The 115,343-nt window shown below is 62.0% G+C and carries 94 protein-coding genes and 1 tRNA gene (1 of these 95 running past the window's edge); 47 read left to right on the top strand and 48 right to left on the bottom strand.

Translation table 11 applies throughout. The features are described 5' to 3' along the window. The 14 genes from AC0L28_RS22660 to cpdR form a co-directional block, all read right to left on the bottom strand. Window positions 1–107, bottom strand: partial view of a hypothetical protein gene (locus AC0L28_RS22660; protein WP_473480274.1) — the start only. 1,024 nt of this gene lie to the left of the window's left edge; 107 of the gene's 1,131 nt are visible here — the first part of the coding sequence; the start codon lies at window positions 105–107; its stop codon lies beyond the left edge, outside the window. Further along, window positions 104–3,568 (bottom strand): AAA domain-containing protein, encoded by a 3,465-nt coding sequence (locus tag AC0L28_RS22655; RefSeq protein WP_473480272.1) that lies wholly within the window; start codon window positions 3,566–3,568, stop codon window positions 104–106. The genes AC0L28_RS22660 and AC0L28_RS22655 overlap by 4 nt, the downstream gene beginning before the upstream one ends. 534 nt (window positions 3,569–4,102) lie before the next feature. Then, the gene (locus tag AC0L28_RS22650; protein ID WP_473480270.1) at window positions 4,103–4,660 is read right to left on the bottom strand and encodes a recombinase family protein; all 558 of its coding nucleotides are present in this window, start codon (window positions 4,658–4,660) and stop codon (window positions 4,103–4,105) included. A 172-nt stretch (window positions 4,661–4,832) separates the two neighbouring features. Further along, window positions 4,833–5,300, bottom strand: a complete 468-nt coding sequence (locus tag AC0L28_RS22645) for a hypothetical protein (protein ID WP_473480268.1) — start codon at window positions 5,298–5,300, stop codon at window positions 4,833–4,835. Between the two features lie 158 nt (window positions 5,301–5,458). Further along, the gene (locus tag AC0L28_RS22640) at window positions 5,459–6,277 is read right to left on the bottom strand and encodes a reverse transcriptase domain-containing protein (protein WP_473480266.1); all 819 of its coding nucleotides are present in this window, start codon (window positions 6,275–6,277) and stop codon (window positions 5,459–5,461) included. A gap of 417 nt (window positions 6,278–6,694) precedes the next feature. Then, a complete protein-coding gene (locus AC0L28_RS22635; RefSeq protein WP_473480264.1) occupies window positions 6,695–6,799 on the bottom strand; it encodes a DUF4238 domain-containing protein in 105 nt (34 codons plus the stop codon). A 209-nt stretch (window positions 6,800–7,008) separates the two neighbouring features. Then, a complete protein-coding gene (locus AC0L28_RS22630; RefSeq protein ID WP_473480262.1) occupies window positions 7,009–8,196 on the bottom strand; it encodes a restriction endonuclease subunit S in 1,188 nt (395 codons plus the stop codon). Then, window positions 8,193–9,749 carry a type I restriction-modification system subunit M gene (locus AC0L28_RS22625; protein WP_473480260.1) on the bottom strand — a complete coding sequence of 519 codons (1,557 nt, stop codon included), beginning with the start codon at window positions 9,747–9,749 and terminating at the stop codon, window positions 8,193–8,195. Before AC0L28_RS22625 ends, AC0L28_RS22630 begins: the two co-directional genes overlap by 4 nt. Continuing rightward, on the bottom strand, window positions 9,736–12,108 hold the full coding sequence (hsdR, locus tag AC0L28_RS22620) for an EcoAI/FtnUII family type I restriction enzme subunit R (protein WP_473480258.1): 2,373 nt from the start codon (window positions 12,106–12,108) through the stop codon (window positions 9,736–9,738). The genes AC0L28_RS22625 and hsdR overlap by 14 nt, the downstream gene beginning before the upstream one ends. A 623-nt stretch (window positions 12,109–12,731) precedes the next feature. Next, the gene (locus tag AC0L28_RS22615; RefSeq protein WP_473480256.1) at window positions 12,732–14,369 is read right to left on the bottom strand and encodes a DUF927 domain-containing protein; all 1,638 of its coding nucleotides are present in this window, start codon (window positions 14,367–14,369) and stop codon (window positions 12,732–12,734) included. Between the two features lie 110 nt (window positions 14,370–14,479). Further along, entirely contained in the window at window positions 14,480–15,388 is a 909-nt protein-coding gene (locus AC0L28_RS22610) for a hypothetical protein (protein WP_473480254.1), read from the bottom strand. Beyond that, window positions 15,385–15,720, bottom strand: a complete 336-nt coding sequence (locus AC0L28_RS22605) for a helix-turn-helix transcriptional regulator (protein ID WP_473480252.1) — start codon at window positions 15,718–15,720, stop codon at window positions 15,385–15,387. The genes AC0L28_RS22610 and AC0L28_RS22605 overlap by 4 nt, the downstream gene beginning before the upstream one ends. Window positions 15,721–16,073: 353 nt before the next feature. Next, window positions 16,074–16,148, bottom strand: a tRNA-Val gene (locus AC0L28_RS22600). Window positions 16,149–16,266: 118 nt separating this feature from the next. Beyond that, a complete protein-coding gene (gene cpdR, locus AC0L28_RS22595) occupies window positions 16,267–16,629 on the bottom strand; it encodes a cell cycle two-component system response regulator CpdR (RefSeq protein ID WP_006199474.1) in 363 nt (120 codons plus the stop codon). A 146-nt stretch (window positions 16,630–16,775) separates the two neighbouring features. Between cpdR and AC0L28_RS22590 the strand changes: the two genes are divergently transcribed. The 3 genes from AC0L28_RS22590 (at window position 16,776) to AC0L28_RS22580 (ending at window position 19,868) form a co-directional block, all read left to right on the top strand. Further along, a complete protein-coding gene (locus AC0L28_RS22590) occupies window positions 16,776–17,732 on the top strand; it encodes an N-formylglutamate amidohydrolase (protein WP_287175681.1) in 957 nt (318 codons plus the stop codon). Window positions 17,733–18,200: 468 nt separating this feature from the next. Further along, window positions 18,201–18,974, top strand: coding sequence for a histidinol-phosphatase (gene hisN, locus AC0L28_RS22585; RefSeq protein WP_091600418.1), 774 nt, complete (start codon window positions 18,201–18,203; stop codon window positions 18,972–18,974). Between the two features lie 120 nt (window positions 18,975–19,094). Continuing rightward, window positions 19,095–19,868: a hypothetical protein gene (locus AC0L28_RS22580; RefSeq protein WP_473480249.1), complete on the top strand. Its 774-nt coding sequence runs from the start codon at window positions 19,095–19,097 to the stop codon at window positions 19,866–19,868. Here AC0L28_RS22580 and AC0L28_RS22575 read toward each other — a convergent pair. Continuing rightward, a complete protein-coding gene (locus AC0L28_RS22575; protein ID WP_287343821.1) occupies window positions 19,752–20,726 on the bottom strand; it encodes an alpha/beta fold hydrolase in 975 nt (324 codons plus the stop codon). The genes AC0L28_RS22580 and AC0L28_RS22575 overlap by 117 nt on opposite strands. A 564-nt stretch (window positions 20,727–21,290) precedes the next feature. Here AC0L28_RS22575 and AC0L28_RS22570 point away from each other — a divergent pair. Then, window positions 21,291–21,755 (top strand): Hsp20 family protein, encoded by a 465-nt coding sequence (locus AC0L28_RS22570; protein WP_077380347.1) that lies wholly within the window; start codon window positions 21,291–21,293, stop codon window positions 21,753–21,755. Window positions 21,756–21,826: 71 nt separating this feature from the next. On the opposite strand, the gene AC0L28_RS22565 is transcribed toward AC0L28_RS22570, so the two are convergent. Continuing rightward, window positions 21,827–22,879, bottom strand: coding sequence for a threonine aldolase family protein (locus AC0L28_RS22565; protein ID WP_473480247.1), 1,053 nt, complete (start codon window positions 22,877–22,879; stop codon window positions 21,827–21,829). Window positions 22,880–23,453: 574 nt separating this feature from the next. On the opposite strand from AC0L28_RS22565, the gene gltB reads away from it, so the two are divergent. Together gltB and AC0L28_RS22555 are read left to right on the top strand one after the other, a co-directional pair. Then, the gene (gene gltB / locus AC0L28_RS22560) at window positions 23,454–28,202 is read left to right on the top strand and encodes a glutamate synthase large subunit (protein WP_473480245.1); all 4,749 of its coding nucleotides are present in this window, start codon (window positions 23,454–23,456) and stop codon (window positions 28,200–28,202) included. A gap of 144 nt (window positions 28,203–28,346) precedes the next feature. Further along, window positions 28,347–29,801 carry a glutamate synthase subunit beta gene (locus AC0L28_RS22555; RefSeq protein WP_023798073.1) on the top strand — a complete coding sequence of 485 codons (1,455 nt, stop codon included), beginning with the start codon at window positions 28,347–28,349 and terminating at the stop codon, window positions 29,799–29,801. A 110-nt stretch (window positions 29,802–29,911) separates the two neighbouring features. On the opposite strand, the gene AC0L28_RS22550 is transcribed toward AC0L28_RS22555, so the two are convergent. Further along, window positions 29,912–31,147, bottom strand: a complete 1,236-nt coding sequence (locus tag AC0L28_RS22550; RefSeq protein ID WP_473480242.1) for an SGNH/GDSL hydrolase family protein — start codon at window positions 31,145–31,147, stop codon at window positions 29,912–29,914. Between the two features lie 127 nt (window positions 31,148–31,274). After that, window positions 31,275–32,498 carry a lytic murein transglycosylase gene (locus tag AC0L28_RS22545; protein ID WP_091594951.1) on the bottom strand — a complete coding sequence of 408 codons (1,224 nt, stop codon included), beginning with the start codon at window positions 32,496–32,498 and terminating at the stop codon, window positions 31,275–31,277. Between the two features lie 212 nt (window positions 32,499–32,710). Between AC0L28_RS22545 and galU the strand changes: the two genes are divergently transcribed. Then, window positions 32,711–33,616 (top strand): UTP--glucose-1-phosphate uridylyltransferase GalU, encoded by a 906-nt coding sequence (gene galU, locus AC0L28_RS22540; protein ID WP_023798070.1) that lies wholly within the window; start codon window positions 32,711–32,713, stop codon window positions 33,614–33,616. A 69-nt stretch (window positions 33,617–33,685) separates the two neighbouring features. Here the strand turns inward: galU and AC0L28_RS22535 are convergent, their stop codons facing one another. Then, window positions 33,686–35,416, bottom strand: coding sequence for an outer membrane beta-barrel protein (locus AC0L28_RS22535; protein WP_473480240.1), 1,731 nt, complete (start codon window positions 35,414–35,416; stop codon window positions 33,686–33,688). A gap of 162 nt (window positions 35,417–35,578) precedes the next feature. Here AC0L28_RS22535 and AC0L28_RS22530 point away from each other — a divergent pair, with 162 nt between their 5' ends. Further along, entirely contained in the window at window positions 35,579–36,580 is a 1,002-nt protein-coding gene (locus AC0L28_RS22530; RefSeq protein WP_473480238.1) for a KpsF/GutQ family sugar-phosphate isomerase, read from the top strand. Window positions 36,581–36,658: 78 nt separating this feature from the next. Here AC0L28_RS22530 and AC0L28_RS22525 read toward each other — a convergent pair whose 3' ends face one another. From AC0L28_RS22525 to AC0L28_RS22485, 9 genes are all read right to left on the bottom strand, one after another. Continuing rightward, window positions 36,659–37,129 (bottom strand): NfeD family protein, encoded by a 471-nt coding sequence (locus AC0L28_RS22525; RefSeq protein ID WP_473480236.1) that lies wholly within the window; start codon window positions 37,127–37,129, stop codon window positions 36,659–36,661. Between the two features lie 4 nt (window positions 37,130–37,133). After that, window positions 37,134–38,084: an SPFH domain-containing protein gene (locus AC0L28_RS22520; RefSeq protein WP_473480234.1), complete on the bottom strand. Its 951-nt coding sequence runs from the start codon at window positions 38,082–38,084 to the stop codon at window positions 37,134–37,136. Window positions 38,085–38,233: 149 nt separating this feature from the next. Next, window positions 38,234–39,298, bottom strand: a complete 1,065-nt coding sequence (gene hemH, locus AC0L28_RS22515) for a ferrochelatase (protein ID WP_473480232.1) — start codon at window positions 39,296–39,298, stop codon at window positions 38,234–38,236. Window positions 39,299–39,445: 147 nt separating this feature from the next. After that, complete coding sequence (locus AC0L28_RS22510) at window positions 39,446–41,464, bottom strand: 5'-nucleotidase C-terminal domain-containing protein (protein WP_473480230.1); 2,019 nt, start codon at window positions 41,462–41,464, stop codon at window positions 39,446–39,448. Window positions 41,465–41,642: 178 nt separating this feature from the next. Next, on the bottom strand, window positions 41,643–42,014 hold the full coding sequence (gene omp10 / locus AC0L28_RS22505; RefSeq protein ID WP_023798063.1) for an outer membrane lipoprotein Omp10: 372 nt from the start codon (window positions 42,012–42,014) through the stop codon (window positions 41,643–41,645). A gap of 198 nt (window positions 42,015–42,212) precedes the next feature. After that, window positions 42,213–43,658, bottom strand: a complete 1,446-nt coding sequence (locus tag AC0L28_RS22500) for a homospermidine synthase (RefSeq protein ID WP_473480228.1) — start codon at window positions 43,656–43,658, stop codon at window positions 42,213–42,215. 355 nt (window positions 43,659–44,013) lie between these two features. Then, window positions 44,014–44,274 carry a hypothetical protein gene (locus AC0L28_RS22495; RefSeq protein WP_023798060.1) on the bottom strand — a complete coding sequence of 87 codons (261 nt, stop codon included), beginning with the start codon at window positions 44,272–44,274 and terminating at the stop codon, window positions 44,014–44,016. A gap of 78 nt (window positions 44,275–44,352) precedes the next feature. Further along, entirely contained in the window at window positions 44,353–45,357 is a 1,005-nt protein-coding gene (locus tag AC0L28_RS22490) for a CobW family GTP-binding protein (RefSeq protein ID WP_023798059.1), read from the bottom strand. 57 nt (window positions 45,358–45,414) lie between these two features. Beyond that, window positions 45,415–45,795 (bottom strand): Fur family transcriptional regulator, encoded by a 381-nt coding sequence (locus tag AC0L28_RS22485; protein ID WP_023798058.1) that lies wholly within the window; start codon window positions 45,793–45,795, stop codon window positions 45,415–45,417. Between the two features lie 358 nt (window positions 45,796–46,153). Between AC0L28_RS22485 and aztC the strand changes: the two genes are divergently transcribed. Then, entirely contained in the window at window positions 46,154–47,137 is a 984-nt protein-coding gene (aztC, locus tag AC0L28_RS22480) for a zinc ABC transporter substrate-binding protein AztC (RefSeq protein WP_473480226.1), read from the top strand. Window positions 47,138–47,327: 190 nt separating this feature from the next. Here aztC and AC0L28_RS22475 read toward each other — a convergent pair whose 3' ends face one another. Continuing rightward, window positions 47,328–47,708 carry a hypothetical protein gene (locus AC0L28_RS22475; protein WP_473480224.1) on the bottom strand — a complete coding sequence of 127 codons (381 nt, stop codon included), beginning with the start codon at window positions 47,706–47,708 and terminating at the stop codon, window positions 47,328–47,330. On the opposite strand from AC0L28_RS22475, the gene AC0L28_RS22470 reads away from it, so the two are divergent. Further along, window positions 47,685–48,431: a hypothetical protein gene (locus tag AC0L28_RS22470; protein WP_473480222.1), complete on the top strand. Its 747-nt coding sequence runs from the start codon at window positions 47,685–47,687 to the stop codon at window positions 48,429–48,431. The genes AC0L28_RS22475 and AC0L28_RS22470 overlap by 24 nt on opposite strands. Window positions 48,432–48,542: 111 nt before the next feature. Here AC0L28_RS22470 and AC0L28_RS22465 read toward each other — a convergent pair whose 3' ends face one another. From AC0L28_RS22465 to AC0L28_RS22450, 4 genes are all read right to left on the bottom strand, one after another. Continuing rightward, complete coding sequence (locus AC0L28_RS22465; RefSeq protein ID WP_031254538.1) at window positions 48,543–49,205, bottom strand: aminotransferase class IV family protein; 663 nt, start codon at window positions 49,203–49,205, stop codon at window positions 48,543–48,545. Further along, window positions 49,154–50,299: an aminodeoxychorismate synthase component I gene (locus AC0L28_RS22460; RefSeq protein WP_473480220.1), complete on the bottom strand. Its 1,146-nt coding sequence runs from the start codon at window positions 50,297–50,299 to the stop codon at window positions 49,154–49,156. Before AC0L28_RS22460 ends, AC0L28_RS22465 begins: the two co-directional genes overlap by 52 nt. A 171-nt stretch (window positions 50,300–50,470) precedes the next feature. Continuing rightward, on the bottom strand, window positions 50,471–51,262 hold the full coding sequence (locus AC0L28_RS22455; protein ID WP_473480218.1) for a proton-conducting membrane transporter: 792 nt from the start codon (window positions 51,260–51,262) through the stop codon (window positions 50,471–50,473). A gap of 354 nt (window positions 51,263–51,616) precedes the next feature. Beyond that, window positions 51,617–53,455, bottom strand: a complete 1,839-nt coding sequence (locus tag AC0L28_RS22450) for a M3 family oligoendopeptidase (protein WP_473480216.1) — start codon at window positions 53,453–53,455, stop codon at window positions 51,617–51,619. Between the two features lie 191 nt (window positions 53,456–53,646). On the opposite strand from AC0L28_RS22450, the gene AC0L28_RS22445 reads away from it, so the two are divergent. Both AC0L28_RS22445 and mepK read left to right on the top strand, forming a co-directional pair. After that, on the top strand, window positions 53,647–55,170 hold the full coding sequence (locus AC0L28_RS22445) for a sigma-54-dependent transcriptional regulator (protein WP_473480214.1): 1,524 nt from the start codon (window positions 53,647–53,649) through the stop codon (window positions 55,168–55,170). Window positions 55,171–55,545: 375 nt separating this feature from the next. Beyond that, window positions 55,546–57,432, top strand: a complete 1,887-nt coding sequence (gene mepK / locus AC0L28_RS22440) for a peptidoglycan L,D-endopeptidase MepK (RefSeq protein WP_473480212.1) — start codon at window positions 55,546–55,548, stop codon at window positions 57,430–57,432. Between the two features lie 151 nt (window positions 57,433–57,583). Here the strand turns inward: mepK and AC0L28_RS22435 are convergent, their stop codons facing one another. Continuing rightward, window positions 57,584–58,222 (bottom strand): 2-dehydro-3-deoxy-phosphogluconate aldolase, encoded by a 639-nt coding sequence (locus AC0L28_RS22435; protein ID WP_023798049.1) that lies wholly within the window; start codon window positions 58,220–58,222, stop codon window positions 57,584–57,586. 193 nt (window positions 58,223–58,415) lie between these two features. Here AC0L28_RS22435 and trhO point away from each other — a divergent pair, with 193 nt between their 5' ends. The 3 genes from trhO to AC0L28_RS22420 all read left to right on the top strand — a co-directional run bounded on the left by trhO (window position 58,416) and on the right by AC0L28_RS22420 (window position 61,370). Continuing rightward, window positions 58,416–59,339 carry an oxygen-dependent tRNA uridine(34) hydroxylase TrhO gene (gene trhO / locus AC0L28_RS22430; RefSeq protein ID WP_473480210.1) on the top strand — a complete coding sequence of 308 codons (924 nt, stop codon included), beginning with the start codon at window positions 58,416–58,418 and terminating at the stop codon, window positions 59,337–59,339. Between the two features lie 244 nt (window positions 59,340–59,583). Beyond that, window positions 59,584–60,336: a tellurite resistance TerB family protein gene (locus AC0L28_RS22425; RefSeq protein WP_023798047.1), complete on the top strand. Its 753-nt coding sequence runs from the start codon at window positions 59,584–59,586 to the stop codon at window positions 60,334–60,336. Between the two features lie 278 nt (window positions 60,337–60,614). Then, on the top strand, window positions 60,615–61,370 hold the full coding sequence (locus AC0L28_RS22420; protein WP_023798045.1) for an SDR family oxidoreductase: 756 nt from the start codon (window positions 60,615–60,617) through the stop codon (window positions 61,368–61,370). A 191-nt stretch (window positions 61,371–61,561) separates the two neighbouring features. Here the strand turns inward: AC0L28_RS22420 and AC0L28_RS22415 are convergent, their stop codons facing one another. Further along, entirely contained in the window at window positions 61,562–61,942 is a 381-nt protein-coding gene (locus tag AC0L28_RS22415; protein ID WP_023798044.1) for a YciI family protein, read from the bottom strand. A 34-nt stretch (window positions 61,943–61,976) separates the two neighbouring features. Next, window positions 61,977–63,161, bottom strand: a complete 1,185-nt coding sequence (locus tag AC0L28_RS22410) for a pyridoxal phosphate-dependent aminotransferase (RefSeq protein WP_473480207.1) — start codon at window positions 63,159–63,161, stop codon at window positions 61,977–61,979. 83 nt (window positions 63,162–63,244) lie between these two features. Between AC0L28_RS22410 and AC0L28_RS22405 the strand changes: the two genes are divergently transcribed. The 4 genes from AC0L28_RS22405 to denD all read left to right on the top strand — a co-directional run bounded on the left by AC0L28_RS22405 (window position 63,245) and on the right by denD (window position 66,340). Then, window positions 63,245–63,928 carry a GNAT family N-acetyltransferase gene (locus AC0L28_RS22405; RefSeq protein WP_473480205.1) on the top strand — a complete coding sequence of 228 codons (684 nt, stop codon included), beginning with the start codon at window positions 63,245–63,247 and terminating at the stop codon, window positions 63,926–63,928. 186 nt (window positions 63,929–64,114) lie between these two features. Next, window positions 64,115–65,092, top strand: coding sequence for a cation diffusion facilitator family transporter (locus AC0L28_RS22400; RefSeq protein ID WP_128173748.1), 978 nt, complete (start codon window positions 64,115–64,117; stop codon window positions 65,090–65,092). Between the two features lie 62 nt (window positions 65,093–65,154). After that, complete coding sequence (locus AC0L28_RS22395; RefSeq protein ID WP_027153224.1) at window positions 65,155–65,361, top strand: hypothetical protein; 207 nt, start codon at window positions 65,155–65,157, stop codon at window positions 65,359–65,361. Window position 65,362: 1 nt separating this feature from the next. Next, the gene (denD, locus tag AC0L28_RS22390) at window positions 65,363–66,340 is read left to right on the top strand and encodes a D-erythronate dehydrogenase (RefSeq protein WP_473480203.1); all 978 of its coding nucleotides are present in this window, start codon (window positions 65,363–65,365) and stop codon (window positions 66,338–66,340) included. 274 nt (window positions 66,341–66,614) lie between these two features. Here the strand turns inward: denD and AC0L28_RS22385 are convergent, their stop codons facing one another. The 4 genes from AC0L28_RS22385 to AC0L28_RS22370 all read right to left on the bottom strand — a co-directional run bounded on the left by AC0L28_RS22385 (window position 66,615) and on the right by AC0L28_RS22370 (window position 70,618). Continuing rightward, window positions 66,615–67,706, bottom strand: coding sequence for a nickel/cobalt transporter (locus AC0L28_RS22385; RefSeq protein WP_128173815.1), 1,092 nt, complete (start codon window positions 67,704–67,706; stop codon window positions 66,615–66,617). A 58-nt stretch (window positions 67,707–67,764) separates the two neighbouring features. Beyond that, on the bottom strand, window positions 67,765–68,433 hold the full coding sequence (locus tag AC0L28_RS22380; RefSeq protein WP_473480202.1) for a DUF1007 family protein: 669 nt from the start codon (window positions 68,431–68,433) through the stop codon (window positions 67,765–67,767). Between the two features lie 84 nt (window positions 68,434–68,517). Then, on the bottom strand, window positions 68,518–69,417 hold the full coding sequence (locus tag AC0L28_RS22375) for a LysR family transcriptional regulator (protein WP_473480200.1): 900 nt from the start codon (window positions 69,415–69,417) through the stop codon (window positions 68,518–68,520). Window position 69,418: 1 nt separating this feature from the next. Beyond that, window positions 69,419–70,618 (bottom strand): amidase, encoded by a 1,200-nt coding sequence (locus tag AC0L28_RS22370; protein ID WP_473480351.1) that lies wholly within the window; start codon window positions 70,616–70,618, stop codon window positions 69,419–69,421. Window positions 70,619–71,162: 544 nt separating this feature from the next. On the opposite strand from AC0L28_RS22370, the gene odc2 reads away from it, so the two are divergent. Together odc2 and AC0L28_RS22360 are read left to right on the top strand one after the other, a co-directional pair. After that, a complete protein-coding gene (odc2, locus tag AC0L28_RS22365) occupies window positions 71,163–72,296 on the top strand; it encodes an ornithine/lysine decarboxylase (protein WP_128168894.1) in 1,134 nt (377 codons plus the stop codon). 162 nt (window positions 72,297–72,458) lie between these two features. Next, complete coding sequence (locus AC0L28_RS22360) at window positions 72,459–73,130, top strand: GNAT family N-acetyltransferase (protein WP_473480349.1); 672 nt, start codon at window positions 72,459–72,461, stop codon at window positions 73,128–73,130. A gap of 62 nt (window positions 73,131–73,192) precedes the next feature. On the opposite strand, the gene AC0L28_RS22355 is transcribed toward AC0L28_RS22360, so the two are convergent. Beyond that, window positions 73,193–73,477 (bottom strand): SCP2 sterol-binding domain-containing protein, encoded by a 285-nt coding sequence (locus AC0L28_RS22355; RefSeq protein WP_023798033.1) that lies wholly within the window; start codon window positions 73,475–73,477, stop codon window positions 73,193–73,195. 373 nt (window positions 73,478–73,850) lie between these two features. Here AC0L28_RS22355 and AC0L28_RS22350 point away from each other — a divergent pair, with 373 nt between their 5' ends. Next, window positions 73,851–75,272 (top strand): coiled-coil domain-containing protein, encoded by a 1,422-nt coding sequence (locus AC0L28_RS22350; RefSeq protein ID WP_473480347.1) that lies wholly within the window; start codon window positions 73,851–73,853, stop codon window positions 75,270–75,272. Between the two features lie 193 nt (window positions 75,273–75,465). Here the strand turns inward: AC0L28_RS22350 and AC0L28_RS22345 are convergent, their stop codons facing one another. Together AC0L28_RS22345 and AC0L28_RS22340 are read right to left on the bottom strand one after the other, a co-directional pair. After that, complete coding sequence (locus AC0L28_RS22345) at window positions 75,466–76,332, bottom strand: alpha/beta fold hydrolase (protein ID WP_023798031.1); 867 nt, start codon at window positions 76,330–76,332, stop codon at window positions 75,466–75,468. Further along, entirely contained in the window at window positions 76,329–76,931 is a 603-nt protein-coding gene (locus tag AC0L28_RS22340) for a TetR/AcrR family transcriptional regulator (RefSeq protein WP_023798030.1), read from the bottom strand. The genes AC0L28_RS22345 and AC0L28_RS22340 overlap by 4 nt, the downstream gene beginning before the upstream one ends. A gap of 126 nt (window positions 76,932–77,057) precedes the next feature. Between AC0L28_RS22340 and AC0L28_RS22335 the strand changes: the two genes are divergently transcribed. Further along, window positions 77,058–78,059, top strand: a complete 1,002-nt coding sequence (locus tag AC0L28_RS22335) for an NADP-dependent oxidoreductase (RefSeq protein ID WP_473480197.1) — start codon at window positions 77,058–77,060, stop codon at window positions 78,057–78,059. A gap of 68 nt (window positions 78,060–78,127) precedes the next feature. Here the strand turns inward: AC0L28_RS22335 and AC0L28_RS22330 are convergent, their stop codons facing one another. Next, window positions 78,128–79,771 carry an MFS transporter gene (locus AC0L28_RS22330; protein ID WP_287064630.1) on the bottom strand — a complete coding sequence of 548 codons (1,644 nt, stop codon included), beginning with the start codon at window positions 79,769–79,771 and terminating at the stop codon, window positions 78,128–78,130. A 461-nt stretch (window positions 79,772–80,232) separates the two neighbouring features. Here AC0L28_RS22330 and AC0L28_RS22325 point away from each other — a divergent pair, with 461 nt between their 5' ends. From AC0L28_RS22325 to AC0L28_RS22315, 3 genes are all read left to right on the top strand, one after another. Further along, window positions 80,233–80,577 (top strand): ArsR/SmtB family transcription factor, encoded by a 345-nt coding sequence (locus tag AC0L28_RS22325; protein ID WP_023798026.1) that lies wholly within the window; start codon window positions 80,233–80,235, stop codon window positions 80,575–80,577. Further along, complete coding sequence (locus tag AC0L28_RS22320; RefSeq protein WP_023798025.1) at window positions 80,574–81,500, top strand: SRPBCC family protein; 927 nt, start codon at window positions 80,574–80,576, stop codon at window positions 81,498–81,500. Before AC0L28_RS22325 ends, AC0L28_RS22320 begins: the two co-directional genes overlap by 4 nt. Window positions 81,501–81,728: 228 nt before the next feature. Further along, window positions 81,729–82,277 (top strand): dihydrofolate reductase family protein, encoded by a 549-nt coding sequence (locus AC0L28_RS22315; protein WP_473480194.1) that lies wholly within the window; start codon window positions 81,729–81,731, stop codon window positions 82,275–82,277. A gap of 117 nt (window positions 82,278–82,394) precedes the next feature. On the opposite strand, the gene AC0L28_RS22310 is transcribed toward AC0L28_RS22315, so the two are convergent. Further along, window positions 82,395–83,426, bottom strand: coding sequence for a histone deacetylase family protein (locus AC0L28_RS22310; RefSeq protein ID WP_473480192.1), 1,032 nt, complete (start codon window positions 83,424–83,426; stop codon window positions 82,395–82,397). Window positions 83,427–83,595: 169 nt separating this feature from the next. Here AC0L28_RS22310 and AC0L28_RS22305 point away from each other — a divergent pair, with 169 nt between their 5' ends. The 8 genes from AC0L28_RS22305 (at window position 83,596) to AC0L28_RS22270 (ending at window position 94,459) form a co-directional block, all read left to right on the top strand. After that, window positions 83,596–85,263, top strand: a complete 1,668-nt coding sequence (locus tag AC0L28_RS22305) for an amidohydrolase (RefSeq protein ID WP_473480190.1) — start codon at window positions 83,596–83,598, stop codon at window positions 85,261–85,263. Window positions 85,264–85,388: 125 nt separating this feature from the next. Continuing rightward, window positions 85,389–86,483 carry an ABC transporter ATP-binding protein gene (locus AC0L28_RS22300; protein WP_128173738.1) on the top strand — a complete coding sequence of 365 codons (1,095 nt, stop codon included), beginning with the start codon at window positions 85,389–85,391 and terminating at the stop codon, window positions 86,481–86,483. Continuing rightward, window positions 86,483–87,403 carry an ABC transporter permease gene (locus tag AC0L28_RS22295; protein ID WP_128173737.1) on the top strand — a complete coding sequence of 307 codons (921 nt, stop codon included), beginning with the start codon at window positions 86,483–86,485 and terminating at the stop codon, window positions 87,401–87,403. Before AC0L28_RS22300 ends, AC0L28_RS22295 begins: the two co-directional genes overlap by 1 nt. Continuing rightward, window positions 87,396–88,202, top strand: a complete 807-nt coding sequence (locus AC0L28_RS22290) for an ABC transporter permease (RefSeq protein WP_128173736.1) — start codon at window positions 87,396–87,398, stop codon at window positions 88,200–88,202. Before AC0L28_RS22295 ends, AC0L28_RS22290 begins: the two co-directional genes overlap by 8 nt. 13 nt (window positions 88,203–88,215) lie before the next feature. Then, complete coding sequence (locus AC0L28_RS22285) at window positions 88,216–89,250, top strand: ABC transporter substrate-binding protein (protein ID WP_128173735.1); 1,035 nt, start codon at window positions 88,216–88,218, stop codon at window positions 89,248–89,250. Between the two features lie 67 nt (window positions 89,251–89,317). Further along, window positions 89,318–90,514: a serine hydrolase domain-containing protein gene (locus AC0L28_RS22280; protein ID WP_128173734.1), complete on the top strand. Its 1,197-nt coding sequence runs from the start codon at window positions 89,318–89,320 to the stop codon at window positions 90,512–90,514. An 81-nt stretch (window positions 90,515–90,595) separates the two neighbouring features. Then, window positions 90,596–91,777 carry a serine hydrolase domain-containing protein gene (locus AC0L28_RS22275; RefSeq protein ID WP_128173733.1) on the top strand — a complete coding sequence of 394 codons (1,182 nt, stop codon included), beginning with the start codon at window positions 90,596–90,598 and terminating at the stop codon, window positions 91,775–91,777. A gap of 375 nt (window positions 91,778–92,152) precedes the next feature. After that, entirely contained in the window at window positions 92,153–94,459 is a 2,307-nt protein-coding gene (locus tag AC0L28_RS22270; RefSeq protein WP_473480186.1) for a Tex family protein, read from the top strand. Here the strand turns inward: AC0L28_RS22270 and AC0L28_RS22265 are convergent, their stop codons facing one another. Continuing rightward, entirely contained in the window at window positions 94,460–95,356 is an 897-nt protein-coding gene (locus AC0L28_RS22265) for a LysR family transcriptional regulator (protein ID WP_128168909.1), read from the bottom strand. A 186-nt stretch (window positions 95,357–95,542) separates the two neighbouring features. Here AC0L28_RS22265 and AC0L28_RS22260 point away from each other — a divergent pair, with 186 nt between their 5' ends. The 13 genes from AC0L28_RS22260 (at window position 95,543) to AC0L28_RS22200 (ending at window position 113,482) form a co-directional block, all read left to right on the top strand. Then, window positions 95,543–96,733: an acyl-CoA dehydrogenase gene (locus AC0L28_RS22260; RefSeq protein ID WP_128168910.1), complete on the top strand. Its 1,191-nt coding sequence runs from the start codon at window positions 95,543–95,545 to the stop codon at window positions 96,731–96,733. Window positions 96,734–96,856: 123 nt separating this feature from the next. Next, window positions 96,857–100,234: a transglutaminase family protein gene (locus AC0L28_RS22255; RefSeq protein ID WP_287259372.1), complete on the top strand. Its 3,378-nt coding sequence runs from the start codon at window positions 96,857–96,859 to the stop codon at window positions 100,232–100,234. Window positions 100,235–100,240: 6 nt separating this feature from the next. Continuing rightward, window positions 100,241–102,646, top strand: a complete 2,406-nt coding sequence (locus AC0L28_RS22250) for a circularly permuted type 2 ATP-grasp protein (protein ID WP_473480183.1) — start codon at window positions 100,241–100,243, stop codon at window positions 102,644–102,646. A 37-nt stretch (window positions 102,647–102,683) separates the two neighbouring features. Further along, window positions 102,684–103,568 (top strand): transglutaminase family protein, encoded by an 885-nt coding sequence (locus AC0L28_RS22245; protein WP_128168913.1) that lies wholly within the window; start codon window positions 102,684–102,686, stop codon window positions 103,566–103,568. Window positions 103,569–103,727: 159 nt separating this feature from the next. Then, a complete protein-coding gene (locus tag AC0L28_RS22240) occupies window positions 103,728–104,834 on the top strand; it encodes a DNA topoisomerase IB (RefSeq protein WP_128168914.1) in 1,107 nt (368 codons plus the stop codon). 115 nt (window positions 104,835–104,949) lie between these two features. After that, complete coding sequence (locus tag AC0L28_RS22235; RefSeq protein ID WP_027153193.1) at window positions 104,950–105,324, top strand: YciI family protein; 375 nt, start codon at window positions 104,950–104,952, stop codon at window positions 105,322–105,324. Then, entirely contained in the window at window positions 105,321–106,592 is a 1,272-nt protein-coding gene (locus AC0L28_RS22230; protein WP_473480180.1) for an RNA polymerase sigma factor, read from the top strand. The genes AC0L28_RS22235 and AC0L28_RS22230 overlap by 4 nt, the downstream gene beginning before the upstream one ends. A 232-nt stretch (window positions 106,593–106,824) precedes the next feature. Then, complete coding sequence (gene amaB, locus AC0L28_RS22225) at window positions 106,825–108,336, top strand: L-piperidine-6-carboxylate dehydrogenase (RefSeq protein WP_128247113.1); 1,512 nt, start codon at window positions 106,825–106,827, stop codon at window positions 108,334–108,336. 503 nt (window positions 108,337–108,839) lie between these two features. Then, window positions 108,840–109,919: an AI-2E family transporter gene (locus AC0L28_RS22220; protein ID WP_245277612.1), complete on the top strand. Its 1,080-nt coding sequence runs from the start codon at window positions 108,840–108,842 to the stop codon at window positions 109,917–109,919. A gap of 183 nt (window positions 109,920–110,102) precedes the next feature. Beyond that, window positions 110,103–110,879, top strand: coding sequence for a sulfite exporter TauE/SafE family protein (locus tag AC0L28_RS22215; RefSeq protein WP_023798004.1), 777 nt, complete (start codon window positions 110,103–110,105; stop codon window positions 110,877–110,879). A 101-nt stretch (window positions 110,880–110,980) separates the two neighbouring features. Then, window positions 110,981–111,490, top strand: a complete 510-nt coding sequence (locus AC0L28_RS22210; protein ID WP_473480177.1) for a superoxide dismutase family protein — start codon at window positions 110,981–110,983, stop codon at window positions 111,488–111,490. 181 nt (window positions 111,491–111,671) lie between these two features. Next, window positions 111,672–112,679 (top strand): ATP-binding cassette domain-containing protein, encoded by a 1,008-nt coding sequence (locus AC0L28_RS22205; RefSeq protein ID WP_473480175.1) that lies wholly within the window; start codon window positions 111,672–111,674, stop codon window positions 112,677–112,679. Then, the gene (locus AC0L28_RS22200; protein WP_128168918.1) at window positions 112,676–113,482 is read left to right on the top strand and encodes an ABC transporter permease; all 807 of its coding nucleotides are present in this window, start codon (window positions 112,676–112,678) and stop codon (window positions 113,480–113,482) included. The genes AC0L28_RS22205 and AC0L28_RS22200 overlap by 4 nt, the downstream gene beginning before the upstream one ends. A 22-nt stretch (window positions 113,483–113,504) precedes the next feature. Here AC0L28_RS22200 and AC0L28_RS22195 read toward each other — a convergent pair whose 3' ends face one another. Then, window positions 113,505–114,464, bottom strand: coding sequence for a DMT family transporter (locus AC0L28_RS22195; protein ID WP_128173722.1), 960 nt, complete (start codon window positions 114,462–114,464; stop codon window positions 113,505–113,507). A 338-nt stretch (window positions 114,465–114,802) separates the two neighbouring features. Then, the gene (locus AC0L28_RS22190; protein WP_128168920.1) at window positions 114,803–115,150 is read right to left on the bottom strand and encodes a hypothetical protein; all 348 of its coding nucleotides are present in this window, start codon (window positions 115,148–115,150) and stop codon (window positions 114,803–114,805) included. Window positions 115,151–115,343: the final 193 nt, after the last annotated feature.

Here is a 115,343-nt window from a genome sequence, read left to right as displayed (position 1 = left end):
GCTAACAGAGACAAGCGATAAACAGGAAGGCCAACCTCTGCAAAATCAACTAGCTTGTAGCCGGGTCTTTCGAACGCGAATCTTTTGGCTATGGCCTCCAGCGTCATGGTGTTGCCTCAACAACGATACAGTCTGCCGGGTTCAATTCGATATGCTCGACTACCCGTTTGAACGGGTTGGGTTCCTTGGCGTGTTTCAAGAAATCTTTGTCGCCAACCACAATCAAAGCCACGCGGCCCCGAGAGAGGGCAACGTTCAAGCGCTCCGATTCTTTTAGAAATCCCAGAAAATTTGTGGGATTTGACCGGACGACGGAAACGATCGCAACATCGGCCTCTTTTCCTTGGTACGCATCTACGGTGTTGATCTCTATCTTCAGGTTAGAGAGTCGCGATTGCTCAGGAACTATTCTCCTAGTTAGATGGCCAATCTGACTCGAAAACGGGGTCAGGACACAAACTGTATAGTTCTTGTCAAACCTTTCCGCGTGAGCATTCAGTTTCTTCAACACCTCGCGTACTTGGTCTGCCTCCGCGGCGTTTCGGCTGCTAGGTCCAACACGTTCCTCATGATGGTGCTTAAGCTTACTCGTTGAAATCCACACAACCGGGCGCCCATACAGCTGCGAAATCGACTCATCTGTGTAACTTGAGCGAGACTCAATCTTTCCGGCATAAAAGCATTTACTAATTAAATCGCCAATTTGCCTTATCATTCGGCGTTGACTGGTCAATTCAACTTTTACGCCAGCAGCGGCCGAACCGATAAGATGCGAGAAGAGAGTTATTTTTACATCTTCTGGCGTAAGTTCAAACCGATTCAGAAGAGTGTCGTCTCTGAGGGCTTCGTCCTGAAAGGGAGGGAGCTGCTTCAGGTCGCCAACGAGAATCCATCTTCTAGCCCGAGAGAGCGGGACGAGCGCCTCGGTAGCGCTCGCCTTTGACGCCTCGTCGAGTATGCATAAATCATAGGTTACGTCCCGAGCTCCGGGAAATCCAACAACCCCGATGCAAGTGCCCGCGACCAAATTAGTGGAGGACATAAGGGCCGCATGAAAATCTGCTCCTATTCCAAACCGGAGCTTCCATTCGGCACTCAGTTTCAGAAGTTCCCGAAATTGCGCTGTGTCGTCGGCCTCGCTCTTGTACAGTGATAGGAAGCCCATCAAGCTCTCGGCGCCCTCGTCCGCCAACGCGCTTTCAAACTCGCCGAACGATGCTAACTCGCTTCTAACGCCGTCTAAGAGCCTGCGTGAGGACTGACGTTCGTCGCGTACAATGGTAAGGTCTTGTCGAACTCGCTTAGCGTCGTCCCCGCTATCCAAGTCTACTGGAATGTCGGAGCCCGCTTCCGGCACGAGCGCCAGCTTGTCACCGGTGGAGGCTATTTGCGCTTTGAGGTAGGTTTCCTCTTCCTCAAGGTCTTCAAGCGTTCGCCGCAATTGAAGCGCTTGCTCAATTAACATGCCTATCTCAATATTTCTCTTATCAATGCCACGCTTCGCACCCCAATCTTCGAGAAACTTATCGCTGTTGGACCGAACCTCTTCCTTCCATCGCTCCATCCTTATCGGGAGGAGATGCCGCTGACCTTCATCGCTAATACGTCTATCGTTTTCGCGACCAAGTCGCGTGATCGAGAGCTTTAAGCCTGCTGTGGCTTGGACCTCCTGAATTCGCTCGATCGCGTTATCTAGGGCGACATGGGTCTGAGAGGTTAGCAGAATCCGTATTTCGGGGTTTTTTCGAAGTTCCTGAAGTACGATTTCAGAAATAACCCGCGTTTTACCTGTGCCGGGAGGGCCATCGATCAGCAAGAAGTCACTCGTACCTAGTGCTCTCGATGTCGCGATCTTTTTGTCGTCGTCCAATTCCTGAAAAAAGAACGGGATGCTCTCCTCCAATGGGGAGGCTATTTGGGCGGGATGCGTTACTAGGTTGCCTAGGTCGGATCGAAGGCTATCCTTTGAGCCGGACCTGACCGCCTCCAATGCATTGCGTTGACGATCGAGTGAGTATTTATTGGTGTTCGCGTCAACAACAAGGTTCCCATTCCTTGGAATTTTTCCTTCGGCGGGCTCGCCGTTAACACATATTAGTGTCAGCTCCCCGTTGGCTACATCAACATCAGCCACCTCACCGGTAAGGAGCCCGCCATCAGACGTTCGGACAACTCGTTGCTGGCCTTGCAGGTCCTTCGATAGTGACGCGTCGCACTTGAAATAGATCCGGCTTCCATCGATATCTAACCCTTTGTATGGAATGGGATCCTGTTGCTGGAGGTCATATTCATACTTTATCTCCAGCATATGCTTCCAATTGTCGAACAGACGCTCCGCGCCTTGAAGTTCATCTGCAGCTTCTCGTTCAGCCGCAAACGCAGATACTGCCAAGTCAAGGTCAGAAAGAGCATTGCGGGCTAGGCCGCGATTAAGGGGTAAGCCAAATCTGAAGCGAACCGGTGATGGGCATTCCCTATCGCGTAGCCGTTCTAATAGGTAAGGCGATTGCTGCTTAATGTTCAAAATCACGAGGCGATCGTGCGTCGAGGAATCCACCTTAACATGGTAGCTGAATTCGGCTCCAAATAGCTGGTACTGGTCTTCGATTTCGTTGCCCGCTTTTGTCGCCGTCTCGTACGTACGGATCCCACAGGCAGAATTGAGATCCTCGGCAATCATTTGCTCGGCAGCTTGCTGCATCGAGACCGAGAGGATTGTCATTGCCTGACTAATGGTACGACCAGTCAATTGTAAGTAGCAGTCGGCGCGCTGCGGGGTTAGAGACAGGCGCGACCTCTCCACCGCTTCAAGATCAGCCATCAATTCGTCTGCGTTGTGATACCGTTCGTCCGGATCCTCGGCCAAGCCTCGCGCTAGGATTTCTCTCACAGCCTCCTTCAAGACTGCGCCCTTTAACGCTCGGAGTACGTCACTTCGATCCGAAAGCGCGGTGTCTATAACCGATGCAACGGCGGTGACGCAGTATGAATAAGTATCTCGCGCATAGGAGTTTGTGCTGTCGTCGGCTTCCGGCGGAGAGTACGGTTGAGAGGAGAAATCTCGTAAAGTTATTCCATATGCTATGTATCTTTTCAATTTCGAAGTACCAAAATCTACCAGTTTTGGCACGTCAGTTTCAGTTAACATTATATTATCTGGCTTTATGTCCCTGTGAACATAGGATCTGTTGTGAGCAAAGGAAAGGGCGTCAAGTATCGGTCTGCCAACGAGTTTGTAGAAGGATGGCCAGTTGAGCGGACCAACTTTCTTGAGGTAATCAGAGTACGGTGTGTCCAACCACTCTAAAACAGAAAAGAATGACTTTCGCTCACGTATAAATCCTTCATCAAATATATTAACGATGTGAGAATGTTTTAATTCACGAAGTGCGACGCGCTCTCTCCTAAATGACTCATTCAGAATTTCGTCCTCAATTGGAAGACTGGCATAAATCTTGACCGCCACATGCTTACCGTTCTCCTTCGTGTCGAGCGCGCGATACAGCTTCGACATTCCTCCAAGTCTCGGCTCACCAACCAGAACATATCGATCTGCAATTATCTCCAACGAAGATTCCCCCATCCGTCGGCTTAAGAAAAATCATGCACCATTCGCCCAGATTATTGGAGAAATGCAATGGCTGACAGGCACCCTGCGGCGCATCTGCGCTGATCCTCGATGACATCGTGCACTACGATCCGGCACTCAGAATGGCCCGGACCGCTTTCGCTCGTTCTTGCATTTTAATGGTCCCTAACGTAACGTTTTCGGATCTCTGGACGCGGTTTCGTAGAGTGGACTCGCCGACAGGGTGAGGGCGTGGTGATATCGTGACGATCATCCCTGAGGGCACTAAAGATATCCTTTGGCCATCCTCTCCGTTCGACCATCAGGGACTGTCTCGTCCTGCTGCTGGGCAGATCTGATGTCCCGACATTTCGCGAACGAGGCCGATTTCCATCAGCGCATTATCGATAATCCCGACGCATCCCCTGCTCTGTTTCGGGGTGCACCGGCGGCCCGTACTTTGTTTTGGGCTCATGAGCTTACCCTTCATGATGCCGGTCGCGGCGGCGGCAGTTCGATCAGAGCTGCGGTAAGCTAGGCAATCTTGGCGGATCGTCTGAGGATCCGGTAAACCTGCATTCGCGAGCACCCTATGAAGCTCGCAATTTCGGAGACGCCCACTTTGGCGCGGTCGAGTTCTAGAACGCGCTGGTGATCAATACGAGCTTTCCCACCCCTATAGACGCCATTGCCCTTCGCCTTTTCGATCCCTTCACGCTGCCGCTCTTTGATAAACCGCCGTTCCATCTGTGCAACCATGCCCAAGACCGTCAGAACGATGTGGCCCATGTCGCCACGGGTCGAGACATGCGGGTCCAACACCGTCACGAATGCTCCTCGTTGCTCGCACTCGTGAATTAGGTTGAGAACGTCCCGCGTGTCGCGCCCAAGACGGTCGAGGCGGGTGACCACTAGCTCATCGCCGGGTCGGAGAAAGTCGATGATTGTGGCAAGTTGGGCCCGACCGTCGCGGCTTGCCCCAGAGACCTTCTCGGAGCGAATGATGCCGCAGCCTTCGGCCTTCAGCTTGGCGATTTGCGTTTCGAGGTCTTGATCAATAGTGCTGACGCGGGCGTAGCCTATCCGGCTCATGTATTGTCACCTCAAGGTTTAGGCCCGAGGCTAGCTTGTCACAAATAGTCGATGTCAACTCCGATGTTACATGGTGCAGGATAGGGCGTGTTACGTCACCTCAGGGCATACCCTGAGGTGCCTCGAGCGCGATCATACCGAGGCTCCACCACTCCGCTAAGCACAGATCGACCTATTCGATATTGTTGGCCAGAAGCGCTCCGAGGACCCGATTGCCAACGGAAAGCGTAACCTTGTCTTCCGAAAGAATGCTCGTCAGATACTGCCGCTGGCGCTCTTTATCATCTCCGAAGATATTCTCGAAATACCTCGTGTATTCTGTCGGGTCGCCTTCAGGCGGGAAGCTTTTCGATTCCAAATAACTCTGGATGCGTGTTCTTATCGCTCCTAGCTGAACATCCTGTCGGGATATCTCCTGATTCTCTTCGCGGCAATATTGCCGTCGCTTCAAGTCCCAGATGATGTCCCAAGCTGTGGGCAGGCCCGCCACTGCGGATGTTCCTGCTCCGATGAACCAGGCAAATTGCTGGGGCTTTGCGCAGAAAATTCTCGTGAGCTCATATTGGTCGGTCATATCTGCTCTTTCTGGCGGAGCGATTCGCCAGCCGCGCGCCCAAATAATAAACAGAACAGAAAACATAGGCGCTGTCGCGCAGGCCAGGTGGAGCGCACAGGCAATCCACAACCAAGAACTCCGCCTCCTTCTGAAGGAACGCCAGAATATCCGGCCGTACTTTCAGTTACTGGGCTTCGCGGGCCGGAGCCCATACTTGGGGGCAGGAATTGGACCCCCGCAGGCTAGGCGGTCGCTACCGGTGGCTTCGCCTTCTTCTTGCTCGCCTCGTAGGCTTTTCTGCGGCGCCGCTTGGACTCGCCAATGCGCCAGGTCTTGGATTTTACGATATCGCAGTAGGTCTCGAACGACTGTATCGCAGCAGGCTCCAAATGCTCGCTGGCATAAAACTCCTTTATGCGCTCGGGCAGGACCGCCGTGCTACCGTTCTCAAGCGAACAGTTGAAGATGTCGATCTGCTCGGCGGGTTCGCGCGTCTTGTCCGTGTTCAGAACGAACCCGGTTTCCGCGACAGCGGCGACGAGGTCGCCGAACGCGGATTTCAGCTCAGCCTGGTCCGGGCCAGATAGGCACAGGTCATCCATATAGACGGACGGCGTGATGCTACCGGGCAAAGCGCGCAGGAAAACGCCTATGGGAGATTCCGCAAGGACGAGCGTAGCCAAGATAGGGGACTGCACGAAACCATAGGGCAGGACGTAGCCGCCGCCCTCAAACGGGTTCTTCACGGTGGACCACTTCGCATAATATTCCGGCTTGGAGACGCCTATGCCTTTTAGGATGCGTTTCACCCGGTTGCGTTTGACGCTGTAGAAGAAGCGACTGATGTCGACCCGGCAGAAGAATTTATTCTTCCTGTGCCGATGGAGGGCGGCGACATGAGAGCCCTCCTTAAAATGGTAGATGAATCTGTCGAAGCTATAATTTGCGTTGATTTTACGCTTTAGCTTCTTGCCGAGTTCCGAGCTGAAGGCGTTCGGAACGAAGATGGGCTTTCCCTTCTTCCAGTAGGAATGACGGAAGTTTTCGAATGTCTCGGGCATAGTTGACCACCTTGCTGATCAGTTCAATGATGGCTCCGGCATTCTGCAGCAGCAGAAGCGTGACCGTCAGGACTGATTCAGCAAGGTGAAGGCGCTTCAGATGTTTCTTCATCGGCGTTCTCCATTGCTAGACCTCGGCCGACCTGCAACCTCATCATCACGATGGAGTTGTCAACTGAGAGAGGGTATCTCGAAGTCCAGTCCCCCGGTGCTTCCCGAAGGTCCCACCAAGCTACATGGACCAGCGCGAGGGTGCAGCCTAACGCCGAAGTCGCCAGAGACATATTGATGCCGTTGCGACAATTCAATGGCGCTGATCCGGGGTATGTCTAACTTTTTTGGCAAGTAGGCATGTTCGGAGGCGAAGCCAGGGGACGGGGCGCGGGCACATGGCCCGTGACCTTTGTGCCGTACCGACTAGACTGAATCCGGTCGCTTGTGACCGCGACGGAATTCTTGCAACTTATGGTCGGCGCCGAGCCAAGGGCGCAGGTAGAATTGTGGAATGTAATGGTGATCCATGCGGTGCCGCCCTCGCACGGCAACGTAGCCTCTTTCCAGTTGGGAAAGTTAGCCGGTCGCGACTGTCTTCCACCGGTTGTCACCTACCATCAGCGATAGCTGGCAAACTCGTTCGGCCACCGCGAATACCTGGCGGCTTGCATTGGCCATCGTCCCAGAGTCGCGCCACTTCAGGGTATACGTTGATGTGCGGTCGTGGCGCTCACGGCTCACAACTCCCCCTTGAACGCCTTGTCGAGAATCGCGGGAAGCATGGCGTCCAGTTCGGCGGCGGTTTCGGTTTGGAGCGCCTTCACCGATTCGATTTTGGATTGAAATGCGTCGAGTTCGGCGACGATCTGCCGTTGTTTATCGAGCGAAGGCAGGGGTACAGGGAACGCTCGAATTTCGCGCAAGACTATATGTGGGATCATATCACCGCGCGACTTGTCGATCATCCGATCCTTAATCCAAGAGGAATTGAGAAGATGGGTGAGGTATCGACCATCAAGACGATCACGCAAGGGCTTGATGAGCGCGACGCTAACAAAAAAGCTAAATTCCGCGTCTGTATCAATGAAGCAAGGCCGTCCCTTTGTTGCTCCGTCCTTGGAATACAGAACGTCGCCCCGTTCTGCACGACAACGCCGTGTAAACTCGCGATGATCCCCCAGAGATACGTAGTTCAAGTTGTCAAACGAAAGCTTTCCGGTCACCATATTCTTAACGGTGACGAAGGGAACGCCTTTTGTATCAGACAGATATGTGGGAGTTTGATGAGGCCCGTCGACAACGTGCGATGAAACCTCACCGAGTGGCTGCACCGGACATTGGCTGGCAAGTTTTTGAAACGTCGCGCCAAGATCGGATGATAGGAGAGCGCCAGCTTCCTCAGTTGCCAACAATCGCAACTTGCGGGCTTCCTTTACTTTCGCGGCCAACTCCTCGATGCGAGCCACGATGAAGCGTTGCTCGTCGAGGGACGGGAGCGGGACTGGTATGGGCAGAAGACGCTTGCTTTTGAGTTCCGTTTTTATGCCACCAGGCACATGAGTTGAAAGTAGATCTCGAAAAAAATTGCTGCGAAGCAACCACCAAAGATACTTCGCACTAACTCTCGATGAATCAGCCTGATACGCGCCATAATGTATCGTAGCAGCGAGTGGGGCTGGCCCCTCTTCGTGAAGCGCAATCGCGCCCTTAGCGGCGTTAATGCCGGAAACCAAGATGTCTCCCGGCCTAACAAGGATCATCCCTGTCTTGGTGTCCTGAGACTGGCGAAGATGGATTCGCCCATCGTTGAAACTTACCTTGTCAACGATACGAATGTCCCCTGTAAAAAGCTCGATGTCTGGTGGCGTTTCACGTCTTTCCGTGAGTATATCCCCGAGTTGAACTGTTGCCCACGCCCTGTTCATGCCGCAGTCCCGAGAGCCACCTTGATTTCTCGCATCAGGTCAGCGATCCGCAGTTCTTTCTTGAGGATGTCGTCGGCGAGTTGATCGGGCGGAAGATGCTCAAAATCCACCTTGGCGCGAGGGTTCTTGCGATCAAGGTTACAGCCCCCGTCCAACAATTCCTTGGCGGGCACTTTCCACGCCTGATCGTTTTCCTCGCGTTTTGCCCACCACGCCATGCAGCCCCTGAACTCCTCAAACTGCATCGGCAGGGTCTTGGTGTAATTTTTGCGGCCTTCGGGCAATGGCTGCTCGTAATACCAGATTTCCTTCGTCGGCCCAGAGCGGTCGAAGAACAGGATATTGGTCGGGATGCCGGTATAGGGAGCGAACACGCCATTGGGCAGCCGCACGATGGTATGAAGGTTGAACTCCTTGAGAAGCTCTTCCTTGATGCGAGCGCAAACGCCGTCGCCGAACAGCGTTCCATTCGGCACGACCACAGCAGCCCGCGCCGGGCGCCCCATGGGAGTCGGCTGGCGCTTTAGCTTGCGCATGATGAGTTGCAGGAACAGCAGCGCCGTTTCCGCCGTCTGGCGGTCTTCGGGGAAGTTGCCCTGGATACCCTTTTCCTCCTCACCCCCGAAGGGCGGGTTGGTGAGAATCACATCGACGCGCTCTTTCTCGCCGATTTCGGAGAGCTTGAAGCGCAGGGCGTTGTCGGGCTCGATCTGCGGCGCGTCCAGCCCGTGCAGCAGCAGGTTCATCTGGCATAGCAGATAAGGGAGGGACTTGGGTTCGCAGCCGGTGATGGTATCGTCTTGAAGGCGCCTGCGGTCGGCGACTGTCTTCACCTGTTTTTCAAGGTGGTTGTACGCCTCCACCAAAAAGCCGCCCGTGCCACTGGCTGGGTCGAGAACGGTTTCGCCAAGGCGCGGGTCGGTGACTCCCACCATGAAGCGGACGACGGCGCGCGGCGTATAGAACTCGCCGGAGTCGCCCGCCGCGTCCCGCATTTCGCGGAGCATGGATTCGTAAAGTGCGCCGAGAGTGTGAAGCTCGTCCGACGACGTGAAATGAATCCCGCCAACCTTGTTGATGATGTCGCGGAGCAGATAGCCGCTCTTCATGCGGTTATCGACGCCCTTGAACACGGTGGCGATTACGTCGCGGCGGTTATCGCCGTTCGAGCTTGAGAGCGAACGCAGATAGGCGAACAGGCCGGGGCCTTTCTCACCGTCGGCGCGCACGGCTTCCTCGGAATTGATGAAGGAAAGCAGTTCATCGCCCGTAATGCCCTGCGGATCGGCGGCCCAATCGCGCCAGCGATAGGGAGCCTCGATGGCCGCCTTGAACTTCTTGCCCGACAGCGCGGTTTCCTCCTCACGCTGCTGCTCAAGGTCGTCGAGGAATTTGAGGAACATGATCCAGGTGAGAAGCGGCAGACGGTCGAGGTCGCCGTTCAGCCCCTTGTCCTTGCGCATGATGTCGCGCGCGGACTTGAGAAGACTCCCCAGCATCTGAGAGGTCGTCATTGGTGCGGCGTCCGCACCGTTCTTCTTAGTTCGTGCCATAGAGTAGTCCTTGCAAGTCGTTCACGGCCCGGCGAAGCTCGTCGGGGCCGCCGAACAGTTTGATGATTTCGGCGGGCTGGCCGTGGGTTGAGATGGGCGGAACCTTGAGCACGTCCGGTAAGACAAACTGCGCGTCGCCGTGTTCCGCATATTTTTCCAGAAGCTCGTCGAGCACCTGACGCGCTTCGGGAGAAAACTTCTCGAAATAATCCTTGCGCTCGGCCTTGAGGAGCTGCGCCCGCTCGCGCCGGGTGCGAAGCGGCGCATTGAAGGCCAGATAGCAAAGCAGGTCGAAAGGGTCGGCGTCGGTCTGGCCCGTCTGTTGGGCCAGCACATCGAAGTCGATGCCACGTTCGGCCAGCGCGGCGATAATCTCGCTGCGCTGGCCTGCATCCGCCCAACGCTTGCGAAGCTCGGAGGAGGTCGGGGCGAGTAAACGGACGCTTTCGGCTGCATAGTCAGTGTATCTGACGACGCGAAGCTGCTTGCCGTTCGGATCAAGCTCGTGGACCAGATGCGCCACAACTTCGACCTGGCCTCCGTCGAAATAGAATTTGCGCGGCTCACCATTCGGCGGTTCGATCACGCCGGGTTCGCCTTCCTCGGGCAGGACAGGCTCCGGTTCTTGCCCCTCAGGGACGATCTCCGTCGTCGCGGTGGTTTCCCCGGCATCGTTCACTTCTTCTTCTGTGATCCGGGCCGGATCGCCGTCGAAGTCCGGGTCGGCGAACATCAAGGTCGCCGAGCCGGTGTAGTCGAGGATGTTGAACCACAGCTTCCCGTAATCGTCGCGCAGGCGTGTCCCCCGTCCAATGATCTGCTTGAACTCGCTCATGGACCCGACGACCCGCGCCAGAACGACGTTCTTGCAGGTCGGTGCGTCAACGCCGGTCGTCAGCAGTTGCGACGAAGTGAGGATAACCGGCGTTCTGGTTTCGAGGTCCTGGAACTTGGACAGGTGGCCGCGCCCGATTGCGCCCTCGTCGGCGGTGACGCGCGCCACATAGTCGGGATACTGCGCTATAAGGTCGGCATTGAGGTTGACCAGAGCCTGCCGCATTTCCGAGGCGTGTTCCTGATCGACGCAGAACACGATGGTCTTGGCGAAGCGGTCGGACTTTTTGAGGAAGTCAGTCAGGTGGCGGGCGATGGCTTCCGTGCGGGCGCGCAAAGCGATGGCCCGCTCAAAATCCTTGGTCTGGTATTCATCGTCGGGAATCGTGCGGCCAAAGCGATCCACCTCGTCCTTGCTGGGCCGCCATCCGGCGGCGTCCCATTGGGTGACGACGCGATGCACCCGGTAAGGCGCGAGAAAGCCGTCGTCGATGCCCTGGCGCAGGCTGTATTCGTAAATCGGGTTGCCGAAATAAAGGTAGGTGTCGCGGTTTTCCTCGCGCAGCGGCGTGGCAGTCATGCCAAGCTGATAGGCTGGCTTGAAATGCTCCAGGATGACACGCCATGAACTGTCGTCCCGCGCGCTTCCCCGGTGGCATTCATCGACGACGATGAGGTCGAAGAAGTCCGGTGGATAGTCGCGGAAAAGCCCGGCGCGGCGTTCGTCCTCGGCAAGCGCCTGATAGATGGCGAAATACATTTCCCGGCTTTTGACGATCTCGCCGGATTCGATCTTGTGGCGCGCGTCCCCGAAGGGCGTGAAGGTCTTGTCCTTCGGGTCGTCGATGAGGATGTTGCGATCCGCAAGGAACAAGATGCGCGGCTTGCGATGCTCTCCGGTCGTGTTCCAGCGGCTCGACCAGAGCTTCCAGCAAATCTGGAAGGCGACGATGGTCTTGCCCGTTCCCGTCGCCATGGTGAGAAGCAGGCGCTTCTCTCTGGCAAGGATGGCTTCGACCGTACGGTTGATGGCGATTTGCTGATAGTAGCGAGGCGGCTTGCCACCCACCGTATTGTAGGGAGCGATCAGATGTTCCAGGCGCTCGTGCGTATCGATTCCGCTGCCCACCTGATAGCGCCGCCAAAGGTCATCAGGTGTGGGGAAATCGGCAACGCGCGTTTCCGTCCCCTTGAAATAGTCGATCTCGATAATCTCGTTGCCGTTGGTGGCGTAGGCGTATTTGAGCCCGAGGATTTCTGCATAGTCGCGGGCCTGCTGAACAGCATCGGTGGCGAATTTGTAGCTGGCCTTTGCCTCTACTACGGCCAACGGAAAGTCCCGCGTGTAGCGCAGCAGATAATCCACTCGCTTAGGTGGTTTCCGGACAAAGCCCTTACCGACCGGAATGACACGGCCATCCGTGATGGTGCGCTGTTCGGCGATGGAATGGCGACCGTTGTCCCAACCAGCAGATTGCAGCTTGGGCACGACGAATTTTCGGCAAGTGTCGGCTTCGTTCGTCATGCTTCCCCCGCTTCCCCCTTTGCTGCTCCTCTACCTTGCGCTTTATCCAGCTTGCGATTTCATGCCGCTCAAAGCGCCACGATCCGCCGAATTTGAAGCCCGGAATTTTGCCCGCCAGGCGATCATGTAGGCGGTCTTCTCATTGACCTCGAGAAGCTCACCCAACCTCCCGGATCGTCAAGATTTCGTCGGCCATGCGCCCCCCGTGAGTCGCGTCTGACTGACTACATAGAAGATAGGAGAAAAGAAGATAGTGATGGTTGTCCACCTGGACTGCAAGGAGTGCCCAGCAATAAAAAAATTTGGTAGGGCGGTTGGCGATGACGGCTCGAACCGCCGACATCTTCGGTGTACACGAGCAGCTTTCGGATAATGGAAATTATGCCGCTCATCAGATTTGAATAGGCGTCGACGAACACAGTAGCGGTCGCTAGATCGGCAAAAAGGAGCTACGCCGTACGGGAGGTCTCTTCGAGAGCTTCGAGCGAATAGGTGCTCAATTTCGCAATTTCCCCTGCCATGGTCTTCAGCGTGACTTCGCCGTAAGTGTCGGCAACCGTCCTGGCTGCCTGACCCCGGATCGCATCAAAAATGCGGCGTGGAACTCCAGCTTCCCTGCCAACCTACCGCATCTTTATGCAGTAAACTCTCTGGCCATTGATCGGGACGAAGCTTGGCGCTTTGATTGATAGCTTCGTCTTCTTCCCCCCTTCAAACTGCAGCCGATCGTTCGCCTTCAATAGCTGCAGGACTGCGCTGCAGTCTTGACCCAACTCATATTGAAGGGCTGCAGTTGGCACATAGTAGATTTCCCCTTCGTCGTCCTTTTTCAGATATGCGAAGGGCGGACCCCAGATCAGGTTCGGGCGAACGCCAAGGCTCAGATCTTTGATCCGGTCGGCATACTTCGCCAGGACCGGCCGAATTTGTTCAATCGCCCAATCGATATCCCTAGACCGGGAATTTGCACTTATCGGGCTGGCCAAACCGAAGATGGTTTGCACGGCTTCCGAAACGGTGTGAACAAAAGCAGGCAGCGCCCCCCATTCCTGCGCTAATCGACCGGCGGCGTAGGTCAGAGCAAACGTATTGAGGACTCGAGCAGGTCCGCCGTTGTTCCTATTTCGGGAGCGGAATTCGTCCATGAGCAGCTCGATCCTTTCACGAAGAACTTTTGCCCCGCCAGCCTTCGTGTGTTTTGCTACGGCCCGAATGAACTTGCGTCCCGCCCTGCCGTACTGCTGATCGCACAACTTCCTAAGCTCATGCATCGCCTCCTGCGGTTCAGAGAATCCCTCCGGGCATAGGGTCATTATCGGCCCTTTAAACGCGACAGTGCATGTACGGCTTCCTGCGGCGGCAACTACGTCGGCTGCACCTTGCATCGCGTCCTTCGATGCCTCGTTAGCTGTAGAGATGAGAGCTACGTTGACGCCCTTTTCCGGTTTCTGTCCGAACCTGCGTCGGCCCGAGGACGACGACTGTTTGAATGCCATTTTGCCGGACGACTTAAGCGATGTGTCCATTTCATTCTGCTCATCAAGGAGAAGCATGGAGTCGCGGGAGAGCCCGCGTAGGTCGTCAAACGACATCTCGGTGAAGTTGTATGTGTCGCCACCTCCTACATGACTGCTAGGGTCTCCTGCGTAGACGCTTGCGGCCAGGATCGCGAATGTGGTTTTGCCGCATTCCGGCGGCCCCACGAGCTCCACGAAGGGGTTGGGCACATAGGATGGCGCAAAGCGCAAAACAGGGCCGACAAAAGCGTAAGACAGCAAAAAGGTCGCCAGCGGCTCGCCGCGAACGATCTTTTCGACACCTGCCTTCCACTCCTTGATTTCGCCAACCGGCGTAAACCGGACGTCAGGCTTGAAGGTAATTAGGATTTCACTATCGAGGCCATCCTCCCGAACCACGTTGCCGTCACCAAATACATAGATTTCGTCAGTCAGCCATCCCGGCCTGCTGGCCACGAGGGCATCGCGAACACTCGAATGCTGGTCCAACTGCGCCAAAAAGGCCCTTCGCGCACCCAGAGAGTGGAAAGCAAACCCGGAATCTACCAGATCGGCGAAAACGGTCTTTTCGTCCTTCACAAGATCAGCGGCCGAAAACCACATCGCCGCGTTGTCGGTTCCATAGCTGTAGTGGATGCGGCCTTCTTGGTCACGCACCTTGTCGAGAATGCGTGGACCGTTTGCCAATAGTTCATTTTCGGCCTTTTCCTGATCTACTGGCATCTTTCTTTCCGGATTTCCCACCTTCCCACCCTTCCCACCTTTTTGTGCGCCTCGCCGAAATTGGCGTTTAGCGTCACCGGTTACCAGTTGCAGTTATGTGGAGCGCGGCTCCAACATGGCCTTCGAGGCCATCAACGAGCTCCCCGTAAGCGTCTACCGAGGAGTCCTTCAATCAGCGCGCGCACATCGGCATCAACGAACCGCCTGATCAAACCGGGCTGAAAGCCTTTGAGGATCATGAGTTCGGCCATGCCGTATTGCGCATACCAAGCGAGCCATTCGGCGCGCTTGGATGCCTGCATCACATTGCGCTGACGGCCTTGGTTGCCTCGCTTATCCTCATACCCAGAGCGAGTTTCGGGTTGGAACTTCGTCAGATAAAGAAGCTGACCCTTGAGATGGTAGACCGTCTCAATTCGAGAGTTATGGCTTGGACGACGAGGGATCACAGCAACGAGCTCTTCGTACGTCGGACCGGCAATGATCATGTGGACATGCGGTTCGAAGAACAGCTCTCCGTCCAGTTCGATCAATGAGACCTCCACGACGCCGAAAATCTTGGCCTCAACACCGCGCAGCCGGAGTTGCCGGTGGATCGTTGTGACCATGTTCAGTGCGGCCGAGGGCCGAAACCGGTCTAGTGATCCGACCGGCACCCTATGGCGAATCTTCGCGAGGGCTACCGAGTGCACGTTCTCGCCGTCGGCGAATAGGGGCGCGACTTTCGTCAGCACCGTCAGCCGGGAGCGGAAGCGCTCATAGAGGCAGGCGGCACTCTTCGAAGGGCCTCGGTAGAGGCTGTCAAAGCCATCGTGGATGGCAGACTTGTAGGGGCGGACATTGAGACCGGCGGCCCGAACATCCTTGATGGCGTTGGCCTGCCGCAATGCCAGCCCACGGATGGAGAAAGTGACGGTGGAATCCTTGCCCTTATGGCGGCGACCGGCCTCCGTTGCCGCTGCTGCGGCATTCTTGAGGACGGCCTTCAGCCGGTCCCGAATATCGAACTCGGCGGCATGGATGATGTTGGAGAACTTCACTTCGCACCCCCTTGGTCGGACGTGCTAGTGCGAAGCCCGCCATCAACAAAGGCGCGGAGGTCGCCGACTGTGTATGAGACGGAGCCACCAATACGGACGTAGCGCGGGCCATTGCGTCCAGTGCGCCAGTTTTGAAGAGTCTTCGGTTTAACGCCCAAGAACGCGGCGGCATCCCGGGTGTTGAGGAAATCGCAGTCGCGGAAGGCAGAGCGGTCCAGTTGCTCGCCGGGCGAGAGTGCGGCCATTAAGTCGAACCCGGGCGAGAAGAAGCCCGGGGTAGACTCCAAGAACTGATACAAATTGAGGAAAAGCTGTTCGCGGTTTTCGCGCATAAGCGTCCGTCCCGTTAAGGGGAGGATCAGCGCGAAATCACACGGACACGCTGACCATCCCCGGGTTCATTTGGGGTGAGTCAGGCGAACCGCGTATGCGGTGGGGGCAGTTCCCCGTGGGCGGCTAATCAACCGCGCTCGTTGCCTTTAGAAGCGGTAATCCCGCTTTTGTTACGCTGCACCTGCTAGATATTATTGGCCGCTTCTGGTTGCAACGGGGGCGCGAAAAAAATCCCTCCAGCGCCCTAGTTATCCCGCTCGGCTGCTTGCTGTGCGATTGCTGAGGTGAAACCCTTTACCGAATGCGTGGCAGTGGACGAGCCGCAAAGTTAAGCTTTTTCAAGGGCTTCGAATGGTGGGCGTGACAGGGATTGAACCTGTGACCCCTGCAATGTCAATGCAGTGCTCTCCCGCTGAGCTACACGCCCATCCGAAGCCGCGCATACACCATTTTTGCCACGGCGCGTCAATAGCAGGAAAAGCGAAAGAAAGCTTCGCCTTGCCGCGCCGTCGAAGGCGCTCCGGAAGCCGGCGGCGGAAAACGCGTCAGGCTGCCTGCAGCATCTTTTCGACCTCGTTGACGAGGTCGCGCAGATGGAACGGCTTCGACAGCACCTTGGCGTCTTTCGGCGCCTTGGAATCCGGATTGAGCGCAACGGCGGCGAAGCCGGTGATGAACATGACCTTGAGGTCGGGATCGATCTCGGTGGCGCGTCTAGCGAGTTCTATGCCGTCCATCTCCGGCATGACGATGTCGGTCAAGAGCAGCGAGAAAGGCTCTTCGCGCAGCCGCTCATAGGCGCTGGCGCCATTGTCGAAATCGCTGACCTGGTAGCCGGCACGCTCCAGCGCCTTGACGAGGAACCGGCGCATGTCGTCGTCGTCTTCCGCCAGCAGAATGCGTGCCATCTTATCCCGTCCGAATCACCCGCCCGAGACTGCCGTGCGGCAGCCCGTTAACCATCCTGTATATGAGGAGGCGAGGGTAAACATCAAGTGAACGATAAAGGCCCGACCGGCCTTAACAAAGCGGTCCGGACGCCGAAACGCTGGACATGCGGCCGGCGAGGTGGCACCTTTCCAACCATGATGCATTGGTGTTTCCGGATTCGTTCAAATTGAAAACGGCAGCCGAGGATTTTTCGGTCGTTCCCCCCTTCGAAATCCGGTCGGGCGCCGAACAGCGCGTCCCCTTCCTCTTCAACTCACCGCATAGCGGCCGTCACTATCCGGACCGGTTCCTGGCGATGGCAAGGCTGGACCGAAACGCCATCCGCCGCTCCGAAGATTGCTATGTCGACGAATTGTTCGGCGGCGCCGTCGCGCTCGGCGCGCCGATGCTGGCGGCAAACTTCCCGCGCGCCTATCTCGATGTCAACCGGGAGCCGTGGGAACTCGATCCGCGCATGTTCGCCGAACCCGTGCCGTCGTTCTGCAACATCCGCTCGGCGCGCGTCGCCGGCGGGCTTGGCACCGTGCCCAAGCTGGTGGGAGAGGGGCTCGAAATCTATGCCGGCCGCTTGCCGCTGGCGGAAGCCGTCGGGCGCATCGAGGCCGTCTACAAACCTTATCACGAGACGCTGAAACGGCTTTTGACCAGGACCCATGCGCGGTTCGGCTTTGCCGTGCTGATCGATTGCCACTCGATGCCGGCGAGCATCAGGGTCGGCGACAGCGGTGTCAGGCCCGACTTCATCGTCGGCGACCGTTTCGGCATCTCCGCTGCGGCAGCGTTGACCGAGACCGCGATCGGCCTGCTCATCGGCATGGGCTATACCGTCGCCCATAACAAGCCTTATGCGGGAGGCTTTATCACCGAGCATTATGGCCGCCCGGTGCGCCACCTCCATGCACTGCAGATCGAGGTCAACCGCGGGCTTTACATGAACGAGCGGACGTTCCAGAAATCCGCCGGCTTCGATGCGCTCGCCGACGATCTGGCGCAATTCTCGGCCGACCTGATGGCGATGCCCGACCACAATTTTATCGATCTGCCGCTCGCCGCCGAATGATGCCGAAAATCGAAAATGAGGTTTTGCGCCGGATAAAGGCGTCGGCGTGCGGGTCGGGACGCGCAATCGGCTGAGTGCCGCGCCGAAAAAAAGACCGCATCGTTTGCACGACACGGTCGAAGTCTAGGGAGGAAACGCCCAAGGAGGGCATGGACAGGAGAACCTGTCCGAGAACAAATCTATTGTGCGATGCACAAATGTCAAGCCGCCGTGCGGCGTTTTTAATTCACTATGATGTGGAAACTGCGTTTCGAGGGCGCCAGCGTTGCATTCGAGCAACAGTCGTCGATGCGCAAAAGTCCCGCACGCCCTTGTTTTGGCGGAAATCCACAGGCAGACGTTGGTTCCAGCACGCTAAAGCGCCTCGCGTTTGACCGGACGACGCGCTTTAGGTTGTTGTTTTATGCATGTCGTTATCGCAAAACCGCTGCACACTTTTGCGCGACATGCATTACGCGGGAGAATCAGTTGGACATCAGCATCGATTTCATGCGGCGCATTGCGGATGCCGCCGCAGCCGAAACCTTGCCGCGCTTCCGCAGCCAGGGCGCAGTCGCCAACAAGGAGCAAGGCAGCTTCGACCCGGTCACCGAGGCGGACCGCGAGGCCGAGCGGGTCATCCGGGCGCTTATTTCAGCGGAATATCCCGATCACGGCATTCTTGGCGAGGAGCATGGCAGCGAGAACATTTCCAGCAGGCATGTCTGGGTGATCGATCCGATCGACGGCACCCGCGCCTTCATTTCCGGCCTGCCGGTGTGGGGAACGTTGGTCGGGCTGACGGTCGACGGCGATGCCGTTGCCGGCATGATGTCGCAGCCCTTCACCGGCGAGCTTTTCTACGCCAACGCGTCCGGCGCCCATTATGAAGGCCCGGGCGGACCGCGACGGCTGACCACACGCAAGACGACAAGCCTCGCCGAAGCGACGCTGTTCACCACCACGCCAGCACTGTTCAAGGGAGACGCGCGCCTGCGTTACGACCTGTTCGAGCGGCAGGTCCAGCTCGCCCGCTACGGTACCGACTGCTATGCCTTCGCCATGGTCGCGGCGGGAAGCGTCGACATCGTCGCCGACCCCGGTTTGAAACCCTACGATATCGTCGCGCTGATCCCGATCATCGAGAAGGCCGGCGGCGTCGTCACCACCTTCGAAGGCGGACCGGCGGAAAGGGGCGGCGACATCCTGGCTGCGGCAACGCCGGAGCTTCATGCCGCCGCGATGGCGGCGTTGCGTGGCTGAACCGGCTGGGCAGCTGGCCATTACGCACTGAGGTGCCCACGGCGACGATAACCCAATGCTCCTGACGGCAGGGTGTCAGCAGCTCTCGGCTATGGAGACAATGCCACGGGAGGGAGTCTCATGCCGACGCAGTTAACAACCAGCCGTTCCGAAGATGCTCCAGTAGAAAATGCGCCGGCAGAAAATGCCCTGGGAGATGGGCGGGCCGATTTCGATTTCTTCTTCGGACGCTGGAACGTCAGCCATCGAAGGTTGCAGGAGCGCCTGCAAGGCGACACGAACTGGGACGTGTTTGGCGGGACATGCGAGGTGCGCCCGATCCTTGGCGGGCTCGGCAATGTCGATGACAATGTGATTGAATTGCCCGGCGGCGCCTATCGCGCCGCCACGCTGCGGACCTTCGATCCGGCGACGAGACAATGGTCGATCTGGTGGATCGACGGCCGCAATCCGGCGACCATCGATATTCCGATGCGCGGCGCCTTCGAAGCAGGCGTCGGCACGTTCCTATGTGAAGACGTTTTTGACGGACGCGCTATCCAGGTTCGCTTCCTGTGGTCGCGGATCACTGAAAAATCGGCGCGCTGGGGCAGGCTTTTTCAGCGGATGGCGGCAAGACCTGGGAGACCAACTGGATCATGGATTTCGCCCGGCAAGTGTAGGCCGACGATCGACCTGGAACGCATTTTTTCAAGCCAAGTCATTCTTTCAAGCCAAGTCATGGATTTCAATGATTTGGAGCGGTCTTTTGCGCGTCCGGAGGAGCACGGCACTCAATCAGGAGTTGTCGTCGCTTCCCGGAATGAAGGCATCAAAGGCGGCAAAGAACTGCTCGCGATAGAAGTCGGCTTCCTGCAATATTTCATGGCGTGCACCATCGATCACCAGCAGTGAACCGAGACGCAGGCGTCTGGTGTAGGTTTCCACCGCTTTAGTCGAGACGACCTGGTCGGCGCCGGCGGCGACCACCAGCAAGGGAACCCGGATCCTGGCCATGAAGTCGGGATCGCTGATGACCTCGGAGGCCTGCGCCGCCGCTTTCAGCCAGCGGATCGTCGGGCCGCCGAGCGCCAGCTGCGGGTAGGTTTCGTAGAGCAGCGTGTTGCGCCGATACCGCTCGGGATCCGATGTCACCTTGTTGACGGCAAAGGGTATGGTTTTTCTGGGCCGCGGACCCCAGGCGGCGTAAAGCTTGCCAAGGCCCAGCAGACAGAACAGCGAGCAGAGGCGGCGAACGGTGGCTGTCGAGACCGGCAGGTCGGGCACCGCCAGGAAGGGCGCGATCAGCACCATGCGCCGTACGCGGTTCACCATCGACGGCCCGGCAAGCAGCGTGATCACCGCCCCGGCCGAATGGGCCAATATGTAATACGGCCCCCGGCAGTCGGGCAGCACGATCTCCTCGAAGAACTGTTCCAGGTCGCCGGTGTAGTCGAAGAAACTGCGGACATAGCCGCGCTCGCGATCGCTGATCAGCCGGTCGGAACCGCCCTGGCCGCGCCAGTCAAAGGTGGCGACGCCAAAGCCGCGGTCGGCGAGGTTGCGGATGGTCTCGAAATATTTTTCGATGCACTCGTTGCGGCCGGTCAAGAGGACCACGGTGCCCTTCATCGGGCGGGCAACGGCGGCAAAGAGGCCATAACGGATCTTCTTGCCGTCGCGCGTGGTGAAGAAACCACCGGCCGCATTTTCCGGCAGCGGATTGCCCGGAATTTCGCGGAAGAGGGGAATTTTGTCGAGGAGGTCCGTCATTCGGCGCTGCGTTTTATGTGTCGCTGCCTGCATGGCGCAAGCTGTGGTAGGCATAGACGCCCCATGCAGCAAAAGCAAAGGGCAGCAAAAGCAAAGGAATTCCGGACGCGTTGGAAAGGCTGAACGAGCCAGCCGGCGAGTGAGGCCGAAAGCAGCTTGCGGCATGCTTCCGGCCCCCCGTCGATCCGGGAGGAAGGGACGTTACACCCGGTCGGCCCCGTTGCGGCATTTCGCGCATAACCGCGAAAACCGCAGCCGATTTCGCCGTGAATCATGCGCAATCAAAGTGTTACAGCTTCCTTTTGCATGTCCGAGAGGACGCGCGACGCCGTAACCGCCGCCTGTTCCTTGATCCTGGAAGCAGTCTAGCGCGACTTAGCTGAACGTCCGCCGAAGTCGCGGTTCATCTGCCGTTCACCGAGGCGGCAGAATCTTGAAATGCCTTCTCGTGCTCCCCAAATGTCTGTTGTTGCGGCCGCCAATGTCGGGGCCGCTGGCCCATCCGGAACGCCGTCACGGGTTTCGCACCGGCCACACGTTTGTTGCTCAACAGGAGAACACACTATGCGTCACGTTGATTTTTCCCCGCTTTATCGTTCGACCGTCGGTTTCGACCGGCTATTCACCATGCTCGATTCGCTTGCGCAGCCCGAAGGTGCACAGACCTATCCGCCCTACAACATCGAGCGCACCGGTGAGGATTCCTATCGCATCTCGATGGCGGTCGCCGGCTTCTCGGACGATGAGCTCTCGATCGAGGCTCACCGCAACGTTCTGACAGTCAAGGGTGAGCGCAAGGAGGGCAATGGCGAAGGCTCCGAACTGCTCTATCGCGGTATCGCCAGCCGGGCCTTTGAGCGCCGCTTCCAGCTTGCCGACCATGTTGACGTCGTCGGCGCCTCGCTGAAGAACGGCCTGCTCTTCGTCGACCTCAAGCGCAATATTCCCGAGGAGCTGAAGCCGCGCAAGATCGCGATCTCCGCGTCTTCGGCGAAGGCCAAGCAGATCGAGGCCAAGACCGCCGCGTAAGCTGCGTCACAAAGACGACCTAACAGACGAGGGCGGCGCCTGGCGCCGCCCTTTTTTATGGATAGGTGCCGCTATCCAGCAATTAGCTCGCCAAAGCGGTCGACCTCTTCGGCCGTGGTCGCAAAGCTGGTGACGAAACGATAGAGCGCTTCGTCCTCGCCGATATGGCCATCAAAGTCGTGCGGCTTGTGCCAGTCGTAGAAGGCGGCACCGGCCAAAAACACCCGTTCCGCCTTGGCCTTTTTCATCACCGCGAACACTTCGTTTGCTTGCGGCAGCCAGGCCAGACGCGCCGACGCGGAATCCTCGATCAGTGCTGCGAGGCGTGCTGCCATGGCGTTGGCATGCCGCGCCGTGTCGAGCCACAGGTCGTCCTTGAAATAGGCTTCGAACTGCGCTGCGATGAAGCGCGATTTCGAGAACAATTGCGCCGCGCGCTTGCGCAGGAAGGCCAGTTCCCTGGCGCGGTCGAGGTCGAACAGCACGATAGCCTCGGCGCACCAGCAGCCGTTCTTGGTGGCGCCGAAAGAGAGGATGTCGACGCCGCCCTTCCAGGTCATCTGCGCCGGTGTTGTCTCGAGCGCGACCAGCGCATTGGCGAAGCGGGCACCATCCATGTGCAGCGGCAGTTTGTGATGCTTGGCGATCGCCGAAATCCTGGCAATTTCGTTCAGTGTGTAGATGGTGCCGACCTCGGTCGACTGGGTGATCGACACCGCCATCGGGCGCCCGGAATGGACGATTTCAGCCGCGAACCGGCCGACCGCCCTGTCCAGCTTATTCGGATCGATCTTGCCCAGCGCGCCGTCGACGGCATGGAGCCGTGAGCCGCCGGTAAAGTATTCCGGGGCGCCGCATTCATCCTCGATGACATGCGACTCTCGATGGCAGAAGGAAATGCCGCCCGATTTGTTGTAGGCGGTCAGCGATAGGGAATTGGCGGCGGTGCCGGTGGCCACGAAAAACACCGCGACCTCGCGCTCGAAGATTTCGTTGAAGCGCTGGTATGCGGCCTCGTCGAGGGCGCCGTCGCCATAGGCGGTGGAAAAGCCGCCGGCATGGGCCGACAGGCCCGCGGCGATGCTGGGATGGGCGCCTGCCCAATTGTCGGAAGCGAAATTCATGCGTTTGCCTGTGCTGGGAAAATCGAGGCGACCTTGGCCGCTTTCGCATGGCGCTCGCAAGTGCCAAGCGCCGGAAAAGCGGTAAAGCCAGCGAGAGGCCGGGGACCCAAAGCGCGTCGCGTTCGGCCGGCCTCATGCGACGCGCTTTAGGTTTTTGTTTTCATGCATGTCGTTATCGCAAAACCGCTGCACACTTTTGCGCGACATGCATTAACGCGGACGACTGAAGGTTGCGTTTTGGCCGGGTCGCGCGTAATTTTCTGTCTCTAGATGCCCATGATTGTTGTGAATCGGTCTTGTGCGCATCCGCAATTTCTGTCATAAAAATTTAGGACAGTAGTACTGTCTTATTTTGTCGCACAAAACCGGCTGGATTGGCGTATCATTGGGCTCTCCGGCCGTTGCCGCGAGCGACAGGTAGACAGCCCGGCTCTGGCCTCTACGATTGCCGGATGCGAACCAGGCCGCCTGGTTCGGCAAGGATTTCGCAAGACGTGCCGCAAGGATGAGAGGGAAGCTCATGCGCTTCCCAACGGAAACCAGCGCCCGAAGGGCTGGCATGGAGGACAGGACGATGACGGAAGTGACGCCATCTGCGACGAACGGCCCGGCCGCGCAGACGAAAGCGCCAGCCGTCAAAAATCCGTCCATCGCCACTGGCCTGACCAGGATCGGGCGGACCCCTACCGGGTTCGCCGCCCACGGCCTTTACGATCCGCGCAACGAGCACGATGCCTGCGGCGTCGGCTTCATCGTCAATATGAAGGGCGTGAAGTCGCATCAAATCGTCACGGACGGCCTGGCGGTGCTCGAAAATCTGACGCATCGCGGCGCCGTCGGCGCCGACCCGCTGATGGGCGACGGCGCGGGCGTGCTGGTGCAGCTTCCCGACCGCTTCTTCCGCGAGGAGATGGCCAGCCAGGGCGTCGAACTGCCAAAGCCCGGCCATTACGCCGTCGGCCATGTGTTCATGCCGCGCGATCCTGAGCTTCAGGCGCATATCGAAGGCATCATCGCCGAGGTCGCGCAGCTCGAAGGCCAGCCGCTGCTCGGCTTTCGCGACGTGCCGGTCGACAATTCATCGCTGTCAAAGGCGCCTGATATCGCTGCTTCAGAACCGGTCCAGCGGCAGGTGTTTTTGGGTCGTGGCGCCGAGATCGAGAGCGACGACGATTACGAACGGCGGCTCTACATCCTGCGCAAGGTCATTTCCGGTCGTATCCACGAAGAGACCAAGGGCGTCGACAATGGCTTCTACGTCGTATCGATGTCATCGCGGACCATCGTCTACAAGGGCATGTTCCTGGCCTATCAGGTCGGCGCCTATTACAAGGATCTGACCGATCCGCGTTTCGAGACGGCGCTGATCCTCGTCCACCAGCGTTTCTCGACCAACACCTTCCCGTCGTGGAAGCTGGCGCATCCCTATCGCATGGTCGCCCACAATGGCGAGATCAACACGCTGCGCGGCAACGTCAACTGGATGGCGGCGCGGCAGGCCTCGGTCGATTCCGAACTGTTCGGCAACGACATCTCCAAGCTGTGGCCGATCTCCTATGAGGGGCAGTCGGACACCGCCTGTTTCGACAATGCGCTCGAATTCCTGACGCAGGGCGGCTACTCGCTCGCTCACGCAATGATGATGCTGATCCCTGAGGCCTGGGCCGGCAACAAGCTGATGGATCAAGATCGCAAGGCCTTTTATGAATACCACGCCGCCCTGATGGAGCCGTGGGACGGGCCGGCGGCGGTGGCCTTCACCGACGGCCGCCAGATCGGCGCCACGCTCGACCGCAACGGGCTGCGCCCGGCGCGCTATATCGTCACCGACGACGATCGCGTCATCATGGCCTCGGAAGCCGGCGTGCTGCCGGTGCCGGAGGAGAGGATCGTCAAGAAGTGGCGGCTGCAGCCCGGCCGCATGCTGCTGATCGACCTGGAGAAGGGCCGCATCGTTTCCGACGAGGAGATCAAGTCGGAGATCGCGACCAGGCATCCCTACAAGAGCTGGCTCGCCAACACCCAGCTCATCCTCGAAGACCTGAAGCCGGTCGAGCCGCGGGCGCTGCGCAGGGACGTCAGCCTGCTCGATCGCCAGCAGGCGTTCGGCTTTACCCAGGAAGACACCAAGCTGTTGATGTCGCCGATGGCGACCACCGGCCAGGAAGCGGTCGGCTCGATGGGCACCGACACGCCGATTTCAGCGATGTCGGACAGATCGAAGCTGCTCTACACCTATTTCAAGCAGAACTTCGCCCAGGTCACCAACCCGCCGATCGACCCGATCCGCGAGGAACTGGTGATGAGCCTGGTGTCGTTCATCGGGCCGAGGCCTAACATCTTCGACCTCGTCGGCAATTCGCGTCGCAAGCGGCTCGAAGTGCGCCAGCCGATCCTGACCAATGGCGATCTTGAGAAGATCCGCTCCATCGGTCATACCGAGGACCGTTTCGACACCAAGACGATCGACATCACCTATGCTTCGAACGAAGGCGCGGCCGGCATGCAGGGCGCCATAGACCGGCTGTGCGAGCGCGCCGAGGCGGCGGTCGCCGGCGGCTACAACATCATCATTCTGTCCGACCGTCAGCTCGGGCCGGACCGCATCGCCATCCCGGCATTGCTGGCGACGGCGGCAGTCCACCATCATTTGATCCGCAAGGGATTGCGCACATCGGTGGGGCTGGTGGTCGAGTCCGGCGAACCGCGCGAGGTGCATCATTTCTGCTGCCTTGCGGGCTATGGCGCCGAGGCGATCAATCCCTATCTCGCCTTCGACACGCTGCTTGACATGCACAAGCGCGGCGAGCTGCCGGCCGAAGTCGACGCCAATGAGGTCGTCTCCCGCTACATCAAGTCGATCGGCAAGGGCATTCTCAAGGTGATGTCGAAGATGGGCATCTCGACCTACCAGTCCTATTGCGGCGCGCAGATCTTCGACGCCATCGGGCTGAAGACCGATTTCGTGCAAAAATATTTCACCGGCACCGCGACGCTGATCGAAGGCGTCGGGCTGGAAGAGATCGCGGCCGAAACGGTCAGCCGCCACGCCGACGGCTTCGGCAACGACCCGGTGCTGCGCAACAGCCTCGAGGTCGGCGGCGAATACATGTTCCGCATGCGCGGCGAAGCGCATATCTGGTCGCCCGATGCGGTGGCCACCCTGCAGCACGCCGTGCGCCAGGGATCGTGGCAGACGTTCAAGGACTATTCCGCTCAGATCGACAGCGAGACGGCGCGGGCGCAGAGCATTCGCGGCCTGTTCAAGATCAGGCTGGCCGAAGAAACCGGACGCAAGAAGGTCGCGCTCGACGAGGTCATGTCGGCTGCCGATATCGTCAAGCGGTTCTCGACCGGGGCGATGTCCTTCGGCTCGATCTCCAGGGAAGCGCACACCACGCTGGCGCGCGCCATGAACACGATCGGCGGCAAGTCTAACACCGGCGAGGGCGGCGAAGAGGCCGACCGTTACCTGCCGCTGCCGGACGGCGGCAAGAACCCCGAGCGTTCGGCGATCAAGCAGGTCGCTTCCGGGCGTTTCGGCGTGACGGCGGAGTATCTGGTGAACTCCGATGTGATGCAGATCAAGGTCGCGCAAGGCGCGAAGCCCGGCGAGGGCGGTCAGCTGCCCGGTCACAAGGTCGATGCCACCATTGCCAAGGTCAGGCATTCGACGCCCGGCGTCGGCCTGATCTCGCCGCCGCCGCATCACGACATCTACTCGATCGAGGATCTGGCGCAGCTCATCTACGACCTCAAGAACGTCAACCCGGCGGCTGATGTCTCGGTCAAGCTGGTCTCGGAAGTCGGTGTCGGCACGGTTGCGGCCGGCGTCGCCAAGGCGCGCGCCGACCACATCACCATTTCCGGCTATGACGGCGGCACCGGCGCATCGCCGCTGACCTCGCTCAAGCACGCCGGCAGCCCGTGGGAGATGGGCCTTGCCGAGACGCACCAGACGCTGGTGCTCAATGGCCTCAGGTCGCGCGTCGCGCTGCAGGTCGATGGCGGACTGCGCACTGGCCGCGACGTCGTCATCGGCGCGCTGCTTGGCGCCGACGAATTCGGCTTCTCGACCGCGCCGCTGATCGCGGCCGGCTGCATCATGATGCGCAAGTGCCATCTCAACACCTGCCCGGTCGGCGTCGCGACGCAGGATCCGGTGTTGCGCAAGCGCTTCAAGGGCACGCCGGAACATGTCATCAACTTCTTCTTCTATGTGGCGGAAGAGGTGCGGGCGCTGCTCGCCGAGATGGGCTACACCCATCTCGACCAGATCATCGGCGACACCGACCTCCTGGAGAAGCGGGCGCTGATCCAGCACTGGAAGGCGCGCGGGCTCGACTTCAGCAAGATGTTCTTCAAGCCGGATGCCCCGCATGAGGCGGTGCACTGGACCGAGCGGCAGAAGCATCCGATCGACGACGTGCTCGACCGCAAGCTGATCGAGTTGGCCAAGCCGGCGCTGGACGCCAGGCAGCCGGTCAGCATCGAGCTGCCGATCCGCAATGTCGACCGTTCGACCGGCGCCATGCTGTCGGGCGAAGTGGCAAAGCGCTTCAAGCACAAGGGCCTGCGCGAGGACACGATCTCGGTGAAGCTCACCGGCACCGCCGGCCAGTCCTTCGGCGCCTTCCTGGCGCGTGGGGTTTCGTTCGAGCTGGTCGGTGCGGCCAATGACTACGTCGGCAAGGGCCTGTCGGGCGGACGCATCGTCATCCGCCCGCCTGAGAACACGAAGATCGTCGCCGCGGATTCGATCATCGTCGGCAACACGGTGCTTTACGGCGCGACCGAGGGCGAGGCCTATTTCTGCGGCGTCGCCGGCGAGCGTTTTGCGGTTCGCAATTCGGGCGTCGCCGCCGTCGTCGAAGGTGTTGGCGACCATGGCTGCGAGTACATGACCGGCGGCATTGTCGTCGTCATCGGGCAGACCGGCCGCAACTTTGCCGCCGGCATGTCGGGCGGCGTCGCCTATGTGCTCGACGAGGTGGGTGATTTCGCCGAGCGCTGCAACATGGCGATGGTCGAACTGGAACCCGTTCCCGAAGAAGACGACCTGATGGAGAAACTGCTCCATCATGGCGGCGATCTCGACCACAAAGGCCGCGTCGACGTGTCCGGCGACATGACCAGCCATGACGAGGAGCGGCTCTATCAGCTGATCTCGAACCACGTCCATTACACGGGTTCGGTGCGTGGCCGCGAGATCCTCGACAACTGGGCGACTTTCCGGCCGAAATTCCGGAAGATCATGCCGGTCGAATACCGCCGTGCGCTGATCGAAATGGAACGCATGCGCATGGGCGTTGCGGCGGAATAGGCTTTGGGAGTTGCCGGGAAGCCAAGCTTCCCGGGCGACGCCTTCATCAACAATCCTGGCCTCGGACTGAAGGTTGCCATGGCTGCCTTATGAGGTTAACGGGTGCGTCGTCGAGCGCGCCATCTGGACAGCAGGGACTGGACTATGGGCAAGGTAACAGGGTTTCTCGAGATCGACCGGCAGGTGCACAAGTACCAGCCGGCTTCCGACCGCATCCGGCATTTTCGCGAGTTCACGCTGCCGATGTCGGACAAGGAGGTCGAGAAACAGGCCGCGCGCTGCATGGATTGCGGCATTCCGTACTGTCACGGGCCGACCGGCTGCCCGGTCCACAACCAGATCCCGGACTGGAACGACCTCGTCTACAATGGCGACTGGGACAATGCGATCCGCAACCTGCATTCGACCAATAATTTCCCGGAATTCACCGGCCGCATCTGTCCGGCACCTTGCGAGGAAGCCTGCACGCTGAACCTCGAGGACATTCCGGTCGCCATCAAGACGATCGAGCAGGCGATCGCCGACAAGGCCTATGAAACCGGTCATATCCGGCCCTATCCGCCGGAAAGGAAGACCGGCAGGCGCGTCGCAATCATTGGCTCGGGGCCGGCCGGCATGGCGGCCGCCCAGCAGCTTGGCCGCGCCGGCCACGACGTTCACGTCTACGAGCGCGAGAGCCGGCCGGGCGGGCTGATGCGCTACGGCATCCCCGACTTCAAGATCGAGAAGCACTACATCGACCGGCGCATCGAGCAGATGCAAGGCGAGGGCGTGAGCTTCCATTGCGGGATCAATGTCGGTGTCGACAAGCCGGTGGCGGAGCTGCTCGCCGAGTATGATGCGGTGCTCTATTGCGGCGGTTCGGAAACGCCGCGCCCGGCCAACATTCCCGGCGACGATCTCGACGGCGTGCATGACGCGATGCCTTACCTGGTGCAGCAGAACAAGCGCATCGGCGGTGAGCCGATCCAGTCGGTGGCGTGGCCGTCGCCGCCGATCGTCGCCGGCGGCCAGCATGTCGTCGTCGTCGGCGGCGGCGACACCGCGTCCGACTGCGTCGGCACCGCCTTCCGCCAGGGCGCCGTTCGCGTCACCCAGCTCGACATCCGGCCGCAGCCGCCGGAAAAGGAAGACAAGCTTTCGGTCTGGCCCTACTGGGCGACGAAGATGCGCACCTCGTCCTCGCAGGCGGAAGGTGCCGAGCGCGAGTTCCAGGTGGCGACGCTCGAATTCATCGGCGAGGACGGCGCGTTGACCGGCGTCAAATGCTGCGAGGTCGATGAAAAGCGCAAGCCGATCGCCGGCACTGAATTCGTCATCCGCGCGGATCTCGCCTTCATCGCTATCGGCTTTGCCGGGCCGGCCGCCGTCGGGCCGGTGTCGGAGCTGGCTGGCCAGATGAAGATCGCCATCGACAGCCGCCGCTCGAACAACGTCGAGGCCAATGATCGCGACTACAAGACCAGCGTCGAAAAGCTCTATGCGGCGGGCGATGTGCGCCGCGGTCAATCGCTGGTCGTCTGGGCGATCCGCGAGGGCCGTCAGGCAGCGCGTTCGATCGACGAGGCGCTGATGGGATCGAGCGTGCTGCCGCGCTGAGACCGTTTGAGGCTTTTCTGCGCTTCCGGCCTTCGCCGGCCGAAGCACTTGTGAGCGGTCGTGGCAGTTAAAGCTACCGCCGGCGTAGGCCGGTGCCCGGAGCAGTTTACTTACGGAGTGATCGCCGTGGTCGTTTCGGGCACGGCCGCCGCCGCAGGCTGCTTCCTTGGCGGCCAGGAAAAATCGTCCGCGCGTCCGGGCGAAGCAGCTGATACCTTGCCCTCGACGAAGAGTTTTTCGCCAGGCCCGTCCGCCTTTGCCGGCGCTGCGGCGCCGAGAAGTTCCGAACCGCCGTCGAGTGCCGGATCGCTGAGCAGCATCGGCACAGTGCGATCGACGGGCATGGGTGTCGGTGTCGGCGCCCCGACCGGAGCGCCGGCTGGCGCATAAGCTGCCAGTGTGCCCGGAGGCGAGGTCATTCCAAGGATCTTCAGCAAGGGTTTTTCGGCATAGAAGGCGAGCTTGCGTTTGCCGGCTTTCGACACACGGATGCCGTCGTCGGTGCGCAGGCGCACCGGCTGGCCGTTGATATCAGGCCCGCTGGTGACAAAGGCGCCTTCCTCGTCGACGAAACCGTCCCAGATGTCGACGAATTCGCCGCCATGGCTCTCGGCCGTCGAGCGGTAGATGTCGTTGAAAGCCAGCATGTCGGAGGTCATCTTCGGCGCCTTGAAGGCCGGCATGCCGACCCACAGATACGGCACCTTGACCGATGCGATGGCCCTGCCGAACGCTTCGGTACGGCGTTCGTATTCCTTGGTCCACTCTTCGGACCGTGGCTGTTCGCGTTCACCGTTCACGCGCATCTGCTGCCGATCATTGGAACCCAGCATGACGATCACGGCCGCGGGCTTTTCGGTCTCGATCAGCGACTTGATCTGTTCAGGCCAGTTGTAAAAATCGTCACGCACGAAACCGGACGAACCATTGCTGCGAACGACGATCCTGACCTTATTGTTTTCGGCAAAGGCGGTGTCGAGACCCTCGGCGAGGCCGGTCGCCATGAAATCGCCGATCACCAGAACGGTGCGGGCATCCGGCGCCTTCTCGACAATGGGGGCTGCCGGCTCAGCCGGCCGTCGCGGCGCGGCACGCGACTTTCTGACTTTTGGCTTGCGTGGCCCGATCCTCTGAATCCGTCGCGGCTCAATCAGTCGCGGCGGTTCCGCCCGCTCGCTTCGGCGCAGAAACAACAGGTCGCGCAGCGACCAGCCACGCCTTTGTTCTTCCTGCGCCACGGCCGGCGTGTGAAAGACGGCGGCAGTGCCGACGGCCAGGACGGCAATAGCCAGAATCAGGATCGGCACGCGACGAAGGATCACACGGATACGCGCAGCCGAAACCAATTACCGTCTCCATCCCTAAAGAGCGCCGGACTCTGATACAACCGTGCCGCCGCTCTACCTTAAGTTGAGCATCGCATTTCCTCAAAACCGGTTTCGGTCCGATGCTCCGGGTCTGCCCTATGCGAAGCTAGTTCTGCCTGAGCCATTTGAGCACTTCCATGCTCGGATGTCCGTCCTGGGTCAAGCCAGCCTTCGCCTGAAAGGCCATGATGGCGGCTTTCGATCCCTCGCCGATCTTGCCGTCGAACTTGCCGTCATAGTAGCCGTACTGGGAAAGCCGTTGCTGAAGCTCCTGCCTCTCCTCGAAGGAGAGCTTCGTGAAAGGCCGCTTCCAGTCCTGCACAAGCCCACCATAACCGGCGATTTCGTCGGCAAGAAGGCCAACGGCAACCGCATATTTGTCGGCATTGTTGTAACGCTTGATGACCGAAAAATTCTTGACCATCAGGAAAGCCGGGCCGCCACGGCCGCCTGGCACCTTCAGCGTGGCCTTCTCCCCACTCTTGAACGGCTTGCCGTTGGCACGCGTGACACCCAGCGCTTGCCATTGCGACAACGACTTCGATCCGGCCGGGAACTTCTTTCCGTCGGGAAGGCTGACTTCATAGCCCCAGGTCTTGCCGGCCTGCCAGCCGTTCTTCCTGAGCAGATTGGCGGCCGTTGCCAATGCATCGGGAATCGAATTCCAGATGTCGCGCTTGCCGTCGCCGTCCATGTCGACCGCATAGGCCTGGTAGCTGGTGGGAATGAACTGGGTATGGCCCATGGCGCCGGCCCATGAGCCACTGAGGTGGCTTTTATCGATGTCGCCCCTTTGCAGGATCTTCAGCGCCGCGATCAACTGCGTGCGGGCGAATTTCGATCGTCTCGAATCGGCATAGCCAAGCGTGGCCAGTGAACGCACGACATTGCGCATGACATCGTCGCGCTTGAGGATTTCGCCGTAGTTCGATTCCATCGACCAGATCGCCAGCAGGATGTGACGGTCGACGCCGTATCTTGCCTCGATCCTGTCCAGCCACGGCTTCCACTTCCTGGCCATCTGCTTGCCAACAGCGACCGACTGGTCATGGACGCGGTTGTCGAAATAGTCCCAGGCGGGCGCGGTGAATTCGGGTTGATAACGCGCTTTTTCCAGCACGACCGGGTCGGCATCGCTGATGCCCTCGAATGCGCGGTCGTAAACGGCGCCGGAAACGCCGCTCCGCACCGCGGTGGCGCGGAAGCTCGCCACCCATTGCCGGAAACCGGCGTCGGCAAAAGCCGATCCGGTGGGCATCAGCAAGGCAAGCGACAGACTGGCGGCCGCAACGATGCTGGTGAAGCGCTTTGCGGCGTCGCGAACGGACATCTTTTCCTCCTTCTTCATCACAGGAAGATCATTCATCGCCGAACCCGGTTAGCATTTAGTTTACCATAGGTGCCGTTGGGAACGAAAAGGCGGGTTGGTGCTTTACGGACTACAGATTTTTTCTGACCAGCCGTTCCATAATCCCAGATTCCGGCACGAAAATGTCTTGAAGCGGGATTGCCGAATAACCTTAGAAGCGGATATTTGACAGCATGAAGAGAGTTCGCAAGGCAGTTTTCCCGGTCGCTGGCCTCGGCACGCGTTTTCTCCCGGCCACCAAGGCCATACCCAAGGAAATGCTGACCGTCGTCGACAGGCCTGTAATCCAGTATGTGGTCGACGAGGCACGCGAAGCCGGCATCGAGCATTTCATCTTCGTGACCGGACGCAACAAGGCGGTCATCGAGGACCATTTCGACGTTCAGTTCGAACTCTATGACACGCTTGCCCAACGCGGCAAGGACGATGAGCTCGCCCGCCTGCAGCGGCTGCAACCTTCGCCAGGGCAGACCAGCTTCACCCGCCAGCAGGTGCCGCTTGGCCTTGGCCATGCCGTCTGGTGTGCCCGCGAGCTGGTCGGCGACGAGCCCTTCGCGCTGCTTTTGCCCGATATGATCATGCAGTCCGAAAAAAGCTGCATGAAGGAGATGGTCGAGCTTTATGCCGAGACCGGCAACAACATCGTCGCGGTTCAGGAATGCGACCCTGCCGAGGCCCATAAATACGGCATCGTCGGCCGCGGCGAGGATACGCATCACGGCTTCCGCATTACCGGCATGGTGGAAAAGCCGAAGACCGGCACGGCACCCTCCAACCTATACATCAACGGGCGCTACATCCTGCAGCCGGAGATATTTGGGATACTCGAAGGCCAGGAGAAGGGCGCCGGCAACGAGATACAACTCACCGATGCGATGCTGAAGCTGGAGAAGCAGCAGCCCTTCTATGGCTGCCACTACCGAGGGCGCACCTTCGATTGCGGATCGCCGGAAGGCTTTGTCGAGGCCAACGTCGCCTTCGCGCTGTGGCGCAGCGACATGAACGGACGCATGGCGGGCGTTATCAGCAAGCTTCTCGACGAGATGAAACCGTCAGAGCAGCGGGGCGCGGCGTTCTAACCCCCGGGCTAATGCATGCGCGCAAAAGCATGCCCTCGGGCCTGAACCGAGGGTGCGCGGCGGCTTGGTTTACGGCTGCAGCGTCACTCCGACAAAGATGCTGTGGGCGGTGTAGTCGCGGCCCTCGATGTTGCTGGTCTGTTTTTCAGTTCTGGCGCGAGTGGTCAGTCCGGCATATCGGTTCAGCCACCATGTCAGTCCGGCCTCGGCGCTCAGCGTCAGATCCTGGCCGTCCGACCCGATGTAGTCGCGCCAGTCTACGCCGAGAGCTGCGTTGCCGATCAGGTTGGCACGGATTTCCCGCTCGGCGGTGAGGCGGCCGGAGTAAAGGATGGTGCCGCTTTCGTCGGCGGTTGTCGTGCCCTCGACGATCGTCTGCCCGGTGAGGCCGATCGTGGTGCCGCGTTGCGGCGACCATCTGAGGTCGGCGTTCACCGTGGCGCCCGAAATTGCCGGCAGGCGGTCATCGTCGATCGCCTCGCGCAGCCAGCCGGCCGAGAACTCGCCGGCAAGCTTCTCGCCGAGGTCGAGCTCGGCGCCGGCCCGAACCCCAAGCCGCGTCGAGGATCGTTCGAAACCATTGCTGTCGACCCGCAAATCATAGACCCGGCGGCCGATTTCGACCTCGGTGAAAGGGGTGATGGAGGGCGAAATCTCATAGCCGGTGCGCAAGGTGGCGGTATAGAGCGTCGAATCGCGGTCTTTCTGCGACAGCGTTCCGCCCGTCGAAAGCCTGGCGTCGCCGTAGATGTCGTGTTCGACTGCGCCGGTCAGGGCGAAGCGCATCTTGCCGGCATCCTTCTCGACCGCCAGGCTGCCATCAATGGTCTGGCGCACCGGCTGCTCGGCGGTGCCTTCGATGACGACCGGCGAGGAAGCCGATTCCGGTGCCGCCTCGTAACCGAGCTTGGCGATGGCGCGCAGATCGTTGTCGAAGTCGACATTGAGCGTGCTTTCGACACGGCCGCGCGCCTCCTCAACCTCGTCGCCCGATAGGGTCTTGAGAAAGGTGCCGTAGCCGTCGACCATAGCCGAATTCTCCCGCCAGTCGGAGATGGCGTTGAAGCGCAGCGTCGTTTCCGACAGCAGGGCCGGCTTGCCTTCGGCGCTTGAATCGGCATTCGATGAGGCCTTCAGGCCTTGCTCGAGCGTCGGCCTGATCACGAAGGAGCCGAGTTTGATGCCGGTGGCGGCGAACGGGTCGTCCTCGGCCCTCCTGTCCCGGCCTTCGATGGCTTCGGCGCGCTCGGCGCCCGGATCGAGTTGCTGCCTGTCGGCGGAATCGATGGTCACGGCACGGGAATTGATTGGGTCCGTCTCGGCGGTGTCCTCGTCATCCGTCGGGGCCGTCGCCGCGGTGGCGGCCTGTGTCTCGGCGGCTTCGTCCTGATCGGCTGCGCCCTGGGTTGCGCTCGATGGCCGGCGCGACGGGACGGGAACGGGGGCGTCCGCAAACGGATCGTCGGTTGCTTCCGGCGGATCAAAAATGCTGCCGGTCGCGGGTGCCGCGTCGTCGTCCTGCACGGCGCCCGGGCTGGCCGGCTGATAGGTGGGCGTCGGCGCAGTGCTCTGGATGGTTGCACCGGCCTGCGCCGTCTGATCCTGGGCGATGCTCAATTGCCTGGTTTTGCGCTGCTGGTCGTCCAGAATCGCCGATTCCGAAACCTCGCCGCGCAGCTCGGTTACCTGGGCATAGGGCTGCGCAGGCCGCAGCAAGGCGAAGACGCTGGTCGCCAGCAGCAAGGCGCAGACCGCCTTGCCGTTTCGTCTTCTTTTCTTTTCAGGCGGGGCCCCGGACATCGCTACCACTGCTTGCGCGGCGCACGCGCGCCATACTTACCGAACCGTAAACGGGGATGGTTAACGTTGGGTTGAGGTGGCGGTCGATCAAAGCCCACTTGACGGCTGACGGATGGCAATTCCGTTGGACAGGCGCGCAGCAAAGCGCTAATCGCATCAGCCATGCATGCGGGATCCCCAGACAAGAAGCGGCTCGATGGGCAGGCTTCGATCGCCTCGGCGCTTAGAACGGTAGCGACCGAGCAGGCCGGTGTCGCGGCGCTGGCGGCCGCGCTCGAGAACGGGTTGACCGAACCGTTCGCGCGCGCCGTCGATATGGTGTCGCATATCGCCGGCCGAGTCATCGTCACCGGCGTCGGCAAGAGCGGCCATATCGGCTCAAAGATCGCGGCGACGCTCGCCTCGACCGGCACGCCGGCCTTCTTCGTCCATTCTGCCGAAGCCAATCATGGCGACCTCGGCATGATCGCCAGGGACGACGCCATCATCGCCATATCGTGGTCGGGCGAGAGCCGCGAGCTCAAGGGCATCATCGCCTATTCCAGGCGCTTCTCGATTCCGCTGATCGCAGTCACTGCCGGAGAGCGATCGGCGTTGGCGCGGGCGGCCGATGTGGTGCTTTTGCTGCCGCGTGCGTCGGAAGCGTGCCCGCACGGCCTAGCGCCGACGACATCGACGCTGCTGCAACTGGTGATCGGCGATGCACTGGCCATCGCGCTGCTCGAAGCGCGCGGCTTCACGCCGGATCATTTCCGCACCTTCCATCCCGGTGGGCAACTTGGCGCCAATCTGACGCAGATCCGCGAGATCATGCATGCCGGCGACAGGCTGCCGCTGGTGCCTTCCGGCACTGGAATGCAAGAAGCGATCCTCGAATTGTCGCGCAAGGGGTTTGGCTGTGTGGCGATAACCGCTGCGGATGGTGCGCTGATCGGCATCATTACCGACGGCGACATCAGGCGCCACATCGGCAGCAATCTTCTGGCGATGAGCGTCGATCAGGTCATGACCAAGGAGCCGAAGACGGCCGGACCGGATACGCTGGTGGCGACCGCGCTGCAGACGATCAACAGTTCGACCATCTCCAGCCTGATGGTTGTCGAAGGCAGACGGCCGGTCGGACTTGTCCATCTGCACGATCTGCTGCGCATCGGCGCTGCCTGAGCTCGCCAGAGCGAATTTCGAAACAGTCTCTGACACACCTCAGGCCTGTTTGAAAAGTCGCCCGCCGAGATGGTCGGATCAGTCCAGGACCGCCTCGACCGTCAGTTCCAGATCGGCGTCGGCCGCGCCCGTCACGCGCACCTGCGTGCCGGCCGGCAGGTCGGGGCCGGAGATGCGCCATAGCGTGTCGCCCAGCTTTATGCGGCCGCGGCCGTCCCTGATCGGCTCGTCCAAGGTGGCCATCCTGCCGATCATCTGTGCGCCGCGGCGGTTGAGCAGTGGCTGATCGGTGCCATCATCGCGCCCACCCACCAGTCTCTTGCCGACATAGGTTGAAACCAGCGACATCGCCAGGAAGGCGAGAACCTGGATCTGCCAGGTCCAGAAGTCCGCGTCCCAGATGAGCAGGGACACCACGCCGGTCAGCAGAGCGGCGATGCCGATCCACAACATGAATATGCCCGGTGCGATGACCTCCATCACCAGGAGGACGAAGCCGAGAACCATCCAAACCCAGGGGCCGAGTTCGGAAATGATGCGTTCGAACATGGCCTCAGGTCTCGCTGGGACGAACCACGGGCGGGCGTGCAGCCTGCCGCGTGGTGCCGGCAGTGCCCTCTGCGCCGAAAACTTCCTTGGCGATCGCGCCGATGCCGCCAAGCGTGCCGATCAATGACGAAGCTTCCATAGGCATCAGCACGACCTTGCTGTTTGTGGCGGAGCCGATCCTGGTCAGTGCTTCGGTGTATTTCAGCGCAACGAAGTAGTTGAGCGCCTGCACGTCGCCCTTGGTGATCGCTTCCGACACCACTTGCGTGGCGCGGGCCTCGGCCTCGGCCGAGCGTTCGCGCGCCTCGGCGTCGCGGAAGGCGGCTTCCTTGCGGCCCTCGGCTTCCAGGATCTGCGACTGCTTGAGGCCTTCGGCGTCGAGGATCTGCGCGCGCTTGTTGCGCTCGGCCATCATCTGGCGACCCATCGATTCGACGAGATTGGCCGGTGGATTGATGTCCTTGATCTCGACGCGGGTGATCTTGATGCCCCAGGGATGTGCCGCCTCATCGACGACTCGCAGCAGGCGTTCGTTGATGGCGTCGCGGTTCGACAAAAGCTCGTCGAGGTCCATCGACCCCATCACGGTACGGATGTTGGTCATCGTCAGGTTGAGGATGGCGTTCTCCAGACCGGCGACCTGGTAGGCGGCCTGCGCCGCGTTGAGCACCTGGTAGAAGGCGACGCCGTCGACGGCGACGGTGGCGTTGTCGCGGGTGATGATCTCCTGCGTCGGGACGTCGAGCACCTGCTCCATCATGTTCAATTTGGAGCCGATGCGGTCAACGAACGGCACGATGAGGTTGAGGCCGGGGCTCAATGTCCTGGTATAACGGCCAAAGCGTTCGACGGTGTAATTGTAGCCTTGCGGGATTGTCCGGATGCCTTTGAAAAGCACGAGCACGACAAGAGCGACAAGAACAAGAAGCGCGATATCGAAACCACTGAAATCCATTTGGCTCTCCCTCGGATGCCGGCCACGGAAATGTTTCAACGCGACCGACTTCACCAAACACTTAAGTGTGTTTCAGGGACGTTACAATCAGGTGATAGTGGATAACCGGTGCATAGAAAGCCGGTTGCCGGCGCTCGACTGTATCGGCTTCACACCCAACCCGACAGTTCGCGCCGCACCATCGCCTCGATCACCGCCATGCCCTCGGCACTGTCGTTGAGGCAGGGAATATGCGCGAACTTTTCGCCGCCGGCATGATGGAAGGTCTCGGCCGCCTCCCTGCCGATCTCGTCCAGCGTCTCGATGCAGTCGACAGAAAAGCCCGGATTGACGATGGCGATCGATCTCACGCCTTCTCCGGGCAGTTTTTCGACCGTCTTGTCGGTGTAGGGCTGCAGCCACTCCTGCGCGCCGAAGCGCGACTGGAACGTGGTGATCAGCTTCTTCTCATTCCAGCCGAGCTTTTCCCGCAGCAGCCGGGTCGTCTCCAGGCAATGGGCCTGATAGGGATCGCCCATGTCGGAATAGGGTTTTGGAATGCCGTGGTAGGAGGCGATGACCATTTCCGGCTCGAAATCGAGGCTCGCCAGATGGCGCTCGATCGAACGGGCGAGCGCTTCGATATAGATCGGTTCGGCATAGTAGGGCGGCACGCTGCGGATCGCCGGGGCGCGGCGCATCTTCATCAGCGCGCGAAACAACTGGTCGTTGGCGGTGGCGGTCGTGGTCGCGGAATATTGCGGGTAAAGCGGAAATGTCAGAATGCGGTCGCAGCCCTGCGCGACCAGCCCGTTGGCGACGCTCTCGGTCGAAGGATTGCCGTAACGCATTGCCCAGTCGACGCTGACGCCGGGCAGGTCGCGCAGCGCCTCGGTCAGCTTTTCGCTCTGAGCGCGGGTGTAGGTGCGCAGCGGCGACTCGTCACGCTGCCGGTTCCAGATCCTGGCATAGTTGGCGCCCGACTTCTTCGGCCGTGTGGTGAGAACCAGCCCGTAGAGGATCGGGTACCAGATCGCCTTGTTGAGTTCGATGACGCGCGGATCGGACAGGAACTCTCTGAGATAGCGCCACATCGGCTTGAATTCCGTGCCGTCGGGAGTGCCGAGATTAACCAGCATGACGCCGATCCTGCCCGCCCCGACCGGCGGCTGTCTTGCCGGCAGCCGGTCGAGGACCGTCGCGGCCTTGGGATCGGCAGGGTTGGAAGGCGTCATAAAGGATCTCCGGACACCGCGTGAAACTAGCGATGCCGCGCCGGTTTTCAATGCAGCGTCTGGCCGCACCTTATCTAAGCTTGGGAGGCGAAAGCAGAAAAACCCGCCCGGTTTGCCGGACGGGTTTTCCAACAATGACAGAAGAATTCAGTTTGCGGCCGGGATGGTCAAGGTTGCGCCGACGGGAAGGCGGCGCGGCTCGTAGTCCTGGTTGGCGTCGGAGATCGTTTTCCACCTGGCGCCATCGCCATAGGCCTTTTCCGCCAAATCCCAATAGGTGTCGCCGGCAACGATCACATGGCTGCTTTCGGCCGGCTTTGCCGGCTCGGCAGGCGCAGCCTCCGCTGGTGCCGGCGCTGCCGGGGCGGGTTCCGTCGGCACGGCTGGCGGTGTCGTGGCAATATCGTCCGAACCGGCCGGCGGTTCGGGCATCGCCGGCTCCGCAGTCGCGGCTGGAGCCGTTTCTGCCGGTTTTGCGGGCTCGGCCGGAGCGGGAGCCTCGGCCGGCTTCGCCGATTCCTGAGCCGGCTGCTGGGCCGGTTCCGCCGCGGCGGCGGCCGTGATTTCGGTGATGCGGCCCTCGAGCTTCGGCGTATAGGGCCGATGCGCGCCGAGATAATCGGCGACCACCTGTTCGAGGCCCGGACCGTAATCGTAGGCGTTCTTGGCCTTGTCGGCGAACACCTTGTAGCCGTCGCCACCCTGGCGCACATAGTTGTTGGTGGCGACCAGGTAATCCTTGTCCGGATTGATCGGCGTCCACCCGCCGCCTTGCATGACCTCGACCGACTTGACGCGCCCGGCATTCGCGGTGGCCGATATGTCGAATGAATACTTCAGGCCGGCAACCTGGGGGAAGCGGCCGGCGCCGTCCTCGATCTGGCTGAGACCGTTCTCCAGCCCGGCAACCAGATCCTTGCCGGAAATCTGGAAGGTCGCCACTGTGTTCTGGAACGGCAGCACGTTCAGCACCTCGCCCATGGTGACGGTGCCCTGGTCGATCGAAGCGCGCAGACCGCCGCCATTCGTGATGACGATCTCGACGCCCTGGTCCTTGACGCGGTCGAGGACGGCATCGGAGACGAGATTGCCCATCTCGCACTCGCGGGTGCGGCAGTTCTCACGGCTGCCGTCGATCGCCTTGGTGGTTTCGGCGACCTCCTGGTTCTTCAACGCCTCGATCGGCGCGCCGAGCTCCTTGATGCGGGCAAGCACGGCGGGGTCTGGCGTGATCGATTTGTCGAGGTAGATCGGGTCGCCGCTGGCCTGCTTGACGACACCGTTGTCGTCGAACACGACCTTGAACTCGCCGAGATATTTCGAATAGGACGCCGCCTGGACGACCGGCACCTTGTAGCCGTCCGGATTGTCGACCATCGTCGGGTAGGGGCCTTCAGCCTTGGGGTCCGTGTTGGACAGCAGCGAATGGCTGTGGCCGCCAACCACCACGTCGACACTCGGGATCTTGGCGATGACGTCACGCTCGCGCTTGTAACCAATATGGGTGACCGCGATGATCTTGTTGACGCCTTCTCCCTTCAACCTCTCGACCTCTGACGTGATCAACTTGACGTCGTCCTCGATCGTGACGTTAGGGCCTGGCGAAGCGAGCTCCGGCGTGTCGTTGGTGACCGCGCCGACGACGCCGATCTTCTGGCCGCCGACCTCGATCACAACAGACGGTTTCACGCGGTCACCGAGCTTGGATTGCGCGTTGGCCTTCACATTGGCGCCGAGCACCGGAAACTTGATCATATCCAGGAACGGCGCCAGCGCCGCCTCGCCGTCGTCGAACTCGTGATTGCCGACCGCCAAGGCGTCGAATTTCATCTGGTTGAGGAATTCGCCTTCGGTCTTGCCCTTGTAGGTCGTATAGAACAGCGAACCCTGGAAATTATCGCCGGCGCTGAGCAGCAGCACGTTCTGGCCTTCCAGCTTCTTCCGCTGCTGGGCGATCGCCGTGATCAGCCGCGCCGCGCCGCCGGTGCACTCGCCCTTGGTCTCCTCTTCGGCCGAGCAGGTCGATTCATATTTGTTGTTGCTTTCGATGCGGCTGTGCCAGTCGTTGATGTGCAGGATGTTCAGCGTGTAGTCGGCAAAGGACATGCCGGTCGACAGGCCAAGCGTAGACGCCGACAGGGCGGCAATGGCGGCGATCTTCTTCATCTTCGTCTCCCGGATGACGTGTTTAACGCCCTCGCTCGACTGGCACATAACAGCCGGCTTTTCGCCCATGTTCACATCGCGTTTTAGCCGATGCAAGCGGAATCGGGCCCAGCTTTGCCGGCACAAAAAGACGGCGGCCTCAACCCGCCGTCCTTTGCAAAAGCAGTTCAGTATGGGCTCAGGTGCGTCGCGTCAGCACAAAGTTCTGCCCGCTCACGCTGGTGCAGTTAAGCTGCGAGGTGGAGATCAACAAGCAGTTGAAGCTGATCGGCGTCTGGCGGATCAGCGAAGTGCCCTGGATTTGGACCGAGGTGCCGCCGGTCATGGCGTAACTGCCGTCGGCAAGCTTCTGGCCGGTGTCGGTGGCGACGGTCTTGAAGCTGCCGCCGGCGAAGGTCGACAGGCCTGTGCCCTGCGCGTCGATCCATGAGCCTTCGACCGGACTCCGCGTGGCCGATGGCGGCCCGCCCGGGCCGGCGGTGGTGCACGCCGCCAAGGCGGCAGCGGCCGCGACAACGCCGGCCGAAAGCAATTTGCGCGCAATCGTCATCATCAAGATCCTCTCCTCTCGCATTGGCCCGAAAATCGATGCGATTTTTCGGAAAGCACGATGCGTACACTCGAACCGCTAGAGCGTACTTTGTGCGTCCAAATGGATGCACGTCGCTCCAGGCCGCCTTCCTTCAATCGCCCGATTTCCAGACGATTGCAAGGCAGTGAGACATTGCTATCGAACGGGGATGCTGAACTATCGAACGAGGATGTTGCGGAATTGCCATGGGTCGTTTTTGTCGACGTCTTCCGGGAACAGCCCAGGGCGGTTGTCGAGCGGCGTCCAGTCGGTGTAGTAGCCCTTGATCGGCCCGAGATAGGGCGACTGCACTTCCAGGCAGCGCCTGTAGTCCATCTCGTCCGCCTCGACGATGCCGGCCTCGGGATTTTCCAGCGCCCAGACCATGCCCGCCAGCACTGCCGACGTGACCTGCATGCCCGTGGCGTTCTGATAAGGCGCCAGCTTGCGCGCCTCCGCCAACGACAGCTGCGAGCCGTACCAATAGGCGTTCTTGTCGTGGCCGTAGAGCAGCACGCCGAGTTCGTCGACACCGTCGACCAGTTCGTTTTCATCGAGCACGTGATGCACCGGTTGTGCGGTGCCGGCGGCGCCGAACATCTCATGCAGCGACAGCACGGCGTCGTTGCAGGGATGGTAGGCGTAGTGGCAGGTCGGGCGATATTGGACCTTGCCCTTCTTGCCGCGCAGGGTGAAGAAGTCGGCGATCGAGATCGACTCGTTGTGCGTCACCAGGAAGCCATATTGCGGGCCTGGCGTCGGGCACCAGCTGCGCACACGCGTGTTGGCGCCCGGCTGCTCCAGATAGATTGCGGCCTTCGAGCCATGCTTGTGCTTCTTGCCGTTCTTCGGCATCCACGTCTCATGCGTGCCCCAGCCGAGCTCGGCCGGTTGAAGCCCTTCCGAGATGAAGCCTTCGACCGACCAGGTATTCCAGAACACGTTCATCGGCTTCGGCTTCTTGGTGCGCTGTGTGTCGCGCTCGGCGATGTGGATACCCTTGACGCCGGCCTTCTTCATCAGCCTGGCCCAAGCATCGCGATCGTGCTGCGCGGGCTCGGAGAATTCGAGGCCAAGATCGGTTGCGAGGTTGACCAGCGCCTGCTTGACGAACCACGAGACCATGCCTGGGTTGGCGCCGCAGGTGGAGATTGCGGTCGCCCCGCCGGGGTGCGCGCGCTTTTCTTCGATCATGGATTCGCGCAGCGCATAATTGGTGCGGCTGCCAGTGTCGGCCTTGGTGTCGAAATAGAAGCCGAGCCATGGCTCGACGACGGTGTCGATGTAAAGCACACCCAGCTTGCGACAGAGCCGCATCAAATCCACCGAGCCGGTGTCGACCGACAGGTTGACGCAAAAGCCCTGGCCACCGCCTTTGGTCAGCAGCGGCGTCAAAAGCTTCTTGTAGTTCTTGCTGGTCACCGCATCCTGCATGAAGGTGATGTCGCGCTCGTCGAGCAGCTTGCGGTCGGTATCGCGTGGGTCGATGACCGTCATGCGCGACTTGTCGAACTTGAAATGGCGCTCGATCAGCGGCAGCGTTCCCCGTCCGATCGAGCCGAAGCCGATCATCACGACAGGGCCGGTGATCTCACCGTAAACGGGCCAGTTTTCATTCGCCATTTTATCGATTACTCCCTCAGATAGGCTGAAAAGCCGGGCAAACAGACGCAAAGCGAAGCATTTTTTTGCCCGACCGCCACGCGCTACAACCACAGATCATTGTCATAAACCAGCGAAAAGCCGCGAGCTACGCCGCATTCGTCATGTGGTTAAGGAGACGACCAGCCGCTGACGGCCGGCCGTCATTCCCTTGTAGTCGCCGTTGGCAAAGTCGAGCGCCAGCAGTTGCGCGGCCGAAGATGCGGCGAGCATTGGCTCGTCGATGGTTCCGGATCCGGGCCACAGCCCGGTGACACTCGGTAAGCGCCGCAGCTTCGGTCGAGAGGCCGAACACCCTGCGCATATCCCGATCCATTCACCCTCGCGGCAGATCGTGCGAGGTCACATCGGCGATTGCCTTGCGAAGCTGGATCGTCTCGATTTTCTCGCCGGGACGCACTATGCCGATCACCGTTTCGATGTCGGGACAGCCATCTTTGCGGCATGCCAGCTCCGTGACGAACACGACGATATCGTCATCGAGCCCGCAAGCCTTGCGAACCCAGAGCTTGATCTGGCTGGTCTTCTCCGGAACGGCAAACCCGCGGGGGGCGAGTGGGTTCGCGAGACGGTTCATATACAATCCCGTCCCGAAGACGAAAGCGCTCGGCCAGACAAATGCGATAAAGGCGCGCTGCCGTCGGCCTTGCCGAACCTATGCATTCAGCGCCACCTGAGAGTCCATTTCGGCGCGGCATTTAAGGAAGCCGTCTTCAATCAGGCCTTTGGGCAGGTTGCGGCCGATAAATACCAGGCGGCTGACGCGCTTCTCCCCCGCTTTCCAGGGGCGCTGGTGATCGCCTTCGAGCAGCATGTGGACGGCCTGAACGACAAAGCGGTGTTCATCGCCCTCGAACGCCAGGATGCCTTTCATGCGCAGCATGTCGATGCCGAATTTCTGTGTGATCATCTGGATCCACGGCAAGAACTTGCGCGGATCGATCGAAGCTTCCGTGACGAGAGAGAAGCTGGTGACGTGATCGTCATGCACATGGTCGTTGCCCGCGTCGACAAAGTCCGGTTCGACTTCGAGGACACGGTTCAGATCGAACGCGCCGCGATCCAGAACCTCGTCGAGTGGAACGTTGCAACGTATGGAATGCTTGATCGCAGCCGTCGGGTTGATCCTGCGAATGCGCGCCTCCACTGCCTTGAGTTCGGCCGGCGCCACCAGATCGGTCTTGTTCAGTATGACGATATCGGCGAAGGCGAGTTGCTCCTGCGCCTCGTGGGCATGATCCAACTCGCCGAGGAGATGCTTGGCATCGGCGACGGTGATGATCGAATCGAGTTTCGTCTTCTGCCTGACATCGTCGTCGACGAAGAAGGTCTGGGCGACGGGGGCGGGATCGGCACGGCCGGTCGTCTCGATCAGGATGGCGTCGAAACGGTCTCTGCGCCGCATCAAGCTCTCAATGATCCGGATCAGGTCGCCGCGCACCGTGCAGCAGATGCAGCCGTTGTTCATCTCGAAGACTTCTTCGTCGGTATCGACGATGAAGTCGTTGTCGATGCCAATCTCGCCGAACTCGTTGACGATCACGGCGTAACGCTTGCCGTGCTGTTCGGACAGGATGCGGTTGAGCAGCGTCGTCTTGCCGGCGCCGAGGTAACCGGTAAGAACCGTGACGGCCATTTTCTGGGAGGCTTCAAGAGGCATGGTCGTCTCCGGATGTTGCGGATTGGATCGCCCCGTAGACGGAAGGCCACCGCCTGTTCAATGCGCGCAAGCCTCGCATAGACCCGAAAGCTCCACCGTGGCCGAGTTGGTTTGGAAGCGCTGCCGTCGGGCAATCAGGCGCAGCACCCGCTCCAATGCCGGGTCATGAACCTCACTTGCCCGTCCGCAATTCGCGCAGATTGCAAAGGCGGCGCGCCCATGGGTGCCGCATTCGCTGTGGACGCAGAGCGCAAACGCGCTCAGGCTCTCGATCCGGTGAACCAGGCCCTGCTCGACGAGCCGATCCAGAGCGCGATAGATCTGTAGCGGTGAGCGGAGCCCTTCCTGGCGAAGAAGTCCAAGCAGTTCAAAGGCCCCCATCGGCCTCTCGGAGCGCGTCAGCGCGTCGAGTACCAGCTGCTGGTTGCGTCCAGGCATCCGCTGTTCCCTCGTATTCCAGGCAGTTTTGAGCACAATGGCGGGCGTCAGTTATAGTATAACATTTTGGATTGACGAGCGTGATAACATAACATAACGGCTCGTCAAGAGCGGGGCTGACTTCGATGGCTCCCGCGGTGATGGATCGAATGGCTGCTTGCGTGATCTTTCAAGACCTGACGCTTCAAGACCCGCCGCTGGGCCGCAACAGCGCGCCTCGATGGGATCGTACGGCCCGGCGATCATTTGTCGGCGGGCACGATCCACATTGCCTTCTAATCTCTGCCGGGACGCGCGGCTGCTCGCGACGCGTCCGGCGCATCTCCCCCCGAACCGCTTGAACAAAGGAGTCGATCGAATGTCCAGGACGCTAAAACTCGCCGCCGTGATAGGCGCTATAACATCGATGCCAATCGCTCCGTCGCTGGCCGCTGCCGAGAACCTCAGGGTTGTCGCCAGTTTCTCGATCATCGCCGATTTCGCCAAGAATGTCGGCGGCGATCGTGTCGACATCGTCACGCTGGTCGGCCCGAATGGTGACGCCCATGTCTACGAACCAAAGCCGGCCGACGCGGCAACTGTCGGTTCGGCCGACGTGGTGCTGGTCAACGGCCTCCAGTTCGAGGGCTTCCTCCAGCGTCTCGTCGAGGCGAGCGCGACGAAGGCGCCGATCGTGGAATTGACCAAAGGCGCCGAGGTGTTGCGCAAGACCGAGGAAGAAGGTCACCACGATCAGGATCAAGCCGCCGAGGGCGGGGAAAAACACGCCGCGGCGGATGAGGGCCATGAGGAAGGGCACCATCATCACGGCGAGTCCGATCCCCATGCATGGCAGTCCGTGCACAATGCCGAACTCTATGTGAAGAACATCGCCGACGCCTTCTGTGCCGCCGATGCAGCTGGCTGCGACACTTATCGGGCCAATGCCGAATCATACGGCCAGCAGCTCGAGGCACTGGAAGCGGAGATCAAAGCTGCCGTAGCTGAGATCCCCGAGGACAAGCGCACGATCATCACCTCCCACGACGCCTATGGCTATTTCGAACACGAATACGGCATAAAATTCCTGGCACCGGAGGGCGTCTCCACCGAATCCGAGGCGTCAGCCTCCGACGTCGCGGCCCTGATCAAACAGATCAGGCAAGACAAGGCTTCGGCAATCTTCGTGGAGAACGTCACCAATCCGCGCCTGATCGAGCAGATCGCCAGCGAGACGGGCCTGAAAGTCGGCGGTGAGCTCTACTCCGACGCCCTGTCGGATAAGAACGGTCCGGCTGCGACCTATCTCGAGATGATGCGGCACAACATCACGACGATCAAAGGCGCGATCCTCGGAAGCTGACCGCCAGCCCTGTGATGGAAAGGCGGTGCAATCCGCCTCTTCATCGATCACCAAGAGTATGTAATAACATTAAGGAGAATACTGTGACGATAAATTGGGCGTCAGCCACGGCTATCGCGCTGCTTGTGTCCCTATCAACAAGTGCTGCCCATGCCGAGGAGGTGACCGCATGGCGCCTCTTCATCTCGGATCACGCGGACCCGAAGGTGACCGTAGTCGATGCGATCGATGGCGAAAAGCTCGACACGCTTGAGATCAAAGGGCCGGCGTCCCTCCATCGCAGCGAAAGCGGCAGGACCGTGTTTGCCGTGCAGGGCTCGGCCGGCGTCGTTGCCGGGATCGCGAGCGGCATTTCCTTCGAGACCACGGCGAGCACGGCGACATCGACGTCGAAGCGCCAAAACTTGCCGGCGTCGAGATCACAGGCAAGAAGCCGTCGCATTTCGTCGAGCATGACGGAGACTTCGCCGTTTTTTTCGACGGCGAGGGTGTCGCGCGCATCATCTCCGAGAAGTCGGTCCTGGAAGGCAAGCCGGATTTCAGGGAAGTGAAGACCGACGCGCCGCAGCATGGCGTCGCAGTCGCCTATGGCTCCCATGTCCTGCTTTCGGAGCCGAACCGGGAGAAGCCGGACGAACTCCCGGTCGGCATCAGGGTCGCTGACAAGGCCGGCGCGCCGATCGGCGGCATCCACGCCTGCCCAGACCTCCACGGCGAGGCGTCTTCCGGCAATATCCTGGCTTTCGCCTGCGCGACCGGCCTGCTTGTCGTCAGCCATGGCGACGGCAGCCCGGCGATCCGTCATCTGCCCTATGCCGACAGCCTGCCGGATGGCAAAACGACGACGCTGATCGGCGGCCGAGGCCTGCAATATTTCCTCGGCAACTACGGCGCCGACAAGGTGGTGCTGATCGATCCGACGATCGACAGCGACGCATTCCGGCTGATCAACCTTCCGACGCGCCGCGTGCATTTCGCGATCGACCCCGTTCGTGCAAAATTCGCCTACGTCTTCACCGAGGACGGCCAGCTTCACCAACTCGACGTGGTGAAGGGGGAGATCGCAAACTCGCTCAAGCTGACCGACCCCTATTCGATGGACGGTCACTGGAGCGATCCGAGGCCGCGTGTCGCGGTCGCCGGCGACAAGATCGTGGTCACTGATCCCCTGCAAGGCGTGCTGCATGTCGTTGACGCGACGTCGTTCGAGAAAACCGGCGACATTGCCGTCGAAGGCAAGCCCTTCAACATCGTTTCCGTCGGCGGCTCCGGTCAGACCCACGAAGGCGAATAGTCGCTCCTCCCAAGCGGCTGCCGCGCGTCCGGCCCATTCCTTCTCGGGCCCGGACGCATCTTCTCCAACTCGCAAGGGAAACCATGGTTGAGACACAGCAATGGGTGAATTTCAGCCAAGCCGTGCCGGGATCAGTTCGCGCAGTGAATTGCCGACGAACAGCGCTTTGGCCGACTTCAGATCATCCAGGCTGTAGATTGCTTCGCGGGCGCGGCCTTCGTCCAGCAATTCGCCGCGCAACACACCAGGCAGCAAGCCGCAATCGAGCCGCGGTGTTGCCAGCGCGCCGTCGCCGAAATCGGCAAACAGATTGGTGATCGTGCCCTCACAGAGTTCGCCGCGCTCGTTGGCCAAGAGAACCTCGTCGGCCCGGCTGATCAGATATTCGGCGCGCGCCCGCTGATAGATGTCCCGGCGGCTCGTCTTGTGGCGCAGCAGCGTGTCGCTTGAATCAAGCCGCACCCGCGCCAGTTGCAGCCTCCAGACCTTGTCGGCTGCGTGCGGCTCATAAGGCAGCGCCGAGACCGTCACCTTGCCGCTGCGCGACAGGACCAGGCGTGTACGCAAGACTATGTCCGGCCGGTCGACGGCGTTCTTGAGCATCTCGCCGACCTTCTGCGGATCGCAGGCAAAACCCAGTTCTGCCGCCGAGCCATAAAGGCGTGCCAAATGGCGGTCGAAACGGAGGAAGCCCTGGCCCGGCTGCCAGCGCATGGTTTCGATCAGCTCGAAATCGGCGGTGTTCCCGTCGCGTAGCGCGCTTTCAGCAGGCACTCCTGATACTCCTCCTCGGCCGTCGAATCGAAGACGACGCCGCCGCCGACATTGTAGACGGCCTCGCCGCTGGAAAAGAGCGATATGGTGCGGATCGCCACCGAAAAGCGCATCGTGCCGCCGGGCGCGATCCAGCCGATGGCGCCGCAATAGACGTCGCGCGGCGTGGCTTCCAGATCGTGCAGGATTTCCATGGCGCGGATTTTCGGGGCGCCGGTGATCGATCCGCATGGAAACAGCGCAGCGAATATCCGGCGGATGGTGAGGTCGGGCAACAGCTTGGCCCGCACGCGGCTCACCATCTGGTGGACGGTCGGGTAGCTCTCGATGCGAAAAAGCTCCGGCACCTCCAGCGTGCCGACTTCGCTGATCAGCGAAATGTCGTTGCGCAGGAGATCGACGATCATCCGGTTCTCAGCCTGGTTCTTCTCGTCATTGAGCAAGAACGCCTTCAGCCGCTTGTCCTCCGCCTTGGTCGCGCCGCGCGGGGCGGTGCCCTTCATCGGATGCGTCTCGATCATGCCTGCGGCGTCGATCTCGAAGAACAGTTCCGGCGAACGCGACAAGACGACCGGATCGCCGAGTGCGATCAGCGCGCCGTATTTCACCGGCTGGCGCTCCGTCAGCGCATCGAAGGCGGCCAGCGGATCGCCCGACCAGTGCGCATGAACCGGAAAGGTCAAATTGCCCTGATAGCAATCACCTTTGCGAATGTGATTGTGGAGCCGCGCAAAGCGTTTTGCATAGTCTTCCGAAGTCCAGGCGGCCCTCGCATTGAAGATCGGGCCGTTGGTCGACGGCGCGTCGCCGGGCACGACCGGCTGTTCGACAGGCGCGTCGAAGATCCCCAGGCAGACAAGCGGGGCGCGGCGTCCTCCCGGCAGCAGCGGAACGAGCTTCGGCTCGAGCAGGTAGCCGGCCTCGTAGGAGAAATAGCCGGCCAGCCATTTGCCGGCGTCATGCGCGGCCTGCGCAATGTCCAGCGCCGGCAGGAAATCCTCTGCCTCATGCGCCACGATGATGTCGGCCGGCTGGTCGAAGACGAGCTGATGAGCGCGCTCGTCATTTCGAAAAATTGCAGAGGGCAGGGGCATGGGACTCGGATGCTGCGATCGATGACGCCAGCTATCGCTCTATATGGCGGCTCGATCGCGCGCAATCGAGAGACCGGCGTCTCAAGACGCAAACGCAGCTAGTGCAAAAGCAAACCGGCGGCACCTCGCGGGCGTCGCCGGTCCCTTATGTGCTCGATGCCGGCAGGCAATTCAGGTGTTGCTCCCGATCCCCGCGTTCGGGAAGCGGCGCGCGAATTCCTCCTCATCGCCGGCGGCAAGCAGTTTCGCCTGCTCGATCCAGCGCTCACGCTCGATGCGGCCGTCGAAGTTCAACGTCTCCTCGATCCGCTTGACGTCGGCGGCCGTCCAGGCGGCGATTTGCGCGTAGGTCGTCACTCCGAGCCCGTGGAGCAATCGCTCGTTGGCCGGACCGATGCCGATCAGGCGGCGCAGATTGCTGGCTTTGCCCACCGCCGCCTTTGTTGTCGCGGCTTTCTTTGCCGCTGGCGCAGCGCTCTTTGGTGCAGCACTGGTTTTCGATGCGGGAGGTTTTGGCGCACTTGCCTGCGACGGACTCGCTTTCGATGCACTGGCCTTCGGCGCGGCTGCCGCCTTCCCGGCCGCCGGTTTCTTGGACGTGGTCTTTGCCGGCCCGGTCTTGGCCGGCGTCGTCTTAGCGGGCGTCGTGTTGGCGGGCGTCGTGTTGGCCGGCGCGGATGTCGCCATCAATGCCGGCGGTGCCGGGATTGCTGCCTTTGTCGCACCGGCCTTGGTGCCTTGCGCCTCGCCCAACTGCCGCTCCAGGTCGGCGCGGGCGCCGCGGCATACTTCCAGCTCACGGGTCAGGCGGTCGGCGTCGGCGCGCAGCCTGTCGCGCTCGCTGCGGGTGCGGTCCATGTCACCGCGCAGGCTGTCGAGATCGCCACGCGGGCGTCCCCAGATGAACCAGCCAGCCAACACACCTACCAGGAACGCCAGGAGCATGTAGAAAAAAGTGCCCATTGTCTCTCTCCAGTCCGATCCCATCTGCCGTGGCCTGGGACCTTGGCACAAGGACCATTCAATGGTGGCTCCGCTGCTCGTGGAACAGCCGGCTTAAATCGCGCTGTCGGCGACCGGCTTTCCTGCCATGGCCAACGGCGCTGTCGCAATCGTCGAAGCGCCGTGACCGGCCGAAGATTTGGCCGCGCCCGACTGAGCTTGAGGCGGGACGCTATCATACAGCTTCCGGAAAGCTAACGGAAAAATTCCATGGAGAGTTATTTAAGAACAGATATTTAGGGAAAGAATAGAATGGCCTTCAATATGCATTGCGGCTAATCTGTTCTGTCGAACCTGGCTGTTCAGCGCTGTGCGTCAATTGTCCAAAGCTTCGAGCTCGTCGATCAGCCCGCCGATCACGCCAAGGCCGATCTGCCAGAAAGCAGGATCGGTGGCATCAAGACCGAAGGGAGCCAGGAGCTCGGAATGATGCTTGGTGCCGCCGGCGCGCAGCATGGCAAAATATTTGTCCTGAAAGCCACGCTCTGCATTCTGATAGACCGCATAGAGCGAATTCACCAGGCAGTCGCCGAACGCATAGGCGTAGACGTAGAAAGGCGAATGGATGAAGTGTGGAATATAGCTCCAGAAGACCTCGTAACCCTCGCGCAGCTTGATCGCCGGCCCGAGGCTTTCCGCCTGCACCTCCAGCCAGAACTGGCCGAGCCTGTCCGATGTCAACTCGCCGTTTTTGCGCTCGGCATGCACCTTGCGCTCGAACTCGTAGAAAGCGATCTGGCGCACGACCGTGTTGATCATGTCCTCGACCTTCTGGGCAAGCATGGCCTTGCGCTCGCGCTTGTCGGTGGTCTGGTCCAGCAGCGAGCGGAAGGTCAGCATCTCGCCGAAGACGGACGCCGTCTCGGCCAGTGTCAGCGGCGTCGAGGCCATCAGCGCGCCCTGGCTTGCGGCGAGCACCTGATGCACGCCGTGGCCAAGCTCATGCGCCAGCGTCATCACGTCGCGCGGCTTGCCCATGTAGTTGAGCAGGACATAGGGATGCGCCGACGGCACTGTCGGATGCGCGAAGGCGCCCGGCGACTTGCCAGGCCTTACCGGCGCGTCGATCCAGTTGCGGTCGAAGAAAACCCGAGCAATCTCCGCCATGTCAGGTGAAAAGCGCTGATAGGCGGAAAGCACCGTGTTCTTGGCCTCGTCCCAGCCGATGATCGCTTGCGGGGTTTCCGGCAACGGCGCGTTGCGGTCCCAGTGGTTCATCACTTCCATGCCGAGCCAGCGCGCCTTCATCGCGTAGTAGCGGTGTGACAGGCGCGGGTAAGCGTCACGAACGGCTGAGGCCAGCGCATCCACCACGCTGCGCTCGACGCGATTGGCGAGATGACGCGAATCGGCGATGTCGGCGAAGCCGCGCCAGCGGTCGGAAATCTCCTTGTCCTTGGCCAGCGTGTTGGTGATCAGCGTGAACGTGCGCAGATTCTTGCGGAAGGTTGCGGCCAGCGCTTCAGAAGCCCGGCGGCGCACCTCGCCATCGGCGTGTTGGAGGCGGTTCAGCGCCGGCTCCAGGGTCAGCTCTTCGCCATCGATGTCGAAGCGCAGATCGGTCATCGTCTCGTCGAACAAGCGGTTCCAGGCGCCGCGTCCGGTAATCGACTTCTCGTGGAGAAGCTGCTCGACCCGATCTTCGAGCTGGTAGGGTTTGTCCATGCGCAGATCAAGCACCCACGGCCGGTAGTGAGCGAAGGCAGGATCGGCAGCAAGCGCGGTTTCGATCGCGGCATCGTCGACAAGATTCAGTTCGAGCGCGAAAAACAGAAGATGCGCGCTGGCGTCGGTCATCTTCTCCTGAATGTCGCCATAGAGCTTGGCGCGCTGCGGATCCGCGGTGTTGCCGGCGTAGATCAGTCCGGCATAGGAGACGATCCGGCCAATCAGTTCCTCCAGCGCCTCATAGGCGGCAAGCGCCTCGCCCAGCCTGCCGCTGTCGGCACGCTCCGCCTCGGCGGCGAGCGTGCCTTTCCAGCGGCTCTCGAAGCTGATGGCATCGGCGAGCGCCTTGGCGATGTCGCGTTTCAGCTCGGGGGCGCCCATGCCCGAATAGAGATCGGCGAGATCCCATTCCGGCAGATCACCGAGCTCCGCCGCGCCCTGACCGGACGCCACCGCCGCAAGCTGCCGACTAAAAACCATGCTCATTGCCGACACTTTCCAGTTTGTCAAAGGGCCAAAGAATCAAGGGGATGAGAAAGCCGGTCAAATCCTAAGCAATTCGTTCACCGGGTTTTTTGAAATCTTATTTAGAACCCTGTGCCAGGATGATCCATAGGGTTCCCCATTGGGTGGGCACAGTGGGGTGGGCATATTGGGCGAGCATCGTTGAACCAGTCATGACAGGTTCCATACTCATAGTCGATGACGATCCCGTGCAGCGCAGGCTGCTCGAGGCGGCGGTGACGAAATTCGGCCATAGCGCGATCATCACGGATGGCGGCGAGGCCGGTCTCGACGCGCTCGACGGGCCCAAGGCGCGCGACGTGTCGGTGGTCATCCTCGACCTCGTCATGCCGGGCCTTGACGGCATCGGCGTGCTGAAGGCGATGCGTGAGCGCGGCATCCAGGTTCCGGTCATCGTGCAAACCGCCCAGGGTGGCATCGAAACCGTCGTTTCGGCCATGCGTCACGGTGCTTTCGATTTCGTCGTCAAGCCGGCATCTCCCGACAGGCTGCAGGCATCGATCGGCAACGCGCTCAAAGTCGAGGCGGTCGAGGGGGAAGTGAAGCGCACGTCGCGGCGGCGCGGCGGCCACCTGACCTTCAAGGACATGATCACGCACAGCCCGGCGATGGACCGGGTGATCCGTCTCGGCCAGAAGGCGGCCGCGTCAAACATCCCGATCCTTATCGAGGGCGAATCCGGTGTCGGCAAGGAGTTGGTGGCGCGCGCCATCCAGGGCAGTGGCGATCGCCGCTCAAAACCGTTCGTCACCGTCAATTGCGGCGCCATCCCCGACAATCTGGTCGAATCGATCCTGTTCGGCCACGAGAAGGGCTCGTTCACCGGCGCCACCGAAAAACACACCGGCAAGTTCGTCGAGGCGCATTCGGGCACGCTCTTCCTCGACGAGATCGGCGACCTGCCGCTCGACGTGCAGGTCAAGCTGCTGCGCGCCGTGCAGGACGGTGAGGTCGATCCGGTCGGCGGGCGTTCGACCGTCAGGGTCGACATCAGGCTGATCTCGGCGACACACCGCAATCTTCTGCAGCAGGTCAAGGACGGCAAGTTCCGCGAGGATCTGTTCTACCGCCTGAACGTCTATCCAATCTTCGTGCCGCCGCTGCGCGACCGTCGCGACGACATTCCGTATTTGGTCGAGCATTTTCTGGACAAGGTCGCGCCCACTGGTCCACGTCATCGCCTGCACGGCATTTCGGCCGCGGCGCTCGCCATGCTGCAGGCCTACGACTGGCCGGGAAATATCCGCCAGCTGGAAAACGCCGTCTTCCGGGCCTCGGTGCTTTGTGAAGGCGATCTGCTGACGGAAGAGGAGTTTCCGCAGATTCGGGCGCAGGTCGAGGGCACCGTCAACCTCGATGCGCATGGCGCGTTGCCCGCGTTGCCTTTGGTCACCGAGCCGCTTGGCGAGGATAACGGCATCGCTGTAGCCGAGCTCGATCCGCCGGCCAGGCCGCAGCCTCGCTTCGGCACGCTGCGGGCGCTGGACGAACGCGGCAATGTGCGGGCGCTGGCCGATGTCGAACTCGAAATGATCAAGCTCGCCATCGACCATTATAACGGCCAGATGAGCGAAGTTGCCCGCCGTCTCGGCATCGGCCGCTCGACGCTCTACAGGAAGCTCAAGGAATATGGCATCGATCCGGAAACGGGCCGTATCGACCGGCTTGCTTCCTGACAGGCAAGCCCGGACCAGCTTGCCAACCTGGCATCAGGACAATCGACAGTCGCGATCGGGCGTGACGCGGTCGGGCGACGCGCTTGCCGGCAGTATTCACGCATTGAGGCGTCTGGTAACAGATCGTGTTCAGGCAAAGCCAGAAACATGATCTAAACCAGCAGTTTACCAAGAAACCCCGTGCAATATTTTTGACGGGATATCGCCACGGTGTTACCGCATTTCGGCTTCAATAAGCGATGATTAACCATTAGGATCGATATTCGGATGTGAACACCACCGCATCCGTTGGTCAAATCCGGGGACAAACGGCAGCCTGCAAGGCCTTTTGATTTGAACAAAGTCGAACGACACACAAACGGGCGGCACTATCACATGAGCGCCTGGCCGAGATGGCTGGCAGCGGTGATTCTCGCCTTTGGCTTCCTTACAGCGGCTGCGACCGGCGCCAGCGCCCAGACACGTTCGCTGAAACTCTACAACCTGCACACCAAAGAGAAGGCGGAGATCGTCTTCAAGCGCGGCGGCCGCTACGATCAGGCGGGTCTGAAAAAGATCAACGTCATCCTGCGCGACTGGCGCCGCAACGAGCCGACCAAGATGGATCCGCGCCTGCTCGACCTGGTCTGGGAGGCTTACCGGCAGAGCGGCGCCCGCGACTATATCCAGGTCGTGTGCGGTTATCGCTCGTCGTCGACGAACTCGATGCTGCGCAGCCGCAGCAGGGGCGTTGCCAAGAAAAGCCAGCATACGCTCGGCAAGGCCATGGACTTCTACATTCCCGGCGTGCCGCTGAAGAAACTGCGCGACATCGGTCTGCGGATGCAGGGTGGCGGCGTCGGTTATTATCCGAGGTCCGGCTCGCCCTTTGTCCACATGGATGTCGGCAATGTGCGGCACTGGCCTGGCATCAGCCGCCAGGAACTGGCGCGCGTGTTCCCCAACGGCAAGACGCTGCATGTGCCGAGCGACGGCAAGCCGTTGCCCGGCTATTCACAGGCGCTCGCCTCGTACAAGGCGCGCAAGGGCGCCGGCGCTCCCGCCATCGAAATGGCCAGCGCAGGTGGCGGCGCCAAAAGATCCGGCGGTCTGCTGGCGGCTTTCTTCGGCGGCGGTGAAGACGAGGCCGATGACAGCGCCGATGTGGTGGCCGCGCCAACGCCGAAGTCAACCAATGTGAAGGCGGCGAGCGTGAAGCTGGCGAATGCCAAGCCGGCACCGGCCGCCAGGAACAGCAAGCTTCCGGGCATTGCCATCGTGTCGCCTGAGGATGCGAAGCGCGCCGAGATTCCGCCAATCGCCGATGCGCCTGCTCCGGAACCGGAGGAGGACACGCCGGAAACGATCATCGCGGCGCTGCCGGCGCGCAGCGTGCCGCTGCCCGATTTCGCCCCGCGGCCGAAGGCCGATGTCGCTCAGCCGCCCGAAAACGTTCCGTTCGGCGTGGCGGATGCCACCGCCACCACCGAACAGGCGGTGACGACCGCGCAAGCGCCGGCGAACGCTCCCTTCGGCATGGCCGAGCCGTCCGTTGTCGCCGATGCGGCGCAGGTTGCCGCCAAAAACATTCCGTTGCCGACTTGGCGCCCCAATCACTCGTTGCCGGCCGACCTTGCAGCGGCCGACCTTGCGCCGCAGGACAAGGCTGTGCTTCTGGCGCTGGCGGATACCGCCGGGCACGGCAAGACCGCTACCGATGTGTTCTCGGTGCTGCCGTCGGCTCGGCCCGATCTGGCCCAGCCCGAATTGGCCCAGCCTGACCAGGTCCAGTCTGCCGCAGTCCAGTCTGACGCGGTCAAAGCCGTCCTCGAACGGGTCAGCGCAACCGACGAATACCAGGTCGCTTCGCTCTCCCAGCCAAGCGCGGTCCTCGGTGAACTGGCGAAGGGCAATGCCGCATCGCCGCGCGAGGCTGTCTTTGCCCGCCCAGCTGGCTCCGATCCGGCCGCGGCGATCGGCACGGGTGTGAAGACCACCCGCAAGGCAGCCAGGGCAACCGCCCGTGACCTGAAGCCTGGTCCCAAGTCCGTGGTAGTCGCCGCCGAGCCGACGGCGGCGCGCTGGGCGTTGAACAGCGGCGAGAATGTCGCCACCGTCTCCAGCGCGACGACGGCGCAGCGCTTCGCCTACAATATCGTGCACACGCCGCCAACCGAAGTCTATACCGTGGGCTTCCAGGCGGACGATCAGTTGGCCGACGCCAACCGGTTCACCGGCAATGCCGTCAAGTTCCTGTCGGTCGCCCGCTTCAGGACCGAGTAGCGGATCGACCAACCAATAAAAAAGCCGCGCCGGCAACCGCGCGGCTTTTTTATGCATGTCGCTATCGCAAAACCGCTGCACGCCCTCGGGTCAGGCCCGAAGGCATGCTTTTGCGCGGCATGCATTGGTCTGCTTGGGGTGAGAGCTGTCTCTATCGCCCGAGCTTGCTCGCGGCGAGCGCCAGGGCTTCGATTTCGTCCCATTTGCCGGCCTTGACCAAATCGTCCGGCGCCACCCAGGAGCCGCCAACGCAGATGACGTTGGGCAGGCTCAGATAGTCGCTGGCGTTCTTGTCGGTGATGCCGCCGGTCGGGCAGAATTGGACATCGGCGAGCGGCGAGGCGAATGCCTTGAGCGAGGCGATGCCGCCCGACTGTTCTGCCGGGAAGAATTTCAGGAAGCGCAGGCCTGCCTCGCGGGCGGCCATGATCTCACCGGGCGTGATGGCGCCGGGCAGTAACGGAACGTCGCTGTCCTTCGCCACCGCCAGAAGCTCGCGGGTGATGCCGGGGCTGACGATGAACTTCGATCCGGCTGCCGCCGCCTCGTCGAACTGGCGGGCGTCCAGAATGGTGCCGGCGCCGACGATGGCGTCCTCGATCTCGCTTGTCACGAGCCGGATCGCCTCCAGCGCATCAGCGGTCCGCAACGTGATCTCGATCGCCGGCAGGCCGCCGCGCGCCAGCGCGCGCGCCAGCGGCACGGCATCGGCGAGATTGGCGATCTTGAGCACCGGGATAACCGGTTGGCCGTTGAGGAGCGACAGGAGCTTTTCGGTCTTGCTGGGCATTTGTCGTCTCTCCGGTATTGATCCGTTCAATCGGTTAGCAGAAGGCCGGTTTTCTGTCCACGAAGCGAGGCGTGTCGCGATGTCACGCGCTGCCGGCAAGTCCGTCAGACCGGCCGTCAAAGGCCACCAAAGGAGAAGCTGCTCCGCGCGGCGGCCTTGAATCGGCTTTCATGAGCGTTTAGTGGCTTCGGCGATGACACTGCCCAATCAACCCCTGCGCGTTGCCGCGCTCTACAGGTTTGCCCGGCTCGACGACTTTGAGGCGTTGCGCGCGCCGCTCGCCGCCTTTTGCTGCGGACGTGGTATCAAGGGCACGCTGCTGCTGGCGCATGAGGGCATCAACGGCACGGTCGCCGGCAGCGAAGCTGACATTGCCGCGCTCATCGATCATCTCGAATCCATCGAAGGTCTCGCCGGTCTCGAGGTCAAGTACAGCAGCGCCGCGCAGATGCCGTTTCACCGCATGAAGGTGCGGCTGAAGCGCGAGATCGTCACCATGGGTGTTGGGGATCTCGATCCGGCGGCAAGCGCCGGCACCTACGTCGCACCGGCCGACTGGAACGCGCTGATATCGGATGTGGACACGATCGTCATCGACACGCGCAACGCATTCGAGGTATCGATCGGCACGTTCAAGGGAGCGGTCGACCCCGCGACAACGAGCTTTCGCGAATTCCCGACGTGGGTCGAGCAGCATCGAGCCGAACTCGTCGGCCGCAAGGTGGCCATGTTCTGCACCGGCGGCATACGCTGCGAGAAGGCAACGGCCTATGTGAAGTCGCTCGGCTTCGAGGATGTGTTCCATCTCAAGGGCGGTATCCTGAAATATCTCGAAGAGGTGCCCGCCGAGCAAAGCCTCTGGCAGGGCGAGTGCTTCGTCTTCGACGAACGCGTCTCGGTGTCGCACGGCTTGGTCGAGGGTGAGGCCGAACTTTGCCGCGCCTGCCGGCATCCGCTGACCGGGCAGGACCTGCTGTCGTCGAAATACGCCGCCGGCATCTCATGCCCGCATTGCTACGATGCCCGTTCCGACGAGGATCGCGCCCGCTACGCCGAGCGTCAACGCCAAGTCGAGCTGGCGCAAGCGCAAGGCAGGGCTCCGCACATTGGACGTTAAAGCGACATGCGTCGGCTTGGACGCACAAAGTGCGCTCTAACACTTTGAATCAAAATCGTGCTTTCCGAAAATCGATTCCGATTTTCGGCCAACGCATTGGACAAGGCAGATCCTGACATCATCTCGTTTGTGCCGTCGCCGGCAAAGCGCCCATCCGTCATTGTAATGTCCATATGCGGGGCCTACCTGTTCAACGTCCGAAAACCTGCCCGGCGCTTTCGGCCGGCCAATTCTGGAGGCACTGATGTTCGATCCCAAGAAGCTCCTCAACGATCTGCTCGGCTCGCAAATTCCCGGAACCGGATCGACCGTGCGCGACAAAGGGGGCCAGGCGGTGCAAATGGCCAAGGACAATCCGCTGGCCGCTGGCGCGCTGGCCGCGGTGCTGCTCGGAACCGGCGCTGGCCGTCAGGTCGCCGGCACGGCGGTGAAGCTCGGCGGCCTGGCCGTCGTCGGCGGCCTCGCCTACAAGGCCTACCAGAACTACAAGAACGGCAAGGCGCCGGCTGAAACGCAAGTTGCCGGTGAACCGGAATTGCTGCCGCCGCCCGCCGACACCAGCTTTCATCCCTCGCAGGCGCCGCAAGGCGAGGACGAATTCACGCTGACGCTGGTGCGCGCGATGATTTCGGCGGCGAAGGCCGACGGCCATATCGACGACGACGAACGGCAAAAGATCGCCGGCAAGCTCAGTCTCGCGGGCATCGACTCCGACGCGGAGAAATTCCTGTTGTCGGAACTGGAAAGGCCGCTCGACCTGGATACGCTGGTCGCCGGCGCCCAAACCGACGCCCAGAAGCTCGAGCTCTACACCGCCTCGCGCCTCGCCATCGATCCGAATACACGTGCCGAACGCGGCTATCTCGATCTGCTCGCCGGCCGCCTCAGCTTGCCGGATGCCCTGCTCGACCATGTCGAGGCGACGGTGTCGGCGGCGAAAGTGCCGGCGCCAGAGGTGCCGGGATCGGGCAAGGCAACCGCCAATTCGCGCTGGTAGGCTTCAGGGCCGCGGAGAGCGGCAATCCGGCGTGCTTTCGCGTTAATGTCTCGTTTACCCAGGAAGCGCATGATTTTAAGCAGTCGGATCGGCTTTCCTCCTCCCAGCCGGTTCAGATCAGGGCGGCCGCCAATGGCCGCCCTTTTTGTCGCAGCCGGTTAGCGCATGAGCCGAAATCGGAATCGATTTTTGGAAGCGATCATGCGCAAATTCAAAATTGCTCAAAATCATGGTGCTATAGCGTCCTTGCGGGCATGCGGCGCTATAGGAGGACAGTTATGACAGACTACAAAACAGCCATCGTCACTGGCGCCGGCACGGGCATCGGCAAGAGCGTCGCCACGGCGCTGCTCAGGGCCGGCTGGAATACGGTGTTCTGCGGACGCCGCAAGCCGGTGCTGGACAAGGCAATCGCGGATGCCGGATCGACACAAGCCAAGGCGCTGGCGGTCGCCTGCGACATCAGCAAGGCCGACCAGGTCGACGATCTGTTCGAGACGGTGGCGGCGGCTTTCGGTCGTGTCGACCTGCTCTTCAACAATGCCGGCGCGGGCTACAAGTCGACATTGATCGACGAGATCCCGGTCGAGGTGTGGAACGAAATTGTCGGGGTCAATCTCACCGGCTCGTTCCTGTGCGCCCGCGCTGCCTTCGGCGCCATGCGCAGGCAGCAGCCGATGGGCGGTCGCATCATCAACAACGGCTCGGTGTCTGCCTACGCGCCGCGTCCGGGCTCAGTGCCCTATACCGCGACCAAGCACGCCATTACCGGGCTGACCAAGACGCTGGCGCTGGACGGCCGGCCTTATGACATCGCCTGCGGCCAGATCGACATCGGCAACGCCCTGACCGACATGGCGCAGGCGATGACGGTCGGAGTACCGCAAGCCAATGGTTCCATCGCCGCCGAAGCGGTGATGGATGTCCAGCAGGTCGCCAATGCCGTCGTCCATATGGCCAGCCTGCCGCTCGACGCCAATGTGCTGTTCATGACCGTGATGGCGACGAAGATGCCGTATGTCGGGCGAGGGTGAGCGGCCGGTTCGCGTAAGCGAATTCATCGTGCCACTGGCACGATGAAAGGCCGGCGAACGCCGGGGGACCCGGCCGGACGGCGTTCAATTTTGGCTAATGCATGTCGCGCAAAAGTGCGCAGCGGTTTTGCGATAACGACATGCATAAAACAAGAACTAAAGCGCGTCGCATCCTTCAAACGCGATGCGCTTTAGGACTGCGTCACCGAAAGCGGCACGCCCGGAAGATATAGCGAAATAGGGCGGATTTCGTAGACGGCCGTCGGATTGACACGGCGAAAGTCGCGCGCAATCGCGATCGCGGCATCGCGCGTGGCGCAGTCGACGACGTATAGTCCCAACAATTGCTCCTTGGTCTCGGCGAAGGGTCCGTCAATGACCATTCCGGCGCCCGGCCCGCGCAAGGTGCACGCGTCTTGGGTCGCCCCGAGCCGCGCCGCCGGGCCGAGGCTACCATCCCGGTAAAGCCGTTCGTGGATATTGAGCAGGTCGGCCATCAGCGCCGCGTCCTCCTCCGGCGTCAGCGCCGTGATCACTTCTTCCACGTGATAGGCAAGGATGGCATAGAACATCTGACATCTCCTTTCGTCGGTCGCGTACCCGCCCTCACTTGCCCAGAAACGCCTTGATCCGTTCCAGCGCGCGCAGGATGTTCTCTTCGGAATTGGCGTAGGACAGCCTGATATAGCCTTCACCGAGAACGCCGAAATCAGGTCCGCCGATCAGCGCCACGCCGGCATCCTCAAGCAAAGCCGAGGCGAGTTTCTTGGCCTTCCAACCAGTTTTTGAGACATTAGGGAAGGCATAGAAAGCGCCTTTCGGCGTGATGCAGGAAACGCCTGGTAAGGCGTTCAAGCCTTCGACCACGACGTTCCTGCGGCGGTCGAAGGCGCGCATCATCTTGTCGACGTCGTCCTGCGGACCGTCGATGGCCGCGATGCCGGCATACTGGCTCGGCGCATTGACGCAGGACCAGCAATTGACCGCCAGCTTGCGCACCTTGTCGTAGAGGTGGGCGCCCTCGTCGCCGTTCGGCCAGATCGACCAGCCCATGCGCCAGCCGGTCATCGCCCAGGTCTTCGACCAGCCGTTGAGCACGATCAGTCGGTCGCGGATTTCGGGGAAATTGAGCAGCGAGAAGTGCGTCTCGCCGTCATAGGTCATCACGTCGTAGATCTCGTCGGAGAGGATGGCGACGTCCGGGTGCGCTTCCAGCCCCTTGACCAGCTTCTCGATCTCGGCGCGCGGGGTGACCCCGCCGGTCGGGTTGGCCGGCGAGTTGAGGATGAGCAGCCTGGTCTTCGGCGTGATCAGCGCCAGCGTCTCCTGCGCCGAGAAGGCAAAGCCGTTCTCCTCGCGCATCGGCACCGGTATCGGAGCAGCACCGGTGAACTCGATCATCGAGCGATAGATGGGAAAGCCGGGATCGGGATAGAGGATCTCGGCGCCCGGTTCGCCGAACATCAGGATCGCGGCGAACATGGTCGGCTTGCCGCCGGGCAGGATCATCACCGCCTCGGGCGACACCTCGACACCGGTTGTGGTCAGCGTGCGGCGCACCACCGCTTCGCGTGTCGCCAGCAGGCCGTTGGCCGGCGTATAGCCGTGGTGGCCGTCACGCAGCGCCTTGATTGCGGCTTCGACGATGTGCTGCGGCGTCTTGAAGTCGGGCTGGCCGATGCCGAGATTGACGATATCGCGGCCCTGATGGGCGAGCGCGGTGGCACGAGCCAGCACCGCAAAGGCGTTTTCCTCGCCGAGACGATCGAAGGCCGAAATCGTGTGGAGCATTTTTCCCGTCCCTGTGGTTCTTTCACCGAGCGAGCGTTTTTGTGAGCGTCCTTTCGCAAAAGTCAAACGGATTGGAGCTTTGGGTGTCGGAAAATCTCAAGAATTGGCAACCGCGCCCGCGGCCGGAGCGCAAGGTGCTGGAGGGGTGCACTGTCAGGCTTGAGCCGCTGAGCTCCGAAAAGCATGGCGACGGCCTTTTCGAGGCGTCGTCGGTGCCTGATGTCGACGGCCGCTTCGCTTGGCTGCCCGATTATCCGCCGCAGACCCGCGCCGCCTTCCAGCCGTGGCTGGACAAGGCCGAAGCCAGCGAGGACCCGCTGTTCTTCACCGTCATCGACAAGGCCAGCGGCAAGGTCGCCGGACGCCAGACGCTGATGCGCATCGACCCTGCCTATGGCGTTATCGAGATCGGCAACATCTATTGGGGTCCGCTGATCTCGCGCAAGCCGGCGGCGACGGAAGCGCAATTCCTGTTCATGAAATACATCTTCGAGCTTGGCTATCGCCGCTACGAATGGAAATGCAACAACCGCAACGAGCCGTCGAAGCGCGCGGCGGAGCGTTTCGGCTTCAAGTTCGAGGGCATTTTCCGGCAGCATCTTGTGGTCAAGGGCGAAAACCGCGATACCGCGTGGTACTCGATCATCGACAAGGAGTGGCCGGCACTGCGTAGAGCCTATGAGGCATGGCTCGATCCGGGCAATTTCGACGGCGACGGCCGGCAGAAGCGACGGCTCGAGGATTTCCGCGCCGAGTTCGGCGCCTGACCATGACCCAGGACCACGATCCCGAAAAGTGAAGGCGAGTTTTCGGGCAAGATCGTGGTCAAACCAGAAGGACCATGATCCCGAAAAGTGGAAGCCGGTTTTCGGGCAAAGATCATGGTCAAACAAGAACACAGAGCCTCCGTCCGGATTCTGCCGGGATGGATCAGTTCTGACAGGAGTTCGCAGGTGGCGCATACCCACGACCATGGTTCGCAAGGGCATGACCGCAGCCACGGCGCCGGTCATGTGCACGGCTCGACCGACAAGAAACGCGTGCTGATCGCCGCCTGCCTAACCGCCGGCTTCATGATCGTAGAAGCGCTTGGCGGTCTCTTGACGGGATCGCTGGCGCTGCTGGCGGATGCCGGCCACATGCTCGCCGACTGTATCGCGCTCGGGCTTGCCTGGTATGCTTTTCATCTGGCCGGCCGGCCGGCCACGGTTCGCCTCACCTACGGTTTCGGCCGGGTCAAGACGCTGGTCGCCTATACCAACGGCATCGCCATCTTCGCCATTGCGCTGTGGATCATCTATGAGGCCTGGGAACGCCTGCTGACGCCTGCGCCCGTGCTCGGCGGGCCGATGCTGGTCGTTGCGATCGCCGGCCTGCTGGTCAATATCGGCTGCCTCTTCGTGCTGCATGGCGGCGACCGCGACAGCCTGAACATGCGCGGCGCCATCCTGCACGTGCTCGGCGATCTGCTTGGCTCGGCGGCGGCGATCTTAGCTGCGCTGATCATCCTGGCAACGGGCTGGACGCCAATCGATCCGATCCTGTCCGTCCTTGTCTCGCTGCTGATCCTGTCCACCGCCTGGTCGCTGATGCGCGAAGCAGCCCATGTCCTGCTCGAAGGCGTGCCGGCGAGCCTCGATCGCGACCTGATCGCCAGGGACATAGAGCGGACGGTGAACGGCGTGCGCGAGGTGCATCACATGCATGTCTGGTCGCTTGACGGGTCAAGCAACATGGCGACCTTGCATGCTTGCCTCAACGATGGCGTCGATGCCCACAAAGCGGTCAGCGCCATCAAGAAGCGGCTTGCCGCGCATGGCATTGCCCACGCCACCGTAGAACCGGAATTCGGCCATTGCGCCGATGATAAGCATGATGGCGAGCACGACCATGCGCATGATGCGGCTCCGCATCATCGCCACTATCACTGATCCCAGGAGTTCCATGGCATGGTAACGAAGTTGACGAATCCCCGCCGTGTCCGGGCCGCGTAATGGATCGCGACACGCGCAATGCGGCGATCGGCGCACTCTGGGTGCTGCTGCTGTTCGGCATCGCCGCCTACTATTTGCCAACCGTGATGCTGGCGGTCGGCCGCGTCTCGACCATTCTTGCCGCCATTATTGCGGCTGTCTTCATGGTGGCCATTTTCGTCGTGTTTTGGCTGCGTGGCCGCAGTCAGCGCAAAAAGGATCATTGATATGCGTGTTTTGATTACCGGCGCGGCAGGCATGGTCGGCCGCAAGCTCATCGCCCGGCTGGCGAAGGATGGAACGCTCAGCGGCCGGAAGATCGCCGCGCTCGACCTTCACGACATCGTGCCGCCGCAGGCGCCGACGCTGGATGGCGTCGACGTCACCATCCATACAGGCGATCTCGCCGCGGCGAGCGCGATGGAACGGCTGGTCGCGTCGCGCCCAGACGTGATCTTCCATCTCGCCGGCGTCGTGTCGGGCGAGGCTGAAGCCAATTTCGATCTCGGCTATCGCGTCAATCTCGACGGCACAAGGGCGCTGTTCGATGCCATAAGGCTGGCGGGGTTTGCGCCGCGCGTCGTCTTCACCTCGTCGATCGCCGTGTTCGGCGCACCGTTTCCGGACATTATATCAGACGAATTCCACCCGACGCCGTTGACCTCCTACGGCACGCAGAAGCTGATGGGAGAAGCGCTGCTCGCCGATTATACGCGGCGCGGCTTCTTCGACGGCATCGGCATCAGGCTGCCGACCATCTGCGTCAGGCCGGGCAAGCCCAACAAGGCCGCGTCAGGCTTCTTCTCCGGCATCATCCGCGAGCCGTTGAGCGGCCATGAGGCGATATTGCCGGTGCCGCGCTCTGTCGTGCACACCCACGCCAGCCCGCGCTCGGCGGTGAATTTTTTGATCCACGCAGCAGGGATCGACGGCAGCGCCGTAGGGCCGCGCCGCAATTTGACGATGCCCGGCGTCGCCGTCACGGTCGGCGAGCAGATCGAGGCCCTGGAACGCATGGCCGGCGCCAAGGCGGTGAAACTGATCCGCGATGAGCCCGACGATACGATCTGGGCGATCGTCAAGGGCTGGCCGACACGGTTCGAGGCGCGGCGGTCGAGGGAGCTTGGCTTTGCCGCCGAAACCAGCTTCGACGACATCATCCGCGCGCATATCGAGGACGAGTTGGACGGGAAGATCGCGGGTTAGGTGTCGATATTCGGGCCAGCGGTAACATACAACGTGCCGATCTCGGCGCTGCCCCTCACCTGCCCGCCGGCATCCTCTCCCCGTAAACGGGGCGAGGGGCGCTCTCATCGACGGTTTTGCCAATCACCAGCGCTGCAAAAGTAGCGCCGGCGTTGCGATCAGCCCCTTCTCCCCGTCACTATACGGGGAGAAGTGCCCGGCAGGGCGATGAGGGGCGGCGCCAAGGGTCGACAATTCCTGGGTCAGTCTTGAGGCCGCGCGTCTGATCGAGGCGCTATCCACCAGCCGTCAGGCTCGCCGACAACAACAGCAACCCGAACAAAAAGACGAAGGCGGCGCCGCCGATCTCGACGATTGAATGGATGCGGTTGCCCATGCGGCCGTCGCCAGCGAAATACACCGCCCAGTTCTTGGCCGTCACCGCCAGCGTCGCCAGGATCGAGACGGTGATCGCGGTGCCGAGTGCCATCGCCAGCACCGACAGGATGCCGCCGAACCACAGCCCGTTGAGCATGGCAAAGCTCAGCACGATCAGCGCGCCCGAGCACGGCCGGATACCGACCGCGGCCACCGCAGACCAGGCAGTGCGCCAGTCGAAGCGGTCGCCGGAAAGCAGCGCCGGGTCGGGCGCGTGTGAATGTCCGCACGTCTCGCAGACATCGCCCGCCGCATGGTGATGGTGCCCGCCATGGTCATGGCGACGGTCGTGTGCGCCATGATCATGGCTATCATGGCTATCATGGTTATCGTGGCCGTCATGGCCATGTGCGTGAAGCGCATGCACCGAATGCGCATGTGCAGGATGGCCTGTTTGCGAATGGCCGGCATGGGCCGCCGAAAGGCTATAGGCAGGGTTCGCACCGAACAGACGAAGGATGGCAGGGCCGGCCTTGCGCCACAAAAGCCAGGCGCCGAACAGGGTGACAAAGACAAAACTCGTGACTTCGAGGAACCATGCCGCGTCGGTCATCGATATGGTGGTGCCGCGCAGGACGAAGTAGGCGAGCATCATCACCAGGATCGCCGTCACCGCCTGCAACAGGGCCGAGACGAAGGACAGCATGATGCCGCGCCTGAGCGCGACTTCGTTCGCGACCATGTAGGACGAGATCACCGCCTTACCGTGACCGGGGCCGGCGGCATGGAAAATACCGTAGGCGAAGGACAGGCCGATAAGCAGCCACAGCTTGCTGCCGTCCTCACGCATCGCCTTCATCGCACCGGCAAGCGCGCGGTAGAATTCCTGCTGACGCAGATTGATCCACATCAGGATTTGGGCGAACGGGCCGGTGGTGGGAGCCATCCCGTCATTGGTGCCGATGCCGAGCGAACTCTGGGCGTGGGCTGAGCCGAGGACGTGCGTCATGACAAGGGCGGCGGCCAAAAGGCCAAAAGCCAAACGCAGGGACGGTTTCGTCACCGGATTATCCTTTTGGCTGACAGTTCAGTTCAAGCTTGGTCGCAAATATCTTGCTCATATCGGTGCCTGTCGGATCATTGAAGAAGGCGTCCGTCAGGTTCTTCTGGTTCGCGGCGATCGCCTCGTCGGGGTTCGGACGAACGACCTTGCTCGTGCATGTCGACGGCAAGTCGGCGACCTGCATATTGGCATCCTCGGTGAAATCGATCGCCGTGTAGAACGTCGGGTCATAGACGCCGATATCGATCTTGCCGGCCAGCCTGGTTGGCGCCTTGGGTTCGGATTCGAACAGGATAATGAGCTGGTCGTTGTCGAAATTCGCCATCAGCTGCGGCGGCGGGCTCATCGCCTCATCCTTGCCGTCGACGGTGACGAGCTGGAAGTAATTGAACTCCGCCAGCGAAGCGTGGACGGTGTCGGCGACTTCCTTCAGCTCCTTGTCGTCAAGCTTCAGGTCGGAATTCTTGTCGAACTCCATCATCACCGTGCTCGAAAACAAATCGTCGAAGCGCCAGACATGACGCAAGGCCTTCACGCTTTGGTGATCCGGGCTGAGGATCACTTCGAGGCGAGCCTCGGCGAAGACGTGGGGATGCACGTTGGCTGGCCCGACCGTGGCAAAAGTCGCCGCCATGGCCGAAGCCATCATGATTGCTTGCCGCTTCAGGTTCATTCTGGGTGGTGATTCCATCGACTTCGGTGACTGTCGAGAGTTACCAGAAAGCGGGCGAAAATGGGACCCCGGGCGGCCAAAAGCTCATGCATTGTCAATCGTCTTGAACCACTGCACCAGGAAATCGACAAAGACGCGAACTTTCGCAGGCAAATAGCGCCGGTGCGGATAGACGGCGAAAATGCCGCCACCCGGCAGGATGCGGTCATCCAGCGCGGTCACCAGCCGGCCACTTTCGATGTCGGGCGCTGCGATGAAATCCGGCAGGACTGAAAATCCCAATCCCGCCACGGCGGCGGCTCTTGCCGCCATCGGACTGTTGACCTCGATCGGACCGGAGACCGAAACAGTCACCGTGTCGCCGCTGTCGCCCCTGAACGGCCAGTTGGTCAGCCAGCGGCCATTGGTGTCGATGATGCAGGGCATGCGGCCAAGGTCCTGCGGCCGCGTCGGCATGCCGTGCCTGGCGATCAGCTCGGGAGATGCGCACAGCCGCACCGAGAACGGCGCCAGGCGCCTGGCGATCAGCGAGGAGCTTTCCAGCCGCGAAATGCGCACGGCGAGATCGAAGCCTTCCTCGACCAGATCGACGAAGCGGTCATCGAGATGAATGTCGAGCACGATGTCGGGATGCTGCTTGGCGAAGTCGATCAGCGATAGGCCGATCGGCGCGTCGGCAAAGGTGCGCGGCGCCGACAGCTTGATCCTGCCGCGCACGTCGCCAGAGGATTCGCGCACCGCATCGGCCAGGCTGTCGACCTCGCGGACGATTTCCGAGGCGCGGCGGTAATAGGTGTGGCCGGCCTCGGTCAGCGAGAACTGCCTGGTGGTGCGGTTGAGCAGCAGCGCGCCGAGCTCGTCCTCCAACTCGCGCACATATTTCGACAACAGCGCCTTGGAGCGGCCGATCTTGCGCGCCGCTGCCGAAAATCCTTCGGCCTCGACAACGTCGATGAAGGCGCGCATGCGGGTCAGCGTATCCATGTCATGCGCTCCTCTGGTGGGCTGAAAGGATGCGCGCGGCAAGCGCCATCAGCTGCCGGTCGCTGTTTTTCGGTCCGAGCAGCGAGAGGCCGAACGGGGCGCCGTCAACCAGGCCCAGCGGCAGGGTGATCTGCGGAAACCCGGACAGACCGGAAAGACACAACAGTCTCAGCGCGCGTTCGCGATAGGTCTGCAAATCGGCGAATGAGGCGGCCTTGAGCGGCGCGGCACCTGGAGCGGTCGGCAGCACAAGGACACCGTCCTCGCCAAGCAGGTCGGCAAGCTCAAGACGAAACGCAACGCGACGTTCCGTTTCGAATTGCGCGGTTGCCGCGTCGATGGTTGCGCCATGCTCGAAGCGCTCCTTGACGCCGGGGCCGAGCATCCGATCGCTGCCGGCGATCCAGGCACCATGATTTTGCCAGGCCTCGTACCCCTGCAGCTTGCGGAAGCACCAATAGAGATCGTCGGTGGAATGCGACAGCGGGGCAACGGTGCGCGGTGCGCCCAGCACCGATGCGACAGCGCGGACCATGGCGCGATACTCGTCGGCTTCCTGCGGGCCGAGCACGAGCCCGTCCAGCGCATCCAGCGCGAGGGGGCGCTGCAATTCTTGGTTGTGCAGATCGTCGCCGAGCAGCACCGCGCCGACCTTGTCATAGGTGACCATGTCTCTGGCGAACCAGCCGAACGTATCAAGTGAAGGGGCCAGCGGCATGGTGCCTTCGAGCGAGATGCGGCCATGCGTGGTCCTCAGCCCAATCAGCCCACAAAAGCTTGCCGGGGCGCGGATCGAGCCGCCGGTATCGGATCCGACGGCGATGTCGGCCAGCCCGCCGGCGACCGCGGCGGCGGAACCGGAAGACGAGCCGCCGGTGACGCGATCAGGTGCTGCCGGATTGACCGGCGACGGGAAATGCGCGTTCAGCCCCATCAGCGAGAAGGCCAGTTCGTCGGTCTGCGTCTTGCCGACGAAGCACGCGCCCGAATCAAGCAGTGCCTGGACGGCCGGCGCCGTCGCCGAGGCGGGTGAAGCCTGCTGGTATTTTTGCGGATTGCCGCAGCCGGTGCGGTAGCCGGCGACGTCGTAAATATCCTTGACGGCCAGCCGCAGGCCGGCAAGCGGGCCGGACTGCGCATTGGATATAGGTATACCATCGAGGTCGAGAAAAGCGTTCAGAGGGCCGCGAGTGCCTGCCATGCGTTCGATATCCGGATACAGTTGTTGCAACATTGTTCGACGCCAGGATTTTTACAACCTGGCGTACGATTTTTATTGATTGTGAAATCCATCGACCTTATATCGCGCTTGCCCAAAGTCGCACGTGCCTGTGGGTGTCCGCCGATCCTCAAAATGGTGAGGGATATCGGTAAGGTAACTGGAGCTAACCCCTCCAGTCGGTTTAGCGGCCAACCGCCAGACCGAGGACACCTTGAAGCAACGACGGTGCGGGCCTTTCTGGTGTTCTGCCGGTCGTCCAAAGACCGGGGTTACTGAAGAGGCACACCTTCATTGCCGGCAGTGCGGAACGGGTTCTCCCAATCCAAGCCAAGGCAGACAAAGCGAACCGAGGCCGGGCAAGGCCAAGGTTCACCGCCGCGAGACGGCGCTTCATGGTTCCGGGGTCTCCACCGGCTGGTTCCATGGATTGACGTCCCGCCTTTGTCCACCGCGTGTTCGCGAGGTCAATGACCCGTGTCCCGCAGCCTTTGTGCGCGCCGAAAGGCGCTATGGAGAGACCCCGATGGCTACCCAGCGCATCCTTGACTTCCTCGCCACCCGACGTCCGAACGGCCCTTGCCTCGTCGTCGATCTCGATGTCGTGCGCGACAATTTCCGCGCCTTCGAGAAGGCGCTTCCCGATTCGAAAATCTACTATGCGGTGAAAGCAAATCCGGCGCCGGAAATCCTGCGCCTGCTTGCTGCGATGGGCTCGTCCTTCGACACCGCTTCCGTTGCCGAAGTCGAGATGGCGATGGACGCCGGCGCGCCGGCGGACCGCATCTCCTTCGGCAACACCATCAAGAAGGAGCGCGACATCCAGCGCGCCTATCAACTCGGCATCCGGTTGTTCGCGGTGGACTGCGTCGAGGAGGTCGAGAAGATCGCCCGCGTTGCACCCGGCGCCCGTGTGTTCTGCCGCGTGCTGACCGACGGCGAAGGCGCCGAATGGCCGCTGTCGCGCAAGTTCGGCTGCGTGCCGGCGATGGCGGTCGACGTGCTGCGCCATGCGAGGGCGCTCGGGCTGGACGCCTATGGCGTGTCGTTCCATGTCGGCTCGCAGCAGACCAACCTGACCGCCTGGGACCGCGCGCTCGGCGACGCCAAAAAGGTGTTCGCTACGCTCGCTGACGAAGGCATTGTGCTCAAGATGGTCAATATGGGCGGCGGTTTCCCGACCCGTTACCTCAGGGACGTGCCGGCGGCACAGGCCTATGGCCAGGCGATCTTCTCGGCGCTGCGCAAGCATTTCGGCAACGCGATTCCCGAGACCATCATCGAACCGGGCCGCGGCATGGTCGGCAATGCCGGCGTCATCAAGTCGGAAGTCGTGCTGATCTCGAAGAAGGCCGACAACGACAATGTGCGTTGGGTCTTCCTCGACATCGGCAAGTTCGGCGGGCTCGCCGAGACGATGGACGAGGCGATCCGCTACCCGATCGTCACCGCGCATGACGGCACCGAGACCGCGCCGTGCGTGCTCGCCGGCCCGACCTGCGATTCGGCCGACGTGATGTACGAGAAAACGCCGTATCCGCTGCCCCTGTCGCTGACCATCGGCGACGAGGTGCTGATCGAGGGCACCGGCGCCTACACGACGACCTACGCCTCGGTCGCCTTCAACGGCTTCGAGCCTCTCCGATCCTACGTGATCTGACGGCTCGCAAGAGCCGGTCAGATCATCCGGCGCGGGCGACGAGATCGCCCGCTTCGGTTCGCCTGTGGAACAATCCGCTCGTGAAGGATCGCGGAAATGGAAATTGTGGATTTCATCGTTGATGGCGCTGTGAGCCGGCAAATCTCCCCCCTTGAGGGGGAGATGGCCGCAAAGCGGCCAGAGGGGGTCGCCTCAGCTGTCGCGACCTCTCTTGGACTGCGTGGCGCCGGCGCTTCACGCGCGGCGCCCTCCTCTGTCGGCTTCGGCGACATCTCGCCCTCTAGGGGGGAGATTGCTGGCGCTTTCGTCATCACCGCCGAAACCGCTGCCGACGTCCCGGCGCGCGAGGCCTTGCTCGATCGCGCCATGGGGCCGAAGCGCCGGAGAAAATCGTCGGAAAAGCTGCGGCGCGGCCGCCGGCCTTCGGAAGGCCTTGCCTTTGTCGCACGCGATGCGTCGGGCGCTGTCACCGGCACCGTGCGGCTCTGGGATGTCGTGCTGGGCGAGGTCGGTAGGTCCGCCCTTCTGCTTGGCCCGCTCGCCGTCGATCCCACAATCAAGAATGCCGGCATCGGCTCGGCGCTGATGCGCCATGCAATCGCTGAAGCCGCGCGCCTCGGCCATGCGGCGATCCTGCTGGTCGGCGATGCGCCCTATTACCAGCGCTTCGGGTTCTCGGCCGATAAAACCGGCTCGCTGGCCATGCCGGGACCTTATGAGCGGCACCGCCTGCTGGCGCTGGAGCTGGTGGAAGGCGTGCTCGCCGGCGCGCAGGGCACGCTGAAGGCGGCCGGGCGCAAGCTGAAGGCACAGCGGCTGTCGCTCGCTGCCTGACGGATCGGAAACAAGCCGCTGCCATCGGGCGGCGGCTTGTTTCCATCCAGGATTGGAATGGGTCAGCCGATCAACTGGCTCAGCGCCATGGCGACGCTCATGTCGCCTTCGACCTTTATCTTGCCGGACATGAACGCCATGGTCGGGTTGAGATCGCCTGATATCAGCGATTCCAGATCGTCGAGCGAAAGCTTTATCGTGCAGTCGGCCGGCGCGTCGGTGGTCGATACAGCAGCGCCGTCGATGACGATGACGCCGTCGCCTCCGGTATCGAATTTGACGGAACGATCGAACCCGGCACTCGCCACGCGCGCGCTGATCTTGTCGGCAATTTCCTGAACGCCCATGGCCGTTCTCCTCGTCTCGTTGCGTTTGTCGCACCCCATTGCACTTCGGTCTGGGGCACTTTGATCCGGCCCGAAGTCGCCGTCTTGCGCATTTCGCGATCAAGGTCGCCGGCGCATATAGCTTCGGGTTGACGTTTACGTCAACGCGGTTCCCGATATGATGATGGGTTTTATCGCCGCAGTGAAGCTGCGCTGTCCACACTGGCAGTTACAAGGTCTGCATCATTCAAACAGACGAGGACAGTGGCCAGGCCTGTCCCTAGCGTGGGCTCGCCTCATGCGCCACCGCGCGATCAGGGGGAAGGGGATGAACCCGTATCCGGGAGGCGAGGATCAAGACCCCAGATGGCGTTACAGTAGGGGATGTTCAGTCATGAAAATCAGAAGTCTGATCAAGCGTGCCGAGACGGTGGACAGGGCATTCAAGGAACTCGAAGCCGATTTGGCGGATGCGTTCGATGAGTGTCTCAACCTGGACGACCAATCGCCGTTGGACAACGTTCCGGATGAGAACCTCGCGGCAAGGAATGACAACTCTCAGCCCGAGGACGATGCCGACGCTCCCGAGATCGCACGGCGGCTGACCTCCCACACACAAACCCGCCTGGCTGCGCTAGATGCCGTTGAGGGGCTGTTTGACGATGCGCGCGAGTATCTGGAGGAGATCAACACGAAACTGTCGGAGATCGCGACCTCGCATCACCTGACAGGCGAATTCCTGAAGCTGCTTCACGGGGACATTCTTCGCGCCAACGAACTGGAACTGGCAAATGTCAGCCTGACCACGCAGCAAAGAGTGCTATCGGAGCAGTTCCACGATGCGACCAGAAAGCAGCGCGAGCGTGAAAGCGCCGTCGAGGCCCTGCAGCAGCGCGAGATAAGCCTGGCCGAGGACAAGGAGGCACTTCGCAGTGCGCTGGCTGCAGCAAAGCTGGAACTCGTCGTGGCAGGCAATGCGAGCGCAGAGCGCGAAGCGGAGTTCGGCGACCTCATCAAAACGCTTTCGGCCAGAACGGCCGAGGCCAACCGATGCGCGCGCGAGAACGAGATATTGCGGGAAAAGCATGTCAGCCTGTCGATCGACTTCGACAAGGCGCTGAAGCGGGAAGCTGAGGCGCGGCACCGGCTGGACGAGCTCTCGACGATTCATGCCAGTGACGCGGCGCGACTTTCGGAACTGCTGTCTGCGCTCGGCAAGAGCGAACAAGAGGAGATGCGGCTGCAGAAATCGCTCGATATCGCGCAAGCGAAGCTGTCGGAAATGACGGAAGCGGCCCGTATTATGGAAGGTGACAGGGAAGCCGAGCGTGCGCGTAGTTTCGCTGAGATCGGCGGCCTGCGTTCTGAAATTCGCAACCTCCAATCACGATTTGAAGTCGCCTCGAACGAGAACAATCAAGCCGCGAGCGAGATCGCCAATCTCAAGGCTCAATGGAGCGACGCTGTCGCCGAAAAGCAAATTGCGGAGGAAAGGTTGTCGGTTCTCAGAAAGGAGAACGAAAACGACAAGATGCACCTCTCGACCGTGAGCGCGAATTTTTCGCAGCTTTCCCTGCAGCAGGCATCCGAACAGATACAGCTCGATGTCCAGAGGCAGGAATGCGAGGACCTGCGAGCCGAAGTCGCGGTGCTCGACGCCCGGGTCAAGGAATTGTTGCCCTATGAGCGTCTCCACAAGGTCACAAACGCCAAACCGCATGAGAACGGCGTGGTCGAGATCACCGGTGTCGTGGCGGAGAAGTCCCGCGTCACAAGCAGGCGGCGCGTCCGTACGAGCCTGCGCGCCGCATCCTGACGCACGGGTGTCACTTGGCTTTACGGGAACAGACTGAAGGTCCGTTGTCGAAGCAACGCAGATTCGGCGAATTAGCTTGCGTGCGCTTCCTTCCTCAGGGCTTCCCCGATCTAGTGTACGGTGTTGCCCGTCAGGTTAGCGCATGGATCGAAGCGTCATTTGCCCACCAACTGGCCACACCGGCACGGTCGGATTAGGCCTCGAGGAAGTCCAGGGCCTTTTCCACGAAGGCGCGGTGATACTGGAAAATGGCCGTATGCCCGCCGTCCTCGTACAGGACCAGCTCGGCATTGGGGAAGCGTCGTGCCAGGTCGACGGAATTGCTGGTGGGCACCATTCTGTCGTGATCGCCATTCACCACGAGCACCGGGTGCCGGACACGCGATAGGTCGGCAGGGCGCTCAAGGCCAAAGGCACGGACTGCCTTGAGCTGCTGGCTGAAAGCGCCGAGGGCGATGGGCTTGTCGCGGTCATTGGTCCGTTCCTTCAAGCGCTGCAGAAACTCGCGCGCCGCCTTCTTGCCGTTGGGGCTTTGGGTGAAGAAGAGGTAGTTCTTTGGGTCCCTGATGGTCAGCGCGGCGCGGATCATGTCGAAGATGGTGACGAACGTCACCCTGTCGATGCCGGTACCCCCGGCTGGGCCGGTTCCCGCGAGGATGATCTTGCGAACCAGATTAGGCTCCAGCTGAACAATCGCCTGGGCGATGAAGCCGCCAAGAGATAGGCCGAGCAGATCGACCTGCTCGAAGCCGAGGGCGCGGATGAAGGCGATCGCGTCGCGGGCCATCGCCTCCACCGTGTTGGGAGTGGACCCGCCTGATGCGCCAACACCACGGTTATCGAAGGTGATAACGCGCCGTTTTGCGGCAATGCCATCGACGACCCGGGGATCCCAATTGTCGAGTACCGCACTCAGATGAGTAAGGAAGATCACCGGTACCCCGGTTGTGGGCCCGAGCTCCCGGTAGGCGAATTTCGTACCGTCGACGTCGACCGTTTTCGTCGGCACGTCCCTGTGTTTGATGATCGCGGCAGGTCGCGACAGATGATGCACGTTCATGATGGTTTCCTTTCTTCCGGCTTGCCGTTCTCGTGGGGCTGGAGCAGCGCCTTCGCCGCCACCGCGCCAGCCTCAAGAATGCGATCGGACAGTTCGGTTCCGTTCACCGCGCGGGACAGCTCAAGCGTGCCGATCAGGGTCGCGAAGACGCCAAACGCGACAGCCTCGGGATCGCGAGCGTCGGGCGTAAGCTCGGCCGCTACCTGGCGTACGAGCTTGAGCAGGTGCTCGGCGTAAACTTGGCGCGTCTCGATCGGCTCACGCGCAATTTCGGGCAACAGCGCGGCTGAAGCGCAACCTTTGCCTGGATTGTCTCGGTGTTCCGCCGACAGATACGTATCGATGGCCAATGACGCGCCGCCGGCGGCCAACAGCTCCTGGATCTGGGCCGTCTGAACCTCCAGGGCGGCCGCCAAACTCTCACGCACAAGCGCCGCCTTGGACGGAAAATGGGGATAGAAAGCTCCATTGGTCAGTCCCGCCTCGCCCATGATGCCGGCGAGACCTGATGCAGCGATGCCGTCGGAGCGAAACCGTTCGGTCGCTACATCCATGATCCGCTGCCGCGATGCTTCCCTCCTGCCTTTCTCGTAGCGCATGTTTTTCTCCTTCGATCAGCTATTGAATTACGACCATATTATCATTAAGTGACCATAATGCAATAGGGCGAGGCACCGGAGATGTCGATCGGGCGCTCCGGGTCTCCTCACTTTAGGAAAGCTGCAATGAAGGCCTTCTTCGTCGATCGATATGCAAAGAAAGCTCGCCTACGGCTTGGAGAGGTTCCAGAGCCGGAAGCAGGGGACAATGACCTGCTGGTGCAGATCCATGCCGCCAGCGTCAATCTGCTGGACTCCAAGATCAGGGACGGAGAATTCAAGCTCATCCTGCCCTACCGCCGACCCTTTGTCGCAGGCCATGACGTGGCCGGAACGGTCATTCGCGTCGGCGCGAAAGTCCGACAATTCAAACCGGGCGACGAGGTCTATGCGCGAGCGCGCGACGGTCAAATCGGAGCGTTCGCTGAATACATCGCCATTAATGATGCGGACGTGGCCCTGAAGCCAAAGAACCTCAGCATGGAAGAGGCTGCGTCCATTCCCCTGGTGGGGCTGACCGCCTGGCAGGCGCTGGTTGAAAAAGCGAAGCTGAAGAAAGGACAGAAGGTCTTCATTCAGGCTGGTTCCGGTGGAGTGGGGACATTCGCCATCCAATTGGCAAAGCACCTCGGCGCAACGGTCGCCACGACAACAAGCGCGTCGAACGCGGATATGGTCAGGAAGCTGGGCGCCGATGTCATTGTCGACTACAAGAAGGATGACTTCGAGAAAGTCCTTTCGGGCTACGATGTCGTCCTGAATAGCCAGGACAACAAGACCCTCGAAAAGTCCCTGCGTGTGTTGAAGCCAGGTGGCGTCGCCGTTTCGATCTCCGGTCCGCCCGATCCTGGGTTTGCCAGGGAGAGAGGGCTGAACTGGGTGCTGAACCTGGTCATGCGCGTTTTGAGCGCAGGCATCAGGCGACGGGGGAAACGCGCAGATGTCCGATATTCGTTCCTGTTCATGGCGGCCAATGGCGGGCAGTTGACAAAAATCACGTCGCTCATCGAAACGGGCGTCATCCGCCCGGTTATAGATCGCGTCTTTCCGCTTGAGCAGACCAACGAGGCATTGGCATACATTGAACAGGGCCGGGCCAAGGGCAAGGTCATCATCAAGGTCAAATAGCTTGTCGGCGCAACGCGGCACAAGCGAATGAGCTTGCGCGTGCTTCCTCCGACAGGGCTTCCGCCAACCTAATGCTCGATTGGTCCTTTCGGCATGACGATCGCGGTGCCGGCGGTTGTCGGACGCTCGATCATGCGGCGGACGCGCGGCGGCTCGTCGCCGCTGTGCAGCGCCCTCAGGCGCTCGCCGACAACGGCGTCGGCGTGGGTGGCCCGCTTGTTGTGGCGGATGTATTCGAGCCATGTCGGCGTGTGATAGTGCTCGATCCATATTGCGGGATTTTCGAGATCGCGCGCCAGCGTCCAGTTGCGGGCCCCGTCACGGCGGCGGATGCGGCCGCGCTCGGCCATGGTGGCCAGGAATTCCGGCACGTCCTCCTCGCGGATGATGTATTCGATCATGATGGCGATCGGGCCGCTGCGCAGTTTTAGGTCGAGCGCAAGGTGCGGCTCCTTGAAACGGTTCAGCGGATCGAGGTTGAGCACCGCCTGCTGCGGCAAGGGCAGCAACAGGCCGATCGCGCCGCCCGCCAGCATCGCGACGGCGGCCGCGGTCAGCGCGAACTCGGCGCCCTGCGCATCGGCGACGACACCCCAGATCCAGCTGCCGAGGGCGATGCCGCCGAAGGTCGCCGTCTGATAGACCGAGAGCACCCGGCCGACCACCCAGCGCGGCGTCGACATCTGCACCGTGACGTTGAAATGCGCCAGCGCGACCACCCAGCAGGCGCCGCCGATGAGCAGCCCGAGCGACGTTTGCCAGGCCTGATCGCTGACGGCGGCATTGAAGGCGCAGAGCGCAAAGCCGGCGAATGCCATGCGCACCATCGTCTCGCTCGACAGGATCTGCCGCAGCCTGACGCTGATCAGCGCGCCGCCGACGGCGCCGATGCCGAAAGCACCGAGCATGATGCCGTAGGTCAAGGCATCGCCCTTGACGACATTGCGCGCCACCAGCGGCAGCAGTGCCAGGACCGCACCGGCGCTGAAGCCGAAAGCCGCACCCCTTACCAGCACCTTGCCGATATTGGGCGACATCGCGACGTAGCGCAGGCCAGCACCCATCGCCGCGCCCAGCGTCTCGCGCGGCAGTGTCGAGGCCGGCAATTCCGGCTTCCAGCGGGCCAGCACGATGATCAGCCCGACATAGCTCAATGCGTTGGCGGCAAAGGCCGCTGCAGCACCTGCGGCGGCAACGATGATGCCGCCGATCGCCGGGCCGACGCTGCGCGTCAGGTTGAAGCCCAAGGAGTTGAGCGCGACGGCCGCCGGCAGCTTGGCGCGCGGCACCATGTCGCCGACAGAAGCCTGCCATGACGGGTTGTAAAGCGCCGTGCCGCAGTTGATCAGGAAGGCGAAGGCCAGCAGCGTCCACGGCGTTATCAAGCCGAGATAGGTGAACACGGTCAGCAGAACCGAGACGATCAGCATGAAGATCTGGGCAATCAGCATGACCTTGCGCCGGTTGAAGCTGTCGGCGATGGCGCCGGCAACGAGCGCAAACAGCATGATCGGCAAGGTAGTCGAGGCCTGGACCAGCGCAACCTGATAGGACGAGGTGGCGATCGTGGTCATCATCCAGGCGGCGCCGACGCCCTGGATCAAGCCACCGAAATTCGAAACCAGACTGGCGGACCATACGGCGCGGAAAATGCCGTGTCGGAACGGCGCCAGCGCCGAGACGCGTTCGCTGTCCGGCTCGTCGTCGATCATCGATGCTTCCCCGACTTCAAATGCTGCGTTCTTCCAGAATCGGTGCCCTCATGCCGTCCTAGAAGTAGAGCATGACCTCGCAAAGGGCGAACGCCTTTTCAAAGAAGATCATGGTCCAACAAAGAGATAGCGGTGGCGGGAACAGGTCGGCGGCCATTCTTGCAGGCCGCGTGAAGCGCTTCGGTGAGGTGTCCGACTTTCTGTCCGCCGCGCCCGCTGCCTGCTGCCGTGAACCGATAAACGCGAACGGCTGAGATTGGTGGGAAGCGGACTGGCGGCTTCAGGATTTTGTCTTCGATTGCAAGCATCAGCCCGTGCGAGCATCGCTACGAGCAACTTCTCTGCGGACTTGGCAACAGAATCCGCCTGCTCCAAGAACTCGGCGCGTTGTGCAAAAAATACTTAGCGACTTGACGAAGTTTTTGCTTGCGCCACCGGCAAATTGGGCGATAGTTAGCAACATGGCTAAGCATGATCTTGATCTCTCGCTGCTCTTCCACGCGCTCGCTGATCCGACCCGCCGGTCGATCCTGACCCGGCTCGCCGAAACACCTGCGCGGGTAACGGATCTGGCTGGGCCCACGGGGCTGCGGCTGCCCACGGTGATGCGGCACCTTTCCGTGCTGGAGGAGGCAGGGTTGATCACCACGTCCAAGGACGGGCGGATACGCACCTGCGCCATCGTACCCGAGGCTCTGGATCCAGCGCGAACATGGCTCGATGAACAGCGGGCCATCTGGGAAGCTCGGCTCGACCGGTTGGACGCATTTGTGATGAATGTGATGAAGAAGGAGCGCGCAGAATGACACAGAACCTCGCTACAAACAGTGCGACCCGTGCGGTGCCCGATGATAGGAAGGGCCGTTTTGCGACGCTGACCTTCGAACGGGACGTGGCCGCGCCATTGGCCGTGCTGTGGGAGGCTTGGACGGCGCCGGCCGCGCGGGCGATCTGGGCTGCGCCGTCGCCCTCGGTCACCGTGGAGTTTTTGGAGGCCGACACCAGGGTGGGTGGACGCGAGATCTCGCTCTGCAAGGCAGAGGGCCAGCCGGACATCCGCTGCGAGTGCGGCTGGCTGGTGTTGCAGCCAGCGCTGTGCAGTGTGAACTACGAGGTGATCTCGTGCGAAGGCGTGACGCAATCAGCAGCGCTGGTGACGGCAGATCTCTCAGGCACGCACGAGCGCAGCCGGCTAGTCGTGACGGTGCAACTTTCCTCGCTGGCGCAGGACATGGAAGCAGGCTACCGGGCGGGCTTCGGTGCCGGCCTGGACAACCTCGCGGGCGCGGCCGAACGAACCATGGTGCTGCAGCGGGTGATTCAGGCGCCGCGGTCCATCGTCTGGGGCGCGTGGATGAACCCTGAAACGCTGCCGCAATGGTGGGGGCCGGAAGGCTTCTCCTGTCGAACGAAGAGGATCGACTTGCGAGCGGGCGGCGAGTGGGTATTCGACATGATCGCGTCTGACGGCACGGTTTTCCCGAACCATCATCTCTATAACGAGGTCCGGCCCGAAGAGAGGATCAGCTATACGCTGCATTGGGGCGAGAACGGGCCGAAGCATGCCGACGCCTGGGCCTCGTTCGAGGATCAGGACGGGGCAACGAAGGTAACGCTGGGCATGGTATTCAGCACGGCTGCCGAGTTCCAGGAGGCGAAGGGCTTCGGTGCCGTGGAACTGGGACTGCAAACTCTTGGCAAACTGGAACGCTTCGTCGCATCCCGCTGAAATGCTGCGACTTCCCGTCGGCCCGAATCAGGGCATGTGACGAGGTCCTCATCCATGTCGCGCCCGTCGTCCTTGGCGACGGCATCCGCCGCTTCAGTCAGAGGGCATGGAGCCGGTCAGGCTGGAGAAGACCGAGGTCTCGGAAGCGGGTCTGATCACCAACATGCGCTTCCGCTTCGCGGAATTGGGCCGAGAATTCACAAAGGGATACACGAAGAGGAGTGTTCTATGAGAAAACTGATCATATGGGACATGGTGAGCGTCGACGGCTTCTTCGAAGGTCCCGACAGGGACATCAGCTGGTTCGTCTTCGAAGAAGAACTCGAGAACTATATTCGTGAGACCCAGGAAAACGCCGACACGCTGATCTTCGGCCGCGTGACCTACGAGCTCATGGCAGCCTATTGGCCGTCCGAGCAAGGCTGGATCGCGGATTTCATGAACAAGATCGAGAAGTTGGTCTTCTCGCGCACGCTGAAAAGCGCCGACTGGAACAACACGAAGCTCTTCAACGGCAATGTCGCGGAAGAAATCTCCAAGCTGAAGACCAGGGACGGCGGAGACATCTTCGTGTTCGGCAGCGCCGACCTCACGGCGACCCTGATGGAGCACGGCCTGATCGACGAGTATCACCTCGGCATCAACCCCGTCATTCTCGGGAGAGGCACGCCGCTCTTCAAGGGCGGCCCGAGCCGGACACCCCTGAAGCATCTCGAGACCAAGACGCTCAAGTCAGGTGTTGTCATCCTCCATTACGCGCCGGAGAGCAGACAATGACGATCGAGGGCCCGGGGAAGTGGCGCGCTCCAGACGATCGGCGGCCAAGTGGCGCAGCTGCCATCACCGCTGCGCTCTCGGGTCAAACGCCCGGGGCAGCCCTTTGGGCGACATGCATTACCGATCCTCGAATCCGGTCAGCACGCCGACCGCATTGATGCCGATTTCCTCGACGGCGTAGCCGCCTTCCATGACGAACAGCGTCGGCAGGCCGAGCTTGGCGATGCGACGGCCAATCCTGGGATAGTCGGCGCTTTTCAGCTTGAACTTGCTGATCGGGTCCTTCTCGAACGTGTCGACGCCGAGCGAGACGACTACGACCTCGGGAGCGTAAGCCGCAAGTTTTGCGCAGGCGTCCTCCAGCGAAGCATTCCAGGCATCCCATGCGGTGCCGAACGGCATGGGGTAGTTGACATTGAAGCCTTCGCCGGCGCCGGCGCCGCGCTCGTCGGCATGGCCCAGGAAAAACGGATATTCGGTCATCGGGTCGCCATGCAGGTTCAGCACCTGCACGTCGCCGCGGCTGTAAAATATCTCCTGCGTGCCGTTGCCGTGATGGTAATCGACATCGAGGATCGAGACGCGCCTGGCGCCCTGGTCGCGGAACCATTGCGCGGCAACCGCAGCGTTGTTGATGTAGCAGTAGCCGCCCATGAACGCAGCGCCGGCATGATGGCCGGGCGGGCGGCAGAGCGCGAAGGCTGATATCTCGCCGCCCTTGACCAGAGCGGCTGCAGTCAGCGCCACATCATAGGACGACTTGATCGCCTCCCAGGTGCCTTTGACGAAGCTGGCGCCGCCGTCGAAGGAGTAAAAGCCAAGCAGCGCATCGATGGTTTGCGGGCGCACATCGCCGCGCAGGCCGCGCGTCGGCCAGGTGAAGGGGATGGCCGAGCCCGTCCGGCCCGACGCTTCCCAGAGCGGCCATACGGTCGGCAGGAAATCGATGAAGTCGCTGGTATGCACCTGCCTGGCGGCTGCGAGGTCGTGCGTGTCGGGCGGCAGCACCGTGCCGAGCTTTTCGCTCTCCACCCTCGCCTTGATGAACTCGGCGCGCGAGGGCTTCTCGAAGGCCGGCACGATGGCGCCCGAAATGAGCTCGAAATTGCCGGCATGACGGGCGTGAAGAGGGGAGAAAACAGTCTTCATTTTGGCGGCCGGCTCGCTCTTCGGGTTGCGTATCCGTCATTGACGAATTGCTTTGTGGCAGAGAGTTTCAGCCCCGCCAAGAGGCTTTCCCGGATCGTTGTTGCGAGTGGCAGCGGCGGCTTGCCAGACGCCAATACTCTGCTAGCCTTAGCTCAAACGGGAGAAAATTATGCCGCCATCGGCCGATCTGATCGTCGAGAACGCCAGCATATTGACGATGGATCCCAATACTCCCCGCGCCGAAGCCATAGCGATCAAGGGCGGCGAAATCATTGCGATCGCAGATCGCGCGACCGTGCTGGAGCACAAGGGATCCGGCACGCGCGTCATAGACGCCGAGCGCGGCTCCGTCGTTCCCGGCTTCATCGAAGCGCATATGCATCTTTTCGGCGGCGCGGCCGAACTCGATCATCTCCAACTGATGGGCGTCCACGGTTTCGATGCGCTTTGCGATGCTGTGCGCAACTATGCCGCAAAGCGGCCGGATCTATCCGTCCTGCAGGCGCAAGGCGCCGACTATACCATCCTGTCGGCGACGGAACGGGTCAGCCGCCATCACCTCGACCGCATCCTTCCGGATAAGCCCTTCGTCATGGCGGCGCCCGACCACCACACAATGTGGGCGAACACCAAGGCACTGGAATTGGCCGGCCTGCTTGGAGGCAAGCGGCTTGGTCCCGGCAACGAGATCGTCATGGGCGACGACGGGTTGGCCGGTGGCGAATTGCGCGAGGGCGAGGCCTTTGGGCCGCTGATCGCGCTGGCCGGCGAGGAGCGTGTGCGGCTCGGCCTGGCCACCGGCGGCGAGCCGGACCCGAAGCCGACGCCGGCGGAGCAGGCCTCCGACCGGGCGATCATGCGCCGCGGGCTTGAATGGTGCGCCAGGCACGGCATCACCTCGATCCAGAACATGGACGGCAATTTGCACCAGCTCGAACTCCTGTCCGAGATCGAGGCCGAGGGCGACTTGCTGTGCCGGGTGCAGGTGCCGTTCCACTACAAGAACTTCATGACGCTCGACATGCTCGACAAAGCCTCTGATATGGCTGAGCGATACGCGGGCGAATGGCTGTCGTCCGGCATGGTCAAGATGTTTTACGACGGCGTGCTGGAAGGCTGGACCGCGGTGATGGTCGACGACTATGCCGACCGGCCGGGCTGGCGCGGTGAGCCGCTGTTTACGCCGGAGCATCTCGCCGAGGTGGCGGTGGAGGCCGACCGGCGCGGGCTGCAGGTCGCCGTGCATTCGATCGGCGACGGCGCGGTGCGCGCGGTCCTCGATGGTTATGAGGCGGCGCGGCGGAAGAACGGCAGGCGCGACAGCCGGCACCGGGTCGAGCATATCGAGGTGGTCACTGCCGCCGACATACCGCGCTTCGCAGAGCTTGCCGTCATCGCCTCGATGCAGCCGCCGCACCCGCCCGGCGCCATGGACTTCCCGCTGGAGCCGACGCTTTCGCGCATCGGCCGCGAAAGATGGCCGCTGAGCTATGCCTGGCGGACGCTGAAGCAGGCGGGCGCGCATGTCGTCTTCGCTTCCGACTGGCCGGTATCGCCGATCGATCCGATCCTGGGCATTCAGGCGGCGGTGCTGCGCAAACCTTGGGCAGAGGGCGATCCCGACCAGAGCTTTTCGCTGCATGAATCACTAGCGGGCTACACGGTGGAAGGCGCCTATGCCGAGTTCATGGAGCACCGCAAGGGCCGCCTCAAGGCAGGCTTTATGGCCGATCTCGTGGTGCTCTCAGCCGACATCGAGGCGACCGCGCCGGAAGCGCTGCATACGGTGCGGCCGGTGACGACGATCTGCGGCGGCAAGATCACCTACCAGGCCTGACGGTGGCACGGGAATTGCGTTCTGGATCGACATTCAGATGTGTGCTTGCCAAGCCATGCGCCGTGTGCTGACAATCGAGTGGGAACTGGATCCGCCAGAAGAGCGGACACAAGAATGGGGTAATCGTGCCGGAACAACCGGGTAAAAGTGCAATTGAAGTTCGTGGCGTCCGCAAGGTCTTCGGTAGCGGGGAGTCACAGGTCGCCGCCCTCGACACGGTTTCGGTGTCGATCCGCGAAAATGAGTTTTTTACGCTGCTTGGCCCGTCCGGCTGCGGGAAGACGACGCTGCTGCGGCTGATCGCCGGCTTCGACTTCCCGAGCGCCGGCGAGATCTTGCTGCACGGCCAGGACATAGCGCCGCTGCCGCCGTTCAAGCGGCCGGTCAATACCGTGTTCCAGAACTATGCGCTGTTCCCGCATATGACGGTGGCCGAGAACATCGGCTTCGGCCTCGAAATGCTCGGCAAGCCCAAGGCCGAAGTCAGGGCGCGGGTCGCCGAGATGCTGAAGCTGGTCAAGATGGAGGCGCTGAGCAACCGCCGCACCAGCCAGATTTCCGGCGGCCAGCAGCAGCGCGTGGCGCTGGCGCGCGCTCTCGCGCCGCAGCCAAAAGTGCTGCTGCTCGACGAGCCGCTGTCGGCGCTCGACTTCAAGCTGCGCAAGGAGATGCAGATCGAGCTGAAGCGGCTGCAGCACGAGACCGGCATCACCTTCATCTTCGTCACCCACGACCAGGAAGAAGCGCTGACCATGTCGGACCGCATCGCGGTGATGTCGTCGGGCAAGATCCTGCAGGTCGGCACGCCCTGGGACATCTACGACAAGCCGGCGGAGCGCTTCGTCGCCGACTTCATCGGCGAAACCAATTTCCTGACGGCGGCCATATCTGGCATGGGCAACGGCAAGGCACGCGCAACGCTCAAATCCGGCGCGACGATCGACGCGACCGTGGCTGAGGGCTTCCTGCCGAAGGACAATGCCACCGTGGTGGTCAGGCCCGAACATGCCAAGCTGACCAGCGGCAAGGGCGACCTGTCGGGCACGGTCGAAAACATCGTCTATTTCGGCACCGACACGCACATCCATGTTCGCCTGGACAGCAGCGAGAGCTTCACCGTGCGCCAGCAGAACTCGCGCAGCGCCGGCTGCGGTTTCGAGCGGGGCGACAAGGTCGGCATTTCGATCGGCAACGACGCCGCGCAAGTGCTGAGGGACTGATGGCGAGCGCAGAACAAGTCGCGGAGGAAGCCGAGCGGCGAGAGATCCGCGATCGCTGGCTGCTGTCGGCGCCGGCACTGATCATCATCTTTCTCGCCGCGACCGGCCCGCTGCTGATCGTCGTGATCTATTCCTTCCTGACGCCTGGGCCGTATGGCGACGTGGTGTGGAAATTCTCGACCGACGGCTGGCTGTCGGTGCTGATGCAGCGTGACATCTTCGACGATACGCTGGCCTTCGCCGACGCGCATCTGTCGATCTTCTGGCGCTCGGCCAAGCTGTCGTTTTTGACAACGATCCTGACGCTGCTGTTTGGCTTCCCGACCGCCTATTTCATCGCCACACGGCCGCCGCGCCAGCGCGACATCTGGCTGTTCCTGATCACCATCCCGTTCTGGACCAATCTCTTGATCCGCACCTTCGCCATCCAGGAGGTGATCCGCAATGAGGGCCTCGTCAACACGGTGCTGGTCAAGCTCGGCATCATCAGCCAGCCGATCCAGATGATGTTCACCGATTTCGCGCTGATGGTCGGCATGACCTATGTCTATCTGCCGCTGATGGTGCTGCCGCTCTATGCCAGCATGGAAAAGATCGACTTCCGGCTGGTCGAGGCGGGTTACGACCTCTATGCCAACCGTTTCCAGGTGCTGAGGCGCGTCATCATCCCGCTGGTCAAGCCCGGCATCATCGCCGGCTCGATCCTGGTCTTCATCCCGGCGCTGGGCGCCTATGTCACCCCGCGCGTGCTCGGCGGGTCGAAGAATATGATGCTCGGCAATCTGATCGAGCTGCAGTTCGGGCAAGGCCGTAACTGGCCGCTCGGCTCGGCGCTGTCGCTGTCGCTGATGGCGATCGTGATGGTCGCGATGCTGTTGTATGTCCGCTCCGTCGGGCGCCGGGGTGGTGCGCATGGCTAGCCGCTTCGACATCCGCCGGCAGACCGGCTTCACCACCATCGCCATGATCTGCTTCTTCGCGCTGTACCTGCCGATCGTCACGCTTGTCGTCTATGCCTTTAACGCCGGCAATTCGATCGCGATCTGGGAAGGCGTGTCGCTGCGCTGGTTCTACCAGGCCTGGAACAACAACCAGGTCGTCGATGCCGCCATCCGGTCGCTGCAAATCGCTTTGGTCGCCGCGACTGTCGCCACCATCGTCGCCACCATGGCTGCACTCGCCACGACCCGAACCAAACCCTATCCCGGCCTCGGCTTCAAATACGCCTTCATCAACCAGCCGCTGATGGTGCCGGAGATCGTCACTGCGGTGGCGCTGCTGATCTTCTTCTCGCGCATCAAGATCTGGACCGGCTATTCGGGGCTGGGCTACCTGATGGCGGCGCATACCGCTTTTTGCATTCCCTTTGCCTATCTGCCGATCCGGGCGCGGCTCGAGAGCATGGACCTGTCGCTGGAGACCGCGGCGGCCGACCTCTACGCGACACCCTGGAAGGCATTTAGGCGCGTCACCTTTCCGCTGCTGTGGCCAGGCATCCTTGCCGGGTTGATGCTGGCCTTCGTCATCTCGCTGGATGACGTCGTCATCACCGAGTTCGTCAAGTCCGGCGGCCAGGACACGTTGCCGACCTACATGCTCGGCCAGTTCCGGCGCTTTATCACGCCGGAAATCAACGCAATTTCGACGGTGTTCCTGCTGATCTCGATCTTGATCGTCACCGTCTTCTTTTTCATCAGCAGGAAAAAGGATCACGAGTGACAGGAGAGATACGATGAAGTGGAAACTGACTGCGACGGCGCTCAGCGCCGCGCTGTTCGCCTCGGCGGGTCTCGCCCGCGCCGACGGCGAACTCAACATCTACAATTGGGGCAACTACACCAGCCCCGAGCTCGTCAAGAAATTCGAGGAGACATACAAGGTCAAGGTGACAGTCACCGACTACGATTCCAACGACACCGCGCTGGCCAAGATCAGGCAGGGCGGCAGCGGCTTCGATGTCGTGGTGCCCTCGGCGAGCTTCGTGCCGATCTGGATCCAGGAAGGGCTGCTCTTGGAGACAGAGCCGGACAAGATGGAGAACTTCAAGAACATGGATCCGAAATGGGTCGATGTTCCCTTCGATCCGGGCCGCAAATACACCGTGCCGTGGCAGTGGGGCACGACTGGCGTCACGGTCAACACCGCAGTCTACAAGGGCGATCCCAACACCTCGGCCATCTTCCTGGATCCGCCGCCGGAACTGGTCGGCAAGATCAACGTCGTTCCCGAAATGGCCGACGTCATGCATCTCGCCATCAGATATGTCGGCGGCGAGCCGTGCACCGGCGACAAGGAGGTGCTGAAGAAGGTGCGCGATGTGCTGGTGGCGGCAAAGCCGAAATGGATTTCCATGGACTACGGCACGGTCGAGAAGTTCGCCAAGGGCGACTTCGCCGCCAGCGTCGACTGGAACGGCGCGTCGTTTCGCTCCCGCCTGCAGAACAAAGATATCGTCTTTGGCTATCCGAAGGAGGGCTATCCAATCTTCATGGACAATCTCGCGGTGCTGAAGGACGCCAAGAACGTCGAGAACGCCAAGCTGTTCCAGAACTTCGTCATGGCTCCCGAGAACGCCGCGATGATCTCGTCTTTCGCGCGCTACGCCAACGGCATCAAAGGATCGGAAGCCTTCATGCCTGAGGACATGAAAACGGCGCCGGAGGTCAACATCCCCGCCGAGTTCGCCGACAAGGGCACGTTCATGCTGACCTGCGCGCCCGACGTGCAGGCACTCTACACCAGGATCTGGACCGAACTGCAGAAGTGATCGCATCGTTGACGGACCCGGCGGCGGGCGCCGCCGGGTCCGTTTTCATATTGCCGGGACGCATCTCATGACTTCCTACCGCAATAGTGAACCGGCGCCGCCGATCATGCAGGGCTCACCGCCCAAGATGGTGCCGCCGAAGCTCGACTGGGACAGGGGACCCTGGAATCGGTGGGCATTCCAGCACATCCGCGAAATTCTGCCGACCGTCGAAGTCTGGCGCGGCAATGGCCATCGCCGCCGCTTCGAGCGGACCGAGGTCGATCTCGACGCGCTGCCGGTGGGCGGCAGCACGGGGCAGCCTTCGACGCTGGCCGGGCTGCTGGACGAAACCTATACGGATGGGTTCCTCGTGCTCAAGGATGGCAAGATCGCCTATGAGCGCTATTGCAACGGCATGACCGAGCGCACGCTGCATTTGTCGCAGTCGATGGCCAAGTCGGTCACGGGCTCGGTGTTCGGCATACTCGCCGGGCGCGGCCTGATCGATCCCGCCATGCCGGTGACGACCTATCTGCCGGAGCTGGAAGCTACCGGCTGGGCCGGCGCCAGCGTGCAGCATGTGCTCGATATGACGACCGGCGTGCGTTTTTCCGAGGAATACACCGACCGCTATTCCGATATCGGCCAGGTCGATGTCGCCAGCAGCTGGAAGCCGGTGCCGCCGGACAGCGACCCGGCCTTCGAGTGGCCATCGCATATGTTCGAATTGATCCTGCGGCTCAAGAAGACAAGCCGGCCGCATGGCGCTGCGTTCGAATATCGTTCGATAGAGACCGACGTGCTCGCCTTCATCATGGAACGGGTGACCGGCAAGCGGCTGGCGCAACTGGTTTCGGAAGAACTCTGGCAAAAGCTCGGCGCGGATGAAAGCGCCTGCTTCACCGTCGACAGCGCCGGCTACGCCATCGCCGATGGCGGCTTCAACGCCACGCTGCGCGACTATGGCCGTTTCGGCCAGCTGATCCTCGACCATGGCGGCGGTGTCGTGCCGGCCGACTGGATCGAGGCGACGCGCACCGGCAGGCACGGACCGGACTTCAATCCCAGCCTGCCGCAAGGCAGCTACCGCAACCAGTTCTGGATCGAGGACCCGCGTTCGCGCGCGCTGATGTGCCGGGGGGTGTTCGGGCAGCTGATCCATATCGACTGGAACAGGAGAATGGTCGTGGTGAAGCTTTCGAGCTACCCCGATTTCACCAGCATCGCCTTTTCGGTGGCGACGATGAAAGCCGTCCACGTGATCGCCGCCGCGCTTGGCTAAGTGACGGTTTGGAAACTCTACTCTGGCGGCCATCTGATTTCGAAACAGTCTCTAAGTTCCTAAAAACCGGAAGGAAAAGCCATGACCGGTAAGACCGCGTTCGAGACCAGACATGGCTTTGCCCGCAACAAGGTGCTGCTCGGCAACTGGCGCGAAAGCCCGCTCAGCCGGTGGTCGTTCCAGAATGTCGGCGAGTTGGTGCCGAGCGCACGTGTCGCTGCAGCGTCAAGCGGCAGTGAGGCGCCGGCACAAGATCTTGACGGGCTGCTTGACGAAAAGGTCGCGCTGACCGGCGGCGCCGAGACTGTTGCGGCCTTTCTCGCGCGCTCCGACACCGACGCGCTGACGATCACGAAAGCCGGCAAATTCGTCGGCGACTGGTTCGCACCGCATATGGAGTTCGGCGCGCGCCACATCATCTTCTCGATCAGCAAGTCGCTGACCGCCATTCTGGCCGGCATATTGGAAGGCGAGGGAGTTTTCGATCCGCAGGCGCCGGTGACCCGCTATCTGCCGGAAGCTGCCGGCTCGGCCTATGGCGATGCCAGCGTGCGGCATGTGCTCGACATGAGCGTCAGCCTCGACTTCGAAGAAGCCTATCTCGATCCGGAAAGCGCCTTTGCCCGCTATCGCCGCGCGACGCTGTGGAATCCGGGCGGCGGCATGGAAAGCCTGGCCGACTTCATGCTGACGCTGCAGCGCCTTGACGAGCCGCATGGCCGGACGTTCCGCTACCGCTCGCCCAATTCCGACCTGCTCGGCATCCTGCTCGAACGCGCGTCCGGCCAGCGCTTCGCCGAGTTGATGCACGAGAAATTGTGGCTGCCGCTTGGTGCAATGAGCGAAGCCTCGGTGACAGTCGACATGGCCGGCACTGCGCGCACGGCCGGCGGCATTTCGGTGACGCCGCGCGATCTGGCCCGGGTCGGCGAGATGATGCGGCAGGGCGGCATCGCCCATGGCCGCCGCATCGTGCCGGAAGCCTGGGTGCGCGACACTGTCAGCACAGGCGGAGACACGGACGCCTGGCAGCGTGGCGCGATGGCGTTCCGCTTCCCGCAAGGCCGCTACCGCAACAAATGGTACCAGACCGGCGCGGCCAGCGGCGCTTTTTGCGGTATCGGCATCCACGGCCAGTGGCTCTACGTCAATCCCAAGGCGGAGGTGGTTATCGCCAAGATGTCGTCGCAGCCTGAGCCGGTCGACGAGCCGCTCAGTATCGATATGGTCACCTTCTTCGATGCGCTGAGCCGGATGGTCTAGCAGGGCAATCGTATCCGACTGGCAATGTCAGCGCTGCCCCTCATCCGCCTGCCGGCCCCTTCTCCCCGTATAGTGACGGGAGAAGGGGGCTGGCCGCACCGCGGCGCTATTTTTTGCAACGCTGGTCGTTGGCGAAACCCTTTGCGAAGGCGTCTTTCTCCCCGTCACTATACGGGGGAAATGCCCGGCAGGGCAATGAGGGGCAGCGCGCACGTCTGAAGGGCACGGGCAAATCCAGGCGTGGGCGCATTCTGCCATGCGAATTTCCAACGTGCTTTCCTGTGGAACTATCCGGCGGTTGAAAACGCCGCGGTTGGCGGAGCGACGCTCTGCGCCTATGGTCGCCGCTCTTTTCGACAGGACAGCAGGAACGACATGGCATCCGAACGCATCGCAACAATCATCGCAGCCGAGATCGCGGCCCGGCCCGAACAGGCCGCGGCGGCGATCGGACTGCTGGACGAAGGCGCGACAGTGCCGTTCGTGGCGCGCTACCGCAAGGAGGTCACCGGCGGTCTGGACGACACGCAGCTGCGCCTGCTGGCCGAGCGCCTAGCCTATCTGCGCGAGCTCGATGCGCGCCGCGACACCATTCTCGGTTCCATCCGCGAGCAGGGCAAGCTGACCGAAGAGCTTGAAACCAAGATCGCGGCGGCCGTCACCAAGGCGGAACTCGAAGACATCTATCTGCCCTACAAGCCGAAGCGCCGGACCAAGGCCGAGATCGCGCGCGAGCGTGGGCTGGGACCGCTGGCCGAGGCCATCCTTGCCGACCGCGCGGCGGCGCCCAGCGAACTGGCGCTGGCCTACATCACTGAAGAGGTGGCCGACGCCAAGGCGGCGCTCGAGGGCGCGCGCGACATCCTATCCGAGCAGTTCACCGAGAATGCCGATCTGGTCGGCAGGCTGCGGAGCTACATGAAGGAACGCGCCTTCATGCGGTCGCGCGTCGTCGACGGCAAGCAGGAAGCCGGCGCGAAATTCTCCGACTATTTCGAGCATGTCGAGCGCTGGGCCAATGTGCCGAGCCATCGCGCCCTGGCGATGCTGCGCGGCCGCAACGAAGAGGTGCTGTCGCTTGATATCGAAGTCGATGCCGACGACGCGTCGCCGGTGAAGCCGGTCGAGCGGATGATCGCCGATGCCTACACCATTGGCCGCCAGTTGCCGGGCGACCGCTGGCTGATGGAGGTGGCGGGCTGGACCTGGCGCGTAAAGCTGTCGCTGCATCTGACGCTCGATTTGATGCGGGATCTGCGCGAGCGGGCCGAGGAGGAGGCGATCCATGTCTTCGCCCGCAATCTGAAGGACTTGCTGCTCGCTGCCCCGGCCGGCTCGCGCGCCACGATGGGGCTCGACCCCGGCATCCGCACCGGCGTCAAGGTGGCGGTGGTGGACGGCACCGGCAAGCTGCTGGCGACGACGACGGTCTATCCGTTTCCGCCAAGGAATGACGTGCGCGGCACGCAGGCCGAACTGGCAAAACTCATCCGCCTGCACAAGGTCGAGTTGATTTCCATCGGCAACGGCACCGGCAGCCGCGAGACGGAAAGGCTGGTCGCAGACATGCTGGCCGACATGCCTGCCGAGTCCGGGCCGAAGCCGCTCAAGGTGATCGTCAGCGAGGCGGGCGCCTCGGTCTATTCCGCCTCGGCAACAGCAGCGGCGGAATTCCCCGGCCTCGACGTGTCACTGCGCGGCGCGGTGTCGATCGCGCGGCGGCTGCAGGATCCGCTGGCCGAACTGGTCAAGATCGAGCCGAAGTCGATCGGCGTCGGCCAATACCAGCACGACGTCGACCAGTACCGGCTCGGCCGCTCGCTGGAAGCGGTGGTCGAGGACGCGGTCAATGCCGTCGGCGTCGACCTCAACACCGCCTCGGCGCCGCTTTTGGCGCGGGTTTCGGGTCTTGGCGCATCGCTGGCCGAGGCGATCATTGCGCACCGTGACGCGGCGGGTCCCTTCGCCAGCCGACGTGACCTGTTGAAGGTCTCGCGCCTTGGACCCCGGGCCTTCGAGCAATGCGCCGGCTTCCTGCGCATTGCCAACGGCACCGAACCGCTCGATGCCTCGGCCGTGCATCCGGAAGCCTATGGCGTGGCGAAAAAAATCGTTGCGGCCTGCGGACGCGACCTCCGCTCGCTGATGGGCGACAGTGCCGCTCTCAAGGCGCTCGATCCGCGTGTGTTCGTCGATGAGCGGTTCGGCCTGCCGACGGTGCGCGATATTCTGGCGGAACTGGAAAAGCCCGGCCGCGATCCGCGCCCCGGCTTCAAGACCGCGACCTTCGCCGACGGCGTCGACGACATCAAGGATTTGAAGCCAGGCATGCTGCTGGAAGGCACCGTCACCAATGTCGCCGCGTTCGGCGCCTTCGTCGATATCGGCGTGCACCAGGATGGACTTGTGCACGTGTCGCAACTGGCCGACCGTTTCGTCAAGGATGCGCATGAGGTGGTAAAAGCCGGCGACGTGGTCAAGGTTCGCGTCGTCGACATCGACATCAAGCGCAAGCGCATCGGCCTGTCGATGCGCAGGGATGGTGACGGCGGTACACCGAAGCCGCGCGACAATGGCAACAGACCGGTGCCGCGAGCGCCGGCGCCGCAGCGCCAGCCGGAGCGGCCGGTGCAACAAGGCGCGTTCGGCGCCGCGTTGGCCGATGCGTTGAAGCGTAAGTAGCTACTTCTCCGGCGGCACATGGCGCAGCAGCCAGTCGCGAAAACTGGCGACCGGCGGATGGCCGCGCTTGTCATGCGGCACGACGAGGTAATAGGCGCTGCGGCTCTGCATCGGCCGGCCCGGTGCCGGCACCAACTGGCCCCGTTGCAATTCGCCTGAGATGAGGACCTGCGGCAGCAGCGCCACGCCGAGCCCGGCCATGCAGGCCTGGGCGGCGGTGCCGAATTGCTCGAACTGCATGCCGGGCCCGGTCGGTACGCTCAATCCCTGATGCTCGAACCACTCGGTCCATGCGCCGGGCCGCGTCGCCATATGCAGCAGTGGCAGGCGGCCGATATCGGCATGCGTGGCAATGGCGCGGCCAGCCAGAAATTCGGGCGAGACAACCGGCGCCACTGTCTCGCGCACCAGCAGCGTCGAGTCGGCATCGGGCCAGTCGGGCAGGCCGTAATGGATGGCGGCGTCGAGCCTCTCGCGGGCGAAGTCGAAGCGGCCGATGCGGGTGACGAAATTGATGGTGATGTCAGGGTTGCTTTCGACGAAATCCGGGATGAGCGGCATCAGCCAGCGTGTGCCGAAGGTCGGCAGGATCGCAAGGTTCAAGATGCCACTATGCCGATTGCTCATCAATCCAAGCGCTGCGTCGCGCAATTGACCCAAGGCGGCGCGCACCGCTTCGGCATAGATCTCACCGGCCGTCGACAGCCTGACATTGCGGCTGTCGCGTTCGAACAGCTGGCGGCCGAACTGATCCTCCAAAAGTCTAATCTGGCGGCTGACGGCGCCCTGGGTCAGATCGAGCTCCCTTGCGGCGGCGGTGAAGCTGCCCAGCCGGGCCACCGCCTCGAAGGCGGCAAGGGCGCTGATACCAGGCAAAAGGCGGCGCTGCACGTTCATGATTCATTACTAACGCTCATTGGTTGGCGAAGCAATTTCGTTTGATTTTTTCGAACCGGAAGCCGATAAGCCGCCCAATTCATGTTGTTGTTTATGCATGTCGTTATCCCAAAACCGCCGGACACCTTAGGGTCAGGCCCGAGGGCAAGCTTTTGGGCGACATGCAAGAGTTGGGAGACCGAGGCCATGGCCGCCGACAAGAACGCATTCGTCTGGGATGATCCCTTCCTGATCGAGGACCAGCTTTCGGAAGACGAGCGGATGGTCCGCGATGGCGCAGCGGCATTCGCCGCCGACAAGCTCGCTCCGAGGATCGAGGAAGCCTATCTCGAGGAAAAGACCGATGCCGGGATCTTTCGCGAGATGGGCGAGGCGGGTCTGCTCGGCATCACCATTCCGGAAGAATATGGCGGGCTCGGCGCCAACTACGTCACCTATGGCCTGGTGGCGCGCGAAGTCGAGCGCATCGATTCTGGCTATCGCTCGATGATGAGCGTGCAGTCGTCGCTGGTGATGTATCCGATCCATGCCTATGGCTCGGAGGCGCAACGCAAAAAATACCTGCCGAAGCTGGCGTCGGGCGAATGGATCGGCTGCTTCGGGCTGACCGAGCCGGATGCTGGTTCCGACCCTGGCGGCATGAAGACGCGCGCTGAGAAGACGGCGAACGGCTACAGGATCTCCGGCTCGAAAATGTGGATTTCCAACGCGCCGATCGCCGACGTGTTTGTCGTCTGGGCGAAATCGGCCGCGCATGACAACGAGATTCGCGGCTTCGTGCTGGAAAAAGGCATGAAAGGCCTGTCGGCGCCAAAGATCGACGGCAAACTCAGTCTCCGCGCGTCGATCACCGGCGAAGTGGTGATGGAAGGCGTCGAGGTCGGTGAGGACGCGCTGCTGCCTGACGTGTCGGGCCTGAAGGGGCCGTTCGGCTGCCTCAACCGGGCGCGCTACGGCATCTCCTGGGGGGCGATGGGCGCGGCGGAAGATTGCTGGCACCGGGCCCGCCAATATGGCCTCGACCGCAAGCAGTTCGGCAAGCCGCTGGCCGGCACGCAGCTGTTCCAGAAGAAGCTCGCCGACATCCAAACCGAGATCGCGCTGGGGCTGCAGGGCAGCTTGCGGGTCGGGCGGCTGATGGATGAGGGCAAGATGGCGCCGGAGATGATCTCGATCGTCAAGCGCAACAATTGCGGCAAGGCGCTCGACATCGCCCGCCAGGCCCGCGACATGCATGGCGGCAACGGCATCCAGATCGGCTACCACGTCATGCGCCATGCGCAGAACCTGGAAACGGTCAACACCTATGAGGGCACGCATGACGTGCATGCGCTGATCCTCGGACGGGCGCAGACCGGATTGCAGGCGTTTTTCTGAGCCGGCCCCGAGGCCAGCAACGCTGCTTAAATTAGTTGCACCGCAACATCTCTGCTTGGAGAATGGCCAGCATTTGTGTCAGGGTTCGGCGAGTTCGTTTGAAACGCCGACTTTCGGGGTCCCATGGCAATTCTGGCAGCCGTCTACCACCTGACCCATTACAAATATGACCGGCCGGTCGTCCTCGGCCCGCAGGTCATCAGGCTGCAGCCGGCGCCGCATTCCCGCACCAAGGTGCTCAGCCATTCGTTGAAGGTCGGGCCGGCGAACCACTTCGTCAATCTGCAGCAGGATCCCTACGGCAATTTCCTCGCGCGCTTCGTGTTTCCGGAACCGGTGACGGAACTGAAGATCGAGGTCGACCTCGTCGCCGACATGACGGTCTACAACCCATTCGATTTTTTCGTCGAGCCGGCGGCCGAGACCTTGCCGTTCGAATACCCGGAAGAGATCAGCGCCGATCTCGCCATCTACCGGACGCCGGAACCGGCTGGACCGCTGCTGTCGGCGTTCCTGCAAACCATCGATCGCCACCCAACCAATACCGTCAATTTCGTCGTCGACCTCAATGCCCGCCTGCAGCGCGAGGTCGCCTATATCGTGCGCATGGAAACCGGCGTTTTTTCGCCGGAGGAAACGCTGGCCGCCAAGAAAGGCTCGTGCCGCGATACGAGTTGGCTGCTGGTACAGATCCTGAGGAACCTCGGCATCGCCGCGCGCTTCGTTTCCGGCTACCTGATCCAGTTGAAGCCCGACCTCGTCGCGCTTGACGGTCCGCCCGGCACCGCCGTCGACTTCACCGATCTTCATGCCTGGTGCGAGGTCTATCTGCCGGGGGCCGGCTGGATCGGCTTCGACCCGACCTCCGGCCTGCTCACCGGCGAAAGCCATGTGCCGTTGGCGGCCACGCCGCATTTCCGCAACGCCGCGCCTATTTCCGGCATGGCGAGCTTCGCCAATGTCGAGTTCGGCTTCGACATGCGGGTCGACCGCATCGCCGAGCACCCCCGCATCACCAAGCCATTCTCGGACGAAAGCTGGCAGGCGCTTGACGCATTGGGCAGGCAGGTCGACGCCGCACTCGAAGCCGGGGACGTGCGGCTGACCATGGGTGGCGAGCCGACCTTCGTGTCGATCGATGATTTCGAGGCGGAGGAGTGGAACACCGCCGCCGTCGGCCCGACAAAACGCGAAAAGGCCGATGCGCTGATCCGCCGGCTGCGTGAGCGTTTCGCGCCCGGCGGCTTCCTGCACTACGGGCAGGGCAAGTGGTATCCGGGCGAAAGCCTGCCGCGCTGGACCTTCTCGCTGTACTGGCGCGCCGACGGCGAGCCGGTGTGGAGCGACCCGTCGCTGATCGCGCGGGAGAACAGCGAAGCAGATGTCGGGCCGAAGCAGGCTGAAAGCCTGCTGACGGCGATTGCCGATGAACTCGGCATCGACAAGTCAATGGTCAGCGAAGCCTATGAGGACCCGGCTGAGTGGCTGCTCAAGGAAGGCAAGCTGCCGGAGAATGTCGATCCGTCCAATTCGAAGCTGGACGACCCCGAGGAGCGCAGCCGCATGGCGCGGGTGTTCGAACGCGGCCTGACCAAGCCGTCGGGCTATGTACTGCCTGTCCAGCGCTGGAACAGCCAGGCGTCGGGACCGCGCTGGCGTTCGGAGAAGTGGAAGACGCGGCGCGGCAGGCTGTTCCTGGTGCCGGGCGATTCACCGGTCGGCTACCGCCTGCCGCTCGGCACGCTTCCCCATGTGCCGCCGGCGCAGTTCCCCTACATCGTGCCGGTCGATCCTTCGCTGTCGCGCGGACCATTGCCGGCGCGCGAGGCTATTTTGCCTGAAGCCGCTTCTTTGCCGGAGGCTGCCCCGGCCGAACTTGAAGGCGCTGACGAAATGGCGCGCCGCCAGCAGGCGGCGTCCTTCACCGCAGCGACCGGCCAGCAGGACCGTGTCGAACAGGAGATTACCGAGATCGGTGGCGCGGTGCGCACCGCGCTGTCGGTCGAGCCGCGCGACGGACGGCTTTGTGTATTCATGCCGCCGGTCGAGGCGCTGGAGGACTATCTCGAACTGGTCGCGGCGGCCGAGAACGCGGCAAAGGCTATCGGCCTGCCGGTGCATATCGAGGGCTACGGTCCGCCACACGACCCGCGCCTAAATGTCATCCGCGTGGCTCCGGATCCCGGCGTCATCGAGGTGAACATCCATCCGGCTGCGAACTGGCAGGACTGCGTGGCGACGACCACAGCGATCTACGAGGAGGCGCGGCAGACGCGGCTTGGCGCCGACAAGTTCATGATCGACGGCCGTCATACCGGCACCGGCGGCGGCAACCATGTCGTCGTCGGCGGCGCAACACCCAACGACAGTCCGTTCCTGCGCCGCCCCGATTTGCTGAAGAGCCTTGTCCTGCAATGGCAGCGCCGTCCGTCGCTGTCCTATCTGTTCTCAGGCCTGTTCATCGGCCCGACCAGCCAGGCGCCGCGTTTCGACGAGGCGCGCCACGATTCGCTGTACGAGCTTGAGATCGCCATGGCGCAGGTGCCGCATCCGGACAGTGGCAGCGCCCCGTTGCCGTGGCTGGTCGATCGGCTGTTCCGTAACCTGTTGACCGACGTGACGGGGAACACCCACCGTTCGGAAATCTGCATCGACAAGCTGTTTTCGCCCGACGGCCCGACCGGCCGGCTGGGGTTGGTCGAGTTCCGCGGCTTCGAGATGCCGCCCAATGCGCGCATGAGCCTGGCGCAGCAATTGCTGGTGCGCGCCATCATCGCCCGCGCATGGAAGAACCCGCTCGATGGCCGCTTCGTGCGCTGGGGCACGTCACTGCATGACCGTTTCATGCTGCCGCACTATGTCTGGGCTGACTTTCTCGACGTGCTTGACGACCTCAAGCTGAACGGCTTCGAGTTCCGTCCCGAATGGTTCGACGCGCAGCTTGAATTCCGCTTCCCGTTCTGCGGCGAAGTCCAGCATGCCGGCATCAAGCTGGAGCTGCGGCAGGCGCTGGAGCCGTGGCATGTCATGGGCGAGCAGGGCGCCATCGGCGGCACCGTACGCTTCGTCGATTCCTCGGTTGAGCGGCTGCAGGTGAAGACCGAAGGGCTCAATCCGGAACGTCATGCGGTCGTCTGCAACGGCCGCATCGTGCCGATGAAGGTGACCGACTCCAGAGAGATCGCGGTGGCCGGCGTCCGCTTCAAGGCCTGGCAGCCGTCATCGGGGCTGCATCCAGCACTGCCGGTCAACACGCCGCTGGTCTTCGACATCTATGATCGCTGGTCGGGCCGGGCGGTCGGCGGCTGCGTCTACCATGTCGCGCATCCCGGCGGGCGCAGCTACGACACTTTCCCGGTCAACGGCAACGAAGCGGAGGCGCGGCGGCTCGCCCGCTTCGAGCCGCGCGGCCATACGCCGTCCGCCTACGTGCTGCGCGGCGAACAAGCCTCTGAGGATTTCCCGATGACCCTTGACCTGCGGCGGCCTGCAAGACTCTGATCAGCCATGGCAAAGGGGAATCACCAGGAAATACGCGGCAGGCCGCATAACCTGCTGGAGCACTACCAGCCGATCGACGGCGTCGTCGACGAGATGGTCGATGCATCAGGCAATCCCCGTCCGGTCTGGAAGGAGTTCATCGAGGCGCTGGAAGATCTGGGGCCTGAAAAGCTTGCCCAGCGCTTCGCCCGCGCCGACCAGTATCTGCGCGACGCCGGCGTCTATTACCGTCTCTACGATCAGGCCGGCGCCAATGAGCGCGAATGGCCGCTGGCGCATGTGCCTCTCCTGATAGAGGAGCAGGAATGGGCCGCGATCAGTGCCGGCCTGGTCCAGCGGGCCGAGCTGTTCGAGGAAACGATTGCCGATATCTACGGGCCGAACCGCCTGGTCGAGAAAGGCATCCTGCCGGCGGGGCTGATCGCGGCCAGCCCGGAATATTTGCGCCCCGTCGTCGGCACCAGACCGGCCAGCGGCCATTTCCTGCACTTCTGCGCGTTCGAACTCGGCCGTGGACCGGATGGCCGCTGGTGGGTGCTGGGCGACCGCACGCAGGCGCCGTCAGGTGCCGGCTTTGCGCTGGAAAACCGCGTCGCCACAACGCGTGCGCTGTCCGACATCTATGGCGAGATGCATGTGCACCGCCTTGCCGGCTTCTTCCGTCGCTTTCGCGACGCGCTTAACGGCATGGCCAAGGGATCGGGCGGCCGTGTCGCCATCCTGACGCCGGGGCCACTCAACGAAACTTATTACGAGCATGCCTATATCGCCCGCTATCTCGGCATCATGCTGCTCGAAGGCGAGGATCTGACCGTCTCCGGCGGTCGATTGATGGTGCGCACGGTTTCCGGGCTGATGCCGGTCAGCGTGCTGTGGCGGCGGCTCGACGCCGCCTTCGCCGATCCGCTGGAGCTGAGGCCGGATTCGCAGATCGGCACGCCAGGGCTGGTCGAGGCGATCCGCTGGGGAGCCGTCTCAGCCGTCAACGCGCTCGGCTCCGGGCTGATGGAAACGCGGGCGCTGTTCGCCTTCCTGCCAAAAATTTCGCGCGAATTGCGGAGCGAGGAGCTTCTCTTGCCGAGCGTCGCGACATGGTGGTGCGGGCGGGACGCGGACCGTGACCATGTGCTGGCCAACCTCGACCGCATGGTGATCGGTCCGGCGCTGTCGACGCGGCTTGCCTTCGAGGATGACGATTGCACCAGGCTGGGCTCGGCGCTGGTCGCCGGGGAACGGGCCGAACTGATAGCCCTGATCGAACGGGACGGCGGCGCCTTCGTCGGACAGGAAGCGGTGACGCTTTCGACCACGCCGGTCTATGTCGGCGGCTGGCTTGAGCCGCGGCCGGCAGCCCTGCGCGTCTATCTGGCGCGAACGCCGGAAGGCTGGACGGTGATGCCCGGCGGTTTTGCCCGCGTCGGCTTTTCGCTCGACCCGACCGCAATCGCCATGCAGCGCGGCGGCCAGGCTGCGGATGTATGGGTGGTCAGCGACAGGCCGGTGGAGCGCGAGACGCTGCTGCCGCAGGAGCACGACAGCTTCACCCGCACCTCGCCAGGCAGCCTGCCCAGCCGCGCGGCGGAAAACCTGACATGGCTCGGCCGCTACATCGAGCGATCGGAAGGCACGGTGCGCATCCTGCGCGCCTATCACGTGCGGCTGGCCGAAGCCTCCGACCCGGACATGCCGCTGCTTGCCGATATCAGAGACCATCTCGAACCGTTCGGCATCGACGTCGCGGCGGCGATCCCGCCAGGACTGATCGGCACGCTGGACAGCGCCGTCTACAGCGCCGGACAGATCCGCGACCGCTTCTCGCCCGACGGCTGGCTGGCGCTGAAGGATCTGTCGAAGACCATCCATCAATTCGCGACAACGGTGGCGCCTGGCGATGATGCGACGCGGGCGATGACGGTCATCCTGCGCAAGCTCGCCGGGTTTTCCGGCCTGCTGCATGAGAATATGTATCGCTTCACCGGCTGGCGCTTCCTGGAGATCGGCCGGCGGCTGGAACGCGGCATCCAGATTGCCCGCACGCTGGCCCGGCTGACCGAGGCAGCGGCGCCCGAAGGCGCGCTCGACATGATGCTGGAGATCGGCGACAGCGTGATGACCCACCGGCGGCAGTATCCGGTGCAGGCCGGCAGGCGCACGGTGATCGACCTCCTGGCGCTCGATCCGCTCAACCCGCGCTCCATCCTGTTCCAGTTCGAGCGGCTGAAGGCCGAAATCGCGCTGTTGCCTGCTGTCGGCGGCGAGGGGCATATGTCGCCGGCGGCGAAAGAGATACTGCAGCTCAATACGGCAATCGCCATCAAGGAGCCCGCGGACATGACGGCGAAGGCCCTGGACGATCTCGCCACCGAGATCGGCGGCCTCTATAACCGCCTCGCCAAGGCTTATTTCGGGTAAGGCCTATTTCGGCTAAGGACGGGACCCGGAGGCTGGCATGCTCTACGATATCAGGCTCAATCTGCGTTACGACTATGATGCTGCAGCCGGCGGCGGCCGCCATCAGGTGCGCGTGCTGCCGCCGACGATATCGGGCGTGCAGCGGGTGATCGCCGCTTCGCTGTCCTTCGCGCCGGCGCCGAGCGAACGCTCCGACTTTTCCGATTTCTTCGGCAACAATGTCACGTCGATCGCCTTTCGCGATGCCCATGATGCGCTCGACATCAGGATGAGCGCGCGCGTCGCCGTCTCGCGGCCGGAACCCGGGCTTGACGTGTCGCCCGACATTCGCCGGCTGCGGAGCCAACTCGAAGCGGTGCGGTCGCTGTCGCCTGATACACCGCATCACTTTCTGGCCGCCAGCGACCATGTCGGCGTCGATGCTGATATAACGGGATATGCGCGGAGCAGTGCCGGCAGTTCTGTCGTCGGTACCGCCATGGACCTGTGCAACCGCATTCATCGCGATTTCACCTACGATGGCGAGGCGACCACGGTGCATACCCGGGCGAGCGATGCTTTCAGCCTGAAGCGGGGCGTCTGCCAGGATTTTTCGCACATCATGATCGCCGGCCTGCGCGGCCTCGGTATCCCCGCCGGCTATGTCAGCGGCTTCCTGCGCACCATTCCGCCGCCCGGAAAACCGCGATTGGAAGGGGCCGACGCCATGCATGCCTGGGTCAAGGTGTGGTGCGGGCGCGACACCGGATGGCAGGAATTCGATCCAACCAACGGCATGCGGGCAAGCAATGACCACATCACCGTTGGCCACGGCCGCGACTATTCGGATGTAGCGCCGATCGTCGGCGTCCTGAAGACGACGGGCGGACAGGTCGGGGAGCAGGCGGTCGACGTCATTCCGGTCGTGCTGGAAAAGGCATGACGGCAAGCGAGGCCGCGATCGATTTGTAGGCGCCGAAGGTAGACAGAGAGACGGCCCGTCGAACGCACATGCGGTGCGCTGACATCATTCTGAAAGCCACACGCGGAACCAGCAGCCGTTCCTGCGCTTATCTACGGGAAAATTTCTCGTGGAGAGGACATGCTGGACAAATCCGGATCGTCGACTGGCCGGTCGGCTGCCAAGGAGGGTGCACCAAAAAACGGGGCGCCGAAGAATGGCGGAGAGGCCTCGGCCGATCGAGCCTCGCTCACCTATGTCACCGATACCGAGCCCGGTATCCGCCGTTTCAGGACCGGCAGGGGATTTTCATACAAAGGACCTGACGGGCAGGGCGTCGACGAGAACACCATGGCCCGCATCAAGGCGCTCGCCATCCCACCGGCGTGGACGGATGTGTGGATTTCGCCCGTTGCTGACGGTCACATCCAGGCGACCGGCCGAGACCAGCGCGGACGCAAGCAATATCGCTATCATCCGCAATGGGCCGAGGAGCGCGACGGCGTCAAATATTCGAGCCTGGTTGCCTTTGCAGAGAGCCTGCCTGAACTGCGACGCCAGATCGACGCCGATCTGCGCCGTCACGGCCTGCCGCTGGAACGCGTTGTCGCCGCTGTGGTCTGGCTGCTCGACAACACGATGATCCGCGTCGGCAATGCTGCCTACGCCCGCGACAACAACAGCTTTGGGCTGACCACGCTGCGCGACCGCCATGTCGACATCAATGGCTCGAGCCTGCGTTTCGCTTTCAAGGGCAAGTCCGGCAAGGAATGGAAGCTGAAGCTCGTCGATCGCCGGATCGCCAGGGTTGTGCGCGGGGCGCAGGATCTGCCGGGCCAGAAGCTGTTCCAGTATCTCGACGAGGACGGAAGCAGGCGACCAATCCGCTCCGACGACGTCAACCGCTATATCAGGGAGACGGTGGGGGCCGATTTCAGCTCGAAGCATTTCCGAACCTGGGGCGGCACCATCCATGCTGCGTCGCTGTTTGCGCTAACCGAACGACCCGAAAGCCAGGCACAACAGAAGCGGGTGATGAACGGCGTCATCGACAAGGTGGCCGAGCGGCTGGGCAACACGCGCGCCATCTGCCGCAGCTGTTATATCCACCCACAGGTTTTCGAAGCCTGGTCCGAAGGTCGGCTGCTCGGCGAAATGGCGGATGCGAACAAGCGGAAGCGATCGATAGCCGGCCTTGATGATGAAGAAGCCGTCGTTTTGAGATGGCTGAAGGCGCAGGAAAGCTGAACCGACCAGAGAAACCAAAGGCCTTCATTGTGCTGGCAGGACATGATTTTTTTATCGACGTTGTGTCGGGATCGGTCCTACTGTTTCGTCCTTTGACAGAGAAAAGGACGCACCCATGCTCTACGCAATCCTCTGCTATGCCTCCGAAGACGTCGTCTGCTCGTGGAGCAAGGAACAGGACGATGCCGTCATGGAAAAACTCCTGGGCGTGCAGGAAAAATACGCTCGGGCCGGCCGGCTTGGCCCGGTGGCGCGGCTGCTGCCGACGACCGCAGCGACAACGCTGAGAAAGGTCAAGGGCGAATCGGTCGTCATCGATGGCCCGTTTGCCGAGACCAAGGAACAGTTCCTCGGCTTTTACACACTCGAATGCGCCGATCTCGACGAGGCCGTCGACTTTGCGCGCGAGCTTTCCGAGGTGAACCCGAGCGGCGGCTCCTACGAGATACGGCCGGTTTCGCTCTTCAATCCCGCCAAGGTTTCAGCATGACCGACCTTACCTGGATCAGCACAGCGATCAGCACCGCCCGCCCACAGGCGATGGGCGCGCTGTTGCGCTACTTCCGCGATCTCGACGCGGCGGAGGAAGCTTTCCAGGACGCTTGCCTGCGAGCTCTGAAGAACTGGCCGACAAACGGCCCGCCGCGCGATCCGGCAGCCTGGCTGATCTTCGTTGGCCGCAACAGCGGCATCGACGCGGTGCGCAAGCGTGCCAAGCAGGCGCCGCTGCCGGAAGAGCACCAGATCTCCGATCTGGAAGATGCCGAGACCGATATCGCCGAACGGCTGGACGGCGCGCACTACCGCGACGACATATTGCGGCTGCTGTTCATCTGCTGTCATCCCGACCTGCCGGCGACGCAGCAGATCGCCGTGGCGCTGCGCATCGTTTCAGGCCTGAGCGTCAAGCAGATCGCCCGCGCCTTTCTCGTCGGTGAAAGCGCGATGGAGCAGCGCATCACACGTGCCAAGGCGCGCATCGCCGATGCCGGCGTGCCGTTCGAGACGCCCGGAGTGGTCGAGCGCTCCGAGCGGCTCGCCGCGGTTGCCGCGATGGTCTACCTGATCTTCAACGAGGGCTATTCGACCAACAGCGGCGAGGCGCCGGCGCGCGCGCCGCTCTGCGAGGAGGCGATCCGGCTGGCCCGGCTGCTGCTCAGGCTGTTCCAGACCGAGCCGGAGATCATGGGCCTGACGGCGCTCTTGCTGCTTCAGCATGCGCGTGCGCCGGCGCGGTTCGACGAGAACGGCGAAATCGTGCTGCTCGAAGACCAGGACCGCAGCCTGTGGAGCCGCAAGATGATCGACGAGGGGCTGGCGCTGGTCGACAAAGCGCTACGCCACCACAAGCCCGGTCCCTACCAGGTGCAGGCGGCAATCGCCGCCCTGCATGCGCGCGCGGAAAGGCCCGAGGACACGGACTGGAACGAGATCGAGCTGCTCTACAGCCTGCTCGAGCAGATGCAGCCGTCGCCGGTGGTGACGCTCAATCGCGCCGTCGCGGTCGCCAAGGTGCGCGGGCCGGAAGCCGCACTTGCCATGATTGAGCCGTTGGAACAAAGGCTTTCCGGCTATTTCCACTTCTTCGGCCTTAGGGGTGGCCTGCTGATGCAGCTCGGTCGTGGTGAGGAGGCGCGCATCGCCTTCGACCGCGCCATTGCGCTTGCCAATACGGCCGCCGAGGCCGCCCATATCCGCATGCACATCGACCGCCTGATGAAGGAAGGCGCCGTGCGGGGTGCGCAGGCAGCGCGCTGAGACGACTCGCTGGTTCAACGGTCTGCCTTTGGCTTAGACCATGCCGGGGTGGCGATTTTTCCCTGAAACGAGTAATGCCACGCCATGACAGCGCCTGATGTGCCGATCGGTGCAGGGACGGCATGGCGCAAGGGTGCATGTCCCAAAACCGCTGCGCACTTTGGGGTCAGGCCCGAGGGCATGCTTTTGGGCGACATGCATAATTGAGCGACGGGTCTGAAAGGGAAAGAAAATGACGATTGCGAAGGAAACAGCCGGGCTGCTGGCGAAACTGGGTGTTGCCGAGGCTGCGCTTTCGGGCGGCGATCTCATCGTGCGCAGCCCGGTGACGGGTGAGCAGATCGCCGCGCTGAAGACGATCTCGCCGGCCGATGCGGCAGAGACCATCGAAAGGGCGCATAAAGCCTTCCAGGCATGGCGGCTGATGCCGGCACCGAAGCGCGGCGAGCTGGTGCGGCTGCTAGGCGAGGAACTGCGCGCGCACAAGGCAGAGCTTGGCCGGCTGGTGTCGATCGAGGTCGGCAAGATCCCGTCCGAAGGGCTCGGCGAAGTGCAGGAGATGATCGACATCTGCGATTTCGCCGTCGGCCTGTCGCGGCAATTGTACGGCCTGACCATCGCCACCGAGCGCCCGGGTCATCGCATGATGGAAACCTGGCACCCGCTGGGCGTCGTCGGCGTGATTTCGGCCTTCAACTTCCCGGTCGCGGTGTGGTCGTGGAACGCCGCGCTGGCGCTGGTCTGCGGCGACGCGGTGGTTTGGAAGCCGTCGGAAAAGACACCGCTGACGGCGCTCGCCTGCGAGGCGATCTTCAAGCGTGCGGGAGAACGTTTCGGCGATGCTCCGGAAGGATTGATTTCGGTGTTGATCGGCGATCGCGCCGTCGGCGAAATTCTGGTCGATCATCCTGATGTGCCGCTGGTCTCGGCCACCGGCTCGACCCGCATGGGCAGGGATGTCGGTCCACGGCTGGCGAAGCGTTTTGCCCGCGCCGTGCTGGAGCTCGGCGGCAACAATGCCGGCATCGTCTGCCCGACGGCCGATCTCGACATGGCCTTGCGCGCCATCGCCTTCGGCGCCATGGGCACCGCCGGCCAGCGCTGCACGACGCTCAGGCGCCTGTTCGTGCATGAGAGCGTCTACGACCAACTCGTTCCGCGCCTGAAAAAGGCCTATGAAAGCGTCTCTGTCGGCAATCCGCTGGAGACATCAGCGCTGGTCGGACCGTTGATCGACAAGGCAGCCTTCGACAGCATGCAGAACGCGTTGAAGGAAGCCGCCGCTCAAGGCGGCAAGGCCACCGGCGGCGTGCGAGTCGAGAACGGCCTTCCCGACGCTTATTACGTTCGTCCGGCGCTGATCGAGATGCCCAAGCAGGTCTCGCCGGTGACGGAAGAGACCTTCGCGCCGATCCTCTACGTGATGAAATACTCGGACTTCGACGCCGTGCTCGACGAGCACAATGCGGTCGGAGCGGGGCTGTCGTCGTCGATCTTCACCCGCGACCTGCAGGAATCCGAGCGCTTCCTCGGCGTCGACGGGTCCGACTGCGGCATCGCCAACGTCAACATAGGCACGTCGGGGGCCGAGATCGGCGGCGCCTTCGGCGGCGAGAAGGAGACCGGCGGCGGCCGCGAGAGCGGTTCCGACGCCTGGAAGGCTTACATGCGGCGCGCCACCAACACGGTGAACTATTCCAAGGCGCTGCCGCTGGCCCAAGGCGTGTCCTTCGACATCGACTGAGAACGCCAGGGCTCGTTTCGTGGCAGCACCGAGCCCGGGTGGCTCTATAGGGCGGCTGATGTGGCCCAGCCCATGTCGTTGAAACGTCATCCGTGCCGACCCATATGCGCATTGCGTCGGATGTTTTCCTCCCATTGCGTCCGGCGCGTTCCCCTCTGGAGGTTTTGAACCTTCATGCCTGGCCGGACCTTAACAGTCCGGCCTTTTTTTCTTTTTGGCCGCCCTGTGAAGCTGCGCTGCCGCGAGCGAGCTGTAAAAACCGCCGTAGGTCGGAGCATCCACGCCCGGCAGGCCGTGGTGCTGGCAGCCCGGACGGGCGCCCACCGGCATAACAGCCCACTGAGCGCGTAATGTCCCGACCATTTTCGTCACACTCGACAACGGCTTGGCAGTAGGGGTGCGGCAACGGAAGCTGCCATTTCGTCAAAGAATCCAGTAGTCTCGCTTGGTTTGCGAGACGGCGAGAGATGCCCGACCTGAAACAGATGCCCGATATGAGACAAATGAGATTGATCGGCATCGTGGCCGCGACGGCGATCGGTCTGTACATCTGCTACCGCCTGGCATTGCCTTTTTTGCCCGCATTGACCTGGGCTCTGGTGTTGGCAATCGTCCTGCATCCGGCTCATCGACGGGTCGAGGAAAGGCTCAGGAATCAAAATCTGGCTGCATTGATGTCGGTCAGCATCGCGGCGGTGGCGGTCGGCCTGCCGCTCGTCTTCGTGGCACAGCAGCTTGTTGGCGAGGCGGTAAACGGCGCCACCTACATGGAGGAGGTCATCCGGGGCTGGAACACAGATGCCTTCCTGTCGGGCTATCCCAGGCTTTCGGCGGTTGCCGGATGGATCGAGAACCAACTCGATCCGGCCGGCACGGTCGCCGCATTTGTACAATGGCTGACGGGACAAAGCACATCGCTGCTGCGCGGCTCGATCAACCAGGCCGTGATGTTCGTGCTGACATTCTATCTGCTGTTCTATTTCTTGCGGGACCGTGAACCGGCCCTGCGCGGGATCGAGCGTCTGTCGCCGCTGCGCGCATCGGAGATGGCATATTTGCTGTCCCGCCTTGCCGAGACGGTGCATGCGATCCTGATAGGCACCGTGCTCATCGCCGTCGTGCAAGGAACGCTGGGCGGTCTGATGTTCTGGTGGCTCGGCCTGCCGACTCCGGTCTTCTGGGGCCTGGTAATGGGGCTTCTTGCCATCGTGCCGGTGCTTGGCGCATTCCTGGTCTGGGTGCCGGCAGCGATCTATCTCGCGCTGGAAGGGGCTTGGGCGAGCGCAGCGATCCTGACCGTCTGGGGCGGCGGCGTCGTCGCCGGCATCGACAATCTGCTCTATCCGATGCTTGTCGGGAGCCGGCTGCGGCTCCACACAGTGGTCGCCTTTATCGGCGCGATCGGGGGCATCGTCCTTTTCGGAGCATCCGGGCTTGTCCTCGGCCCTGCGGTGATCGCGGTCACCGTCAGCCTCATTGACATCCTCAAGAAACGATTGAACGACCAAACCGGGGCGGAACTGACGCCAAAGCGCGACACAAAGCCATCACGGCAGTCGAGAGCCGCGACTGGTCGTGAGTAAGCACCGCCACGCGCCGCCGTGGAAGGCTGTATCGCTCGAAGGGTGCGGGTGGACAGTTTCCCGTTCGTCGTCCCATTATCGATGCCAGGCGTTTGGTGAGTTGTGGAAGCATGAAGATTGCATGCGTTGTAGGCGGCGGGTTCCTCTTTTATCGAGTACATCCGCGCCTTGTTGGAGAACCAAATGCAAGAATTCCTTCTTTTTGCGATCGTAGGGTTTTTAGCTCAGGCTGTGGACGGCGCTCTCGGCATGGCCTACGGCGTGATTTGCTCGACAACACTACTGGGGTTCGGCGTGTCTCCTGCACATGCTTCGGCTTCAGTTCACGCGGCCGAGCTGTTTACCACGGCGGCCTCGGGTTCGGCTCACCTCTATCACCGCAATATCGACTGGAAGCTTTTCTGGCGGCTGATGCCGTTTGGCGTGCTCGGCGGCGTTCTCGGCGCTTTTGTGCTCACCTCGTTTGAGGGGGCCATCATGAAGCCTTATGTGACCACATATCTTGCGCTCGTCGGAGGTTGGCTCCTGTTCCGTTCCTTCCGACGGATACCAAGCAAGCCGGTCCCTGCAGCCGCGGTGCCTCCGCTTGGGCTTGGTGGTGGATTTCTCGATGCGGCAGGGGGTGGCGGATGGGGACCCATCGTGACGACGGGCCTTCTCGGTTTTGGCGGGACGCCCCGCTACGTGATTGGCACGGTAAATGCCACCGAGTTCCTTACCACGCTGTCGGTGTCCCTGACCTTCCTGTTTGCGTTATTGACCGGCCATTGGGCGGAGGCAGGAGCGCTGGCAGAAAATCTGATCGCCGTTGCCGGCTTGGTCCTTGGCGGGGTGATCGCAGCGCCGATGGCCGGATTGATGGTGAAGTCGATCGCAGAAAAGACGCTTCTCAGGCTCGTTGGCACTCTCATCATACTGCTTGCGGGCTGGCAAACCGCGCAACTCTTCGAATTGGTGTAACAGAGGCACATCGACCGTGCCGGAGACAAAAACTCAATTCCCAAATGGAACGAAGAGGCGCCGTTGTTGTTGGATGCCTTGGACAACCGGAGGCCGAGTCGATGAGAAAATTGGTTGCAGCAACAGGATTGGCGCTGGCGGTCGCGATGCCTGCGGCGGCGCAGGAAGCCGTGACCGCGAAAGCCGAATTCGTCAACATGGCTGGTGAGAAGAATGGAACGGCCACGCTGACCGAGACGGCGCAGGGTGTGCTGATAGAGTTGGAGGTGACGGGACTGCCGGCGGGCGAATTGGTTGCGTTCCATGTTCATGAGACCGGAAAGTGCGATCATCAGACCAGCCATGACTCGGCCGGTGGGCACTTCAATCCGACGAATGCCGAACATGGATATCTCGCCGAAAAAGGCCCGCACGCGGGCGATATGCCAAATCAGCGGGTCGGCGCCGACGGCGTTTTGCGTGCCCAGGTTTTCAACAGCATGGTCAAGCTGGATGGTGGAGAAACGGCGATACGAGGCAAGGCATTGATGATCCACGGTGGACAGGACGACTACAAAAGCCAGCCTGCCGGTAATGCCGGAAAGCGTCAGGCCTGTGCCGTGATCGAGTGAGAAACCCCAAGGGAAGTAGCCGACATGATCTGACCGGCGCTCCAGCTCGGCGGCCAGGCAGATGGTCGGAGCCTCTGGCACGGGGACAACCCAGACGGTAAGCTCGCGCGCCTGCAGAGGAATTGACGACGCAGCCATTGCGCCGAAGTTGGCCTTCATTTTGCGACTGCCGGATGATTGCATGAACGATACTTCTCCTATGGGTATGCCCGCCACGGGCCTTGCCCGGTCAGCCATTTCCGCCCGGGGCCTGGTCAAAACCTTCGGCAAGCTGCGTGCCGTCGATGGTATCGATCTCGATGTGCCGCGCGGCATGATTTTCGCCATCCTGGGTCCGAACGGCGCCGGCAAGACAACGCTGATGCAGATGCTTGCGACGCTGTCGCGCCCCGACGCCGGCTCCGCGACCGTGATGGGGCACGATGTCGTGCAGGCCCCGCACGAGGTCCGTGCGGCAATCGCGATGACCGGGCAGTTCGCTTCGCTCGACGAGGACCTGACGGGCCGGGAGAACCTCGTCCTGCTCGCCCGACTCTGGGGTTTTCGCGGTCGCGCCGCGAAAACCCGCGCGGACGACCTGCTCGCGGCTTTCGGCTTGTCCGAAGCGGCGACGAAGCAGGTGAGGGACTATTCGGGTGGCATGCGAAGGCGGCTCGACATAGCCGCCTCGCTGATCGTCACGCCGGGCGTGCTGTTCCTCGATGAGCCGACCACAGGCCTCGATCCGAACGCCCGAAAAGATGTCTGGGGCATGATCCGCGGCCTCGCCGAGGCCGGCGTCACCATCCTGCTCACCACGCAATATCTCGAAGAGGCCGATCAACTCGCGGCACGCATCGCCGTCATCGACCACGGCCGGAAGATTGCCGAGGGCACCAGCCGCGAATTGAAGGCGGCCACAGGCTCCGGGTTTCTCCATGTAGCGCTCGCCGATGTCGCGTGGCTGGACCAGGCGGCGTCGATCCTGGAACGCCGGCTGGAGCACCCTGTCCAGCGCAGTGCCGAGGGCGCGGAGCTCTCCGTCCTTGCCGGCACGGCGAAGGCCGCCAATGAGGCGCTGGCCGACCTGGTCGCTGCCGGCATCGAACTGTCGGATTTCTCCATGGGCCAACCCAGCCTTGAGGAGGTCTTCTTCGCGCTGACGGGCCAGCCGAGCCTGGGTGTAAGCCCGAAGGACGACAAGCCATGATCGACACAACATCCCTGCAGCGGCTGCAAAGGGTCGCCCGACCGAAGACCCCATCAGCCCTTTCCAATGCGCTGGTCTTCGGATGGCGCGCGGTGCTGAAATTCAAGCATGTGCCGGAGCAGCTGTTCGACCTGGTGATGACTCCGATCATGTTCACGCTGCTGTTCACCTTCGTCTTCGGCGGCGCGCTCGCCGGTTCGCCTGGCGAATACCTGCAGTTCTTCCTGCCCGGCATCCTGGTTCAGACCGTGGTGTTCAACGCAGTGTATTCCGGCATGGGATTGTCGACCGACCTCGGCAAGGGCTTGTTTGACCGCTTCCGATCGCTGCCGATCTGGTCGCTGTCTCCATTCGCCGGCCTGATGGTGGGCGACATCCTGCGCCATTTGATTGCCGCGTCTATCATCCTCGCCATCGGGCTGATTCTCGGCTACCGGCCGGAAGCGGGCGTCCTCGGCGTGCTTGCGGCGTTCGCCATGCTGATCGCCATCGGGTTCGGCATGGGCTGGGTATTCATCGTGCTCGGCCTGCTGATCCGCACGCCAACCACAGTGATGACGCTCGGCTTTACCTTCCTGTTCCCGCTCGTCTTCGCCTCCAACATCATGGTCGACCCCGGAACCATGCCGGACTGGCTGCGGGACTTCGTCGAAGTCAACCCGGTGTCGCTGATGACGACGGCGCTGCGCGGGTTGATGGGTGGCGGGGCGACACTCAGTCAGGTCGTCCTCGCCCTGATCGCGCCGGTGGCGCTGACCGCGATCCTGGCGCCGACGACATTGTGGCTGTATCTCAGAAGGTGAGACGAGCAGCGGGGAGGTGTTCCTACGCGACATGCACCGTGCGCTGCCTCGGCTTGATCGCGGTGGCGAGCAGCAGGCCGGCGACGATAAAGGCGGCGCCGGCGAGGTCGTAGTCGTGCAAGCTTTCCCCTAGGAAAAGGTAAGCGAGCACGGCGACGAAGACAGTCTGCAGATAGAGCAGCATGCTGGCGCGCCCGGCGCCAAGCGTCTCGACACTGCGATTGTAGAGGTAATACATCAGAGCGCCGCCCGGGCCAGCGACATAGGCGAGTGCCAGAAGGCCGTTCGCATGCAGCGCCGACCGCTCGCCGGAAAACAGCTCCCAGAGATAGAGTGGCAGTGCGGCCAGCGCGCCGGCGCCCAGCAACAGGACCACCGTCGGCAGCAGTTCGATAGCGAATTTGGCGCGACGCAGCAGCACGGTGTAGAGACCCCAGCAAAACGCGCTGCCGACGATCCACAACTCGCCGGGATTGAACTGGAGCCGCATCAGCGCGGTAAGGTCGCCGCGCGCCACGATCACCACCATCCCGACCAGAGCGAGCAGCGCGCCAAGCGCCTTCCAGATGCCGAGGGGCTCGCCGAGCACGAAACGGGCAAGCACCATGGTCATGATCGGCGACAGCGCCATGATGATGCCGGCGGTCGTCGCGTCGGTGTAATTGAGGCCCGTGTAGATCATGCCCTGACAGAGGGTCAGCCCGATGGCGCCGATGGCCAGCACCTCGATCGCCCGGGACTGGATCAGTGTGAGCATCGCCCCGTGATGATGATGGACGATAGGCAGCAGGATCGCGCAGGCGAGCGCCAGCCGCCAGAAGCAGAGCGCCCAAGGCGGCATCTCGGGGGCGACCCACTTGGCTGCGATGTAGACGCCGGCGGACAGGAGCCAGCAGAGCGTCGCGGTGGAATAGGCGAGTGGAAGCGATGCGTCGGCTGTCGTCTTGGCTACGCCAGGATGGGCTATCGGCAGCGATTGCATGCCCGTCTCCTCCCACCGCCGATCTTAGCAAGATTGCTGCGCCTTGCCGAGCCGCAATGTCAGCTATGTCACCAATCCCTGTGGGCGGCTTGAGCGCAACTCTGGATGACGGCGCGTGGCGGATACCGACGTATCTTCATCGCGCTGATCCGTGCCGATGCAGCGCGTGAGGCGGACAGGATCGCCGATTTAGACCTGGTCCGCGGCGGCTGCCTCACCAGCTTGATTGGCAATACATCGACGAAAACGGTTCAAAACCGCTGCGGAAAACCCTTGTGGGCGATGTCGACCAGAAGATGGCGTCCCATGACGCCAAGCCGATCAGACCACCGGCCCGCTCATTCTTCAGGTGCACGTGTCGGCACGTATTCGCTCGCGTCGAACACGTGGTGGTGAACGCGTCCGGCGAACATTTTCAGCAGCTCGCCGGTAACTTGGCGGCTTTCGGACCGGATGGGGGATTGAAGCGCCAATTCGCAGGCCGCCATATCCGGATAGCGGATGGCCAGCGCCATTGCGTAGGCCGGGGCGCCTTCGTCGCGGATAGTTCCGTCGAGGATGCGGATTTCCTCGGCTCCGGGAAACTGCGTCCAGAGCGGGACAAGCCGGTCTTTCACGAACTGGCGGAACTCAGTTTCCCTGCCGCTATGGATTTCGCCTTCGAAGAGCGCGTATCGGATGATCATGGTTTCTCCGGTGTTTCGGCCTGCAACATTTCCCGGTGCGGCCGCGAGGCCGCGCGACTGCCGGATCGGTTGAGATGGGCCGGCTGTGGCCGGGTGAGTCGTGGGGGGGGGGGGGGCGCCCCCCCCCCCCCCCCCCACCGGGGGGGGGGGGGGGGCCCCCCAAATATTTTTTTTTTATGGGTAGAGAGATGGA

This window comes from Mesorhizobium sp. WSM4847, from assembly GCF_055811335.1.
The sequence above is the reverse complement of the archived record's forward strand: the minus strand, read 5'-3'. Positions and strand labels throughout refer to the sequence as shown.

Bases quoted from the DNA above. Each gene is read 5' to 3' on its own strand.
- AC0L28_RS22650 (WP_473480270.1), bottom strand. From the start codon at position 4,660: ATGAGCCGGATAGGCTACGCCCGCGTCAGCACTATTGATCAAGACCTC.
- AC0L28_RS22645 (WP_473480268.1), bottom strand. From the start codon at position 5,300: ATGTTTTCTGTTCTGTTTATTATTTGGGCGCGCGGCTGGCGAATCGCT.
- AC0L28_RS22640 (WP_473480266.1), bottom strand. From the start codon at position 6,277: ATGCCCGAGACATTCGAAAACTTCCGTCATTCCTACTGGAAGAAGGGA.
- AC0L28_RS22635 (WP_473480264.1), bottom strand. From the start codon at position 6,799: ATGGATCACCATTACATTCCACAATTCTACCTGCGCCCTTGGCTCGGC.
- AC0L28_RS22630 (WP_473480262.1), bottom strand. From the start codon at position 8,196: ATGAACAGGGCGTGGGCAACAGTTCAACTCGGGGATATACTCACGGAA.
- AC0L28_RS22625 (WP_473480260.1), bottom strand. From the start codon at position 9,749: ATGGCACGAACTAAGAAGAACGGTGCGGACGCCGCACCAATGACGACC.
- hsdR (WP_473480258.1), bottom strand. From the start codon at position 12,108: ATGACGAACGAAGCCGACACTTGCCGAAAATTCGTCGTGCCCAAGCTG.
- AC0L28_RS22605 (WP_473480252.1), bottom strand. From the start codon at position 15,720: ATGCGCGAAAACCGCGAACAGCTTTTCCTCAATTTGTATCAGTTCTTG.
- cpdR (WP_006199474.1), bottom strand. From the start codon at position 16,629: ATGGCACGCATTCTGCTGGCGGAAGACGACGACGACATGCGCCGGTTC.
- AC0L28_RS22590 (WP_287175681.1), top strand. From the start codon at position 16,776: ATGCGGCCGGCGAGGTGGCACCTTTCCAACCATGATGCATTGGTGTTT.
- AC0L28_RS22580 (WP_473480249.1), top strand. From the start codon at position 19,095: ATGCCGACGCAGTTAACAACCAGCCGTTCCGAAGATGCTCCAGTAGAA.
- AC0L28_RS22575 (WP_287343821.1), bottom strand. From the start codon at position 20,726: ATGACGGACCTCCTCGACAAAATTCCCCTCTTCCGCGAAATTCCGGGC.
- AC0L28_RS22570 (WP_077380347.1), top strand. From the start codon at position 21,291: ATGCGTCACGTTGATTTTTCCCCGCTTTATCGTTCGACCGTCGGTTTC.
- AC0L28_RS22565 (WP_473480247.1), bottom strand. From the start codon at position 22,879: ATGAATTTCGCTTCCGACAATTGGGCAGGCGCCCATCCCAGCATCGCC.
- gltB (WP_473480245.1), top strand. From the start codon at position 23,454: ATGACGGAAGTGACGCCATCTGCGACGAACGGCCCGGCCGCGCAGACG.
- AC0L28_RS22555 (WP_023798073.1), top strand. From the start codon at position 28,347: ATGGGCAAGGTAACAGGGTTTCTCGAGATCGACCGGCAGGTGCACAAG.
- AC0L28_RS22545 (WP_091594951.1), bottom strand. From the start codon at position 32,498: ATGTCCGTTCGCGACGCCGCAAAGCGCTTCACCAGCATCGTTGCGGCC.
- galU (WP_023798070.1), top strand. From the start codon at position 32,711: ATGAAGAGAGTTCGCAAGGCAGTTTTCCCGGTCGCTGGCCTCGGCACG.
- AC0L28_RS22535 (WP_473480240.1), bottom strand. From the start codon at position 35,416: ATGTCCGGGGCCCCGCCTGAAAAGAAAAGAAGACGAAACGGCAAGGCG.
- AC0L28_RS22530 (WP_473480238.1), top strand. From the start codon at position 35,579: ATGCATGCGGGATCCCCAGACAAGAAGCGGCTCGATGGGCAGGCTTCG.
- AC0L28_RS22525 (WP_473480236.1), bottom strand. From the start codon at position 37,129: ATGTTCGAACGCATCATTTCCGAACTCGGCCCCTGGGTTTGGATGGTT.
- AC0L28_RS22520 (WP_473480234.1), bottom strand. From the start codon at position 38,084: ATGGATTTCAGTGGTTTCGATATCGCGCTTCTTGTTCTTGTCGCTCTT.
- hemH (WP_473480232.1), bottom strand. From the start codon at position 39,298: ATGACGCCTTCCAACCCTGCCGATCCCAAGGCCGCGACGGTCCTCGAC.
- AC0L28_RS22510 (WP_473480230.1), bottom strand. From the start codon at position 41,464: ATGAAGAAGATCGCCGCCATTGCCGCCCTGTCGGCGTCTACGCTTGGC.
- omp10 (WP_023798063.1), bottom strand. From the start codon at position 42,014: ATGACGATTGCGCGCAAATTGCTTTCGGCCGGCGTTGTCGCGGCCGCT.
- AC0L28_RS22500 (WP_473480228.1), bottom strand. From the start codon at position 43,658: ATGGCGAATGAAAACTGGCCCGTTTACGGTGAGATCACCGGCCCTGTC.
- AC0L28_RS22495 (WP_023798060.1), bottom strand. From the start codon at position 44,274: ATGAACCGTCTCGCGAACCCACTCGCCCCCCGCGGGTTTGCCGTTCCG.
- AC0L28_RS22490 (WP_023798059.1), bottom strand. From the start codon at position 45,357: ATGCCTCTTGAAGCCTCCCAGAAAATGGCCGTCACGGTTCTTACCGGT.
- AC0L28_RS22485 (WP_023798058.1), bottom strand. From the start codon at position 45,795: ATGCCTGGACGCAACCAGCAGCTGGTACTCGACGCGCTGACGCGCTCC.
- aztC (WP_473480226.1), top strand. From the start codon at position 46,154: ATGTCCAGGACGCTAAAACTCGCCGCCGTGATAGGCGCTATAACATCG.
- AC0L28_RS22475 (WP_473480224.1), bottom strand. From the start codon at position 47,708: ATGCTGCGGCGCGTCGGTCTTCACTTCCCTGAAATCCGGCTTGCCTTC.
- AC0L28_RS22460 (WP_473480220.1), bottom strand. From the start codon at position 50,299: ATGCCCCTGCCCTCTGCAATTTTTCGAAATGACGAGCGCGCTCATCAG.
- AC0L28_RS22455 (WP_473480218.1), bottom strand. From the start codon at position 51,262: ATGGGCACTTTTTTCTACATGCTCCTGGCGTTCCTGGTAGGTGTGTTG.
- AC0L28_RS22450 (WP_473480216.1), bottom strand. From the start codon at position 53,455: ATGAGCATGGTTTTTAGTCGGCAGCTTGCGGCGGTGGCGTCCGGTCAG.
- AC0L28_RS22445 (WP_473480214.1), top strand. From the start codon at position 53,647: ATGACAGGTTCCATACTCATAGTCGATGACGATCCCGTGCAGCGCAGG.
- mepK (WP_473480212.1), top strand. From the start codon at position 55,546: ATGAGCGCCTGGCCGAGATGGCTGGCAGCGGTGATTCTCGCCTTTGGC.
- AC0L28_RS22435 (WP_023798049.1), bottom strand. From the start codon at position 58,222: ATGCCCAGCAAGACCGAAAAGCTCCTGTCGCTCCTCAACGGCCAACCG.
- trhO (WP_473480210.1), top strand. From the start codon at position 58,416: ATGACACTGCCCAATCAACCCCTGCGCGTTGCCGCGCTCTACAGGTTT.
- AC0L28_RS22425 (WP_023798047.1), top strand. From the start codon at position 59,584: ATGTTCGATCCCAAGAAGCTCCTCAACGATCTGCTCGGCTCGCAAATT.
- AC0L28_RS22420 (WP_023798045.1), top strand. From the start codon at position 60,615: ATGACAGACTACAAAACAGCCATCGTCACTGGCGCCGGCACGGGCATC.
- AC0L28_RS22415 (WP_023798044.1), bottom strand. From the start codon at position 61,942: ATGTTCTATGCCATCCTTGCCTATCACGTGGAAGAAGTGATCACGGCG.
- AC0L28_RS22410 (WP_473480207.1), bottom strand. From the start codon at position 63,161: ATGCTCCACACGATTTCGGCCTTCGATCGTCTCGGCGAGGAAAACGCC.
- AC0L28_RS22395 (WP_027153224.1), top strand. From the start codon at position 65,155: ATGGATCGCGACACGCGCAATGCGGCGATCGGCGCACTCTGGGTGCTG.
- denD (WP_473480203.1), top strand. From the start codon at position 65,363: ATGCGTGTTTTGATTACCGGCGCGGCAGGCATGGTCGGCCGCAAGCTC.
- AC0L28_RS22385 (WP_128173815.1), bottom strand. From the start codon at position 67,706: ATGACGCACGTCCTCGGCTCAGCCCACGCCCAGAGTTCGCTCGGCATC.
- AC0L28_RS22380 (WP_473480202.1), bottom strand. From the start codon at position 68,433: ATGAACCTGAAGCGGCAAGCAATCATGATGGCTTCGGCCATGGCGGCG.
- AC0L28_RS22375 (WP_473480200.1), bottom strand. From the start codon at position 69,417: ATGGATACGCTGACCCGCATGCGCGCCTTCATCGACGTTGTCGAGGCC.
- AC0L28_RS22370 (WP_473480351.1), bottom strand. From the start codon at position 70,618: ATGGCAGGCACTCGCGGCCCTCTGAACGCTTTTCTCGACCTCGATGGT.
- odc2 (WP_128168894.1), top strand. From the start codon at position 71,163: ATGGCTACCCAGCGCATCCTTGACTTCCTCGCCACCCGACGTCCGAAC.
- AC0L28_RS22360 (WP_473480349.1), top strand. From the start codon at position 72,459: ATGGCCGCAAAGCGGCCAGAGGGGGTCGCCTCAGCTGTCGCGACCTCT.
- AC0L28_RS22355 (WP_023798033.1), bottom strand. From the start codon at position 73,477: ATGGGCGTTCAGGAAATTGCCGACAAGATCAGCGCGCGCGTGGCGAGT.
- AC0L28_RS22350 (WP_473480347.1), top strand. From the start codon at position 73,851: ATGAAAATCAGAAGTCTGATCAAGCGTGCCGAGACGGTGGACAGGGCA.
- AC0L28_RS22345 (WP_023798031.1), bottom strand. From the start codon at position 76,332: ATGAACGTGCATCATCTGTCGCGACCTGCCGCGATCATCAAACACAGG.
- AC0L28_RS22340 (WP_023798030.1), bottom strand. From the start codon at position 76,931: ATGCGCTACGAGAAAGGCAGGAGGGAAGCATCGCGGCAGCGGATCATG.
- AC0L28_RS22335 (WP_473480197.1), top strand. From the start codon at position 77,058: ATGAAGGCCTTCTTCGTCGATCGATATGCAAAGAAAGCTCGCCTACGG.
- AC0L28_RS22330 (WP_287064630.1), bottom strand. From the start codon at position 79,771: ATGATCGACGACGAGCCGGACAGCGAACGCGTCTCGGCGCTGGCGCCG.
- AC0L28_RS22325 (WP_023798026.1), top strand. From the start codon at position 80,233: ATGGCTAAGCATGATCTTGATCTCTCGCTGCTCTTCCACGCGCTCGCT.
- AC0L28_RS22320 (WP_023798025.1), top strand. From the start codon at position 80,574: ATGACACAGAACCTCGCTACAAACAGTGCGACCCGTGCGGTGCCCGAT.
- AC0L28_RS22315 (WP_473480194.1), top strand. From the start codon at position 81,729: ATGAGAAAACTGATCATATGGGACATGGTGAGCGTCGACGGCTTCTTC.
- AC0L28_RS22310 (WP_473480192.1), bottom strand. From the start codon at position 83,426: ATGAAGACTGTTTTCTCCCCTCTTCACGCCCGTCATGCCGGCAATTTC.
- AC0L28_RS22305 (WP_473480190.1), top strand. From the start codon at position 83,596: ATGCCGCCATCGGCCGATCTGATCGTCGAGAACGCCAGCATATTGACG.
- AC0L28_RS22295 (WP_128173737.1), top strand. From the start codon at position 86,483: ATGGCGAGCGCAGAACAAGTCGCGGAGGAAGCCGAGCGGCGAGAGATC.
- AC0L28_RS22290 (WP_128173736.1), top strand. From the start codon at position 87,396: ATGGCTAGCCGCTTCGACATCCGCCGGCAGACCGGCTTCACCACCATC.
- AC0L28_RS22285 (WP_128173735.1), top strand. From the start codon at position 88,216: ATGAAGTGGAAACTGACTGCGACGGCGCTCAGCGCCGCGCTGTTCGCC.
- AC0L28_RS22280 (WP_128173734.1), top strand. From the start codon at position 89,318: ATGACTTCCTACCGCAATAGTGAACCGGCGCCGCCGATCATGCAGGGC.
- AC0L28_RS22275 (WP_128173733.1), top strand. From the start codon at position 90,596: ATGACCGGTAAGACCGCGTTCGAGACCAGACATGGCTTTGCCCGCAAC.
- AC0L28_RS22270 (WP_473480186.1), top strand. From the start codon at position 92,153: ATGGCATCCGAACGCATCGCAACAATCATCGCAGCCGAGATCGCGGCC.
- AC0L28_RS22265 (WP_128168909.1), bottom strand. From the start codon at position 95,356: ATGAACGTGCAGCGCCGCCTTTTGCCTGGTATCAGCGCCCTTGCCGCC.
- AC0L28_RS22260 (WP_128168910.1), top strand. From the start codon at position 95,543: ATGGCCGCCGACAAGAACGCATTCGTCTGGGATGATCCCTTCCTGATC.
- AC0L28_RS22255 (WP_287259372.1), top strand. From the start codon at position 96,857: ATGGCAATTCTGGCAGCCGTCTACCACCTGACCCATTACAAATATGAC.
- AC0L28_RS22250 (WP_473480183.1), top strand. From the start codon at position 100,241: ATGGCAAAGGGGAATCACCAGGAAATACGCGGCAGGCCGCATAACCTG.
- AC0L28_RS22245 (WP_128168913.1), top strand. From the start codon at position 102,684: ATGCTCTACGATATCAGGCTCAATCTGCGTTACGACTATGATGCTGCA.
- AC0L28_RS22240 (WP_128168914.1), top strand. From the start codon at position 103,728: ATGCTGGACAAATCCGGATCGTCGACTGGCCGGTCGGCTGCCAAGGAG.
- AC0L28_RS22235 (WP_027153193.1), top strand. From the start codon at position 104,950: ATGCTCTACGCAATCCTCTGCTATGCCTCCGAAGACGTCGTCTGCTCG.
- AC0L28_RS22230 (WP_473480180.1), top strand. From the start codon at position 105,321: ATGACCGACCTTACCTGGATCAGCACAGCGATCAGCACCGCCCGCCCA.
- amaB (WP_128247113.1), top strand. From the start codon at position 106,825: ATGACGATTGCGAAGGAAACAGCCGGGCTGCTGGCGAAACTGGGTGTT.
- AC0L28_RS22220 (WP_245277612.1), top strand. From the start codon at position 108,840: ATGAGATTGATCGGCATCGTGGCCGCGACGGCGATCGGTCTGTACATC.
- AC0L28_RS22215 (WP_023798004.1), top strand. From the start codon at position 110,103: ATGCAAGAATTCCTTCTTTTTGCGATCGTAGGGTTTTTAGCTCAGGCT.
- AC0L28_RS22210 (WP_473480177.1), top strand. From the start codon at position 110,981: ATGAGAAAATTGGTTGCAGCAACAGGATTGGCGCTGGCGGTCGCGATG.
- AC0L28_RS22205 (WP_473480175.1), top strand. From the start codon at position 111,672: ATGAACGATACTTCTCCTATGGGTATGCCCGCCACGGGCCTTGCCCGG.
- AC0L28_RS22200 (WP_128168918.1), top strand. From the start codon at position 112,676: ATGATCGACACAACATCCCTGCAGCGGCTGCAAAGGGTCGCCCGACCG.
- AC0L28_RS22195 (WP_128173722.1), bottom strand. From the start codon at position 114,464: ATGCAATCGCTGCCGATAGCCCATCCTGGCGTAGCCAAGACGACAGCC.
- AC0L28_RS22190 (WP_128168920.1), bottom strand. From the start codon at position 115,150: ATGATCATCCGATACGCGCTCTTCGAAGGCGAAATCCATAGCGGCAGG.